A 112,893-nucleotide genomic window follows, 5' to 3' on the forward strand; every position below is an offset into this window, starting at 1 on the left:
GCCTAGCCCAAACATCTACCTTCACAAAATGATCCGGCTCCGCAAGCTACGCCGGATGCTATCGCCTGCCACTCACCTTCAGCATTTTCCGGTCAGGGATCGGTGCTGCACTCCAAGGACGCACCGTCGACCGGTGCGTGTCGGGAGATGGCCCGCCCGTGCGACACCGTCGCACGGGCGGGCCCGGCATTGCCCAATTCAGGAACGTCGACCTCGCAAACTGGGTAGGGTCCGATTCCATGGCTGACCAGGGGATGATCCGGACCGTGGTGTGGGGCACCGGGAATGTGGGGCGGGCCGCGATCCGCGCAGTCGATGCACACCCCGGACTCGAGCTGACGGCGGTGATCGTCGCCAACCCGGAGAAGGTCGGACGCGATGCCGGCGACCTCGCCCGCCTGGGCCGCTCGCTGGGGGTGGCAGCAACCGACGACACCGACGCCGTGCTCGCGACCGCCCCCGGCGCTGTCGTCTACGCCGCGTCGGGCGACATTCGCCCGGACGATGCGGCGGCGGACATCACCCGCGCACTCTCCGCCGGGGCCGTCGTCGTGACCCCGTCGATCTATGCGCTCTACGACCAGCGCAACGCGCCTGCCGAGTTGCGCGACCCGATCGAGGCGGCCGCGAAGTCCGGCGGCGGCGCCCTGTTCGTGTCGGGCGTCGATCCAGGATGGGGCAACGACATCCTGCCGATCCTGATGACGGGCCTGGCCGGCACGATCGATCAGATCCGTTGCCAGGAGATCTTCGACTACACCACGTACGACCAGCACGATTCCGTGCGCTACCTCGTCGGCATGGGCCAGCCGATGGACTACGAACCGCCGATGGTCGCGGCGACGGTGCCGACGATGGTGTGGGGCGGCCAAGTTCGGCTCATCGCCCGGGCCCTCGGTGTGGGGCTCGACGAGATCCGGGAGACGCTGCTGCGCCGGCCACTGGACGAGACGATCACCACCGACCTCATGGGCGAGTTCGAGGCCGGTACCCAGGGGGCGCTGCGTTTCGAAGTCCAGGGCATCGTGGGCGGCGAGCCTCTGATCGTCATCGAGCACGTCACCCGGATCCACCCGTCGTGCGCGCCGGACTGGCCCGCGCCGCCGGACGGCGGGGACGGCGCGCACAAGGTGATCATCGAGGGCCGGCCGCGCATCGAGGTGAACGTGGAGGCCACCGACGAGGGCGGCAACCGAGCGGCCGGCGGCAATGCCACTGCGGTGGGGCGCCTGGTCAACGCGATCCCGTGGCTGCGGACGGCCGCCCCCGGCCTCTACGACGCACTGGACGTTCCCCTCACCCCCGGTCACGGCAGGCTCGGCTCACCCACTCACATCAGTTAGCCCTTGCGCTAACCATTGCCGCGGTGAATACTTTGCCTTATGGCTCAGTATCCGGAGCAGCTGAACGGCATCTTCCAAGCGCTCGCCGACCCCACCCGGCGGGCCGTGCTGGACCGTCTGAGCCGGGGCCCGGCAACAGTCAGCGAACTGGCGAAACCGTTCGACATGGCCCTGCCCTCCTTCATGAAGCACATCCACTTCCTCGAGGACAGCGGATGGATCCGGACACACAAGGAGGGTCGCGTACGGACGTGCGCGATCGAGAAGGAGCCGTTCACGGCTGTCGAAACGTGGCTCGCGGAGCAACAGGAACTGTGGGAGAGCCGCACCGACAGACTCGAACAATTCGTCACCGAACACACGGTCACGACACACGCAAAGGACACACCGCAATGACCGACACTGCGAGACCCGATCTCGACCTCACGATTTCGCGCATCATCCGGGCGCCCCGGCAGGTCGTATGGCGCGCCTGGACCGACCCCGCCAGCTTCGAGCAATGGTGGGTCCCCGCGCCGTCCCGGTGCCGGGTCGTCGACATGGAACTACGCCCGGGCGGCGCGTTCACGACCCAGATCAGCGAGGGCGGCGGCGAATTCGTGCCACACATCAGTGGCTGCTTCCTCGCCGTCGACGAACTCGAACGAATTGTGTTCACCAACTCTCTGGTCGGTGGCTGGCGACCCGCCGAACAACCGTTCATGACCGCGATCATCACGTTGAACGACCATCCGACGGGCACGGAGTACTTCGCCCACGTGATGCACAAGAACCGCGCCGACCGCGACACCCACGAAGAAATGGGCTTCTACGACGGCTGGGGCACCGTCACCGAGCAGCTCGCCGAACTCGCCGAGCGACAGGCGTAATCGGAGGAGGCCGGCATGCGCAAGATCGTCCTGCAGATGATGACCACACTCAACGGTCGCCTCGACGACCCCGCAGCGTGGGTCCACGACGTCGTCGACGACCAGTACCGCGAGATCGATCGAATCTATTCGACCTACGACACGGTGCTGGTCGGCCGCACCACCTACGAGGAGATGGCCGCGTACTGGCCCCGCGCGTTATCCGAACACGCGGGGACCGAAACCAATCAGGTCATGGCCGAACGGATGAACACCTACCGGAAGCTGGTGTTCTCGCGCTCCGGCGACCACCCGCTGACCGAATGGGCCAACACCGAACAGGTGGTCGTGGCCACGGACGACGAGCTGGCGCGATACCTGGTGGATCTGAAGAGACAGCCGGGCAAAGACATTCACCTGTCCGGTGGATCCTCCTTCGCGCGATCGGTCGTCGCACTGGGGCTGGTGGACGAATTCTACTTCTTCGTCTATCCGGTCGTGTCCCCCGGCGCCACCTGGTTCTCGGAGATATCCGACCAGCGTGGCCTCGAACTAGTGGGCACCGAGTCGTACGGCAACGGGGTGGTCGAAGTGCATTACGTGCCCCGGGAACGCGCGGACGCACCCCGGCCGGAGAGTTTCACCGACCTGCTCGCGTAGCGCGGATCAGCCCACCGTCGCGAACTCCCCTGCCGCGGACCATCGTTGCCGCTCGGCCGCGAACGCGACGGCCTGCTCGGCTCGGAAGTCGCCGATCGATTCGGCGTCGGCCGTGAGGAACTGCTGGTGCTCGGCGAGCGAGAACGTGCCCTCGCTGATCTCGATACCGCCGCCGTGACCGGCTGCGACGTCGGATCGCAGGTCCATCAGCTCGTCCGGTTCGACGGGGTACCAGGAGATCCGGTCGAAGAAGCGCAACAGCCAGGGGGTGCCGTCCTCGAACGGTCCCGACTTCTCGGGATGCCGATGGTTCCACACCTGGGTGGTTCGGCCGACGAACTGGTAGCCCCCCGGACCCTCCATTCCGTAGATGCACAGGTACGCCCCGCCGATACCGACCGCGTTCTCCGGCGTCCACGTGCGGGCCGGGTTGTACTTCGTGGTGACCAGGCGATGCCGCGGGTCCAGTGGTGTCGCGACGGGCGCGCCGAGGTAGACGTCGCCGAGCCCGAGCACCATGTACTCCGCTCCGAATACGGTGTCGAAGACGTCGTCGACGCTGCCGAGCCCGTTCATGCGGCGGATGAACTCGATGTTCCACGGGCACCACGGTGCATCGGAACGGACACCGTGCATGTAGCGCTGGATCGCCTCACGCGTCGAGGGGTCGTCCCACGACAGCGGCATCCGCACCGACCGGCTCGGCACCACGAGTTCGTTCGCCGCGGGCAGCGCGTCCTCCGCCTCGCCGAGCAGCCCCATGAGCTTCGGGATCGGCAGCACGTCGGGGTCGACCCGGACCTGCAGCGAGCGGATGCCCGGTGTCAGGTCGAGGAGCCCGGCCGGTTTCTCGACCTCGAGACGCTGGTGCAACGCGTGGGCGCGGGCCCGCAGTGCGAGGTCGAGGGTCATGTCGCCGTACTCGACCAGGACGTTGTCGTCGCCGGACCGCCGGTACGTCACGGCGGTCTCGCCGTCGCGCCGGGCGATCACGCCGTCGTCTCGGTCACCGGTGGTGGAGAAGACCGTCGAGTGCGCCGCCCGCCGAGCGGGCCCCAGCGCCCGCACGGACGCGGCCCGGTCGGCCCTGATCGGCACGAAGCGCACCGCATCGCCGGGCGCCAGTTGTCCGAGCTTCCAGCGTTCCGCCGCGACGACCGTGACAGGGCACACGAACCCACCGAGGCTCGGACCGTCCGGGCCCAGGAGGATCGGGGTGTCCCCCGTGAAGTCCAGGGCGCCGACCGAATACGCGTTGTCGTGGATGTTGGACGGATGCAGTCCCGCCTCGCCGCCGTCAGTGCGCGCCCAGTCGGGCTTGGGTCCGATCAACCGCACCCCGGTGCGGTCCGAGTTGAAATGCACCTCGTAGTCGGTCCGGTACAGCGTGTCGATGTCGGCGCGGGTGAAGAACTCGGGTGCGCCGTGCGGGCCCTCGGTGACCGCGATCTCCCAGCGACTGCTCAAAGCCGGAACATATTCGGCGGGAACGGCGGCCACGCGGGCGCCGGTGTGCTCGCCGACCGCGAGAACATCTCCCTGCCGCAGCGTGCGGCCCTGATGTCCGCCGAACTTGCCGAGCGTGAACGTCGAGGCGCTGCCGAGGAAGTCGTCGACGTCGAGCCCGCCCTGGACGAGTACGTAGATGCGCAGACCCGGGCCGGCCACCGCGCCGACGTCCAGGACTGCGCCTGCCGGAACCCGCACCGGACGCCACTGCGCCTGCAGCACACCGTCGACGGTGACCGGGGCGGGCGCGCCCGTCACACACACCACCGTGTCCTCGTCGAACTGCAGTGCGGGACCGGACATGGCGCATTCGATTCCGGCGGCGCCCTCGTCGTTGCCGAGTCCGGCGTTGCCGAGCCGGAACGACAGGTCGTCCATCGGCCCCGACGGCGGCACACCGACGTGCCAGTAACCGGTTCGTCCCGGGAAGTCCTGCACCGTCGTGAGCATGCCGGGCCGGTGCACGGTGATCTTGGCGCTCATGCCTGCGCTCCCGTCGGCCGGGTCACGATCATCCGCACCGGGGTGGGCTCGAAACCGTTGCAGGGGTTGTTGATCTGCGGGCAATTGGACACCAGTACCAGAACGTCGCGCTCCGCGCGGAGTGCCAGGCGGCGGCCGGGCGCGGACAGGCCGTCGACGATTCCGAGCGTGCCGTCGGCGTCGACGGGAACGTTCATGAAGAAGTTGATGTTCGACACCAGATCCCGCTTGCCGATCCCCCACCGGGCCCCTTCCGCGAGGAAGTTCTCGACGCAGGCGTGCTGGTGCTTGGTGTGGTGGCCGTACCGCAGGGTGTTCGACTCCTGCGAGCAAGCCCCGCCCACCGTGTCGTGGGAGCCGACCTCGTCGGCGACGAGCGTCATCAGCGCGTCGTGATCGTCGGTGCGGAGGACACTTCCCTCGGTCAGGAACAGATTTCGCTGCGCCGACACCGTCGCGGCGGCCGAGTAGCGGTGCCGGTGATCGTCGGCCGCGTAGATCAGGGTGTCCACCGCCTGATTGCCGCACAGATCGACGATGGTCAGGACGTCACCGGCCACGACGACGGCAGACCAGGGTCCGCGGGCACCGACTTCCTCGTCCAGGATCACCGTTCCCGGTACCAGCGGTGCGGTCTCGATGGTGGTGGTCATGCCTGCTCCCGTCCCTGGCGCTGCGCTGCAGCCCAGACGTCTTCGGTGTTGAGAAAGGCGCGTCGGTACTCCGGGTCGGCGTCGACGGGCTCGGCCACGTCGGCGCCGGTCCAGGCGAGCACTTCGAGCGCGGTCGTGTCGTACGTCGGCGACGGATCGAGGGGGTGCGCCGTGTTGGCGATCAGGACGATCACCGGGAGGTGGATCACGAGGTCGACCGCGGTGTCTGTTCCGGCGGATCCGATGCTGCTCAGCGACCCGTCCTCCCCCACCCGCACCCCGTGGAAGAACGACAGCGACGGCGGGAGGTCGCGCCGCTCGAGTCCATGCTTCGCCGCCGCCACGGTGAAGAGTTCACGGCCGGCCGGGGATGCCGAATGCAGGCTGCCGTCACCGTATTTCGCGGTGTTCGAGGCGAGCGACGTGGTGCCGCAGAGGGCGTCGTGCCGCCCGGACCCGTCGGACACGACCGTCGCGAGCACGCGCCCCTGATCGGAGAGCAGCGGATGTCCCGCCCCAAGGTACGCCTGCCACGGCACCTTCACGGTGTCGGCGACGTTGAGCCGCTCCCACGGCGCGTCCGCCCGGTACAGCAGCAGGTGGGCGCACGCCCGGCCGTCGAGGTCACGCAGTCGCAGTCGTGTGCCACGGCCCAGCACCTTGGTGGTGTACCGGCCACCGGGCACCGTCTCCGCCCACGTGAGCTGTGCCGGATCGACGTCGGACGGTGGAGTGGGCCAGGACGACGCCGGGACCACCGGCATCGAGTCGGTGACCACTCCCGACTGGGCACGCGCGTGTTCCTTCGCGGCGCTGGTGGTCGAGGTGTCCACTGAGGTCATGTCAGGCTCCGATCGTGACGGGGTTGGGGGTCGTGCGGCCGCGTGGGAAGCACGCGATTCCGAGCGCGACCACGGCGGCGACGGTGACGGGGGCTGCCCACCGCAGGAGGGGGTAGTCGCCGCTGGGGTCGAAGATCTCGGCGCGCGGCCAGGACAGGTTGACGACCATCAGCGCGCCGTAGCCGACCGCCAGGATGTTGACGGGCAGTCCGAACCGGCCGAGCGAGAACAGCTTCCGTCCGTCCGCGTCGACCTGCGGTCCCCCGTGCGGCCAGCCCTTCAGCCTGCGCAGCAGGAGCGGCACCGTGACCATCAGGTAGGCGAGGTAGATCAGGATGATGCAGACGCTCGAGAGGGTCGCGAAGATCGCGGAGTTCCCGACGTTGACGGCGAGGATGCCGATGCAGACCAGGCCGATCAGGACGGACGGCGCGATGGGTGTTCCGGTGCGGGTGTTCACCGTCGACAGAATCTGCGAGGCCGGAAGCCGTCCGTCGCGGGCCATCGAGAACACCAGCCTGGACGCCGCCGTCTGAATGGCCAGCGTGCAGACGAACACCGCGATCGCGACGTCGACGAGGAGGAGCGTGCCCCAGGGCGAGCTGAGGATCGACGAGAGCACGTACGGCAGGCCCTCGGCGGCGAGACGCCCGTCGGTCAGGCTCGGCGCGGCCATCAGCGCACCGATGATCATCAGACCGCCACCGAGCGCCGACACGGACAGCGCGAGGCGGATCGTGCGCGGCGCCACCCGGCGCGGGTTCCGCGTCTCCTCGGCGAGTTCGCCCGCGGAACCGAATCCGACCATCACGTACGCCGCCATCAGACCCGACACGATCCACGCCCATCCGTACCCCGGAGACGCTCCGGCCGTGCCCGTGTCGAACACGACCTCCGGTCCACGCCGGGCGTGGGTGAGGAACATGCCGATCACCGCGATGACCCCGACGATCTCGCAGGTCACACCAATGTTGTTGATCCGGGACATCCAGTTGACGCCGATGCAGTTGATGAACGTGGTCAGCACGAGGAGGACGGAGCCCAGCAGCACGGCGTTGGCCGCGCCGCTCGCGGACGTCAGCGTGCTGTCCTCACCGATGATCTGAAATCCGCTCCACACGTTGGGGAGCACGACCTGCAGGGCGATGGCCGCGGCGGACGCCGTCACCATCTGCGCGAGGATCATGAACCATCCGGCGAACCAGCCGACCACCTCACCGCCCATCCGGCGTGACCATTGGTAGATCGCCCCCGAGATGGGGTATCGGGCGGCCAGTTCTGCGAAGTTGAGCGCCACCATGAACTGGCCGACGAACACCACCGGCCACGTCCAGAAGAAGGCGGGTCCGGCGAATCCGAATCCGAGCCCGAAGAGCTGGAAGATGGTGGTGAGGATGGAGACGAACGAGAAGCCGGCGGCGAACGACGCGAATTTGCCCAGGGAACGGTGAAGTTGCTGCTCGTAGCCGAATTCGCCGAGGTCGCCCGTGTCGTCGACGCCGGTTCCGCCGGACGGGCGGGGAGGTGCGGCCGGCGCGGTCAGCGCTTGCGCAGTCCTTGTGGGTGTACTCAAGGGCTTACTCCTTCGGCGAGGGCAATATCTGTCGCTCGATAGTTTTCTCGCGGAAGGGCCTCGATGGGTGACGCCTGCGTATCCAGATCGCGGCCGGCCGTAACAGCATCGTTGCCTACGTTTCGGGCGCATGACGAAACCCTCACGAGGGGTGGAGGCCGTCGATCCCGAGAGCGACCTGACATCATGGAGCGGTGACCACAGGGCCGGGACGACCCCGACTGACCAGTCAGCGCAGACCAGGGCGGACCACTCCCGAGGAGATACTCGACGCCGCCGGGGAGTTGTTCACCACCAAGGGTTTCGCAGCCACCTCGACCCGGCAGATCGCCGAGATGGTCGGTATCCGGCAGGCATCGCTCTACCACCACTTCCCCAACAAGGAGGAGATCCTGGTGGCACTCCTCGAGGAGACGGTGTCCCCCGCGCTCGCCGCCGCGGGGCGGCTCGCCGCCGCCGCCGCGCCCGCCACGGTGCGCCTGCACGCGCTGGCCACCTACGACGTCACCCAACTCACCGCCACCAAATGGAATCTCGGTGCGCTGTACCTCCTTCCGGAACTGCTGACCGATCGATTCGAGCCGTTCCGCGCCCAGCGCACCCGGCTGCGCCGGCACTACCGACAGCTCGCGGACCAGGCCCGCACGGAAATCACCGACGATGCCGGCGACACCTCCCCCGCCCTGACCGACCTGCCGTTCCGAATCGTCGAGAGCGCCATCGCAACCCGCGCCGACATCGAACGCGGACTGCTTCCCGGGCCTGAGAACGAGGGCGCCGCCGGACTCCTCGCCGACGCCTGCCTCCGCGCCCTCGGATGGACGAAGCCGATAGACGAAATCCGGGCGAAGTCGCGGGCACTCCTCGCCGGGACGGCGGGCGGAACACCCCTTCGCCTCTAGCCGTGCACGTCGTTCCCGTGAGTTAAAGTCTGGCGAACGCTTATCACTGGGGGGTTATCTTGAGCGATGTCTTTGCCGTCACGGACGGCATCAGGAATTACGGCGCCACCGCTGCGCAGGCCGCCGAACAGATCAGCAGCGCCGCCGCACTCGATCTCGGCGCGAATCTCGCGGCGCTCGCGCCCGTGTTCGGCCCGATCGGCGCGGACTTTCTCGCGTCCTTCGCCGCCGCACAGGCGAATCACGCCAGGTCGGTCGCCGAACTCGCATCTCACTATGCGCAGACCGCCATCGCGGCCCATGCCACCGCCGATTCCTACGACTCCGTCGACGGCGCCAACGGCGCCGCGCTCGGTGCCGTCGGCGACGGAATCGGAGGCCTCGCATGACGTCTCCCGAACCCACCGGGCATCCTGTGGAGCACGGATCGATCCTCGACCTGATCCAGGGGACGCCCGTCGGCGACGCCCTCGCCACACCACTGCCGAGCACTCCGCTCGAGGCGCTGCAGAACTCTCCGCTCGGTCCGTTCCTCGATACGCCGCTGGGTGACCTGCCGCCGTTGCCGGCCCTCCCGCCGCTGCCGCCGAACCCGGTCGAGGCGCTGCTGCAGGGGCACGGGCTGCCCGGACTGCCGGGTGTCGACGAGTTGCTCGAGCCGCTCACCGATCTCGCCGGGAGTTTCGGCACCGGCACGTTCGGCTCGTTCGATCCGACGTCGCTGCTCGACATGTCCTCGGGCATGATCGACCAGGCGATGTCGATGAGCATGTCGGGGCTGAAGGTGCTCGACCAGATCTGGCAGAGCCAGGCAGCACAGGCGGCGCAGTCGCAGGGCCTGCAGGCTCAGTCGAGCGGCACGGAACTGAGCGAACGCGGCACGGAGATCTCGACTACCACTCAGACCGCCGCCGCGTCCGTGGCGCGGGGCAACGCGAACCTGATGACGATCTCGGAGTCGTTCGCGGCCACCGCGGTCGCCGCCGCGCCGATGGTGATGACGCCGCCCGGGCAGGCGATGCTTCTCGCGTCCGCTGCCGAGCACCTCGAGGCGGCCATCGGGGTCGTCACGCAGACGCGCACCGAACTCAACGAGCAGACCCTCACGATGAACGGTCTGGCCGCGCCGGTTCCGGTACCGCCGCCCCCGGCGCCCGGAGCCGTGGCGGGGGCCGCACCGACGTCACCGTTCGCCATCGCGTCCACCGTGATCGAGGGCGTGGGCAAGCCGATGATCTCCACCGTCACAGACAGTGTCGGCGACCTGGTGTCGGCGAGCACTCAGGCGGCAAGTGTTTCCGCGTCCGGCCTGCCCGCCGACGCCGTGTCGGCGAAATCCGCCGTCACCCCCGTACACGGGGCAGCGGGCGGAGTTCCCGGCGCGGTGGGCATCACCGGCGGCGCAGGCATCGGCATGTACGGCGGCGGCGCGGGCGGAAGCACTTCCGCGGGTAGCGGTTCCGTACCCCGCGGAACGGTCACCGGGCCGGTTGTGCCCCCGGCTGCACCGGGGACCACTCCGACACCCGGCGCCGCTCCGGCCGCCGCCTCGTCCCCTCTCGCACCCGGCGGAGCCATGGGCGGGATGGGCGGGATGGGCGGCGCCGGGATGGCGGGCGCCGGGCGTGGGGGCGACGACCAGCTGAGCGGCCGGTCCACACCGAGCTACCTCGTCAACGCCGGAGAGAACAACGCGTTCGTCGGCGACCTGCCGATGGTCGCGCCCGCCGTGATCGGCGGCGAGGATCTCGACGACACTCCGTTCGGCGACCCGAGCTGATCGCTCAGTCGAGGAGCGCTGCCACCTCGTGATCGGTGAGAGTGGTGGTGGGCACGCGGCCTTCCGAACGCACCAGTTCCACAGCCCGGAACAGGGGGCGTTCGGGAAGGGCCGCGCCCCGCGCTTCCGCACGTAGCTGCTCGATGAGCACCGACGCGATCGCGGCAGCCGGCACCAGTTCGCTCGTCGTCAAGGCGTCGGCCAACCTGCGGAGCCCGAGGATCTCGAGTTCACGACCGCCGTCGGTCGTGTAGAGGGCGAGCGGAATCGCGAGGCTCCCGTCGGGGTCCGTGATTCGGACACTCACCTCGCTGACCCGAGCCGAACGGACCACCAGTTCCGCCGCGACCGCCCTCGTGACGTCGACGTGCCGGCTGCGCAGTCCCCCCGTCGACCGGATTCGCCCGGTCTGCAGTGTGACGCGACGCCGCAACGTGAGGAGAGCGGATGCGGCGGTCGGGACCGCGATCACGGCCCCGACCACCACACCGACCCACACGGACCCGAAGAACCCGACGATGACGCCGACCGCCACACCGATCAGCACGGCGAGCGCCGCGACCCGCTTGAGCCGCGGTGCGATCAACTCGATCGGAACGAGGTCGAGTGACACCGGTGCGGTGTCGTCACGCGCCAAGGATGGCTCCGACGCGTGCGACGACATCCGCCGACGAGACCGATTCCTGGTCTCCGGTGGCGAGATTCTTGATTCCCACCGTCCCGTCGGCGATGTCGCGGTCGCCGAGCACGAGCGCCAGCGCGGCGCCGGATCGGTCGGCGGCCTTCATCGCACCCTTCACCCCGCGGTTGCCGTACGCGAGATCGACTCGAATCCCCTGGGCGCGCAACTGCTGAGCGATCACCACCAGCTTCGCCTTCGCCTCCTCGCCCAGCGGAACGCCGAAGACCTCACAGCGCGCGGTCGAGCCTGCGGTCTTGCCCTCGGCAGCGAGCGCCAGGACGGTGCGATCGACGCCGAGCCCGAAACCGATGCCGGACAACGGCTGCCCGCCGAGCTGCTCCATCAGACCGTCGTACCGTCCGCCGCCACCGATACCCGACTGCGCACCGAGACCGTCGTGGACGAATTCGAACGTCGTCTTCGTGTAGTAGTCGAGGCCGCGGACCATCCGCGGGTTCACCACGTACGGCACACCCAGCGCGTCGAGGTGCGCGAGCACCCCGTCGAAGTGCGCCTTCGCCGTGTCCGAGAGGTGATCGAGCATGAGCGGTGCGTCCGCCGTCATCTCACGCACCTCTTTGCGCTTGTCGTCGAGCACGCGCAGCGGGTTGATCTCCGCCCGTCGACGCGTCTCCTCGTCGAGGGGAAGGGCGAACAGGAACTCCTGCAACCGTTCCCGGTACTGCGGCCGGCACGTGTCGTCACCGAGGGACGTGATCTCCAACCGGAACCCGTCGAGGCCGAGGCCGCGGAAACCGGCGTCGGCGACAGCGATGACCTCGGCGTCGAGAGCGGGGTCGTCGACTCCGATGGCCTCCACCCCGACCTGCTGCAGCTGGCGGTAACGACCGGCCTGCGGACGCTCGTAACGGAAGAACGGTCCGGCGTAGCTCAGCTTCACCGGCAACTGGCCGCGGTCCAGACCGTGTTCGATCACGGCCCGCATGACGCCCGCCGTGCCCTCGGGCCGCAGGGTCACCGAACGGTCACCCCGGTCGGTGAACGTGTACATCTCCTTGCTGACGACGTCGGTGGACTCGCCGACGCCGCGGGCGAACAGCCCGGTGTCCTCGAAGATGGGAAGTTCGATGTGGCCGTACCCGGCCAGTCGCGCAGCGCGCGTGAGTCCGTCACGGACCGCGACGAACTCGGACGACTGCGGCGGGACGTAATCGGGGACGCCCTTGGGGGCGGAGAAGGTGCTGACTTTGCTCACTGTCGTTACTTTCCTTATTTCGATCCCGAGAGTCCAACGAGAAACGGGTTCGACCCACGTTCGGCGCCGACGGTGCTCGACCCGCCGTGCCCGGGGAGAACCGCCGTATCGTCGGCGAGGATCAGAAGCTTGTCGGCGATGGATTGCAGCAACTGTTCGTGGTTGCCGCCGGGCAGGTCGCTGCGACCGATCGACCCCTGGAACAGGGTGTCACCGGTGAGCGCGATCTCGACGGGCCCGTTCTCGGTGGCGACCCGGGTCCGGAAGACCACGGACCCCTGTGTGTGCCCCGGGGTGTGGTCGACGGCGAACGACATCCCGGCCTGCTCGATCACGTCGCCGTCGGCCAGCGCAATCACCTCGCCGGGCTCGACGAACGTCATGCCCTCGATGAACGGCTTCATCGTCGGGCCGATGCCGCGGCCGGGGTCCGACAGCATGTACCGGTCCTCGGGATGGATGTACGCGGGGATCCCGAACTTCTCGCAGACGCCATAGGCGTTCCAGACGTGGTCGAGGTGACCGTGTGTCAGGAGCACCGCGGTCGGCGTGAGATTCGACTGGTCCAGGAACTCGAACAGCGGTTCGGCGGCGTCCTGTCCTGGGTCGACGACGATGCATTCCTGGGCATCGTCCTGCGCGAGGATGTAGCAGTTGGTCTGAAACATCCCGGCCGGGAATCCTGTGACGAGCACCTGTGCGGCTCCTGTTCGAGTGGACATTGCAGTCGCTACAGCCTAAGCCGCCGCCCCGCCAGGATGTTCTCAGGTTCGGATGGCAGACTCTGGAGGTCGTGTGCCGGGGGTAGTTCGCACCGACCAACTGCTATATCGACCGACTGCCAGACAGACCGATACGGGAGGACCACCGCAGTGCCGAGCAACGAGCAGCGCCGGGAAGCAGCCAAACGAAAGCTCGAGCGTCAGCTCGAACGCCGCGCCGACAGAGCACGCAAGCGTAAGCAGTTGACCATCGCCGGCTCGGTGCTCGGTGTCGTGCTCGTGGTGGCCGCGGGCGCCGTCGTCTTCGCCCTCACCAGCGGCGACGACGACTCGACGGAAGCGTCGGCGGCCGAGTCGGTGTCGGCGTCGCCGCAGTCGCCCGGCGTGATGCCGGCGGGGCGGTCCGAACCGCTGCCCGAGAAGGTGTCCTGCACGTACACACCCGACAATCAGCCGCCCGCGAAGCAGGTGAACCCGCCGCGCACCGACGACATCGACACCACACTCCAGGAAGTCAGCGTCAGCATGCAGACGACGCAGGGCAACATCGGCCTGGTCCTGGACAACGCCGACTCCCCGTGCACCGTCAACAACTTCCTGAGCCTGGCGAGCCAGAACTACTTCGACAACACCCCGTGCCACCGGCTCGTCACGTCCGAGGGACTGAAGGTCCTGCAGTGCGGTGACCCCACGGGCGCAGGCACCGGCGGCCCGGGCTACGGCTTCGCCAACGAATTCCCCACCGACCAGTACGAGGCGTCGGACCAGTCCCTCCAGGTGCCGGTGACGTACCCGCGCGGCACCATCGCGATGGCCAACAGCGGTCAGCCCGACAGCAACGGCAGCCAGTTCTTCCTCGTCTACGCCGATTCGCAGCTGCCCCCGCAGTACACCGCGTTCGGGAAGGTCGACGAGACGGGTCTGGCGACCATCGAGAAGGTGGCGGCGGCCGGTGACGACGGATCGATGCAAGCCGGCGGTGGCAAGCCCAACCTGCCGATCGACATCACGTCCGTCCGGATGGACTGAGGTCTCATGTGAGGATGGACCGATGAAACGCACCTCGATCCTCGTCGCAGGCGTGAGCCTCGCGGTCCTCCTCGCCGGTTGTTCGGATTCGTCCGACTCCGGCGGCTCGTCGACCGGCACCTCGTCGAAGGCGGCCCCCACGAGCGCGGCGGAACAGTCGCTCGATCTGTCCAGGTTCGGCACGCTGCCCGCGGTCCCGCCGCCCGCGGGGGCCACCGTGGACTGCACGTACCCGGCAGGGCAGCCGGCTGCCAAGGACGTCACCCCGCCGCCCACGTCCGGTGTGTCCACCGAGGGCACCGTCCCGGTCGACCTCCAGACGAGCGCGGGACCGATCGGCCTCGTCCTCGACCGCGCCGAGGCCCCGTGCACGGTCAACAGCTTCACGAGCCTGGCCCAGCAGGGCTACTTCGACGACACACCCTGCCACCGGCTGACGACGGAGCTGGGACTGCAGGTCCTGCAGTGCGGCGACCCCAGCGGGAAGGGCACCGGCGGACCGGGCTACGGCTTCACCACCGAGTACCCGGAGACGGCGTTCGCGCCGAACGATCCGGCACTCGCGAATCCGGTGGTCTACCCCCGCGGCACGGTCGCGATGGCGAACAGCGGGACACCCGGCAGCAACGGCAGCCAGTTCTTCCTCGTCTACGCCGACTCGGTGCTCCCGCCCAACTACACCGTGTTCGGGTCGATCTCCGACGAGGGTCTCGCGACCGTCGAGAAGATCGCGGCGGACGGCGACGACGGATCCATGTCCGCAGGCGGCGGCAAGCCCAACACCCCGGTCCAGATCGAGACCGCGAAGGTCGGCTGACCCACTCCCCCGGCTACACGAACGGGACGGTCGTTCGATCAGATCGAACGACCGTCCCGTTCGTCGTTGCTACGCGGCGGACGTCACCCGGTACACGTCGTACACGCCCTCGACGTTGCGGACCACGTTCAGCACGTGCCCGAGGTGCTTCGGGTCGCCCATCTCGAACGTGAACTTACTGATCGCCACCCGGTCGCCGGACGTCGTCACGGACGCCGACAGGATGTTGACCTTCTCGTCGGCGAGCGCCTTCGTCACGTCCGACAGCAGCCGGTGCCGATCGAGCGCCTCGATCTGGATGGCCACCAGGAACACCGACGACGGCGACGGCGCCCACTTGACCTCGATGATGCGCTCGGACTGCTCCTGCAGGGAGCCCGCGTTGGTGCAGTCGGTGCGGTGGACGCTGACCGCGCCGCCCCGGGTCACGAAGCCCATGATCTCGTCGCCGGGAACGGGCGTGCAGCACTTGGCCAGCTTGGCGACCGTGCCCTCCGCACCGGGAACCAGCACGCCCGCGTCGCCGGTGCTCCGCGGCCGCATCGGCATCGTGGACGGAGTCGACCGTTCGGCCAGCTCCTCCTCGACGTCGCCGACACCACCCAGATGGGCCACCAGACGCTGGACGACGTGCTGCGCCGACACATGGCTCTCACCGACAGCCGTGTACAGCATCGAGACGTCGGTGTAATGCAGTTCGTGCGCGATGGACGCCATCGATTCGGCGTTCATCAGGCGCTGCAGCGGCAGGCCGACCCGCCGCACCTCCTTCGCGATGGCGTCCTTGCCCGCCTCGAGCGCCTCCTCACGGCGTTCCTTGGCGAACCACTGCCTGATCTTCGTCTTGGCGCGCGGGGAAACGACGAATGTCTGCCAGTCGCGGCTCGGGCCTGCGTTGACGGCCTTGGAGGTGAAGACCTCCACCACCTCACCGTTGTCGAGCTTGCGCTCGAGCGCCACCAGCCTGCCGTTCACCCGGGCACCGATACACCGGTGCCCGACCTCCGTGTGCACCGCGTACGCGAAGTCGACGGGCGTCGACCCGGCGGGCAGCGTCACCACGTCGCCCTTGGGTGTGAAGACGAAGATCTCCTTGACCGCGAGGTCGTAGCGGAGCGACTCCAGGAACTCCCCCGGATCGGCGGCCTCACGCTGCCAGTCGAGGAGCTGACGCATCCACGCCATGTCGTCGACCTCGGCGACGTCGCCGGAGTGCCTGCCCTTGGTCTCCTTGTACCGCCAGTGCGCGGCGATACCGAACTCGGCGGTCCGGTGCATGTCGTGGGTGCGGATCTGCACCTCGAGGGGTTTGCCCTCGGGTCCGACCACGGTGGTGTGCAGCGACTGGTAGACGCCGTAGCGCGGCTGCGCGATGTAGTCCTTGAACCGGCCCGCCATCGGCTGCCACAGCGAGTGGACGACGCCGACGGCCGCGTAGCAGTCGCGGACCTCGTCGCACAGGATCCGCACGCCGACCAGGTCGTGGATGTCGTCGAAGTCGCGGCCCTTGACGATCATCTTCTGGTAGATCGACCAGTAGTGCTTGGGCCTGCCCTCGACGACGGCGTTGATGCGCGACGCCGTCAGGGTCGCGTTGATTTCGGCACGCACCTTCGCGAGGTAGGTGTCGCGGGACGGCGCCCGGTCGGCGACGAGCCGCACGATCTCGTCGTACTTCTTGGGATGCAGGATTGCGAACGACAGGTCCTCGAGTTCCCACTTCACGGTCGCCATTCCCAGCCGGTGGGCCAGTGGCGCGATCACCTCGAGGGTTTCGCGGGCCTTGCGGGCCTGCTTCTCGGGCGGCAGGAACCGCATGGTCCGCATGTTGTGGAGCCGGTCGGCCACCTTGATCACCAGCACGCGGGGATCGCGGGCCATCGCGATGATCATCTTGCGGATGGTCTCGCCCTCGGCGGCGTTGCCGAGCACCACCTTGTCGAGTTTGGTGACGCCGTCGACGAGGTGGGCGACCTCTTCGCCGAAATCGTCGGTCAACTGCTCGAGGGAGTACCCGGTGTCTTCGACGGTGTCGTGGAGCAGGGCCGCGACCAGCGTGGTCGTGTCCATTCCCAGTTCGGCGAGGATGCTGGCGACGGCGAGCGGATGCGTGATGTACGGATCGCCCGACTTGCGGCGCTGGCTCGCGTGCCGCTCCTCCGCGACGTCGTAGGCGCGCTGCAGCAGCGCCAGGTCCGCCTTGGGATAGAGCTCGCGATGCAGGCTGACGAGGGGTTCGAGAACCGGCCGGATGGTCGTGTTCCGCTGACCCGTGATGCGGCGGGCGAGTCGCGCTCGTACCCGGCGCGATGCGGACGCCGGAACGGCGAATCCCTGTGCTCCACGGTTGTTACCGGAAGCCGGGTTCGCTGCAGGTGACTCGGCATCGGATTGCGCAGACGAGGTTGATCCCGTGTTCTGCGACCGATCAAGATTCGAAGTCATGCCGTCACCTCCTACCACTGAAATGGCTCGGGCCGTGCGGCCCTGGTTGGTCTCGGGCATGCGCCCCGGTGGCCGTGACGACCACCAGGCACAACTTTAGTACTCAGACCGTGACGAGGGACGTGAGCGGGTACTTTCCGAGCCGCTCCCGGCCGCCCAGCGCGGCGATCTCCAGGACCACGGCGACACCGATCACCCGGGCACCTGCGGATTCCACCAATCGCGCCGTGGCGTCGAGGGTTCCGCCGGTGGCCAGGACGTCGTCGACGACAAGCACGGAGCGCCCGTCCAGACCGATCGATCCGGCCGGAATCTCCAGCGTGGCCGATCCGTATTCGAGGGTGTACGACTGCGACAGCACCGGCGGCGGCAGTTTGCCCGACTTTCGCACGGCCACCACACCGGAGCCCAGTTCCCGGGCGACACCGCCGCCGAGGAGGAATCCCCGCGCGTCGACGGCGGCGATCACGTCCGCCTCCGGGGCGGAGGCGGCGAGCGCGTCGACGACGACACGGAAACCGTCCGCGTCGGAGAAGACCGGCGTCAGGTCGGCGAACCGCACCCCGGGTTGCGGAAAGTCGTCGGCCCACCGGGTGAGCCGGGTGACGGCCTCACGGGCCGGAGAATGGTCGATCACCTGCGCAGAACCCACCTGTCCATGTTCCAGCCGGCGCCCGAGCGCGTCAGATTGACTGCTCCCGCTTGCAAACCTGCTGCGAATGCGACGGTCCGCGGCTGGTCGAACAGCGGCACCGTGGGCACGTCCGACCACAGGATGCTCTCCGCCTCCGTCGACAACGACAGCTGGGTGGCGGTCGAACTGTCGACCGCGAGTTGATCGACGATCTGGTCGACGCGGCCGTTGCTGTAGTCCCCGAAGTTCGATCGGATTCCGCTGCGGAGGGCGAACATCGCGGTGGTGGCCGCCGCGGTGCCCGCGGCGCCGGGAGCCGACGCCGTGCCCGCGAGGACCACGTCCACCTGCCCGTCGCGCAGCATGGACGGCGTGAACTCGGGCGAGGCGACATCCTGCACGGTGATACCGGCCGGGGCACACGCCGCCGCCACGGCGGCCACGATCTCGGCGCGGCGCGGATTCGGACCGAGATATCCGACACGAACGGTCGCCGACGTGTTGCCGGTGTCGGCCAGTGCGTCCGTCGCCGCCGCCGTGTCCGCCGTCTCGTACCGTCCACCGACGGCACCGGCCACCGACTGGTGAACGAGACTGTCGGGGGCCGTGACCCGCGTGTCGACCGGGCCCTCGGGCGCGGATCCGGCCGCGTCCGACTCCGTGGCGATCCCGAACTTCGACGCCAGTTCCTCCCGCGGCAGGCACGCCGCGAACGCCCGCCGTCCGGCTGCGTTCTCGAACAGGCCCGAGGTGGACAGGACGAACTGCTCGACGCTGCGCGACGGCACCTCCGTCACGTCGAACCCGCCGAGGTCCAGATCGGGCGCCGATCCGGCGGCGACGTCGACGACCTCGACCGAACCGTCACCGATCCGCGCGCTCACGTCGGAAGATTTGGGCCACACCACGATCCGGGACGTGGCCGGACGGTTCCCCCACCAGCGATCGTTGGCCACCAGCACGAGGCCCTCGTCCTCGGAGAACGATTCGACCTTGTAGGGGCCGGACGCGGGGAACTTGGCGAGGTCGAGGTCACCGGGTGCCATCGTCCATCCGTCGTTCCAGAAGCCCGCAACGCGCGTGAGCGCATCCGCGTCCGAATTCTGCACGGCGGCCACGACGTCGGGCACGCCGGCAGCGCTGGCGACCACGTGCGCCGGCATCATCGACGTCGCGCCGAACAGCGACTTCCAGTCGGTGAAATTCCGTCCCGCCTTGAACGTGACGACGGCATCCTTCGCGCCCGTCTGGCAGTCGATCCGGTCGATGTCCGAGTAGCCGGCCGTGCTCGCCGCATCGAACATCGGGAAACGGCCACTGTTCGCCGCCCACGTCAGCACCAGATCGTCGCACGACATCGGCACGCCGTCGGAGTAGACGGAGTTGGGATTGAGCTTGTACTGGATCGTCAGGGCGTCCCCTGGCATCGCGTTGGCGGTGCCGATGTCCGTGTCGGACACCGGTCCGCCTTCCGGCCCCGTGTAGTTGAACCCGGGCAGCACCCGCGCGAACGCCTGACGCGCCCCCGACACCGCACCCGCGACGCTGTTGGCGTTGTAGGTGGTGACGGTGTTGTCGATGGCGTAGCCGATCGACGGGATCTGCTCACCCTCCTCGGAACATCCGACGAGCGTGCCGGCGAGGACCACGGTCGTCAGGATGCCGGCACCCGACACGGCCGTGATCCGGCCGAATCGGGTGCGCGCACCGCGTCGGGTGCTGTGCGATGCGGGCATGTCAGTGCCTCTTCTTGTTGCGCTTCCCGGTGGGACGTGAGCCCGGAGTGGGTGCGGTCGCCGCCGACCGACGGCGCGGGACGGCGGCGTCCGTCGTGGACGCTGCGACCTCGGCAGCCGGGGTGCCGGCCTTCTGCGCACCGCCCTGTGCCAGGGTCGCTCGGCGAGCGAGGACCTTGCGCGTGTGCGCGGCCACCGGACCCCACCGCTCCTTCAGCGTCACGAGCAGGGGTGTCGCGAAGAAGATCGACGAGTAGGCGCCGACGATGATGCCGACGAGCTGCACAAGCGCCAGGTCCTTCAGCGTTCCGACACCGAGCATCCAGACGGCGACCACCATCAGCGCGAGCACCGGCAACACGCTGATCAGGGTGGTGTTGATGGACCGCATCAGGGTCTGGTTGATCGCCAGGTTCGCCTGCTCGGCGTAGGTGCGACGGGTCAGGTGCAGAATCCCGCGCGTGTTCTCCTCGACCTTGTCGAACACCACCACCGAGTCGTAGAGCGAGAAACCGAGAATCGTCAGCAGTCCGATGACGGTCGCCGGGGTTACCTCGAAGCCGACCAGCGAATACACACCGGCGGTGACGGCGATGTCGAAGAACAGCGCGACGATCGCGGCGATCGCCATGTCGCGCTCGAACCGGACGCCGATGTACACGCTCACGATCACCAGGAACACAAGCAGCGCGATCAGCGCCTTCTGGGTGATCTGCCCGCCCCACGTCTCGCTGACGTCGGCCACGCTGATCACGTTTTTGCTGACGTTGCCGTCACTGTCCTTCGGCTGGAACTCGTCGTACAACGCGTCCTGCAGCGTCACCACCTGGGCCGCGTCGAGTGCCTCGGAGCGGATCTGCACGGTCGCGCTCGAACCCGAGCCCACCGTCTGCACCGAGACGGGGTCCATGCCCAGCGCCTGGGAGTAGACGTCCTCCACCTGCGAGGTCTCCACCCCGCCGCCGGCGGGGAACTGGATCCGCGATCCACCCTCGAAGTCGATGCCGAGGGTGAACCCGCGGACGAGGATGCTCAGCAACGAGATCAGCACGATCGTGCCGGTCAGGATGTAATAGAAGCGGCGGCGCCCGATGATCTCGAAGGCGCCGGTTCCGGTGTACAGGCGGGACAGCAGGCTGTGCTGGGGCATCGACGCCTGGTTGACGCCCGAATCGGACAGCGAAGACTCGGGGTCCGCCTGCGACGCAGACTGGGACTTGGTCGATTCGCTCATACTCGTGACTCCTTCGCCGACGCTGCGGCAGCCTTGCGTTCCTTGGCGATCTGCTGCACGGCACCCAGCCCGTTGACACCGGGCTTCGACCAGAACGGCGACTTCGAGGCCAGGTGGACCAGCGGCCACGTCACCAGGAACACCACGACGACATCGAGGATGGTGGTCAGGCCGAGGGTGAATGCGAACCCACGCACCTGGCCGACCGCGAGGATGTACAGCACCGCCGCGGCGATGAAGCTGACCGCGTTACCGGACAGGATGGTCCGGCGCGCACGGGCCCAGCCGCGCGGAACCGCGGACCGGAAACTGCGTCCCTCTCTCATCTCGTCCTTGATTCTCTCGAAGAACACCACGAACGAGTCGGCGGTCATACCGATACCGATGATCAGACCGGCGATGCCCGCGAGGTCGAGGGTGAAATTGATGTACCGGCCGAGCAGCACCATGATCGCGTAGACCATCACCCCGGACAGCACCAGCGACAGCGCCGTGAGCACTCCGAGCATGCGGTAGTAGAGCAGGCAGTAGAGCAGCACCAGGACCAGACCCACCAGACCGGCGATGAGACCGGCCTGCAGCGAGGCGAGACCCAGCGTCGCCGACACGGTCTCCGCCTCCGACGCCGCGAACGAGAGCGGCAGCGAGCCGTATTTCAGGGTGTTCGCCAGTTCCTTCGCGCTGTCCGCGGTGAACGAGCCGGTGATCGATGTCGAGCTGCCTGCCGGCGTCGCACCCTGCACGACCGGTGCGCTCACCACCTTGGAGTCGAGCGTGAACGCGGCCTGCTTGCCGATGTTCTGCGACGTGAATGTGGCCCAGGTGTTGCTGCCCTCGGACTTGAACGTCAGGCTCACTTCGTGCCGCGACTGCTGGGAGTTGTAGCCGGACGTCGCGTCGGCGATCTCCTGTCCGTCGATGATCGCCGGTTCGAGGAGGTACACGGCCTGACCGTCGGTGGAGCACGCGACGAGCGGCAGGGCCGGGTCGTCGTTGCCGCGCAGCGGGTCGGGCACCCCGCAGTCGAGCGTCGCCATCGCCTGCTGCTGCACGGCCGGGTCGGTGCTCTGACGCGTGGCCCGCGCTGCCGCGATCTCGTCGGCCGCCTCACCGGTCTCGGTGCCGGATGCGTCGGCGGGCGCCGGCTCCGCCGTCGGGGCCGGCTCGGGAGAGGTGGACGGATCCTGAGCCGGGAACGGCCGGTTCTGGGGCGCGGGAGTCTGGGCCGGCGTCTCACCGGCGGCGGGTGCCTGCGTGCCGGCAGCGGCCGCCGCCTGGGACGTCTGGACGGGACGGACGTACAACCGCGCCGTCTGGCCGAGCGAACGCGCCTGTGCGCTGTCGTCGCCGGGGACGGTGATCACGAGGTTGTCGCCGTCGATGACCACCTCGGAGCCGGACACGCCGAGTCCGTTCACACGGGTCTCGATGATCTCCTGGGCCTGCCGCAGGCTGTCCGGCGTCGGCTTGCTGCCGTCCGGGGTGCGTGCGGTGAGGGTGACTCGGGTCCCACCTTGCAGGTCGATGCCCAGCTTGGGTGTCGCGGACTTGTCGCCGGTGAAGAACACCAGGGCATACAGAACCGCCACGAGCACCGCGAAAACGGTGAGGTAGCGGACGGGATGCACCGATCCTGTGGAAGGTGCCACGATCTCTATGTCTCCTCAGTACGTGCAGTTCGGGTGGGAACGTTCACAGCACACCGGACCGGCAGACGCAGGGCTGTGCCCCGGTTGCCGCGCCCGCGGCGCCTGCGACGCGACGGCTGCGCGGTTACGCCGCGGAAGCGTCGATCAATCCTTGTTCAGCCGCGGCGTGGTGTCGCCGCCGTTCTCACGATCCTCGCGCACGATGTCGGTGGCGGGGGCCTCGGCGTCGATCGACTCGTGGTCGATGGAACCGTCACCCTGCAGCGGGGCGTCGACGATCTGCTCGCGAATGACGAGACGCGACCACGTGGTGACCACGCCGGGAGCGATCTCGAGCTCGATCGTCTCGTCGCCGAGTGCGACGACGGTGCCGTGCAGACCGGCCGTCGTGAGGATGCGGTCGCCGACCGAGAGCGAGTCCTGCAGAGCGGTCACCTTGGCCGCCTCCTTCTTCTGTCGGCGGATCCCCAGGAACATGGGGACGAGCAGCGCCAGAATCAGGAGCGGGAAGAGAAAATCCATCTGTAAGTCAACCTCGAGGTATGTCGCACGGTCCGAAGCACTGGTCCCGGTTGGACCGATGCAATACACCAGTGTGCCATCACCGGCCCGGACACCGGTTCGGTCGGCATGAGGCGGGCGTTTCTCCGGGGGTAGATCAGGGGCCTTGCGGATCGAACAGGGAGGCCTGCGGCTCGTTGACGCGGACCTCGATTCCGCCGGTCACAGCGTCGGGCGGCGGGGTGAGGCCCAGTTGCGTCCACGCGGCGGCCGTGGCGACACGGCCGCGGGGTGTCCGGGCGATCATTCCGGCGCGGACGAGGAAGGGCTCACAGACCTCCTCGACGGTGGCGGGCTCCTCACCCACCGCGACGGCCAGGGTGGACACCCCGACGGGGCCGCCGCCGAAGCTGCGCACGAGGGCACTGAGAACGGACCGGTCGAGGCGGTCGAGACCCAGCTGGTCGACGTCGTAGACGGCGAGGGCCGCGTGGGCGATCTCGCGGGTGACGACGCCGTCCGCCCGGACCTCGGCGTAATCGCGGACACGGCGGAGGAGACGGTTCGCGATGCGGGGGGTGCCCCGGGACCGGCTCGCGATCTCGGCGCCCGCATCCTCGCCGATTTGCACCCCGAGAATGCCTGCCGATCGCATGAGGATCTGCTGCAGTTCCGCGGGTTCGTAGAAGTCCATGTGGGCGGTGAACCCGAACCGGTCGCGCAGCGGCCCGGTGAGCGCCCCCGAGCGGGTAGTGGCCCCGACCAGGGTGAACGGCGCGACCTCGAGGGGAATGGACGTGGCGCCGGGGCCCTTGCCGACCACGACGTCGACCCGGAAGTCCTCCATCGCGAGGTAGAGCATCTCTTCGGCCGGCCGGGCGATGCGGTGGATCTCGTCGATGAACAGCACGTCGCCTTCGACGAGATTGCTCAGCATGGCGGCTAGGTCGCCGGCCCGTTCCAGCGCCGGACCCGAGGTCAGCCTCAGCGAGGAGCCCAGTTCGGCGGCGATGATCATCGCCATGCTGGTCTTCCCCAGCCCGGGCGGACCCGAGAGAAGGATGTGGTCGGGGGTGCCGCCGCGCATCTTGGCGCCGGTCAGGACGAGCTGCAACTGCTCCCGGACCCGCGGTTGCCCTATGAAGTCGTGGAGGTTCTTCGGCCGCAGGCTGGCCTCGATGTCGCCGTCGCCGGCGACGAGATCGGCCGAGACCGGGGACTCCTCGTCGTACTCGCCGCCGGGTTCGGGATTCATCTGGTCTTCCCCAGCAGGGAGAGAGCGGAGCGCAGCGCAGACGAGGTAGTCGACTCGGGCGCCTCGGCGAGGACGGAGTCGGTGGCCTGTTCGGCCTGCTTGGCCGGGAATCCGAGCCCGACGAGGGCTTCGACGATCTGGTCGCGGACCGATCCGCCGCCGCCCGTACCGAGCGGCACCGCCCCGGACGTGGACGCGACGGCGTCGACCTTGTCGCGCAGTTCGACGACCATCCGCTCCGCGCCGCGCTTGCCGATGCCCGGCACCCGCGTGAGTGCCGTGACGTTGCCCTCGGCCAGTGCCGCCCGCAACGCGTCGGGTTCGAGGACGGCGAGGGTCGCCATCGCCAGGCGCGGACCGACGCCCGACACCGTCTGGAGCAGCCCGAACAACTCTTTGGACTCCGAATCGGGGAACCCGTACAGCGTCATCGAGTCCTCGCGGACGATCATCGCCGTGACCAGCCGGGCCTCGGTTCCCCGCTGCAGTCCGCCGAGGGTGGCCGGCGTCGCGTTCACGCGGTAGCCCACTCCCGCGGATTCGATCACCGCATGGTCGAGGGCGATCTCGAGCACCTCGCCGCGGACGGACGCGATCATCGTGTACCTGCCTTCTTCACTTCGGCCAGTCGGGCCTGGTAGCGACGTTTGTGTTCGGCGGCCGCGGCTTCGGCGCGGGCCATGCGTTCGATCATCGGCGCCCGCCAGCAATGGCAGATCGCCAGTGCCAGCGCGTCCGCCGCGTCGGCCGGTTTGGGTGCGGCCGCCAGTTTGAGGATGCGCGTCACCATCGCCGTCACCTGAGCCTTGTCTGCCGAGCCACTCCCGGTGACGGCGGCCTTGACCTCACTGGGGGTATGGAAACACACGGGGATGCCGCGGCGCGCGGCGGCGAGGGCGACGACCCCACCCGCCTGCGCGGTGCCCATCGCGGTGCGCACGTTGTGCTGGGAGAACACCCGCTCGATCGCCACGACGTCGGGCCTGTGCAGATCGATCCACGATTCGGCTGCCTCGGAGATCCGCAGCAGCCTCGACGACAACTCGAGGTCTGCCGGGGTTCGGACCACGTCGACGGCGACCGGGATGACGGTGCGGCCGCCGCCGCCGTCCACCACTCCGAATCCGCAGCGGGTCAGACCGGGATCCACACCCAGCACACGCACGCAAAGCCACCTCTCCCACGCCGAACAGCTGTTCGATAGCTTAGCCGTGGGGTCGGACGAGTCGGCGCATCAACACGCAGGACGAGGCGGGGCGGGCGAGCACCGCTCCCCCGCCCCGCGCCGTGCGTCGGGCGATCAGTCGTCGAGCTCCGCGAGCACCTCATCGGACAGGTCGACGTTGGTGTAGACGTTCTGGACGTCGTCGGACTCCTCGAGTGCGTCGACGAGCTTGAACACCTTGCGTGCTCCGTCGGCATCGACCGGGACCTCGACGGACGCGCGGAAGTCGGCCTCGGCGGAGTCGTAGTCGATTCCCGCCTCCTGCAGTGCGCTGCGGACGGCGACGAGGTCGGTGGGTTCGCTCACGATCTCGAACGTGTCGCCGAGGTCGGTGACCTCTTCGGCACCCGCATCGAGGACCGCCATCAGCACGTCGTCCTCGGACTGGTCACCCTTCTCCAGGGTGACGACGCCCTTGCGCGTGAACAGGTAGGACACGGAGCCCGGGTCGGCCATGTTGCCGCCGTTGCGGGTCATCGCGGTACGCACTTCACTGGCCGCGCGGTTGCGGTTGTCGGTCAGGCACTCGATGAGGACGGCGACCCCGTTGGGTCCATAGCCCTCGTACATGATGGTCTGCCAGTCGGCGCCGCCCGCTTCTTCACCGGCGCCGCGCTTGCGGGCCCGCTCGATGTTGTCGTTGGGGACCGACGTCTTCTTGGCCTTCTGGATCGCGTCGTACAGGGTGGGATTTCCCGCAGGATCGCCACCGCCGGTACGGGCCGCCACCTCGATGTTCTTGATCAGCTTCGCGAAGGCCTTGCCACGCTTGGCATCGATCACAGCCTTCTTGTGCTTGGTGGTGGCCCATTTGGAGTGGCCGCTCATGCGATTCAAGCCCCTTTCCTGCTGCCTTTGGCACGCCGAATGCGCGGTTTCAGCTCTGACGATGTTACCTGCAGCCCGGCCGCCCCTGCGCGTTCCCGGGGTAACAACTCGCATAAGTCGCCATTGTTTGCATAGAATGCAAACATGTTGATGCGGGTCGACCACAGCTCCACCACCTCGCTGGGTGAACAGATCGCCGCAAATGTGCGCGGCGCGTTCCTGCGCGGCGAGATCGGCGCGGGCGATCGGCTCCCCTCCGCCCGGGCGCTGGCCGAGTCCATCGACGTCAACCTCCACACCGTGCTGCGCGCGTACGCCGCGCTGCGCGACGAGGGCCTGATCGACCTCCGCCGGGGCCGGGGCGCGGTCATCCGCACCGACACGGACCCGGTACACACCGGATTAACCGAAGCCGCACGCGCTTTCGTGTCCGAGGCACGACGCCTCGGGCTCGACACCGAACAGATGCTCGACGTGATCAAGGAGACCACCAGACAATGACGACCTCCCGCACGCGCCTCCTCGCCGCAACCTCCGCTGTACCCGTCCTCGCGCTCGTCTTCGCGAGACTCGCCTGGAGCGGCGAACTGCCGCCGGTGGTGGCCAGCCACTGGTCCGGCACCGAACCCGACCGATTCAGCGACACGACCACCTACTTCTGGATCGCTTTCGCCGTCTGCGCTGCCGCCACCGCGATCGCCGGCGTCGTGGCGGCACAGGCCCGCACCGACGCCGCGCTCTGGCTTCCCGCCACCGTTCTCACCGGGTGGACGGTGGCCACGGCCTGGATCGTCAGCGTCGCCGCCACGATCGCGGCAGGCTCGCCCGAAGCGGCAACCCTGGGCTGGTGGATCGTCGTTCCCCTCCTGGGAATCCTGTGGGCCATCGCCACGTTCGCCCTGCTCCCCCGGACGTCGCACTCCACGGAGAACGGGGCAGCGCCGACGCTGCCCGTCCCCCTGAGGCCCGGCGAGCGCGCAGCCTGGACCGGACATACCCGCGGGCGGTGGGCGGGTGTGCTCGCTCTCGCCATGGCCGTGGTCGCCGTCGTCTCCGCGCTGATGGGAGCACTCTCGCTCGCCGTCCTGTTCCTCGTCCTGGCGATCGCCGGCGGCGGCTTCGCCTCGGTGACCGTGCAGATCGACCGCACGGGACTGACTCTCTCGTCGTGGAACGTCCGCTGGCGGAAGATCCCGCTCGACTCCATCGACGACGCCCGGGTCACCGAGATCCGCCCCGCAGAATGGGGCGGCTGGGGCTACCGCTTCACGCCGCGCGGGACCGCGGTCGTGATCCGCGCCGGCGAAGGGATCGTGCTGACCCGCACCGGCGGCCGCCCGTTCGCGGTCACCGTCGACGGCGCCGCGCAGGGTGCAGCGCTCCTCAACTCACTCGTCGCACCCCGTCCGGCGAGCTAGACCCCGCGGACGATGTCGACGAACAACTCGTGCACCCGCCGGTCCCCCGTCACCTCCGGGTGGAACGACGTGGCCACCACGGAGCCCTGCCGGACGGCCACGATCCGTCCGGCGGCCGCGCCACCCGACTCGGGCACGCGGGCAAGAACCTGGACGTCGTCGCCGACGCGCTCCACCCACGGAGCCCGGATGAACACGGCCCGCATCGGGTCGCCGACGATGCCCTCGAAATCGAGGTCGGACTCGAAGGAGTCGACCTGACGACCGAAGGCGTTGCGGCGCACGGTCATGTCGATCGCACCGAGGTGCTGTGCGTCGGGCCTGGTGTCGAGGATCTCGCTCGCGAGGAGGATCATCCCGGCGCAGGACCCGTAGGCGGGCAACCCGTCGTGCAGGCGCGCCTTCAGCGGCTCGAGCAGTTCGAAGATCTGCAGCAGCTTGCTCATCGTCGTCGACTCGCCGCCCGGGATGACGAGGCCGTCGATCTTCTCGAGCTCCTCGGGGCGGCGGATTCCGACTGCGTCGGCACCCGAATCATTGAGTGCAGCAAGATGTTCACGGACGTCGCCCTGCAGGGCGAGTACTCCGACGAGGGGACGGGTCATGCCATGTTTCCTGTCTCGATGTCGCGCTTGTCCTGATCGCGCTGGATGCGGGTCAACCCCTCCTGTACGACGGCGGCGACCATGGTGCCGTTCCGGTCGAACATGCGGCCCTGGGTGAGGGCGCGGCCGAAGCCGGCGGAGGGTGAGGTCTGGTCGTAGAGCAGCCACTCGTCGGCGCGGAACGGGCGCATGAACCACATGGCGTGATCGAGCGACGCCGTCTGCGTGACCACTCCCGGGTGCGGGACCTTCGACGCGCCGAGGAGCGTCATGTCACTGAGGTAGGCGAGAGTGCAGATGTGGAAGACCTGATCGTCCGGCAGCTTGCTGCGGTACCGCATCCACACCCGTTGCTGCGCGGCGATTCCGGGAGACTTCCCGGTGGAGCCGGCCGGAACGATACGGACGTCCCATTCCTTCCACTCCCGGTAGAGATCGGTGGCGGCGAACTCCTCGAGGGTCTGTGCGTCGACGAGCGCTTCGGGCGCGGGGACGGACGGCATCGTGTCCTGATGCTCGATGCCCTCGTCCTCGGTGTGGAACGACGCCGACATGGTGAAGATCGCCTTGCCGTCCTGGATTCCGGTGACGCGCCGCGTGCAGAAGGACCGGCCGTCCCGGATCCGGTCGACCAGGTACACGGTGGGTTTCAGCGGATTTCCGGGGCGCAGAAAGTACCCGTGCAGGGAATGGACCTTGAATGCCTCGTCGACGGTACGGACCGCGGAGACCAGCGACTGACCCGCGACCTGCCCACCGAAAGTCCTCGTCAGAACAGACGGATGAACCGCGCCACGGAAGATGTCCTTCTCCAGCGCTTCGAGTTCGAGAACGTCCTCGATGCTCGCCATGAGCCCTCCTTCTGTGCCTGGTCAAGGTTATCCGCCCGGTTCGGGCTCGAGGCACGATGGGTGCCATGACGATGTTCACACCGACGAGCCCGGACGGTCTCGTCGCCCTCGTCTCCGAACGCTGCCTCGCCGTTCACGGCACCGCCGTCGTCGCGATCGACGCTCCCGACGGCGCGGACCCCCTGCCCCTCGCGGACGCGGTGTGCGTGTCGCTGCGGGAGCAGGGCCGCCCGTGTGACGTCGTGTCGCTCCACGACTACGTCCGGCCCGCCTCCCTGCGGTTCGAGCACGGACGCGACGACGAACTCAGCTACCGCACCCTCTGGTTCGACTACGACGCCCTGAACCGGGAGGTGGTGCGGTCGGTCCGCACCGACCGCCGGTGGTTGCCGCGCCTGTGGGACGAGGACGAGGATCGCTCCGCCCGCTGCGCCCGCGTTCCCGCGGCCGACGGTCAGGTGCTTCTCGTCACCGGCCCGATGCTGCTCGGCCGGGACCTCGACTTCGACGTGACCGTGCAACTCCATCTGGGCGAAGGAGCCCTGCTACGCCGCACCCCGGCCGATCAACGATGGACCGTGCCCGCCCTGCTGCGCCGTGCCGCCGACGTCACGGCCGAACCCGACCTGCTGGTGCGGTACGACCATCCGCCGAGGCCTGCGGTCCGTTCGAGCCGCTGAGCCCGCTCACGTCGTGCGCAGGAACCGGGTCAGTCCTTCCTGCACGACGGCAGCGACCAGGTTGCCCTTCCGGTCGAAGATCCGGCCCTGCGCGAGCGCCCGACCGAAACCGGCGGACGGCGACGTCTGGTCGTACAGCAGCCATTCGTCGGCCCGGAACGGCCGCAGGAACCACAGCGCGTGATCGAGTGAGGCACCGTTGATCTCGACACCGGGGTGCGGGGTCATGGCGGAACCGATCAGCGTCATGTCGCTCATGTAGGCCAGGGCGCAGACGTGGAAGACGGGGTCGTCGGGCAGCGTCTTGCGGGACCGGAACCACGCCTGTTGCTGGGCGGCCGCGCCGCGTCGGCGGTCGACCTCGCCGTGACCGACCATCCGGATGTCCCAGTCGGACCATTCCTGGGCGAGCCAGGCGATCTCCGGGTCGTCGGAGTCACTGGCGAACGGCAGCGTATCGGGCGGCGGGACCACGGGCATCTCGTCCTGGTGCTCGATGCCCTCGTCCTCGACCTGGAACGACGCCGACATCGTGAAAATGGCCTGACCGTCCTGGACGGCGCTGACCCGTCTGGTGACGAACGACCGACCGTCCCGGATGCGGTCCACGAGGTACACGATCGGCATCGTGGGGTTTCCGGGGCGGAGGAAGTACCCGTGCAGGGAATGCACCATGAAGCGGGGGTCGACCGTGCGGACCGCCGCCACCAGCGCCTGACCGGCCACCTGCCCACCGAACGTGCGGGGAAGCATGGTCTCGGTCGCTATGCCTCGGAAGATGTTCTCCTCGAGGCGTTCCACTTCCAGGATCTCTTCGATCGTCGCCATCCACGGCCCCTTCCGATGCTCGTCCGCTGACACTCTCACACGCGTCCCGCGCACCGCACCGCGCGAGGCCCGGGTCGGGGCCTCGCGCGGTGCGAACGGAAGCGGTGCGGCGCCGGGGGTGCCGCGATCGATCACAGATCGTTTGCGGGGATCACCAGCCGCGTTCGGCGAGCCGGTGCGGGACGGGGATGTCGTCGACGTTGATCCCGACCATCGCCTCACCCAGACCGCGGGACACCTTCGCCAGCACGTCCGGGTCGTCGAAGAACGTGGTCGCCTTCACGATCGCCGCGGCCCGCTCCGCCGGGTTACCGGACTTGAAGATCCCCGACCCGACGAACACACCCTCCGCACCGAGCTGCATCATCATCGCCGCATCCGCCGGGGTCGCGATGCCACCGGCGGTGAACATCGTGACCGGCAACTTCCCGGCCTTGGCGACCTCGACGACCAGGTCGTACGGGGCCTGCAGCTCCTTCGCCGCCACATACAGCTCGTCCTCGCTCAGCGACGTCAACCGGCGGATCTCCCCACCGATCGTGCGCATGTGCGTGGTCGCATTGGACACGTCGCCGGTGCCGGCCTCACCCTTGGACCGGATCATCGCCGCACCCTCGGTGATCCGGCGCAGCGCCTCACCGAGGTTGGTCGCACCACAGACGAACGGGATGGTGAACTTCCACTTGTCGATGTGATTGGTGTAGTCGGCGGGGGTGAGGACCTCGGACTCGTCGATGTAGTCGACACCGAGGGACTGCAGGATCTGCGCCTCCACGAAGTGCCCGATCCGGGCCTTGGCCATCACCGGGATGGAGACGGCGGAGATGATGCCGTCGATCATGTCCGGATCGCTCATCCGGGACACCCCACCCTGCGCGCGGATGTCCGCGGGCACCCGCTCGAGCGCCATCACCGCGACCGCACCGGCGTCCTCGGCGATCTTCGCCTGGTCGGGGGTGACGACGTCCATGATGACCCCGCCCTTCAACATCTCGGCCATGCCACGCTTGACGCGTGCCGTACCGGTGGTGGGGGTGGTGTCGGGGGTGCTCACAGCGAACTCCTGGGTTGTGGCGTGGATTGACTTCGATAGCGGCATGCGTGAGCGACGACGTTCACGCTGCAGTACCCGATTCTAGGACGAGGGGCCGTCCACTTCCGTAGCCAGTCCGCGATTGCTGGCTTTCTTCGGACTCCCGGAGCGGCTCAGGTGATCGCGCGCACCTCGGGTTCGTCCGCGGCCGAGGCCACCGCGCCTGCTTCGCCCAGGAGATCCGCGAGCTCGTGCGGATACACGGCCTCACCTGCCGCCGCCAGCTCACGAACCGTGTCCGCGGTGCACCACCGGTGACCGGTGATGGTGCGGTTCTCGAGTTCGGTGAAGCCCCCGTGGTGCGGCTCGAACCCGTCGGTGCGCAGCGCGAAGAACAGCTCCTCGGAGCGGATGAGCTGGCCGTTCCAGGAGAAGATGGCGACCCGACGCCACATGGGACCGCGTAGCGATTCGGGCGACGCGGTGTGCCCGGTCTCCTCGGCGATCTCCCGGACCGCGGCGGCCCGCAGGTTTTCCCCCTTCTCGACGGCGCCACCGATCGTGAACCAGTAGTAGATGTCGGGGACGGTGGGGTCGTGACCCCGGAGCAGCAGGACCCGGCCCCGACCGTCGAGCAGCACCACCCGCGCGGATGTGCGGACGGAGTCGAGGGCCAGACCCTCGGTGACCGCAGCGGCGGACGAGCGTTCGGTGATCTCGAAGTACGTCGGCAGAGGGGCCGTGCCCCCGAGGTGCAGCCATCGGACGGGTCGCCGGGTGCGGAGCGCGAGGGTGTCGCGGACGGCGTCGTTGTGGAATCGGCGGGCGATCAGCACCCGCGCCTCGGCATCGGCGAGTTCTGCCACCAGTTGGGGGCGCAGGGTGTCCGGGTCGAGGGAGGAGAGGGCACTCGACAACGCGTTCTCGGCGATCTCCCGGTCGGCTCGGTCCGACCGTTCCGCCCGGGCCGCCAGCGCGGCCAGCGACCTGCCCTCGGGTGGGTCCATCGCCGCGGCCGCCGCTCGCACGGCCACCGCCCGCCGGGCGAGAGCCGCGTCGAGGGCCTGCCAGGACAGGTCGCAGCGGACGTGCAGGCGGTCGAGGCGGTTGGCCGTTCCGTACGCCCACAGGCCGATCGTCAGGACGACGGCGGCGACCAGGGCGAGAACCAGGATCGTGAGGGCGGAGAACGTCACGAGCCGACCTCCCGGACGCCGTCGCGGCCGACGGTGACCGTCTCGTAGACGCGCAGGATCTGTTCAGCCACCACCGGCCAGTCGTATTCGGTGACCACCGTCCGGCCGGCGTCGGTGAGTGCGGCGCTGCGCTCGGGGTCACCGAGCACCGAGTCGATGCCCTCGGCGAGCGCCGCCGCATCCCCGACCGGCACCAGCACGCCGGCCTGCCCGTCCCGCAGGACGCGGCGGAAGGCGTCGAGTTCGCTCGCCACGACGGCGGCTCCCGCGGCCATCGCCTCGACCAGCACGATGCCGAAGCTCTCACCGCCGAGGTTGGGTGCGCAGTACACGTCGGCGCTCCGCAGCGCCGACGCCTTCTCGGCGTCGTCGACCTGGCCGAGCAGACGCAGGTGCCTGAAGACCGGGCCGGCCTCGCGGCGCAACTTGTCCTCGTCGCCGCGGCCGACCACCAGCACCTCGAGATCGGGGTACTTCTCGACCAGGGCGGGCAGCGCCTTCAGGAGCACCGCCATCCCCTTGCGGGGCTCGTCGTAGCGGCCGAGGAAGAGGATGGTCTTTCCGGGACGCGGGTAGCCGGGCAGCGGCTCGGCGTTCGCGAACGCCGGCACGTCGACGCCGTTGGGGATTTCGACCGCATCGGAGCCGAGTGATTCCACCTGCCAGCGTCGCGCGAGTTCCGACACCGCGATGCGGCCGCTGATCTTCTCCAGGTAGGGCTGGAGCACACCCTGAAACGTGCTCAGCACCAACGACTTCGTGGTCGAGGTGTGGAACGTCGCCACGATGGGCCCCTCGGCCACGCGCATGGCGAGCATCGACAGGCTCGGCGCATTGGGCTCGTGGATGTGCAGGACGTCGAAGTTGTTGTCCGAGATCCAGCGCCGCACGCGGGCGCTCGCGGCGGGGCCGAAACTCAGCCGGGCCACCGAGCCGTTGTAGGGAATGGCGAGGGCGCGTCCCGCAGAGACGACGAAGTCGGGCAGGTCGACGTGGTCGGACGCCGGCGCCAGCACGCTCACCTTGTGCCCGCGCTCGATCAGGACCTCCGCGAGGTCGACGACGTGGGCCTGCACTCCGCCCGGGACGTCGAACGAGTACGGGCAGACCATTCCGATCTTCACGAGTTCTCCATGCGGGAGAGCCTCGCCTGGGACAGGTCGGAGAGCCACAGCGGCTGAAGCATGTGCCAGTCCTCGGGATGTGCCGCGATGTTGGCCTCGAACCGATCCGCAAGCGCCTGGGTCGCCGCGGCCACCCCGGCGGTGGTGTCGATCGGCGGGTCGATGCGGAAACCCCACCCGCCGTCAATGAACCAGCAGTGCACCGGCAGCAGCGGCGCGCCGGTGTCGATCGCCAGCTTGGCGGGACCGGCGGGCATGCGCGTCGGCTCCCCGAAGAACGTCACCGGGACACCCTTCTTCGCCAGGTCGCGTTCACCGAGAAGGCACACGATGCCGTTGTCCCGCAGTCGCGCCGACAGTTCCACGAACGGTGGGTGCTCTCCCCCGCTGAGCGGGAAGATCTCGAAACCGAGCCCTTCGCGGTAGCCGACGAAACGCTGGTACAGCGACTCGGGCTTCAACCGCTCGGCGACCGTGGACAGACCGCCCCAGTGCTGGGCGCACCACACACCGGCCATGTCCCAGTTGCCGCTGTGCGGCAGTGCCAGAATCGCGCCGCGGCCGGCCTCTTTCGCGGCGTCGAGGTGCTTCTGCCCTTCGATCAGCTCGTCGAGGGCGGCGCCGGTCTTCACGAGGTCCATCGACGGCAGACGGAAAGCCTCCCGCCAGTAGCGCGCGTAGGACCGCATCGAGGCCCGCATCAGGGTGTCCGGCACATCGGCCGCGGGCACACCCAGCACGCGGGCGAGATTGCGGCGCAACTGTTCCGGGCCGCCGTTCCGGACGGCGAAGTCGGCTCCCGTGTCGAACAAGGTGACGGCGGCCTTCTCGGGCAGCGCACGGACCAGCCGCCAGCCGGCCGCGTATCCCAGGTCGCTGATACGTTCCGCCAGTCCGCTCACTGGGCGCTCGCCTGTCCGTCTTCCGGCGTCGTGTCCGTCGTCGGCAGGGGCAGCACGTCGCGCGCGCCCGGCGACCGGCGGACCGCCAGTACCCGCTGGAACACGGTGATGACGCTGCCCGCCGACAGCAACCACATCGCGACATGGATGGCCCACGGGACTCCGAGCCCGGTCACGCCGGCACCGACCAGCACGATGATCAGCCGATCGGGTCGTTCGATGAGTCCGCCGTCGGCGGACAGTCCACTCGCCTCCGCGCGCGCCTTGGCGTACGAGATCACCTGCGAGGTGACGAGGCACAGCAGAGTCGCGATCAGCAGCGGCTTGCTGTTCTCGTGATAGACCGCCCACCACGCGAGACCGGCGAAGATCGCACCGTCGGCCACCCGGTCGCAGGTGGCGTCGAGAACGGCGCCGTACCGGGTTCCGCCGCCGCGGGCACGGGCCATCGCACCGTCGAGCATGTCGAACATGACGAACAGCCAGATGAACATCGCTCCCCAGAACAGATGTCCGCTGGGAAACAACGTGACCGCGCCGGCCACGGTCGCCACGGTGCCGATGACGGTGACGGAATCCGGGGTGAGCCCGGTCTTGACCAGGGCCTTCCCCAGTGGCGCCGTCACCTTGGACACGGATGCCCGTCCGAAGAAGCTCAGCACCTCTCCACCCCGTTCTTCACTTCCTGCCAGGAACCCCGAACGCGTGAGTCAGCGACTCGCGCGTCATTCATCTATCGAGTCATTCATTCCAGGCCTTCGCCAGCAGCCCCCGGGTCTCCCGCAGCAACTGCGGCATGACCTTGACCCCGGCGAGGACCGTGATGAAGTTCGCGTCCCCGCCCCAGCGCGGAACGATGTGCTGATGCAGGTGTTCGGCGAGGGAACCGCCGGCGGCCGCACCGAGATTGAGGCCGACGTTGAACCCGTCCGGCCGCGACACCCGCTTGATCACGCGCAGGGCCTGCTGCGTGAACGACATCAACTCGGCGCTTTCCTCTTCCGTCAGGTCTTCGAGCGCCGCGACCTTGCGGTAGGGAACGACCATCAGGTGCCCCGGGTTGTACGGGTACAGGTTCAGCACCGCGTACACATGTTCCCCGCGGGCCACGATCAGCCCGTCCTCGTCGTCCATCTTGGGGATGTCGATGAACGGCTCGTTCGGGGTGTCCCGCGACTTCGGCGCCTCGGCGATGTACGACATGCGGTGCGGCGACCAGATCCGCTGAAGGTGATCGGGCTCTCCGGGGCCGCGGTCCACGAGGCGGCCGGGGCCGGCGAGCATCTCGTCCTCGGTCACGTCGTCACCTCCGGTCATGGACGTCACCCTTCCTTACCGGGTTCCAGCAGTTCCGCCGTCGGCGAGGCGTTCTCGCGGCGACCGATCCAGTCGGTGACAATGCGCACGGCGTCGTCCACGGGCACCCCGTTGACCTGGGTGCCGTCGCGGAATCGGAAGCTGACGGCGCCCGCCTCGACGTCGCGCGCACCCGCCAGCAGCATGAACGGCACCTTCTGCGCGGTGTTGTTGAAGATCTTCTTCTGCATGCGATCGTCGCTCGCGTCGACCTCGGCACGGATACCGGCAGCCTTCAGCCGCTTCACCACGTCGAAGAGGTGGTCGGCGAACGTCTCGGCCACCGGGATGCCGACCACCTGGACGGGCGCCAGCCACGCCGGGAACGCACCGGCGTAGTGCTCGGTGAGCACGCCGAAGAACCGTTCGATGGAACCGAACAGGGCCCGGTGGATCATGACCGGACGCTGCTTGGTGCCGTCGTTGGCCGTGTACTCGAGGTCGAAACGCTCCGGCAGGTTGAAATCGAGCTGAATCGTCGACATCTGCCAGGTGCGGCCCAGGGCGTCCTGCACCTGCACCGAAATCTTCGGTCCGTAGAACGCGGCGCCGCCCGGATCGGGAACGAGGTTCAGCCCCGACGACTCCGCGACCTCCGCGAGCGTCGCCGTCGCTTCCTCCCACACGGCGTCGTCGCCGACGAACTTGTCCGGGTTCTTGGTCGACAGCTCGAGATAGAAGTCGTCGAGTCCGTAGTCCTTCAGCAGGCCGAGGACGAACTGCAGGGTGGTCGCCAGTTCGTCGCGCATCTGCTCACGGGTGCAGTAGATGTGCGCGTCGTCCTGCGTCATGCCGCGCACGCGGGTGAGTCCGTGGACGACACCCGACTTCTCGTACCGGTACACCGAACCGAACTCGAAGAGCCGCAACGGCAGTTCGCGGTACGACCGGCCCCGGGAGCGGAAGATCAGATTGTGCATCGGGCAGTTCATCGGCTTGAGGTAGTAGTCCTGGCCCGGCTTGCGCACGGTGCCGTCCTCGTTCAGCTCCTCGTCGATGTGCATCGCCGGGAACATGCCGTCGCGGTACCAGTCCAGGTGACCCGACACCTCGTAGAGGTGGCCCTTGGTGATGTGGGGGGTGTTGACGAACTCGTACCCCTCCTCGACGTGGCGCTTGCGGGAGTAGTCCTCCATCTCGGTGCGGATGATCCCGCCCCGCGGATGGAACACGGGCAGTCCGGAGCCGAGTTCGTCGGGGAAACTGAACAGGTCGAGTTCCGACCCCAGCTTGCGGTGGTCACGACGCTCGGCCTCGGCGAGCAGTTCGAGGTGCTGGTCCTGCGCCTCCGCCGACTCCCACGCGGTGCCGTAGACGCGCTGGAGATCGGCGTTGTCCTGGTTACCGCGCCAGTATGCCGCCGAACTGCGGGTGAGCTTGAACGCCGGGATGTGCTTGGTGGTGGGGATGTGCGGGCCGCGGCACAGGTCTCCCCACACCTTCTCGCCGGTCCGCGGGTCCAGGTTGTCGTAGATGGTGAGCTCGTTGCCGCCCACTTCCATGATCTCCGGATCGTCGATTCCCGACTTGTCGTCGATGAGTTCGAGCTTGAAAGGCTCCTTCGCCAGCTCGGCGCGCGCCTCCTCGAGCGATTCGACGACGCGGCGGGAGAACCGCTGCGACCCCTTGATGATCTTCTTCATCCGCTTCTCGAGGTTCGCGAGGTCTTCGGGGGTGAACGGGCGGTCGACGGCAAAGTCGTAGTAGAAGCCGTCCTTGATCGGCGGGCCGATGCCCAGCTTCGCCTCGGGGAATTCCTGCTGGACGGCCTGCGCGAGCACGTGGGCGGCGGAGTGGCGGATGACGCTGCGGCCGTCGTCGGTGTTCGCCCCGACCGGCTCGACCTCGACGTCGGCGTCGGGCACCCACGACAGGTCCTTGAGCTGGCCCTCGGCGTCACGGACCACGACGACGACGTCCGGACCCTTGCTCGGGTAGCCGGCCTCCCGAACCGCTGTACCGGCCGTAGTCCCCGCGGGCACCCGGACGAGGGCGGCTGGGGCGGCGGATGCGGGGGTGCTCACGGCGATGTTCTCCTAGGTGAGGTGTGCGTTGCAGACATGGTGAATGTGCCAGCCCATGTTATCGGCCCAGCAGTCACACCCAACCATGCGTCCGGTTAGAGCGGGCTCTCCAGCCACGGGTAGTCGAGGCCGATCCACGTTCCGACGAGACCGAATGTCCCCAGCAACCACAACGTGGCGAGGACGACGGCACTCGTCAGCAACACGCCCGCCCCCTTGACCACCAGCGACTGCCGCGAGAACCAGTCCATGAACTTGTCGTAGCGCTGCCGCGCGTAGTGCAGCAGCCGGTGGGCCCACGCGAACTCGGATGCGAGGATCCCGAGCCCCGCGAACACGATCAGCCAGCCGGGGCCCGGATAAGGAATCGCGACGATCCCGGCGGCCAGCACGAGAGCGCCGATCACCCCGACCGCGATGCGGTACGCCAGGTTGAGGCTCGGCCGCGCGGCGATGTGCGCGCGCCACCGGCGCCAGCGGCTCTCCGCTTCCTGGAACGGGGACAGATCCGAGTCGTCCACGTCCACGTTCTCGGGCGCGGGTCCCGGCCGACCTTCTCCGCTAGTCACCAGTCCACCCTACCGACCCCGACCTGCGGCGGCGCGTCGTCGCACTGCCGCAGGCGCTCGCGGGTCATCCCTTCACACAGACGACCTGCCGCAGGTGGGCCACGACCTCGACGAGATCGGCCTGCGCTTCGATCACCTGCTCGATGTCCTTGTAGGCACCGGGGATCTCGTCGATCACGCCCGCGTCCTTGCGTGATTCGACTCCGGACGTCTGCCGCACGAGGTCGTCGACGGTGAAACGCTTCTTCGCCTTGGTGCGGCTCATCGTCCGCCCCGCCCCGTGTGACGCCGAATTGAAGGACAGCTCGGAGCCCAGGCCCCGCACCACGTAGGAACCGGTGCCCATGGAGCCGGGGATGAGTCCGAGGTCACCCCGGCCGGCCCGGATCGCGCCCTTGCGGGTGACGAGCATCGGCTCGCCGTCGATGATCTCCTCCGACACATAGTTGTGGTGGCAGGAGATCGGCTCGTCGAACCGCACCGTCCTGCCGGGCAGAGACTGCCGGAACGCCCGCATCACCAACGTGAGCATGACGGCACGGTTGCGGGCCGCGTACTCCTGCGCCCACGTCAGGTCGTGGCGGTACGCGTCCATCTCCTTACTGTCGGCGAGGAACACCGCGAGATCGCGATCGACCAGCCGCTGGTTGTGCGGCAGCGCCCGCGCCACGGCGATGTGCCGCTCGGCCAGTTCCTTGCCGATGTTGCGCGACCCGGAGTGGAGCATCAGCCAGACCTCGTCGGTGTCGGACAGGCACACCTCGATGAAGTGGTTGCCGCCGCCGAGCGTGCCGATCTGCTTCATCGCCTTGGATTCGCGGGACTGGACGCCGGAATGGAGGTCGCCGAATTCCTCCCAGAAGCGGTGCCATCCCTTCCTCAATCCCCCGGCGTCCGTGACGTCCAGTGCCCCGACGTTCACCGCACGCTCGTGCATGGCGAACCCGACTGGCACCGCACGCTCGATGCGCGACCGCATCGACCGCAGGCTGTCGGGCAGATCGCTCGCGGTCACGTCCGTCCGGACCGCCGTCATTCCGCACCCGATGTCGACGCCGACCGCCGCCGGGGCGACCGCCTCCCGCATCGCGATGACGGAACCGACCGTTGCGCCCTTGCCCACATGGACGTCGGGCATGACCCGCACTCCGTGCACCCATGGCAGGTCGGCCATGTTCCGCAGCTGCTGCAACGCAGCCTGCTCGATGGTCCACTCTTCCGCCCACATCAAGGTGGGCGCGGTGGTGCCTTCCAGCCTCACGGGGAACATGGGACTCTGTCCTTCGATAGCGGATCACCCGGGAAATTTCGGCCGGCTGAGTTCATTGTCCGCTGCGTCGCAGAGCCGGAACAACCGATTATTCGGGTGCGCACACGAAAAAGAAGAGGGCGTTTCCGGTTTCGGAAACGCCCTCTTCTCGTCTGTGGTCCCGGCTGGGATCGAACCAGCGACCTCCCCGGTGTGAACGGGACGCTCTTCCACTGAGCCACGGGACCGAAGCGCGCCAAACACTCGCGCTCGAACGAGTTGGAACATTAACACGACCGAGCGGCCGAACGAAAATCACGTCGTTGGGATTCGTGTCGACCCCCGCCCGCGACCCGGTGTCGTTCATCCGTAGTTCACCGTCTGATGCCTTGACCTGCAGATTTGTAACTATCGCGGATGGTCGGCTAATGTTCTCAACCGCACCACGGAGAACATTCTCCGCGAGTTACACGGTGCATGCGGACGTGGCGCAGCTGGTAGCGCACAACCTTGCCAAGGTTGGGGTCGCGGGTTCGAATCCCGTCGTCCGCTCGAGAGGTTGGACTCAACCTTCGCGGTGGAGTGGCCGAGTGGTGAGGCAACGGCCTGCAAAGCCGTGCACACGGGTTCGATTCCCGTCTCCACCTCGCGCGATTAGCTCAGCGGGAGAGCGCTTCCCTGACACGGAAGAGGTCACTGGTTCAATCCCAGTATCGCGCACCGAGATAGATGATAGATGCACGACTGTTTTACTTGCTCGACCAGTGACGGCCCCCAGCCCGGGGGCTTCACGAATGCGGACGTGGCGCAGCTGGTAGCGCACAACCTTGCCAAGGTTGGGGTCGCGGGTTCGAATCCCGTCGTCCGCTCTCTTTTCTCCATCCCGCGCGATTAGCTCAGCGGGAGAGCGCTTCCCTGACACGGAAGAGGTCACTGGTTCAATCCCAGTATCGCGCACCAGTTCACTTTCAACCGAACAGTTCACGACAGTTCAGCCCCGATCGATGACCGGGGCTGAACTGTCGTTCCGGTGTCAGGCGGGCTGGAGGCGGTTGGCGCCGGAGATCATCGCGCGCAGAGTCGATTCCGTGGGGGATTCACCGATTCCCATCGCCCAGAGCCGGATGCCGTCGCGCTCGCAGAGCAGGAATGTCGCCGTGCGGTGCCCGATCTCGTGCTGATGAAATGACAGGATCTCCATCGCACACCCCGCGTCGTACAGCATCGAGGTCATGGCGGCCACCGGGCCGGGCGCGCGCGCACCGGTCTTGCAGATCGATTCGCCGATGCCGAGTGTCGCTTCGAAATCCCACATTCCGGGGCCGGTCTTCGTTTCCGACCAACTGCCCAGACGGAGCGGTCCGCTGGACGGCGCGTAGACGGCCTCGAACGCGGACCATGCCATTCCGGCGGATTCGGTGCGGAGTTCACGCGGCAGCGACTTGCCGTGGCGCGCGGCGAACGGGTCGGCGGCCGGCGTCGACGAGGGAAAGGTTGAGGCGAAAGAAGCGTTGGTACTCATTCTCGTGGTCTTCCTGAAAGGAGGGAGGACCAACGCGTAGCTCAACGACCCGCAGCGAGGGGTCGGTCCGTATCAGACCCCGCTACGGCGGAGAACTACGAGAATGCGCTGCATGGATGACACTGTAAGCGACAACCGTCCGTAGAGACAACCCCGGGTTCACGCTGTTTCGCCGACCACCGGCGACGGGCGGGTGACGAAATCGTTACCGCTGCATCTGGAACGTGAGGAATTCCTCATGTATCGTCGTACTTGCCATCCACCCCCCCGATGGCAATGAGCCCCAGCCATGACCCCCCATCCAAGGCTGGGGCTCAGTCTTGTTCCGGGCACCTCACACACCCCCGCGCTTTCGGGCATTTCGCCCGCCGATTCGGAGAACGCTGCACATCCCCGCAAAGTATTGGACACTCGTCCAATCATCGGATGTCCACTACCGAAGGAAGGCCGGCCCATGACGGATTTCCCAGGCGCAGTTGTGTCCGCCGACCACCGCTCGGCACGGATCGCCGCGGCGGGCGCATTCGGCCTGCAGGGTTTTCTCCTCGCGGCCGTCCTCACGCAACTGCCGCAGTACCAGGACCGATTCGGGTTCGACGACACGGTCATCGTGGTCGCGGTTGTGACGGTGTCTCTCATCGCCGGGGCGGGAAGCGCCCTCGCCGAGCACCTGGCCCGCCGATTCTCCAGCAGGTCGGCCCTGCAGCTCGGGCTCGCGACCATCGCGGTCGCCGGCGGCGCCCTCGGGTTCAGCTCGAACACCGCGGCGTTCTTCGTCTGCCTGTCCGTGTACGGGGCCGGACTGGGCATCGTCGACGCCGCCGCCAATATGCAGGCGGTGTCGATCCAGCACGCCTACGGCCGTTTCATCCTGTCGTCGTTCCACGCGGTGTGGAGCGTCGGCGCCATCGCGGGTGCACTCCTCGTCGCCGCCACCTCCGCCCTCGACGTGGGCGTCGCCACCGCGCAACTGGTGGCGGCGCTCGTCGTGGCCGTCGGTCTCGTCGTGTGCGGTCCCCGACTCCTCGTCCGTCCGGAGCCGGCGGGCACCGCCGCGCCGGCGACCGGCTCTGTGCCCATGCCGGTTCCGATCCGAGCGCTGCTCGCGCTCGGCACCGCGATGGCACTGTTCTACGCCATCGATTTCAGTGTCGGCAACTGGTCCGCGCTGTACGTCCGGAACGTTCTGCTCGCGGACGCCGGCACGGCCGCCCTGGCACTGGCCGCATACCAGTGCGCGGCGCTGGTGTCGCGACTGAGCGGCGACTTCTGGGTGGCGAAGTCCGGCGAGATCGCCGTCGTCCGTGCGGGTTCGGCGATCGGTGTCGCCGGATCGGCTGTCGTCGTGCTCGCCCCGTCGCCGGCCGTCGCGATCGCCGGATTCCTCGTCGTGGGCCTCGGCGTGCCGGTCGTCGCTCCCCTGTGTTTCAGTGCCGCCGGGCGGCTGGCACCCTCCGGCCAGGTGGACGACGTCGTCGCGCGGATCAACCTGTTCAACTACGTGGGCACCCTCGTGGGCGGGGCGATCGTCGGCGGCGTCGCCGCCGCGACCAGCCTGCGGATCGGGTTCGTGGTCCCGCTCCTGTTCGCGGCGGGACTCGTCCTGCTCGCCCCGGCGTTCGCCCCGGACCGGGACCGCGACAGGCAATCCGAGTGGGCCCCGGATCGCGACTGACGGCAAATGTTCTACTTAGGACATGCCGACTTGGGGATGGTTCGTGATCGCCGTGGCGATCGTCTACGTCGCGGTTCTGGTCTCGTCACGGTTCGCTCGCGGCGGCTCGCACACCCCACCCGATCTGCATCCCGCATCGACGTGGCGACACCTCGACGACGGCGTCCGGGACGAGGTGACATGTCTACTCGCCCGGGGCAGGACCATCGAGGCGATCAAGGTTCTCGTCGCGCTGGACGGGCTCGGCGTGCGGCACGCCAAGGCCACGGTCGAGTACGGCCGGCTCCAGGCACGGCCGGTCCCCGCCGGAATCCGCTCCTGCGGAGACACGTCGCCGATCGAGGGCACGCTCCGGACCTCGAGAGCGAGAGTAAGACCGTTGCGGCGATCACCCTGCTGCGGGACAGTACGGGAATGACACTCCGGGAAGCGAAGGACGCGGTGGATCAGCTGTGACTGTCGAAATAGACCCGGCAGGGATCTGGGATTCCGAGGCGATCGCCGACGTCGCCGCGGCAACGTTCCCTCTCGCGTGCCCGCCCGGGGCGACGCAGGACGACATCGCCGCCTTCATCGACGACGTGCTGTCGGCCGAACGGTTCTCGGAGTACCTCACCGACCCGAACCGCACCGTCCTGAAGGTCACCCACGGCGGGGCGATCGTCGGCTACGCGATGCTGATCGACGGTGAACCCGCCGACCCGGATGTCGGCAGGGTCGTGACGCTGCGGCCGACCACCGAGATCAGCAAGCTGTACGTGCTGCCCGGCAATCACGGGACCGGCGTCGCGTCCGCACTGATGGACGCCATCGTCGAACGCGCCGTCGCCGCGGGATGCGCCGGGCTGTGGCTCGGCGTCAACCAGGAGAATGTGCGCGCCCAGCGCTTCTACACGAAGCACGGATTCACGCAGGTCGGAACGAAGACCTTCCTCGTCGGCACCCAGCTGCACCACGATTTCGTAATGCAGCGGGCGCTGTGACGAGCTGCGTCAGCTCGCGGCGACCTCGAAGCGCGACAGCGCCAGCAGGCGCGACGTGGCACGCAGGTACTTCTTCCGGTATCCACCGGCCAGCATCTCGGGAGTGAAGATCGCGTCGAGCTTGGCCCCTGCCACGGTGACCGGGATGCTCGCGTCGTACAGGCGGTCGGCGAGTACCACCAGGCGCAGCGCGACCGACTGGTCCTCGGCGGGGTGGACGCCGTTCAGGAACACCGCCGGGATGCCCTCGACCAGCTTGTTGTAGCGCGACGGGTGCAGCGTGCTGAGGTGCTTGCACAGCGCGTCGAAGTCGTCGAGTGTGGCGCCGGGGATGCTGTCGGCGCGCTCGACGAGCTCCTCCGAGGAGATCGGGTCCGGGGCCGGCGGCAGGTCGCGGTGCCGGTAGTCGGGTCCGTCGACGCGGATCGTCTCGAAGATCGAGCCGAGCTTCTTGATCTCCCGCAGGAAGTCCTGCGCGGCGAATCGGCCTTCACCGAGCTGGCCGGGCAGCGTGTTCGACGTCGCCACGATGGACACGCCGCGCGCCGACAATTCCGACAGCAGGCGGGACACCAGCATGGTGTCGCCCGGGTCGTCGAGTTCGAATTCGTCGATGCAGAGGACGCTGTGGTCGGACAGCTGCTCGACGGCCTTGTTGAAACCGAGGGCACCGACGACGTGCGTCAGCTCCACGAACGTGCCGAACGCCTTGGGCGACGGGACGCTGTGGAAGATCGAGGCCAGGAGGTGGGTCTTACCGACGCCGAAGCCGCCGTCGAGATAGAGACCGGCGCCGGTGGCCGGCGTCTTCTTCCCGAACAGGCCGCGTCGTCCGCCGCTGCGGATCTTCACGACCTTCTTCGCGAACTCCTCGGCCGTCTGGACCGCGGCGGCCTGGCTGGGTTCTGCGGGATCGGGGATGTACGACGCGAAGCTCACCTCGTCGAACATGGCCGGGGGCACCATTTGAGCTACCAACTGATCAGCCGGTACCACGGGGCTGCGATCGACAAGACGTGCATGCATACAAGCAGGGTATCCACGTGTTGTGATCACCAACATGCACCGTGTACATATTGCGACATTTTTCACACCGGACAGTCCGCCCGCTCGGGAGGAGTCCAGTGAATCGACCGCGAACACTCTGCGCGACCTGTATGCCTACCCGACGGAGACCCCGCGGCCCTGGGTCCGCATCAACTTCGTGAGCAGCATCGACGGCGCCGTCTCCGTCGACGGCGTCAGCGGGTCGCTCGGCACACCCGCGGACAGGCTGGTCTTCGAGACCCTGCGGGAGCTGGCCGACGTCGTGCTGGTCGGGGCCGGAACCGTCCGGGCGGAGAACTACGGTGGGGCGCGCGTCGGCGCGGAGAGCAGGCGACGCCGCGTGGCGTCGGGGATGGCGGAGGTCCCGCCGATCGCCGTCGTGTCGGCACGCGCCCACCTCGACCCGCACTCACGCCTGTTCACCGACACCGAGGTAGCCCCGATCGTCGTCACGTGCACGGACGCCGACCCGGCGCGGATCCGGGCGCTCGCCGACGCGGGTGCGCGGATCGTGACGGCCGGCGAAGCGCAGGTCACCAGCGACGGGCTGATCGCCGCCCTCGCGGATCTCGGACTGCGCCGGGTGCTGTGCGAGGGCGGCCCGAGCCTGTTCGGGCAGCTGACCGCGGACGACGCCGTCGACGAGGTCTGCCTGACCACGGCGCCCGTGCTCGTCGGCGGAACCGCGGGTCGCGTCGCCACCTCACCGGGAGCCCGGGTCACCGCGATGACTCCCGCGCACATCCTCACCGACACCGACGGCACCGTCCTCACCAGATGGGTGCGGCTGCCCCGCCCGTAGGGGAACCTGGCAGGGTGGTCGCCATGCGCAGATCGGTGTTGCTCGCAATGGTTCTCGTGGTGTGCAGCGCGTGCGGAGCCGGACCGTCCAACCGGCCGCACGTGGCGGTCGAACGCGAGGGCGGCGGCAGCGAACCCACCGCGACGGAGACCGAGAACGCCGACGCTCCCCCGCCCGTGTTGCAGACCCCGAAGAACGATCTGGCATGGACGGACTGCACCCAGAGCACCCTCGGCGCCCTGGGCCCGGGAACGACACCACCCGCCGGGCTCATCTTCGAATGCGGCTCGTACGAGTCGGCCGTCGACGAGAGCGGCACCCTGCCCGGCTCCTTCACGATGGGTGCGATGCGGGCACGCCTCGCCGACACCCCCGAGAACGCGGCCCCGCTGGTGCTCACGTCGGGATCGGACCGGTCGTCGACCGCGACGCTCGCAGCGCTGAGCACCGGCGGTCTGACGTCCCTGCTGTCGACGCGACCGGTGGTCGCGGTGGACCGCCGCGGCATCGCCTCCTCGCAGGAGATCGAATGCCTCACCCCGGAGCTCCGCAGCAGCCTGGCGAATCTCGGGCAGTTCGACCCGGGGACGGGTGACCAGGTCGACAAGGTGACCGCGCTGGGCCGCGACGCCACCATCGCGTGCACCGACTACCTGCAACCGCAGGAACTCGCGTTCGACAGCACCCACGCCGCCGACGACATCGAGGAGCTGCGCCGCACCTGGGACGTCGATGCGCTCGGGATCCTCGCCACCGGCAACGGCAGTGCCGTCGCGCTCAGCTACGCCGCCAAGTACCCCGATCGGGTCGGCCGGCTCGTCCTCGACTCCCCCGCCGTCACCACGGTGGATGCCGCGACCGCCACCGAGCAGCAGGTCGCAGGTCAGGAGGCGGCGTTCGACGCGTTCGCGCGCCAGTGCACCGCCCTGAACTGCTCCCTCGGCGCCGATCCCCGCGCCGCGATGACCGACGCCGTCACCCGCGCCGCGAACGACCAGATCCCGCGAGTCTCCGCGAACGCCCTCCTCACGGCGGTGTCCGGGTCGCTCGCCGCGGCGGGCGGCGACCAGCAGGGCCGCGTGCGCGCCCTGTCGGATGCGGTGTCCGCCGCCCTCGCCGGAAACACGGCGCCGATCCTCGCGGCGGTCGCGCAGGCCGAGGCAGCCTACGAGAGCGACGGCCAGTTCATCACCCGCTGCACGGACGGCCAGCAGTGGCCCGCACCCGACCGGGTCCGCGACCTGCAGAAACTGTGGAGCGAACGGTTCCCGCTGTTCGGCCCCAACGCCGCCGTCGGACTGCTCACGTGCACCTCCTGGCCCGCGACCGCGCCGCCCGCCCTGCCCGGCGAGCTGCCGCTGCCGGTCCTGGTGCTGAGCGGCACCGCCGACCCCGTCGTCGGGAACGCCGGAATAGGGACGGTGACCGGGGCCGTGTCGAGCGCAGGCGCCGCGACGGCGACGTTGACGTGGCACGGCAGCGGCCACCCCGCCACCCATTCGGACTGCGCGCAGAAGTCGATCGTCACCTACGTCGCGGACGGCGTGCTGCCCCCGGACGGCAGCGCCTGCCCCGCCTAGCCGACGTGCTCCGCCCGACACCCCAGGGGGTGCGTGACCGCACGTCAGGGCTTCTCGGTGTACCGTGCCGTGGTGTTCCTTCGACAACTCGAACCGCGCACCGGGCGGACTGCCAACGAGGTCATCAACTTCGCGCTGTGGCCGATCGCCGTCATGACAGTGCTGCATCGAGTGGTCGTCAAGGCGGTCAACGGGTACATCACCGACGACTTCCGCCCGGTCTACAACGCTGCGCTGGCCTTCCTCAACGGGCGGCCCGTCTACACCGCCAACTTCAACTGGGTCGATCCGCATTACCTGTATCCGCCGTCCGGCACCCTGCTGATGGCGCCGATCGCGGTGATCGACCCCGAGAAGTCCCGGTGGTTGTTCATCATCGCCAACGCGATCGCCATCGTGATCGCGTTGTACCTGCTCCTGCGACTGTTCGGCCTGGGATTGAACTCCATCGCGGCCCCGATCCTGCTGCTCGCCACGTTCTCCTCCGAGACCGTCACCAACACCCTCGTCTTCACCAACATCAACGGCCTGGTCCTGCTCGGCGAGATCGCGTTCCTCGTGTTGCTGATGAAGCGCAAGGACATGTGGTCCGGCGTCGCCATCGGGCTGACGTTCGCGGTCAAACCGATCCTCGCCCCACTCCTGCTGCTTCCTCTGGTGCGCGGACAGTGGAAGGTGTTCGTCACCGCGATCGGCATCCCCCTGATCCTCACCGCCGTGGCGTGGCCGCTGTCCGCGGACCCGATGGACTTCGTGCGCCACACGGTGCCGTACCTGATGGAGTCGCGCGACTACTTCAACAGCGCGATCGTCGGCAACGGCAAGTACTACGGACTCCCCACGGCCATGATCTGGTCCCTGCGCGGCGTCTTCACCGCCATCGTGCTCACATCCCTGTGGCTGCTCTACCGCTACTACCGCCATGACGAGCTGTTCTTCGTCGTCACCACGTCCGGGGTTCTGCTGACGGCGTCGTGGCTGCTCGGCTCGCTGGGCCAGATGTACTACTCGATGATGCTGTTCCCGCTCCTGATGTCCGTGGTGCTGAAGAATTCGGTGATGCGGAACTGGCCGGCGTGGCTGGCCGTGTACGGGTTCATGAGTTACGACAGCTGGCTGTCGAGCCGGTTCATCGAGGCCGGCCGGACCGCCGAGTACATGAAGACCACGCTGGGGTGGAGCCTGATGCTCCTCGTGATCTTCGGTGTGCTGACCGTCCGCTACGTCACGGCGCGGCGCGAGCGGCGACTCGACCGGGGCATCGATCCGGCGTTCCTCCTCGAACCGGACGAGAAGACTCTCGACACCCCGCCGCGGGAACCGGAGCCGGACGAGCAACCGCAGGTCGAGTCGGCCACCGCAAAGACGTAGGCCGCATCACGCGCCGGGCGTCACGGCCGGAATCGGCGAAACGTATTAGCGTGGAGCCATGAGTTCGCAGCAGCAGGATCCCACGCAGTCCGCCCCGAAGGTTGCTCTCTCCGACAGCGAGTGGCGCGAGAAACTGACACCCGAGGAGTACGCGGTGCTGCGCCAGTCCGGTACCGAGCGCCCCTTCGTCGGCGAGTACACCGAGACGAAGACGGAAGGCGTCTACCACTGCCGGGCCTGTGGCGCCGAGCTGTTCCGCAGCTCGGAGAAGTTCGAATCGCACTGCGGGTGGCCGTCGTTCTTCGATCCGGCCGACTCGGACGCCGTCATCCTCCGCGAGGACACGTCACTGGGCATGCGCCGCATCGAGGTGGTGTGCGGAACGTGCCACAGCCACCTGGGCCACGTCTTCGAGGGCGAGGGCTACCCCACCCCCACCGATCAGCGGTACTGCATCAATTCGATCTCGCTGGTCCTGCAACCGACCGGCGAATGATCGTCGGTGGATCGAACGCCCGGATCGGCGGTAGCTCGCCCTCGTAGCGTTCGATCTCGACGAGCACGTGCTGGCCCGTGCAGCCGTGGGACAGTGACGACGTGCCCACGTCCGGGGTCAGCACGTTGGGGTTCCCGTGCACGCACAGGGAATCCGGGTCGGTGGCGTCGAGCGGGTCGTACCAGGCTCCCGTCGACAGCTGGACCACCCCGGGGCGGACGCCGTCGTCCACCACCACACCGGCGAGGCAGGCGCCGCGGTCGTTGAAGACGCGGACGACGTCGCCGGCGGTGAGTCCGCGGTCGTCGGCGTCGTCCGGATGGATTCGCAGCGGTTCGCGGCCCCGGATCTTCGATTTCTGGCTGGTACCGCCGTGGTCGAGTTGGCTGTGCAGGCGGGTACGCGGCTGGTTGGCGATCAGATGCAGCGGGAACTGCCGTGCCCGCCTGCCGCCCAGCCATTCCTCGGGCTCGTACCAGCGCGGGTGTCCGGCGCAGTCGTCGTAGCCGAATCCGTCGATGTCGGCGGAGAAGATCTCGATCCGCCCACTCGGGGTGGCGAGGGGGAATTTCACCGGATCAGCCCGGAAGTCGCCGAACAGGATCAGGTCGTCCTCGGTCCGCATCCGCACGTGGCCCTGCGTCCAGAAGTCGTCGAAACTCGGGGCGGGACCGCCGTCCGCGCGGACGAAGTCTCGCCACTGCCCGTACAGGTGCTCGAGCCACTGCTCGGACGAGCGGCCCTCGGTGAACTTCTCCCCGACACCCAGTTTCCGGGCGACGGCGGCGAACGTGTCGTAGTCGTCCTGCGCGTCGGCGTACGGCCCGACGGCGGCGTGCATGGCGACGAGCAGCGGGTCGTTGCGGGTGCAGCTGAGGTCGGCCCGCTCGAGCGACGTGGTGGACGGGACGACGATGTCCGCGTGCCGGGCCATCGGCGTCCAGTAGGGGTCGTGGACGACGATCGTGTCGGGACGGGCCAGCGCCCGGCGCAGACGGGGAATGTCCTGATGGTGGTGGAACGGGTTGCCGCCCGCCCAGTACAACATCTTGATGTCCGGGTACGTCAGCCGCTGACCGTCGTAGTCGAACGGTGCACCCGGGTTCAGGAGCATGTCCGAGATCGCGGCCACGGGGATGAAGTCGCGGACGGGGTTCAGGCCCTGGGGAAGCGTGGGCAGCGGGTACGGGACGGGGGCGAGCCCGGGCTCGTTCATGGAGCCGTAGCCGTGGCCGAAACCACCACCGGGGAGGCCGATCTGGCCCAGCATCGCGGCGAGGGTGACCCCCATCCACGGGGCCTGCTCACCGTGCCGGACCCTCTGCAGCGACCAGGTGACGGTCACCATCGTCCTGCCCGACGCCATCCGCCGGGCGAGGGCCACCAGGTCTCCGGCGGCGATGCCGGAGATCTGCTCGGCCCACGCGGGTGATTTCGGTACGCCGTCGGAGCGCCCGAGGAGGTAGTCCTCGAACCGGTCGTAGCCGACGCAGTGGCTGCCCAGGAATGCCGTGTCGTGCAGGTCTTCCGTCGCGAGGACGTACGCGAGGGCGAGCATGATCGCGACATCGGTGCCGGGCACCGGGGCGTGCCGTTCGGCGGCGCCGTGCACGTCGTCGCGCAGCGGACTGAACGCCACGACGGATCCGCCGCGGCGCCGCAGGGCGTCGAGTGCGTCGCGGGTGGGGTGGTCGCTGGTCCCGCCGTGATTGACGCCGGTGTTCTTGAGGGGGACGCCACCGAAGCACACCATGAGATCGGTGTGCTCGGCGATGATCTTCCAGGACGTGGAGCGGGCGAACATCTTCCAGTGCGTGCCCACCACCCGGGGCATGATGACGCCCGTCGCGCCCAGCGAGTAGCTGTGCACCGAGCGGGTGTAGCCACCGAGGGTGTTCAGGAACCGGTGGACCTGACTCTGGGCGTGGTGGAACCGTCCCGCGCTGGCCCAGCCGTACGAACCGCCGTAGATCGCACTGTTGCCGTGCGTGTCGACGACCCGGCGCAGTTCGTTCGCCAGCCGCTGGGTCAGCTCTTCCCAGTCGACCGACACGAACTCGTCGGAGCCGCGGGAACTGCTGGGTCCCGGGCCGTTCTCGAGCCACCCGCGGCGCACCACCGGGCCGGTGATCCGCGCCTTGCTGCGGACCGACCCGGCGATGTTGCCGAGCACCGGTGACGGGTTCGCGTCACCGGTGTACGGGTGGGCGGCGACGACGTCGCCGTCGGCGACCTCGGCCTCGAACATGCCCCAGTGCGACATGTGCTGGTAGCGGGGCGCGGTGCGAGCCCCGTCGGCGTCATTCATCTGTGCTGCGTCAGATCACGGCAGAGCGGTGATCAGCTTCTCCACATCCACCCGCGGGCCGGTGAAGAACGGCACCTCCTCGCGGACGTGCAGACGGGCCTCGGTGGCGCGGAGGTCGCGCATGAGGTCGACGATGCGGTACAGCTCGGGCGCCTCGAACGCGAGAATCCACTCGTAGTCGCCGAGTGCGAACGAGGGCACGGTGTTGGCGCGGACGTCCTTGTACGTGCGGGCCGCCATGCCGTGGTCGGCGAGCATCTTGCGCCGCTCGTCGTCGGGGAGCAGGTACCACTCGTAGGAGCGGACGAACGGGTACACGCAGATGTAGTTGCCCGGGTCCTCACCGGCCAGGAACGCCGGAATATGGCTCTTGTTGAATTCGGCGGGACGGTGGCACGCGACGTTGCTCCACACGGGCTTGCTCGCGCGGCCCAGTGCGGTGGTGCGGCGGAAGTCGGCGTAGGTGGCCTGGAGGGCTTCGATGCTCGCGGAGTGGGTCCAGATCATGAAGTCGGCGTCGGCGCGCAGGCCGGCCACGTCGTAGAGCCCGCGCACCACGACACCCTTGTCGGCCTGACCTTCGAAGAAGATCCGCGCCTCCTTTATCACAGCTTCCCGGTCGTCCCCGAGTACACCGGGTTCCACCTGGAACACCGAGAACATGAGGTAGCGGATTTCAGAGTTCAATGCGTCGAAGTCGAGGCGTGCCATGGGTCTATCGTGCCACTCGCCCGGCGAGCCGTGCAGCCGCCGTCGTCGCAGCGGCCACACACGCGGGAACACCCACCCCGTGCAGCAGTGCCCCGGACACCTCGAGACCGTCCAGACCTGCGACTTCCTGCTCGATCACCGCCACCCGCTCGAGATGGCCGGGACCGTACTGCGGCAGGCCGCCGTGCCAGCGCTGGACGTGGACCGCGACGGGCTCCGCGGACACCCCGGTGACGGTCGCGAGGTCCCGCCGGGCCGCGGCGATCAGCTCGTCGCCGGGTGCGTCGACGACGGCGGCGTCGCCGAACCGTCCGAACGACGCCCGGACGAGGGTCACCTCCCGCTCGGCGAGGTGCGGCCACTTGCGGCTCGACAGGGTGAACGCTTTCGCGCCGAGCGCGGCGTCGGTGGCGACGAGGATCCCGGAGTTCTGCGGGAGGTCGACCCGGATCGGCAGCGCCAGCGCGACGACCGCCGAGGAGGCCAGCGGGATGTCCGCGGCGGCCGCCGACGCGCGGGGGGCGATGCCGGCGAGCAGGTCGGCGAGCTGCGGGGCGGGCACGGCGAGCACGATCCCGTCGACGCGGCCCACCGGGTCCGCCGACCAGCCGTCGCCGTCCCGGCCGAGCGTCCGGATCCGCTGGTGCACGATCTCCGCCGACGCGGCCTCCGTCAGGGCGCGCAGCAGGACGCCGTAGCCGTCGCGCAGCGCCCCGAACACCGGTCCGGGGGACGGGGCGGGGAGGGCGTCCGCCACGGCCGCGGACAGGCTCGTGGCACCGCGGTCGAGCGCGGCCGCGAGTGCGGGGAGCGCGGCACGGACGCCGATCGTGTCCGCCAGACCCGAATAGACCCCTCCGAGAAGCGGATCCACCGACCGCTGGACCACCTGCGCGCCGAACCGGTCGCCGACCAGTGCACCGACGGCGATGTCCGCGCCCGGTGTCCAGTCGAGGGGCACCGTCCGCTCCCCCGCCACCCGCGCGAGTGTCCGGTCGTCGACGAGACCGCGCAGACTGTTCCCGTCGGCGGGGATCCCCATGAGGGTGTCGGCCGGCAGCGGGTGCAGCGCGTCCTCGGACCAGATGAGCGGCCGCAGTCCCGCCGGGTACACCAGCTGGTCGGAGAGGCCGAGTTCGCCGAGCAGGGCGGGCAGTTCCGGGCGCCGCGCGATGAAGGCTTCCGCCCCGACGTCGACGGGCTCCCCCGCCAAGTCGACTGTGCGCAGCTTGCCGCCGAGCCGCTCCGCGCCGTCGGCGAGGATGATCCGGGCATCGTCGCCGAACCGTTGCCGCAGCCGGTACGCGGCGACGAGCCCGGAGATGCCGCCGCCGACGACGAGAACGGTCGGCGACGACCCGGTCACAGTGAGTGCACCAGCTCGACCAGCGCGGTCAGCGCGCCCGGGTCGGTGTCGGGCAGGACGCCGTGCCCGAGGTTGAAGATGTGTCCTGTGGCGCCGGCGGCGAGGGCGGCGTCTGCTTCCGCGGTGATGCGGCGGACCTGCTTCTCGACGGCTGCCGGACCCGCGAACAGCACAGCGGGGTCGAGGTTGCCCTGGAGCGCCTTGCCCGGGCCGACCCGGCGCGCCGCCACGTCCAGGGGGATGCGCCAGTCGACGCCCACCACGTCGGCGCCCGCTTCACCCATCGCGCCGAGCAGTTCACCGGTGCCGACGCCGAAGTGGATGCGCGGCACCTTCGCGCTCTCCACCTCGGCGAACACCCGCTCGGAGTGGGGCAGCACGAATTCCCGGTACTCGGCGAGGGACAGCGCGCCGGCCCACGAGTCGAACAGCTGGATCGCGTCGACGCCGGCGCGCAGCTGGGTCTGCAGGAAGGTGATGGTGGTGTCGGCCAGGGAGCCGAGCAGCGCGTGCCACGTCTTGGGGTCGGAGTGCATGAGTGCCTTCGTGCGCTCGTGATTGCGGCTCGGACCGCCCTCGACCAGGTACGAGGCGAGGGTGAACGGGGCTCCGGCGAAGCCGATCAGCGGCGTCGACCCGAGTTCCGCGGTGAGCAGCTGCACGGCCTGGGCGACGGCGCCGACTTCCTCGGGCACGAGGCGGGGCAGGGCGGCGACGTCCGCGATCGACCGGACCGGGTTCGCAACGACGGGACCGGTGCCGGCGACGATGTCGAGATCGATGCCGGCGGCCTTGAGCGGCACCACGATGTCGGAGAACAGGATCGCGGCGTCGACGCCGTGCCTGCGCACGGGCTGCATGGTGATCTCGCAAACAAGCGCCGGGTCGAAGCACGACTCGAGCATGCCGACCCCCGACCGGATCTCGCGGTACTCGGGAAGCGAGCGGCCCGCCTGCCGCATGAACCACACCGGGCGACGGCCGGGGGTCCGGCCTTCCGCGGCCGCCAGGAGGGGTGCGTCGGGGAGCACCCGCCTCGCGGCGTACGTCGCCCGTTCACTCATGCCTGCATTGGTGCTTTCCAACCCGCTCATCGGTCCTCGCGCTCTCTGCCTGCTCGAATTTCGGCAGCTCTCATGCTGCCATGCCGGGACTCCGCCGCCGATCGGCCCTGCTCGGCGCGCCTCCGACGAGATGTGTGGGTCCGGGTCTAACGTCCCGAGCTGTGACGACTTCGGGATCGCCCGCCGAACCGGCCGAGTTCCGCGCCGCGGTCGAAGCGATGAATTCGGCGCAGGTTCGCGCGGACATCGAGCTGGGCCCCATCCGGCCCCCGCAACGGCTCGCGCCATACAGCTACGCCGTCGGCGCAGAGGTCGTGCACGAGGAGACCGGGGTCGTCGCCGAACAGAGCGAGGGTGACGCGTTCGGCAGATTGATCCTCCTGTTCGACCCCGAGGGCGACGAGGCCTGGAACGGCACGATGCGGCTGGTCGCCTACATTCAGGCCGATCTCGACGCCGCCGTGGCGTCCGACCCCCTGCTTCCCGAGGTGGCGTGGAGCTGGCTCGTCGACGCACTCGAGTCGCGCCACGAACCGCTCAACGCGCTCGGCGGGACGGTGACGGCGACGACGTCGGTGCGCTACGGCGACATCGCCGGTCCCCCGCATGCGCATCAGCTGGAACTGCGCGCGTCGTGGACGGCGACGTCGGTCGAACTGGCCACGCACGTCGAGGCGTTCTGCGAGGTACTGGCCTACGCGGCCGGTCTGCCGCCCGCCGGGGTGTCGCAGCTGCGGACGCTGGACGGCAAGTAGTCAGGCCGATTCGGTGCCCGCCGCGGGCACGTCGGTGGTGGCGCTGCGCGACCATTCCAGGAATCGTCCGACCGCCTGCGTGACGGAGATGCTGCGGATCGAGGGGAACACGTCGAACGCGTGCTGCGCGCCCTTCAGTTCCGCGTATACGACGGGATTGTCGGACACCTGCCGGAGTTCGTCGACGAAGATCCGCGCCTCGGCGACGGGAATGAGCGAATCGCTCGTGCCGTGGATCACGAAGAACGGCGGTGCGTCCGCCCGGAGGTGCGCGAGCGGCGACGCGGCCCGGTAGTCGTCGGGGAACTTGGCCTGCTTGCCGAGCACCATCGGCATCAGTCCGGAGTGCACACGCTGGAGGACGGCTTTGATTCCGGTGTCGCCGGCAATGTCGTAGACACCGTAGTACGGGACGCACGCCTGAACCGACGTGTCGACGTCCTCGAATCCCGGCTGCAGGTGACTGTCGTTCGCGGTGAGTCCCACCATGGCGGCGAGGTGGCCACCCGCGGAACCACCTGTGACGGCGATGAAGTCGGGGTTGCCGCCGTATTCGTCGACGTGCTCGCGAAGCCAGGCCAGGGCCTGCTTGATCGCGATCAGGTGCTGCGGCCACTTCGCCTTCGGCGACAGCGGGTAGTTGACGGCCGCGCACACCCACCCCCGCGAGGCCATCTCGAGCATGAGTGGCAGACCCTGCTGATCCTTGTTCCCGATCACCCATCCACCACCGTGAATCTGCAGGAGGACCGGGCTCTTCGACGGCAGATCCTGCCGGTGGTAGATGTCGAGGCGGGCCCGGCGCCCGCCCGGCCCGTACGCGAGGTTGCGGACCCGGGTGACCGCCTTGTTCCGCATCCAGAACGGGTTGAGAAGTTGCCGCCACACGGGTCGCCCCGGATGGTCGATGGCGCTGTCGCGGTCGGTGTAGTTCTCGCCGAGCGTCTCGACGAGAGCGGATTCGGCTTCCGCTCCGGCGCCCCGGCCGGTGGCGATCACGGCGGCGAGGCCGGCGGCGGATGCGGCGGCCAGCGCGAGGCCGACACGGTCGCTTCGGGTCCGCGTTCCGTGCCGCGCGGCGTGCTGGGCGGCGTCGGCGGCGGTCACGGCGAGGAGGTGCGGCGCGAGTTCGGTGGTGAGCCACCCCGAGAAGAACGCGACCACCGACGTGGGCGCGCCGGGCAGGGGACGCAGGGCGTTGGCGGCGAGTGCGGCGCCGACGGCCTGCCGGAGAACGAAGCCTCGGGTCATACCCCAACCGTAGAACATGTTCTAATCAATCGGTTGCCCACCCCGGCCCGCGGGCGCCGGATCGAGAACGAGACGGAACGCCATCCCGCGGGGCCGGATGCGACGCCGACCTCGCAGTTCCACGATTCGATGGACCAACTTCTAGAACGTGTTCTAGTATCGGACACATGCAGCGACTCAGCGGTCTCGACGCGTCCTTCCTCTACCTCGAAACGTCGACGCAACTCCTCCACGTCTGCGGAGTCATCGTCCTCGACGTCTCGACGGTTCCGGGCGGCTACACGTTCGCCCAGCTCAAGGCGGAGCTCGGCGCGCGCACCGAGGCGATTCCCTCGTTCCGGCGCAAGCTGCAGGACTCGAAGTTCAACCTCGACCACCCCGTGTGGGTCGAGGACACCGACTTCGACATCGACCGGCACTGCCATCGCGTCGCGCTCCCCGCCCCCGGCGGCCGCGACGAACTGGCCGAGCTGTGCGGGGACATCGCAGGCATCCCCCTCGACCGCGCCCGGCCACTGTGGGAGATGTGGGTGATCGAGGGTCTCGAGGACGGTTCCGTCGCCGTGATGTCGAAGATGCACCACGCCGGGGTCGACGGCATCACCGGCGCCAACATGATGGCCCAGCTGTGCGGCCTCGAACCGGACGCACCACGCCCCGGCCCCGGCGACTCCGCCGAGAGCGCGGGGCAGGCGAGCACACTCGACATCGCCGTGGGCGGGCTGCTCGCGGTCGCGTCCCGTCCCGCGAAACTGCTGAGAATCGTCCCGCAGAGCCTGACGCTGCTGCCCCGCTGGATCGGCCGGGCCCGCCGCGGCGCGGCGATGCCCGCGCCGTTCACCGCGCCGCGCACGTCCCTGAACGGCACGTTGACCAGTCACCGCAATCTCGCGTTCACCCAACTCGACCTCGAGAAGGTCAAGACGGTCAAGGACGCGTTCGACGTCAAGATCAACGACGTGGTGCTCGCACTGTGCTCGGGCGCACTGCGGAAGTACCTGCAGAATCGCCGGGAGCTGCCCGACAAGTCGCTGGTCGCCATCGTCCCGGTCTCGGTCCACGGAAAGTCGGACCGGCCGGGCACCAACCAGGTGTCCGGCATGTTCACCCAACTCGGCACCCAGATCGAGGATCCGGCCGAACGCCTGCTCGCGATCGGCGAGCACAACACGACATCCAAGGAACACAACGAGACCCTCGGCGCGAGCCTGCTGCAGGACTGGTCCCAGTTCGCCGGGCAGGCCGTGTTCGGCACCGCCATGCGGCTCTACTCGACCCTCGGCCTGGCGGAACGGCATCCGGTGGTCCACAACCTGGTGATCTCCAACGTGCCCGGGCCGTCGGTCCCGCTGTATTTCCTGGGCGCCCTGATCAAGGCGATGTATCCGCTGGGCCCGATCTTCCACGGCGCCGGGCTCAACGTGACGGTGATGTCACTGAACGGTCAGCTCGACGTCGGCCTGATGAGCTGCCCGGAACTCGCACCCCACCTCTGGGACCTCGTCGACGCGTTTCCCGCAGCGTTGGACGAGCTCGTCGAGGCAGCGGGGAACCGGTCGTGAACCCGCCGGTGCGCTGCGGGAATCCCGAAGCGACGTAGAGTCAGCTGTCATGTCCGAAGTCACCGACGACGCCTCGTCACCCGGCCCCGCCGAAGAGCCCGGCCGGCAGATCGTTCCCCTGCTCGCACCACGGGACGGCGTTCCCGACGTCGTGACCACGGCGGAGGGTGTCGCGAAGGCCGCGGCCGCGCTGAGCGAGGGCACCGGGCCGCTCGCCGTCGACGCCGAGCGGGCGTCCGGCTTCCGCTATTCGGCGCGGGCGTACCTCGTGCAGCTGCGCCGGGAGGGTGCGGGGACGGTGCTCCTCGACCCGATCCCCACCGCCGCCGATCTCGCCCCGCTGGCGGAGGTGATCAACCCGCTGGAGTGGATCCTGCACTCCGCCGACCAGGATCTGCCGGGGCTCGCGGAGATCGGCCTGGCACCGGCGACTCTGTTCGACACCGAACTGGCAGGGCGCCTCGCCGGGTTCGAACGGGTCGGTCTCGCCGCGATCGTCGAGCGGACGCTGGGCCTCGAACTCCGGAAGGGCCACGGCGCCGCCGACTGGTCGAAGCGGCCGCTGCCCGACTCCTGGCTCAACTATGCCGCCCTCGACGTCGAGGTTCTCGTCGAGTTGCGGAACGTGATGGCCGCGGAACTCGACGAGCAGGGCAAGAGCGATTGGGCTGCACAGGAATTCGAGCACATCCGGCTCGCGGGGCCACCGAAGCCCAAGGCCGACCGCTGGCGGCGGACGTCGCACATCACGTCGCTGAAGACGCAGCGGCAACTCGCCGCCGCACGCTCCTTGTGGCAGGCCCGTGAGGACCTCGCCCGTAAACGCGACGTCTCCCCCAGCCGGGTCCTACCGGATTCGGCGATCATCGACGCCGCGACGAAGGATCCCCGGAGTATCGAGGCACTGCGGGCGCTGCCCGTGTTCGGCGGTCCCCGCCAGCGGCGGCACTCCCGGATCTGGCTGCAGGCGCTCGAGGATGCCCGGGCGGTGCCGGACTCCGAACTCCCTCCGAAGACCCCGCCGTTCACGGGACCGCCACCGGCGAGCCGGTGGGCGCGACACGACCCCGACGCCGCCGAGCGGCTGACGGCGGCCCGCGCCGCGCTGGCCGCTCTCGGTGACGAGGTGTCGGTGCCGGTGGAGAACCTGGTGACCCCGGAACTCGTCCGCAGGTTGTGCTGGGACTGGACGGCCCCCGAGGGCGGCGAGGTCGAGGCGGCGATCGACCGGGTGCTCGACGCGGGCGGCGCCCGCCCCTGGCAGCGGATGCTGACCGTGCCCGTGCTGGCGACCGCACTGCTCTCCGCCGCCGAGAGCAAGGGTTCCGACAGCGACTGATCGACTGCACGGACACGCGAGTGAGCGCGTGAATTCCCGATGAGATACCCATTAAGTTACCCACGAGTAACGGTAGGGGTACGCTGGTCTGGAGGCCGGACGCCTGGCCGTGATCCGGAACCAAACTGCTCCATCAGGAGGAATTCGCGTGGCTCCATCCACCACAACTCAACGCAGCGTCGTGTTCGTCGACGGCATCCGCACTCCGTTCGGCAAGGCCGGCCCCAAGGGCATCTACGCAGAGACCCGCGCGGACGACCTCGTCGTCAAGACAATCCGCGAGCTGCTTCGCCGTAATCCGCAGCTCGACCCCGCGCGCGTCGACGAGGTCGCCATCGCCGCGACCACGCAGACGGGCGATCAGGGTCTCACCATCGGCCGCACCTCCGCGATCCTGGCCGGGCTCCCCGAGACGGTCCCCGGTTTCGCCATCGACCGCATGTGTGCCGGTGCCATGACGTCCGTCACCACCACCGCGTCGGGCATCGGCTTCGGACAGTACGACGTGGTGATCGCCGGCGGCGTCGAGCACATGGGCCACCACCCGATGGGCGAGGGTGCAGACCCGAACCCCCGATTCCTCGCCGATCGCCTCGTCGACCCCAGCGCGCTCGTCATGGGCAACACGGCCGAGAACCTGCACGACCGGTTCCCGACCATCACCAAGGACCGGACCGACGCGTACGCCGTCGCGAGCCAGAACAAGTACGAGGCCGCCCGCAAGGCCGGCTTCATCGCCGACACCCTCGTGCCCGTCGCCACCCGCTCCGCCGCGGGCTGGGGTCTGGCCACCGAGGACGAGCCGCCGCGTCCGGGCACCACGCTCGAAGACCTCGCCAAGCTGAAGACGCCGTTCCGTCCCGCGGGCCGCATCACCGCGGGTAACGCGGCCGGTCTGAACGACGGCGCGACCGCCGCCCTCCTCGCCGGTGAGGACACCGCGCTCGAACTCGGACTGCCGATCGGCATGCGCATGGTCGGATTCGCGTTCCAGGGCGTCGACCCCGCCGTCATGGGCATCGGCCCGGTGCCGGCCACCGAGAAGCTGCTGGCCCGTACCGGCCTGAAGATCGAGGACATCGGCCTGTTCGAGATCAACGAGGCCTTCGCCGTTCAGGTTCTCGCATTCCTCGAGCACTACGGCATCGCCGACGACGATCCGCGAGTCAACCAGTGGGGCGGCGCCATCGCGTGCGGCCACCCCCTCGCGTCCTCCGGTGTCCGCCTGATGACCCAGCTGTCCCGCCAATTCGCTCAGCGCCCCGACGTCCGCTACGGCCTGACCACGATGTGCATCGGTCTGGGCATGGGCGGAACCGTGATCTGGGAGAACCCGAACTTCGATGGAGCCAAGTAGATGACCGACATTGCAACGGCATTCGCCGACGAGGTCGTGACAAACGCGTACACCAAGACCGTCGCCGTACCCGGCATCGAGGGCCCGGTCGCGCTGATCACCCTCGACAACGGTTTCGACCACACCAAGCCGTCGTCGTTCGGCCCGGGCGGCCTGAAGGCCCTCGACGCCGCATTGGACGAGGCGTTCGCCGCCCATCCCGTCGCGATCGCGATCACCGGCAAGCCCTTCATCTTCGCCGCGGGCGCGGACCTCAAGGGTGTTCCGAGCATCACGAACCGTGACCAGGCGCTCGAACTCGGCCGGCTCGGGCACAAGGTGTTCCGCAGGCTGCGCGAGTCGTCCGTGCCGACATTCGCGTTCGTCAACGGCGTCGCGCTCGGCGGCGGGCTCGAGGTCGCGCTGCACAGCCACTACCGCACCGCATCCGAGAGCGCGGGCGCCCTGGGTCTGCCCGAGACGTTCCTCGGACTGGTCCCCGGCTGGGGTGGAACGCAGTTGCTGCCCAACCTCATCGGTCCCTCGAACGCCGTCACCGTCGTCCTCGAGAACGCGCTGAACCAGAACAAGACGCTCAACCCGAAGAAGGCCCTCGAACTCGGCGTCGTCGACGCGGTGTTCGGTTCGGCCGACTTCCTCGAGCAGTCGTTCGCCTGGGCCGCACAGGTCCTGGCCGGCGAGATCACCCCCGCACGCCCCGAGATCGACCGGGGCAAGGGCTGGGACGACGCGATCGCCCGCGCGAAGGCGATCGTCGAGGGCAAGACCAAGAACAACGCACCCGGACCGGTCAAGGCAGTCGAACTCCTCGAACTGGCCCGGACCACCGATCTCACCGATCCCGCATCGCTCGACAAGGGCTTCGCCGCCGAGGACGAGGCGCTCGCCGACCTGCTGCTCGCCGACGAGCTCCGCGCAGGCCTGTACGCGTTCGACCTGGTGAACAAGCGCGCCAAGCGTCCCGCAGGCGCACCGGACAAGTCCCTCGCCCGCAAGGTCACCGGCGTCGGCATCGTCGGTGCCGGTCTGATGGCCAGCCAGCTCGCGATGCTGTTCGTTCGCCAGCTCAAGGTGCCGGTCATCCTCACCGACATCGACCAGGAGCGCATCGACAAGGGCGTCGGCTACGTCCACGGCGAAATCGACAAGCTGCAGGGCAAGGGCCGGTTGTCCCCGGACGCGGCGAACCGCCTCAAGGGTCTCGTGTCCGGCTCGTTGGACAAGGCCGCGTTCGCGAAGACCGACTTCGTGATCGAGGCCGTGTTCGAAAACCTGGACCTGAAGAAGACGATCTTCGCGGAACTCGAGGAGCACATCACCCCGGAGACCATCCTCGCGACCAACACGTCCTCGCTGTCGATCACCAAGATGGCCGCGGACCTGAAGCACCCCGAGCGGGTGGTCGGCTTCCACTTCTTCAACCCGGTCGCCGTTCTTCCCCTGCTCGAGGTCATCAAGGGCGAGAAGACCGACGACGCCACGCTGGCAACGGCGTTCGCCACCGCCAGGGCGCTCAAGAAGTCGGCCGTCGGTTCCGCCGACCTGCCCGGGTTCGTCTTCAACCGGCTCCTGATCCGCACCCTCGGTGAGGTCATGAACGCGGTCGACGAGGGCACCCCGTTCGAGGTGGCCGACAACGCCATCGCCGAACTCGGCATGCCGATGACCCCGTTCACCCTGCTGTCCCTCGTCGGGCCGGCGGTCGCGCTGCACACCGGCGAGACGCTTGCCGAGGCGTACCCCGAGCGCTTCCACAACTCCCCCGGACTCGAGGCGCTGGTCGAGGCCAAGAAGTCGGCGGTGTGGAGCTACGGTGCCGACGGCAAGCAGGTCGTCGACCCCGAGGTCGCCGAACTGTGGAAGCAGGGCGACAAGGCGTCCACGTCCGAAGAGGTTCTGGAGCGCACGCGTCGCGCGTTCGCCGAGGAGATCCAGATCATGCTCGACGAGGGTGTCGTCGCCGCGGCCGAGGACATCGACCTCTGCCTGATCCTGGGCGGCGGCTTCGGCTTCTGGAACGGTGGCATCACGCCGTACCTGGACCGCACCGGCACGTCCGAAGCCGTCAACGGCAAGCGGTTCCTGGCACCGGGCGTCGCGAGCGTCTGACCCCAGGTGAGTGGCGACGTGCCCCGGCACACGTCGCCACTCACCTCCTCAGGAGACGGGGACGTGATCGGCGGCGGCGAGCGCCTGGCGGGCGTAGGCCCGCACGTCGGCGTCGGTGTCCTCGAGTGCAGTGGTGAGCGCGCCGACGGCGGCGCGGTCGCCGGACCACCGGCCGAGCGCGAGGACGGCGGCCTTGCGCACGTCGAGGTGCGCATCCGTCAGGGCGTCCGCCAGCGCGGGCACCGCGACTTCGGGGTCCGCTCCGGCGAGTGCCCGCGCGGCGCCCTGCCGGATCTGCCAGGCCGACTCCCGCAGCGCCGCCGTCGCGAGGGTCACGTCGTCGCCGTCGCAGCCCAGACTCGCGAACGCCGTGAGCGCGGCGGCGCGCACCAGCGGGTCGCGGTCGCCGGCCAGTGAGCGCACGGTGTCGACACCGCCGATCCCGATGGTGGCCAGACCGTGCGCGACGGTGATCCGCACTTCGCGGTTCTCGTCGTGTGCCCCCGCCGCCACCGATTCCCACCGGTCCAGCGACACCAGCGCCCGCACCGCTTCGATCCGGACGTGGTGATCGCCGTCGGACAGCGCGGTCAGGAACTGCTCCGCCGAACCGGCGTGCAGCGCGCGCAGAACGTCGACCACGGCGGCCCGGACCACGGCGTCACCCGACCCGAGGTGGTCGGCCATTCCGTCGGCGGACGGCAGCACCTCGACGAGTTCGCGCAAGCCGTCGGCGGCGGCGCGGCGCACCGTCACCGCACCGTCGCCGAGGGCGTCGACGAGGGCCGCCCCGAATCCGTCGGGGGTTCCTTCCGTCAGTACCGAGAGGGCCGTGACGCGGACCTGCGGGTCGGCGTCGCCCAGATACGGTGCGAGTTCGGCGACGCTCGGCGCGTCGAGTCCGAGGACCGCGACGATGGCCGGTGAGGACGGCTCCTGCCGGACCGGCGCCGCGATGCGCGAGCGCTCCTCCACCGGAGCCCGCCCCCCAACCAGTGGCGGCTGGGCGACGGGTATGACCGTCCGGTCCACCGGCGGAAGGGAATCGAGTCCGGGCACCGGCACGAAGTACGGTTCCACGGGGCGCTTGAGGAATTCCATGTCGCCGTTCTCGCCGCGCCGCAGATTCAGGTGGTATCCCCATTCGTCGTCCCGCTGCTCCGGGAGATCCGCACGCTCGTGGTAGAGCCCCCAGCGACTTTCGGTCCTGGTGAGGGAGCTGCGGGACGCCATTTCCGCGCAGTCCCGGATGAACGTGACCTCCGCGCAGCGCATCAACTCGTGCGGGGTGGTCGCGCCCATCCCGGCGATCTCCCCCGCCATCCGTTCGAACGTCTCGACGGCGATCGACAGCTTCGTCGCCGTCTTCGGCGGCGCGACATAGTCGTTGACGAAGCGGCGCAGCTTGTACTCGACCTGCGGCTGCGGCGGACCGTCCGGGTTGCGCAGCGGCCGGTAGATCAGCGCGTGCGCGGCGGCCAGCTGCTCCGCGGGCAGCGCGGTCGGCGCCTCGACGTCGGGCAGGGTACCGGTGGCGTGCGATCCGGCGAGGTCGCCGTACACGAATGCGCCGATCATGTAGTTGTGGGGGACGCAGGCGAGGTCGCCTGCCGCGTACAACCCGGGGACGGTGGTCGCGCCGTGCTCGTCCACCCACACCCCGGACGCGGAATGCCCGCTGCACAAGCCGATTTCGGAGATGTGCATCTCGATGTCGTGGCTGCGGTAGTCGTGGCCGCGGTTCGCGTGGAACGTGCCGCGGGTGGGGCGTTCGGTGGTGTGCAGGATCGACTCGAGCGTGTCGAGGGTTTCCTCCGGGAGGTGGCTGACCTTGAGATAGATGGGACCGCGGGCGGATTCGATCTCGCTCTTGACCTCGCTCATCATCTGACCCGACCAGTAGTCGGAGTCGACGAACCGCTCCCCCTCGGCGTTCACCTGGTAGCCACCGAACGGGTTTGCGACGTACGCGCACGCCGGGCCGTTGTAGTCCTTGATCAGCGGGTTGATCTGGAAGCATTCGATGCCGCTCAGTTCGGCTCCCGCGTGATAGGCCATCGAGTAACCGTCACCGGCGTTTGTCGGGTTCTCGTACGTGCCGTAGAGGTACCCCGACGCAGGGAGCCCGAGCCGGCCACACGGACCGGTCGCGAGGATCACCGCCTTCGCCCCGACCGCGACGAACTCACCGGTGCGGGTGTTCAGCGCCGCGGCCCCGACGGCCCGGCCGTTCTCCGTCAGTACACGGACGGGCATCAGGCGGTTCTCGATGCGGATCTTCTCCCGCATCTTCCGCTGCCGCAGCACCCGGTAGAGGGCCTTCTTCACGTCCTTGCCCTCGGGCATCGGCAGCACGTAGGAGCCGGAGCGGTGCACCCGGCGGACCGCGTATTCGCCGTACTCGTCCTTCTCGAACTTCACGCCGTACTTCTCGAGGCGCTGCACCATCGCGAAACCACGGGTCGCCGTCTGGTACACGGTGCGCTGGTTGACGATTCCGTCGTTGGCCCTGGTGATCTCGGCGACGTAGTCCTCGGGTTCGGCCTTGCCGGGGATGACGGCGTTGTTGACGCCGTCCATTCCCATTGCGAGCGCGCCCGAATGGCGCACGTGCGCCTTCTCGAGCAGGAGCACGTTCGCGCCGTTCTCGGCGGCGGTCAGTGCCGCCATCGTGCCGGCGGTGCCGCCACCGATCACGAGCACGTCGCAATCGAGACGGACGGTGTCGGCGAGGTCGGGGATGTCCATCAGGTCTCCGGAGTGTGGTTCAGCGCGGCGAGCACGTCGGCGCGCGCGGCGCGGGTGTCGGGGTGGTCGAGGTGGTCGCGGTCCCGGGGATGCGGGATGTCGACGAGCGCCCGCAGCGGCTGACCGGCCCGGCCGAGCACCGCGACGCGGTCACCGAGCAGCACCGCCTCGTCCACGTCGTGGGTCACGAACACCACGGTGGTCGGGTGAGTGCTCCACGTGTCGACGAGCAGTCGCTGCATGACGCCGCGGGTCTGCGTGTCGAGGGCGCCGAACGGCTCGTCCATCATCACGGCCCGCGGTGCCCCGGCGAGGCTGCGCGCCAACTGCACTCGTTGGCGCATGCCGCCGGACAGGTTCTTGGGCAGGAAGTCGCCGAACCCGGTCAGACCCACCTCCGCGATCCAGCGGTCGGCGGTCTCCCGGCGTCCCTTGCGGGGTTCGCCGCGGAGTGCGAGGGCCAGTTCGATGTTCGAGCGCACCGTGCGCCACGGGAGGAGCGCGTTGTCCTGGAAGACGACGGCCCGGTCCCGGGACGTCGACTCCACCTTCGCGCCGTCGGCGACGACGCGGCCCGAATCGGGCGGCAGCAGGCCGGCGAGTGCGCGCAGCACGGTGGACTTGCCGCACCCCGAAGGTCCGGTGAGCACGAGGATCTCGCCGGGGACCACGGTCAGCGACAGCGAACGGATGACGGGGTTCCCGGTGTAGGACAGGGTGACGTCGTCGAGGACCAGCGACATGCCGGCGGCCACGGACGCTCCGGCGGTGGCGGTCATGCGCGCTCCCCTCGTGGCAGCCAGCGGGTGACGCGCCTGCCGAGCAGCTCGACTGCGCCGGACGTCGCGAACCCGAGGATGCCGATGGTGATCATGCCGACGAAGACGCCGGGATAGTCGACGATCGTGTACGCCTGCCAGGTGCGGTACCCGACTCCGAGCCTGCCGGAGATCATCTCGGCGGAGATCACGCAGATCCACGCCACCCCGATCCCGACCGAGAGTCCACCGAACACGCCCGGCAGGATTCCGGGCAGCACCACCCGGGACAGCACGTCCCAGCGTCCGCCGCCGAGCGTGCGCACCGAGTCCTCCCACAATGTCGGGAGGGCCCGGACGGCGTGCCGGGTGCTCACCATGATCGGGAAAAACGCGGCGACGAACGTGATGAACACGATGCCGGCCTCGTCGCTGGGGAACAGCAGGATCGCGACGGGCACCACCGCGATGGCGGGGATCGGACGCGCGAGCTCCGTCAGCGGACCGAGGACGTCGGCGAACAGCTCCGATCTTCCGAGGGCGATTCCGGTGGCCACTCCGACCACGGTCGCGAGTCCGAATCCGCTGAGGATGCGGATCAGCGACTGCCCGAGGTCGAGGTAGAACAGCTCGCTCTGCAGCTGGGTACCGAACGCGGACACGACGTCGGTGACGGTGGGGAGCGTGTCGAACCGCAACCACACCCGCACATCGTTGGCGGTCAGCAACTGCCACGCGACGATTGCCGCGATCACGGACGTGATCCGCACGAGGCGTGACCGCCACGGCGAGGTTCGTCGGCGCGTCGATACCGGATCGTGTTCTTCGACAGCGACTTCGGGGTCGACCAGGACGGTCGACTGTTGCAGGGTGGTCACTGCCGCACCTCCTCGACCGCGCGGTCGTACGTGATCACACCGCCCGCGGGGTGTGCGCGCAGGTATCGGTCCGCCGCGGCGCCGGTGGTGAAGGGCAGGAAGTTGTCGCCGTCGCGCACCCACACCGATTTGTCCGCGAACCATCGCGTGCCCAGTTCGGTGTCGGGGACGAACGCGGCGCGGACGGTGCGGCCCTCGGCCCGGGCCTGTTTCACCGCGCGGAGCAGGCACGTCGGATTCGCGGCCGGCTGCGTCTCGGTGGCGCCGTCGAACCAGATCTCCCCGGCCAGCGCCGGATCGCTCGGGGCGGTGGCGCAGACGGGATCGGTGCCGGTGACCGAGGTCGGGTTGGAGGTGGACGCGAGTGTGGCGTCGTAGTCCTGCCCGTCGGCCTCGAACGCGGACCGGAGCGGAGCGTCGTTCACGAAGCCGTCGACGTCGAGGTCGGCGAAGTCGCCGATCGACTTCAGGTACGGCACATCGTTCTTCAGCGCACCGATCAGGCCCGGCTTGAGCGTGGTGTCGAACGACGTGCCGCCCGGGCCGTTGTACAGGTACACGACCTCCTGGGGCAGGCCGCTCGCGTCGGCCACGATCCGCGACGCCTCGAGCGGTTGCGTCTGGACGAACCGCGTGGCGTCGAGTTGCGCCCGGAGGAACGCGTCGAGAACCTCGGGGTGTTCGTCCGCGTACGCCTCACGGGCCACCACACCGTGCAGGGTCGGGGTTCGGAGTTCGGCGCCGTCGTACAGCAGCTTGGCCTTGCCCTGGAAGACGAGAAGTCCGGGCCAGGCGACGAACTGCGACAGCGCCGCCACCTGACCGGATTCCAGGGCCGAGGATCCGACCTGCGGCTGCTGGTTGAGCACTTCGACGCCGGTGCCCGGGTCGATTCCGGCGCGGTCGAGTGCCTGGACGAGGGTGCCGTGGCCTGCGGAGCCGACGCTCGCGGACACCTTCTTGCCGGCCAGGTCGCCGAGTGTGGTCGCCGGTGAATTCGGTGGCACCACCACCATGTTCAGTGCGCCCTGGGGGTTGTAGCCGGTCACCGAGACGATCTCCGTCTTCGAACGCGGGTTGGCCTGGGTGCGGGAGCCGTTGATCAGCATGGGGTAGTCGCCCATCGATCCGATGTCGATCTTCTCGGCCACCATCTGGGCGGTGATCGGCGCGCCGGTGTCGTAGTCCTGCCACTCGACGGAATACTTCGTCCCGGTCTGTTCCGTCACGTCCTGCAGGCGCTGTTCGAGGTATCCCTGTGCGCGCAGCAGCGTTCCGGCGGTGACGGTGTTGATCGTCTTGGACTGGTACCCGATGACGAGCGTGACCGCGTCACCGTTGCCGGCCGAGGGTTCGAGGGAGCAACTCGTCGCCACGAGTGTCAGTGCCGCGGCGGCGATCGCGAGGGTGGAAGAGCGTCGCTTCATCTGTGTGGTCTTTCGCTCAGCGGAGGAGGTACGGCATGTTCACGGTGACCGCGCCGGTCGGGCAGCGAGCCGCGCAGGGACCGCAGTACCAGCACTCGTCGACGTGCATGAAGGCCTTGCCGTTCTCCGGGTTGATGGCCAGCGAATCGAGCGGGCAGATCTCGACGCACAGGGTGCAGCCCTCGATGCACAGCGACTCGTCGATGGTGACGGGTACGTCGGCTCGTTGATTGACCAAGGTCATGAGGTGAGCTCCCAGTTCGTGATGTCGGGTCGGCGGACGAGGCTGCTGCGCATGGTGATTCGGTCACCGCGCATGCGGATGTATTCGAGGTCGACGGGACGTCCGTCGACGAGCCGGGTGAGGCGTTCGAGCAACAGGAGCGCCGCACCCTCGGGCGTCTGGAGGTTCGCGGCGGAATGGGCGTCGGCGTTCACGGATTCGATCGCCAGATCGGCGGAGCCGAGGGGCTGACCGCAGACCTCCTCGATCAGCGCGAACACGTCGTTGGTTTCGAGGTCGTGGCCGAGGATTTCGGCTCCGATGTCGGGAACGAGGTAGGTGAGGTCCAGGCTGAGCGGGAGGTCGCCGAGATAGCGCACTCGCTCGATGTAGACGGCGGGTTCGCCCGGCTCCAGCTGCAGGCGACGGGCGACGGCGGGCGGCGGGCTGATCTCCACGGCGGCGCGGACGTCGTTGCGGACCTCGCCGTGCCCCTTCAGCGTCTCCTTCAGCCCGAGCAGGGCGTCGAGACCGTGGTCGTACTTGCGCTGCGCCACGTGGGTTCCCACGCGCGGGGCCCGGTCGATGAGCCCCTCCTGCTTCAGCAGTGCCAGTCCGTCGCGGACCGCATTGCGGGACACGCCGAACTCGGCGGCCAACTCCGATTCGGACGGCAATCCGCGCTCGGCGAAGGAGTCCGCGTGGATTTGCTGACGGAGCAGGTCGGCGAATCTGCGCGCATGGTCCGCGCGGGAACTGCGCGACGCCGTCTGGAGGGGAGTCGGATTCACCACCATGGTTTCCTTCGTCGATAGTGCGTGTGAGCTGGACGAAGACAAACGCTAACGGCAGTCGGCGGGGCCCGGAGTCGCCGCGAACAGCCGCTCGGGGCGCCCCCGCGAATCGGCCGGGTCCGCGCCGGGACCGGAACGCCTCACCAGCGAGAACACGGCAACGACCCGGCAATGCGCCGGGCCGAGCCGGGCCGGGACGTTTCAATCAGGGTGATTCGAAGTCGCGACGTCCGCCCGTCGAGCGATCAAGTCTAGGTTAGGCTTACCTTCTGTTTTCGTCCTGAAGGAGTCGTTGCCGTGTTCGCACCCACCGCCAGACGTCAGATCGCCGTCGCACTCGCCGTGGCCAGTTCGTCCCTGTTCCTCGCCGCGTGCTCGTCCGGCGACAGCGGAGGCACCACGGAAGCGTCCGGTGAGGGGTTTCCGGTCACGATCGAGAACACGTTCGGATCGACCACCCTCGATGCGGCCCCCGAACGTATCGTCACGCTCGGATGGAACGCCCAGGACGTCGTGTACGCCCTCGGCGAGACACCGGTCGGCATGCCGAAGTACACGTACGGCGCCGAGGCGAACGGTGTGATGCCCTGGCTGCAGGACCGATTCGATCCGTCCCAGACCACGTTGCTCGACGCGGCCACGTCCACCCCCATCGAGGCGGTCGCCTCGCTGGCGCCCGATGTCGTCCTCGCCCCGTACGAGGGATTCGACCAGGCGACGTACGAGAAGCTGTCGGGAATCGCCCCCACGGTGGCGTACCCGGACAAGGCGTGGCAGACCACGTGGCAGGACCAGACCACGCTGGTCGGGCAGGCACTCGGCAAGAGCGCCGAGGCGGAGCAGCTGGTGGCCGGTCTCGACGACACCCTCGCGCAGACCGCCGCCGCGCATCCCGAGTTCGCCGGCAAGACGATCTCGGTGATCAACTTCGACACCGACGCCGCGACGGTCAACGTCTACATGCCCTCCGATCCCCGCGTCCAGGTGCTGACCCAGCTCGGGTTCACCGTGTCACCCGGCGTGCAGAAGCTGGCCTCTACCAATGATCCGGACAAGTTCTTCGCCGACATCTCCGTCGAGAACATCTCCGATGTCGACGCCGACGTCGTGGTCGCGTTCGTCCCGGAGAACACCACCGTCGCCGCGAACCCGGCCTACGCGAATCTCGGTGCCATCGGGCGTGGAACCGCGGTCGCGCTGTCGGACACGAAGATCATCTCGGGGCTCAGCCAGACCAGCGTTCTCGCGACACCGTGGGTTCTGGACAAGCTGACACCTCAGCTCAGCGAGGCCGCGAAGAAAGCGGGTGCCTGAACTCCCGCCTGACAGGCGGTGTCGGGCGTAGCGTAATCCGAGACACAAATTTCCGCTGTGCCCGCATCAGGAACGCTCGCCGAAAGCAGGTATGCGATGACGCAGATGTCCGAAAGACACACCGCGAAGGTCATCGGCGTCACTGTCGCCGCCGCGGTAGGTGGATTTCTCTTCGGTTTCGACAGCTCGGTCATCAACGGCGCCGTCGACTCCATCCAGGGCCACTTCGAGCTGGGGTCGTTCTTCACGGGCTTCGCCGTGGCGATCGCCCTGCTCGGATGTGCTGTGGGCGCGTGGTTTGCGGGTCGCCTCGCGGACCGCTGGGGCCGCAAGAAAGTGATGCTGCTCGGTTCGGTGCTGTTCGTCGTGTCTTCGCTCGGAGCGGGTCTCGCGTTCAGCGTCCCCGACCTGATGCTGTGGCGCGTCCTCGGCGGCCTCGGCATCGGTATCGCGTCGGTCATTGCGCCCACGTACATCTCGGAGATCGCGCCGGCCCGCTACCGCGGCGCGTTGGCGTCGCTGCAGCAGTTGGCCATCACTCTCGGCATCTTCGCCGCGCTGCTGTCGGACGCGGTCCTGCAGAACGCCGCGGGCGGCGCCTCCAACGAGTTGTGGCTGAACCTGGAGGCCTGGCGCTGGATGTTCATCGTCGGTGTGGTCCCCGCGGTCGTGTACGGCATTCTCGCCCTGCTCATTCCCGAGTCTCCGCGGTACCTCGTGGGCAAGCACCTCGATCAGGAAGCAGCCGACATCCTCGCGAACATCACCGGCGAGGTCAACCCGCACGAGCGCGTCTCCGAGATCCGACTCACCCTCCGCCACGAATCGACGGCGTCGTTCGACGATATTCGCGGCCCGAAGTTCGGGCTGCAGCCAATCGTCTGGGTCGGCATCTTCATGGCCATCTTCCAGCAGTTCGTGGGTATCAACGCGATCTTCTACTATTCCACCACGCTCTGGAAGTCGGTGGGCTTCACCGAGAACGAGTCGTTCACCACGTCGGTGATCACCTCGATCATCAACGTGGGTATGACGTTCGTCGCCATCCTGTTCGTCGACCGGATCGGCAGGCGCATCCTGCTCATGGTCGGCTCGCTCGGCATGTTCGTGAGCCTGCTCATGGCGGCAATCGCCTTCTCCCAGGCGACGGGCAGCGGCGACGACGTCGTGCTCCCCAGCCCGTGGGGGGCGGTCGCCCTGATCGGCGCCAACCTGTTCGTGATCTTCTTCGCCGCCACCTGGGGCCCGGTCATGTGGGTGATGCTGGGCGAGATGTTCCCCAACAACATGCGCGCCTACGCACTCGGCATCAGCACGGCGGCGAACTGGATCGCGAACTTCACGGTCACGCTGGCGTTCCCGCCGCTCACCCGCTCGGTGGGGCTGTGGTTCCTGTACGGACTGTTCGCGTTCTTCGCGCTGCTGTCCTTCTTCTTCGTCCGGTCGAAGGTCCGGGAGACGAAGGGGATGGAGCTCGAGGAGATGCACACCTGACCCAGGCACGAACGGATCCGGCCGAATCACAGTGTGATTCGGCCGGATTTCCGTGTGGGGCGCTCGGTCCTACTGGCCGCTGTTCTCCGCGCGCTGCGCATCGAGGTCGGCGACGACGCCGTTCTGCTGCTCGGGGCGCAGGTTCCCGAGGCCGGCGAACCATCCGGTGATCTGCCGGGCGACGTCCTGCGCGGTGAGGCCCAACTCGGCGTGGATCTGCGCGCGCGACGCGTGGTCGAGGAACCGTTGCGGAACGCCGAGATCACGACAGGGGACGTCGACCCCGGCCGACCGCAGCGCGGCCGACACGGTGGAACCGACACCGCCGTGCAGTCCACTGTCCTCGACGGTGACGACCATCGTGTAGTCCTCGGCGAGCTTCACCAGTGACTCCGGGACCGGCAGGACCCACCGCGGGTCGACGACGGTCGCCGAGATGCCCTGCTGTTCCAGGCGTTCCGCCGCGGCGAGCGCGAGACCGGCGAACGCGCCGACAGACACGATGAGCACGTCGTTCCGCCCGGAGGGGGCGCGAAGGATGTCGACGACGCCGTCGAGGCGGCTCACCGCGGGCACGTCGTCGCAGACCGTGCCCTTCGGGAACCGGAGCGCGGTCGGGCCGTCGTCGACGGCCAGTGCCTCGCCCAGTTCCTCCCGCAGGGTGACGGTGTCGCGGGGAGCCGCGACCTTCATACCGGGGACGATGCCCAGCAGCGACATGTCCCACATGCCGTTGTGGCTGGCGCCGTCGTTTCCGGTGATACCCGCGCGGTCGAGCACGAGGGTGACGGGAAGCTTCAGCAACGCCACGTCCATCAGCAGCTGATCGAACGCGCGGTTGAGGAACGTCGAGTAGACCGCGACCACCGGGTGCAGACCGCCCAGGGCGAGGCCGGCCGCCGACGTGACGGCGTGCTGCTCGGCGATCCCGACGTCGAACATCCGGTCTGGGTACTTTTCGCCGAACGCGGCGAGACCGGTTGGGCCCGCCATCGCCGCTGTGATCGCCACGATGTCCTGCCGGTGGCTCGCCAGATCGATCAGCTCTGCCGAGAACACCGACGTCCAGTCGGCGGACGCCGACCCCGTCGACCTACCCGTGATCGGGTCGATCACGCCGGTCGAGTGCATCTGATCGGCCACGTGGTTCTCGGCGGGCGCGTAACCCATGCCCTTGCGGGTGACGGCGTGGACGATGACCGGGCCACCGAACGCCTTCGCGCGGCGCAGCGCGGATTCGAGCGCGGCCTCGTCGTGTCCGTCGACGGGTCCGAGGTATTTGATGCCCAGGTCCGTGAACATCACCTGCGGGGCGACGGCGTCCTTGAGGCCCGCCTTCATGCCGTGCAGGACCGAGTAGGCGGTGCGGCCCACCCAGGGAAGTTTCTTCACCATCCGGCGCCCGCTGTCGAGGATGCGCTCGTATCCCGGCTGGAGGCGGAGGGCGGCGAGGTGGTCGGCGAGACCACCGATGGTCGGCGCGTACGAGCGGCCGTTGTCGTTGACGACGATGACCACCGAGCGGTCCTTGCCGGCCGCGATGTTGTTCAGGGCCTCCCAGCACATGCCGCCGGTCAGCGCACCGTCACCGACGACGGCGACGACGTGGCGGTCCTGACCGGTCAGTTCGAAGGCCTTGGCGAGGCCGTCCGCGTACGACAGCGACGCCGACGCGTGCGAGGACTCGACCCAGTCGTGATCGCTCTCCGCCCGGCACGGGTATCCGGACAGGCCACCCTGCTTGCGGAGCGAGTCGAAATCGTCCTTGCGGCCGGTGAGGATCTTGTGGACGTACGCCTGGTGGCCCGTGTCGAAGATGATCGGGTCGGCGGGCGACTCGAAGATGCGGTGCAACGCGAGGGTCAGCTCGACGACGCCCAGGTTGGGGCCGAGATGCCCACCGGTCGCCGCGACCTTCTGCACGAGGAACTCACGGATCTCCGCGGCGAGCTGCTTCATCTCCGCCGAATTCAGCTGACGAAGATCGTCAGGCGTCTGGATACGGGCAAGAACACCCAACGAGATCGCTCCCTCCGTGATGCACGCCGCCTTGCGTGCCTCTGCCGTGGCTTCGTGTCACGTCACAGTGGAACCAGTCTACGGAGCCGCCGGAGTGCGGGACACGCGGTATGGGCCGGTGCGGTCGCGTAGCGCGGGCTCGTCCTCGGGCATCCCGGCCACGACCGTGACCGGCTTCACACAATTGTGCCGCCGGACGGGCCCGTCGGAACACCCGACAGCTCCGTGAACAGCCTCTAGGGTCGACTCATGAGCACCGTCGTGGACGCGCTGATCGGGAAAGTCTTCGCCGCGACCCGGGAGAACCGCAGCGGCGAGCTCGCCGACTACATTCCCGAACTCGCCGCGGTCCCCCCCGACTCGTTCGGAATCTGCATCGCCACCGTGGACGGCTACGTGTACGAGGCCGGCGACACCCGCCTGCCGTTCACGATCCAGTCCATCTCGAAACCGTTCACGTACGCCCTGGCGCTCGCCGATCGCGGGTCCGGCGCCGTCGCCGAGAAGATCGACGTCGAACCGTCCGGGGAACCGTTCAACGAGATCAGCCTCGACCCGCGGACGGAGCGACCACGCAATCCCATGATCAACGCGGGGGCGATCACCGCGGCGTCGTTGGTGGCCGGGCCCGACCTGGACACGCGGTTCGAACGGATCCGGGCCACGTACTCCCGGTACGCGGGACGGGACCTGACGTTCAACCGGTCGGTGTACGAGTCCGAGTCACGGACCGGGCACCGCAACCGGGCCATCGGCCACATGCTGCGCTCGTTCGACATCATCACCGGCGACCCCGACGAGGCGGTCGACCTCTACTTCCGTCAGTGCTCCATCGACGTGACGTGCCGGGACCTGAGTGTGATGGCTGCGACGATGGCGAACAACGGCGTCAACCCCGTCACCCGGGAGACCGTTCTCGAACCAGCTCTCGTCGAGCGGGTCCTGAGCGTGATGTCGACGTGCGGCATGTACGACGCCGCAGGCAAATGGGTGTACGAGGTGGGGTTGCCGGCCAAGAGCGGCGTCGGGGGCGGGGTGGTCGCCGTCCTGCCCGGGCAGATCGGGATCGCGATCTACTCACCACGCCTCGACTCCCACGGCAACAGCGTCCGCGGAGTCGAGGCGTGCCGGGCCCTGTCGAACCAGCTGGAACTGCACTTCCTGCACGTCACCCGCGCCGCCCGCGCCGCGGTCCGCGCCCGATACTCCGTGTCGGACGCCCCGTCGCGGATGCGGCGGTCACCCGCCGAGCGCGCCGCACTCGACGACGTCGGCAAGCGCAGCCGCATCTACGAGCTGCACGGGGATCTGCTCTTCGCCGGCGCGGAGAGCGCCGTCCGCGAGATCGGCGGCGTCGAGGAGGACCTGGAGGTGGTGGTGGTCGACGTCCGGCGCGTCGACGACGTCAGCGGGGTCGCGCGCCGGATGTTCGAGACACTGCGGGCCGGCCTCGCCGATCACGGGTGTGCGATCGCGTTCGTCGACCCGGCCGGTCTGCTCGGCAACACCCGCTCGGACCTGGTGGGGAGGGCGGGCCGGGTGTTCGCCGACCTCGATGCCGCTGTGCAGTGGTGCGAGGACATCCTCCTCGAACACCACTGCAGCACGGCCCGTCAGGAGTCGTCCGTCACGATCGCCGAGCATCCCATGCTGTCCGCCCTCAGCGCGAAGCAGCTCCAGCGGTTCACCCGCGACCTCGTCACCCGCTCCTACGCTCGCGGTGAGCTCCTCATCCATCGGGGCGACCGCGCCTGCGGGCTGTTCCTCATCCTGTCCGGGCAGGTGAGCTCCACCGTCACCGACCAGTCGGGTGCGGTGCACAGGATGATGACGTTGTCGGCGGGGATGAGCTTCGGGGAGATGACGATGATGCTCGACTCCCGCTTCCTCAACGACGTGCGAGCCGACACGCCCGTGACGGTCGCGGTGCTGACGTCCGAGCGCTATGCCGAAATGGCCTCGGAGGAACCGAAACTCAAGCTGGCACTGCTCGAGCGTCTCGCGGCGGGCGCCTACGAGCAGCTCGACGTGATGCTGCGGTCGCTGCTGCGTCAGGGCGACGGACTCTGATCGGTCCGTGGGAAAACCCATTGCCCGAATCGGAAAAATCGGACAGGCTGGGGGCTCGGAATCGACGACGCGCGAATCGAAAGCAGGGTGCAATGCTCACAGCGACAAAGCTGGCCATCGAGACGACGGGACTCGTCAAGACCTTCGGATCCACCCACGCGGTCGACGGCCTGGATCTGGCGGTCCCCCTCGGGGGCGTGTACGGCGTCCTCGGACCGAACGGCGCGGGCAAGACCACCGCGATCCGGATGCTGGCCACGCTGCTGCCCCTCGACGGTGGAACGGCCACCGTGCTGGGGCACGACGTCGCGAGCGAACCGGACGCCGTGCGCAGCAAAGTCTCCCTCACCGGACAGTTCGCCTCGCTCGACGAGGATCTGACGGGCAGCGAGAATCTGCTGCTGCTCGGCCGGCTGTACGGGTACTCCCGCGCGGCGGCCCGCACCCGGTCCGAACAGTTGCTGTCCGCCTTCGGGCTCGACGAAGCGGGCAACCGGCAGGTGAAGAACTACTCCGGCGGTATGCGCCGGAGGCTCGACATCGCGGCCAGCATCATCGTCACTCCGGAGATGATCTTCCTCGACGAGCCCACCACCGGTCTCGACCCGCGCAGCCGCAATCAGGTGTGGGAGATCGTCCGCGCACTGGTCGCCGGCGGCACGACGGTGCTGCTGACCACGCAGTACCTCGACGAGGCCGACCAACTCGCCGACCGGGTGGCCGTCATCGACCACGGCAAGGTGATCGCCGAGGGCACCACCGGCGAACTGAAGGCTTCCGTCGGATCGGGTGCCCTGCACGTGCGGGTCACCGACATCGCCACCCGTCCCGCAGCGGCGGCGCTGCTGCGGGACGTGCTCGACGTGCCGATCATCGAAGAAGCCGATCCGGCCGCCCTCACCGCGCGAATCGACGACCCGGCCCGGGTCTCGCGGGCTCTGCCCGCACTCGACGACGCCGGAATCGGCGTCAGCACATTCGCATTGGGGCAGCCGAGCCTCGACGAAGTCTTCCTCACCCTCACCGGCCGACCCACCGAGGAGCATGCGTCATGACCTCCACCACCGACCGGACCGCCGACACCGCCAGCGCTGTCGCCGACGTCCTGAAGATGCCCGGCCCGAGGCCCGCGCGACCCACTGCATGGTCCACCTCCCTCTCGTTCGGCTGGCGGGCTCTGCTCAAGATCAAGCACGTCCCCGAGCAACTGTTCGACGTGACGATGTTCCCGATCATGTTCACGTTGATGTTCACGTACCTCTTCGGGGGCGCGCTGGCCGGTTCGACCAGCGCCTACGTCCAGTTCCTGCTGCCGGGCATCCTCGTGCAGACGGTCGTCATGATCACCATGTACACCGGCCTGACGCTCAACAAGGACATCGAGAAGGGTGTCTTCGACCGGTTCCGGTCGCTCCCGATCTGGCGTCCCTCCCCACTCGTGGGCGCGCTGCTCGGTGACGTCGTCCGCTACACGATCGCCTCGATCATCGTCCTGATCCTGGGGCTCGTCCTGGGGTTCCGCCCGGACGGCGGTCTCGTCGGTGTGGTGGCGTCGATCGGCCTGCTGCTGCTGTTCTCGTTTAGCCTGTCCTGGATCTGGACGATGTTCGCGATGCTCATGCGCACCGAGCAGGCGGTCATGGGCGTGTCGATGTTCATCCTGTTCCCGCTGACCTTCGCCAGCAACATCTTCGTCGACCCCGCGACCATGCCGGGCTGGCTGCAGGCGTTCGTCGGCGTCAACCCGATCAGCAAGCTGGTGACATCCATTCGCGGGCTCATGGCCGGGACGGTGGAGATCGCGGATCTCGCCGTCGTGTTCGGATGGTGCGCCGGCTTCGTGGTGATCTTCGGACCGCTGACGATGCGCCTGTACAACCGTAAGTCGTGACGGTGGCGACGACCGATGACGCCGAGAGATCGGTGACGGTACGGGGATCCGGAATCGTGTCGGCGGTTCCGGATCTCGTCCGCGCCACCGTCACCGTGACCGCGACGCGCCCCGCAGTGGCCGATGCGTTCGAGGCCGTCGCCCGGTCCACCACGGCCGTCACGGACACCCTGCGCGGGCACGGGGTCTCGGGGCCCGACCTCGCGACCACCGGGCTCTCCGTGCACTCCGAGTCCACCTGGACCGAGGGCCGGGGCAGCGAGGTCACCGGCTACACCGCCGCGACGACGCTACAGATCACCGTCCGCGAGGCGGGGGCGTCCGCATCGTCGCCGGCGCAGGTGGTGGCCGCCTGCGTCGGCGCGGGTGGCGACGACATCCGTCTCGGCGGACTCGAATTCGACTTCTCCGATCCTGCCGCGCTGACGGCGACCGCTCGGGACCGGGCCTGGGCCGATGCTGTTGCCAAGGCGGAGCAGTACGCCTCGCTGTCGCGTCGGGCGCTGGGCGAGGTCCTCGACATCTCGGAAGTCGACATCGGTGACGTGTCCCCGCGGCCGGTTGCGAAGGCGCTCGCGGCGGCCGACTCCCCGATCGCCGTCGAACGCGGCGAGAAGCCGACGCGGGTCGACGTCCGGGTGCGGTGGCGTCTCGTCTAGACCCGGGGGCCCCGCTGCTGGACCGACGCGGCGAACGTGTCGTTGAGCTGAGTCAGCGACGTCACCGCCGCCAGTGCCTGTTCCTGGGACCAGCCTTCGAGCATGCCGCGCAGCCGTTCGGCCCGGCGCTCGGTCGTCTCGCGCAGAATGTCCATCCCGTTCGGCGACACCCGAATGCGGGAGGCACGCTTGTCGTGGGGGTCGGCGGCGCGCGATACGTATCCCGCGTCGACCAGTTCGGAGATCTGTCTACTCAACGAGGACTGACTCACGCACAGGTCGGTGGCCAGTTCGTTCTGGCGGCACTCCCCCCGCGCGGCGAGCACGAAGAGCACGCTCGTCAACGCGGGCGGGATCGGGGTCTCGCCACTCGCCGAGACGACCGCCCGCAGCGATCGCCCGAGTGCGAACACCGCATCGACGAGCGCTTGCGCAGTATCTGCCTGTACCGACATCCAGTCCCCGTCCCACACACCCACTACTTGCGGGCCGACTATACGTTTTGTTGCGTTCGGTAAACAACAATGCGCCCGGTGTCAGCGCGTCAGCAACGCGATGCACTCCACGTGATGGGTGAGAGGGAATGCATCGAACGCGCGCAGCTCGTCGACATGATATCCCTGCGCGAGGTACAGACCGATGTCGCGGGCGAACGACGCCGGGTCGCACCCCACGTGCACGACCCGTTCGGCGCCCGCGGCGGCGACCGCCTCGATCACGTCACGCCCCGCACCCGCACGCGGCGGATCGAGCACCACGACCCGTGGCGGGGAGGCGAGTCCGGAGATCGCGCGCTCGACCCGGTCGGTGTGGAAGCGCACCTGCGGGAGGTCGGAGAGCGCGGCCTTCCCGTCCGAGACGGCCTGGCGCGAGGACTCGACGGAATCCACGTGCCCGGACGCCCCGGCACCGCCGGCGAGGGCGGCGGCGAACACACCCACTCCCCCGTACAGGTCCCATGCGGTCTCGCCCGCGGACATCCCGGCCCATTCGGAGACCACGGCCGAATACGTTTCCGCGGCCCCGCGATGCGCCTGCCAGAACCCGGTGGCGGCCAGTGCCCATTCCCGGTCGCGCACCCGCTCCACCGGGCGACCCGATCCGACGACCACCCGCTCGGCGCGCGGCGCACCGCTTGCGGCGCGGCGCGCCATGGCACCGCGGCGCCCGGGACTCGTACGGCCGGTCCGCGACACCTTCGGCGGCGCGATCTCGACCACGTGCCGCTCCCCCGCACTGTCGAGAACGATCTGCACCTCGCTGCCTGGCTTCCAATCGTGTTCGCTCACACCGTCGTAGGCGGCCGAGTCGATCTGCGGGCACGCGAGGTTCGTGACGATCCCGGAACTGCGGTGCCGGTGATAGCCGGGGCGGCCGTCCGGGTCGACGGCGAGCCGCACCCGCGTGCGCCAGCCGGTGCCGTCTCCGGTGCCTGGCAGTTCCTCGACGTCCACGTCCCGCTGCAATCGCGCGAGCCTGGCCAACTGCTCGGACACGACCTGCGCCTTCATGTCCCGCTGCACGTGCAGGCTCGCGTGCGAGAAGTCGCAACACCCCGCGCCGCCCGGACCCGACACCGGGCACACCGGGCTGACCCGCTCCGGGGACGCGTCGAGGATCTCGATCGCGTCGGCCCGGCAGTAGGACCCGCCGCGGTCCTCGGTGACGAGGGCGATCACCCGCTCGCCGGGCAGTCCGTGCCGGACGAAGACCACGCGGCCCTCGTGCCGGGCGACGACGAAACCGCCGTGCCCGGGATTGCCCAGCCGCAGTTCGAGGCGGCGGTCCGACCAGTTCTCACTCAACGCTTCTCGCCCGTCACTTGTCGTCGGGTTCGTAGCCGCGGCGGGAGGCCCCGGCCGTGTATTCGATGTTCAGTGCCTTCGCCTTCTCGGACGAGTTCAGTTGCCACGGAACGCTGGTGACCATCACACCCGGCTGGAACAGCAGGCGGCTCTTGAGCCGCAGCGCACTCTGGTTGTGCAGGATCTGCTCCCACCAGTGACCCACCACGTACTCGGGGATGAACACGGTGACGACGTCCCGCGGCGAGTCTTTCCGGACGCGCCGCACGTAGTCGAGCACGGGTTTGGTGATCTCGCGGTACGGCGACTCGATCACCTTGAGCGGCACCGCGATGTCACTCTTCTCCCACCGGCGCACGAGTGCCCGGGTGTCGGGTTCGTCGACATTGACCGTGATCGCCTCGAGGGTGTCCGGCCGTGTGGCCCGGGCGTAGGCGAGCGCGCGCATCGTCGGCATGTGCAGCTTGGAGACGAGGACGATGGAGTGAGTCCGGCTGGGCAGCACCCCGTCCCATTCCTGTTCCTCGAGCTCCCGGGCGACGCTGTCGTAGTGCTTCCGGATCATCTTCATCACCACGAAGATGGCGACCATGGCCACGATCGCGATCCAGGCGCCTGCCGCGAACTTCGTGATGAGCACGATGATGAGGACGGCGCCGGTCATGGCGAGGCCGATGGAGTTGATCACCCGGGAGCGGTGCATCCGCCGGCGCTGAGCCGGGTCGTTCTCGGTCTTCAGGTGCCGGGTCCAGTGCCGGATCATGCCCGTCTGGCTCAACACGAACGAGACGAACACCCCGACGATGTACAGCTGGATCAGCTTGGTCACCTCGGCGCCGAACAGGACGACGAACGCGATCGCGGCCCCGGACAGGAACAGGATGCCGTTGCTGAACGCCAGGCGGTCGCCGCGGGTGTGCAGCTGACGGGGCAGGTAGCGGTCCTGCGCGAGGATCGAGCCGAGCACGGGGAATCCGTTGAAGGCCGTGTTGGCGGCGAGCACGAGGATCAGGGCGGTCACGATGGCGATGAAATAGAAGCCGATGGGGAAACCGCCGAACACCGTCTCCGCGATCTGCGCGATCAGAGTCTTCTGGTGATACCCGGTGGGGGCGCCGATCAGCTGCTCGGCCGGGCTGTGCGCGTACACGATCCCGATCTTCTGGGCCAGGATGATGATGCCCATCAGCAGCACGATGGCAATCGATCCCAGCAGCAACAGCGTGGTGGCCGCGTTGCGGGACTTGGGCTTCTGGAACGCGGGGACACCATTACTGATCGCCTCGACACCGGTCAGTGCCGCACAGCCGGAGGAGAAGGCCCGCGCGACCAGGAACGCGAACGCGATCCCGTACAGGTGGGAGTCCTCGGCTTCGAGTTCGAATCCGGACGATTCGGCGCGCAGGTCGTCGCCCAGCACGAAGATCTGGAAGAACCCCCACAGCAGCATGAGGGCCATGCCGGCGATGAACGCGTAAGTCGGGATCGCGAAGGCGGCACCGGATTCACGGATGCCACGCAAGTTGATGGCGGTCAGCAGCACGATGGCCGCGACCGCGAACAGCACCTTGTGCTGGGCCACGAACGGCACCGCCGAACCGATGTTGGACGCGGCCGACGAGATGGAGACCGCGACCGTGAGGACGTAGTCCACCAGCAGGGCGCTGCCCACGGTCAGACCCGCGGTGGGTCCGAGATTGACGGTCGCGACCTCGTAGTCGCCGCCGCCCGACGGGTAGGCGTGCACGTTCTGCCGGTAGCTGGCGACCACCACCGCCATCACCGCGGCGACGGCGAGCCCGATCCAGGGGGTGTAGGCGTAGGCGGAGATGCCCGCCACCGACAGCACGAGGAAGATTTCTTCGGGGGCATACGCCACCGACGACATCGCATCGGAGGCGAAGACCGGGAGGGCGATCCTCTTGGGAAGCAGCGTGTGCCCGAGCTTGTCGCTCCGGAAGGGTCTGCCTAGCAGTAGCCGCTTTGTGGCGGTCGAGAGCTTTGACACTGCCAAAGCGTAAGCCGTCCGCAGAAAACCTGGACCCTCACCCACCAATGTGTCCGGATTGCGATCTCTGTCTCGGTTGCTCTTCTGCCTGGGCACTGTACGGTTCGATTCGGTACGCACGTACTCGAGACGTGACGCCAGAGCCCATGAACGGAGTACAAGGTGTATGTGGTCATCATGGGATGCGGCCGGGTCGGCTCATCCCTCGCTGGCTCGCTGACCCGGATCGGCCACGAGGTCGCGGTCATCGATCGCGACCCTGCCGCATTCCTACGTCTCGAACCTGACTTCCCCGGGCACACCGTCGTCGGGATGGGATTCGACCGCGACGTGCTGGTCAAGTCCGGTATCGAGCGCGCAGAGGCATTCGCCGCGGTGTCGTCCGGAGACAACTCCAACATCATTTCGGCGCGCGTGGCCCGGGAGACGTTCGGCGTGGAACGCGTCGTCGCCCGGATCTACGACGCCAAGCGTGCCGCCGTGTACGAGCGGCTCGGGATCCCCACCGTCGCGACCGTCCCGTGGTCGACGGACCGCTTCCTGCACACCCTCACCCGCGACAGCCAGACCGCCAAGTGGCGCGATCCGTCCGGAACCGTCGCGGTCACCGAGTTGTCCCTGCACGAGGATTGGATCGGCAGGCCGGTCGCCGAACTCGAGGCCGCCACGAATTCGCGTGTCGCGTTCATCATCCGCTTCGGCACCGGCGTCCTTCCCGACCGCAAGACCGTCTTCCAGGCCGACGACCAGGTGTACATCGCGGCCGTGTCGGGAACGGTGGCCGAGGCCGTCGCGCTTGCAGGCAATCCCCCGCCTTCGGAGAACTGAGACGGCAGTGAGAATGTTCACGATCGACCACCCGAACGGAAGCAATCGATGAGAGTCGCAATCGCAGGAGCCGGCGCAGTCGGACGCTCGATCGCGCGCGAACTGGTCCGCAGCGAACACGACGTCATGCTGATCGAACGCAAGCTCGAGCACATCGAGCAGGAGTCGGTGCCCGAGGCGACGTGGGTCCACGCCGACGCGTGCGAGCTGAGCAGCCTCGAAGCGGCGTCCCTCGAAACCTACGAGGTGGTGATCGCGGCCACCGGTGACGACAAGGCCAACCTGGTCCTCAGCCTCCTCGCGAAGACCGAGTTCGGGGTCAGCCGTGTGGTGGCCCGCGTCAACGATCCCCGCAACGAGTGGTTGTTCGACGAGTCCTGGGGAGTCGACGTCGCCGTCTCCACCCCCCGGATGCTCGCCTCGCTGGTGGAGGAGGCGGTGTCGGTCGGCGATCTCGTGCGGCTGATGACACTGCGCCAGGGGCAGGCCAACCTCGTCGAGATCACGCTGCCCGACAACACCCCGCTCGCCGGGAAACCCGTCCGCAAGCTGCACTTGCCCCGCGATGCCGCACTGGTCACCATCCTCCGCGGCGGACGAGTCATCGTGCCGCAGCAGGACGATCCGCTCGAGGGCGGCGACGAACTGCTGTTCGTCGCGTCCGTGGACGTCGAGGACGATCTGCGAGCGGCCGTCGGGCTCTCCTGACCCGGCAGGGACCGATCGGCACCCGGAGGAACCGTTGAGTACCACCGCAACACCCGAGAGCACCGTCGTCACCGACAGCCCGCAGCAGAGCCGGTACGAGATCCACGCCGACGGTGAACTCGCGGGAATCGAGCAGTACGAAGTCGACGGGGACGTACGCGTTTTCGTTCACACCGAGGTCTATCCGCAGTACGAGGGACTCGGACTCGCCCGGACGCTCGTGAGTGCGGCTCTGGACGATCTCCGCCGCCGTGGACTGCGGGTGCGCCCGGTGTGCCCGTACGTCGTGAAATTCGTGTCGAAGCATCCCGAGTACCAGGACCTCGTGGCCTGATCGGTTCGGCGGCTTCGTCTCCGCCACAACCGGTCAGCGCTCGACGGTTCCCGGCGAGGGGCCGTGCTCAGGTGCGGCCGGGCTCGTCGCGGGGGCCGCCCGCTTCCGTGTCGTCGGTCGGTTCGCCGGCGTCGTCCGAGGGTCCCGGTTCGACGATCCGATCGGCCCGGCGCACAGCCCAGATCGTCACCAGCAGAGCCAATCCCGCCAACGGCCAGCCCATCGTGATGCGCGCGAACGCGAGCCAGCCGGTCTGGTCGGAATCGTAGAGTTGCGACTGCACGAGGTACCGCGCCGCGAACACCAGCGCCCAAGCGGCGGTGGCCACGTCGTAGGCACGTACCGCGCCGCGATGGCGCCGCCAGAGGTTGCCGTGGCCGTTGAGGAATCCCCAGATCAGGCCGACGAGCGGCCAGCGCACGAGAATCGAGATCAGGAACACCGCCCCGTACGCGAGGCTCGTGTAGATCCCGAACAGGAAGTATCCCTTGGCATCGCCCGTGCGGTAGGCGATGAACGCGGAGATGCCGACGCCGACGAACCCGGACACCGCGGGCTGGATGGGGCTGTGCCGGACGAGGCGCCAGACGAGAATGGCGACGGCGACACCGAGGGCCGCCCAGATCGCCGGACCCAGGCCCCACACACCGTTGACCGGAACGAAGACCAGGATGGGCAGGGTCGAATAGATCAGCCCGCTGAGCCCACCGAGCTGTTCGAGTATGGATTGCTGCTTCGTTTCGGTCACTCAACGAGAGTGCCACACGAGACGGACCCTAGGATTCGCCGCGCAGCTCGTAATACGGGTTGAAGATCACCTTCTGGCCGTCGCGTTCGCCGACACGTCCACGAACCAGCAGGGTCTTCCCCGGTTCGATGCCCGGAATCCTCCGCCGGCCGATCCACACCAACTTGATCTGTTCCGTGCCGTCGAAGAATTCGGCTTCGATGCTGGCGTTCCCGGACTTCGGACAGGCTTCGACACTGCGGAGCCGTCCCAGCATGGTGACCTCTTCGCCGCGGCTGCAGTCGCAGGCACGTTGTGCGCCGGACGCCTGAGACGTCTCAGCCATTTCCTCGGCGTCCAGCTGCTCGAGGTCCTCGGTGAGCCTGCGAGTCAGCCGACGAAAATATCCTGCCGTGGCGGGTGCCATTGCGCGCTCCTGGAGCATGTGCGACGCGAGATCTTCGCGCCGCTCGTAGGGCTGTGTATTCGCCACTGTAGACCCATTGGTTCCCGGCAACCACACCAGCGGAAGAGCGCTGTGAAGGACCGGGCAGGATCATCACATGCCCTCTGATGATCGGCCGTCCGTGGCCGTTGTGCTCCCCGGTACGGGATCCGACGCGGACTTCGTGGCCCGCGCCTTCACCGAGCCCCTGACCTGCCGTGGAGTGCGCACGGCCGCAGTCGAACCCGATCCCCGGCGAGTCGTCGGAAGCTACGTCGACGCGCTCGACGCCGCGGCCGCGCAGCACGGCCGCATCCTCGTCGGAGGGGTCTCCATCGGGGCCGCCGTAGCGCTGCAGTGGGCAGGATCACACCCGGATCACGTCGCCGGGGTCCTCGCGGCACTGCCCGCGTGGACCGGGACCGCCACGGACGCTCCCGCCGCCGCCAGCGCCCGGTTCACCGCGGCCCGGCTGCGGGCGGACGGCCTCGAACAGGTCACCGCCGAGATGATCGCCTCCAGCCCGCCCTGGCTGGGCCGGGAACTGGCGAAATCGTGGCGATCGCAGTGGCCGCACCTTCCCGCCGCACTGGACGAAGCGTCCGAGTACCACGCCCCCGGTGTGGGCGACCTCGAGCGCATCACGGTGCCGGTGGGGATCGCCGCCGCCACCGACGACGCCGTGCATCCCCTCGAGGTCGCCCGCACGTGGTGCGCACGACTTCCGCACGCGGGCCTCGTCACGGTGTCGCTGGACGAGATCGGCGCCGACCCGGCAATTCTCGGCTACGCCACCCTCGATGCGCTCGACTCGGTCCTGCACACGACCTGAGCGTCCAATCTCCGGGACCGGGATCAGCGACCGAGTTGCTGCATCGCCGAACCCGATTCGCCGCGACGCTGCTGCGGCTGCGCCGGGGCCTCCGCGGGGGGCGCCTGCTGCTCGCCCTGCGGGCCCGCCGGAGCCGGTTGCTGCGGAGCGGGCTGCTGCGGAACGGCACCCTGCTGCTCCGCCAACTGCTGCTGGTGAGCGGCGGCCAGCTGCTGGGCGAGGGCCTCGGGCAGGACAACCGGCAGCGGGGTCCGCACCGGGTTCGGCTCGTTTCCCCGCTTCACGACGGTGTCGCGCAGGATCGCCCTTGCCGTCGCGACGAGCTCCGAGTCGGCCGTGTTGCCACCGCCCGGTCCCGCGACCACGCAGCGCACCATCCACCGGTAGCCGTCGACGCCGATGAAGCGCAGGTCGGCGTTCGGGGTGACGGCGAAGACCTCGCGTCCCCACGGTCCGCTCTCGACGCTCACCGTCGCGTTGTCGTTGCGCAACGATTCGGCGAGGTCGCCCGCGACTTCCCGCCACTGGCCCGGAGACTTCGGGGCGGCATACGCCGCCACGGTGATGCGCCCGTGCTGGGTGACGAGATGCACGGCCTGCGGCGAACCGTCGGGCGCCATCTCGACCTGCAACTGGGCGCCCTGCGGCATCGGGACGAGGACCGAACCGAGGTCGAGGCGGGTCCCCACCTCACCGACGGTGAGGTCGGCGCCCGACTCGAGGTCGTCGGCGTCGTACGGACCGCCGTCCACCTCGGTCACGGCGTCGTAGTCGTCCTCGTCGTCCGCGTCGGCGTCGCCGGCCTCGGCGTCCGTCTCGGCGTCCTCGAAGAAACCGGGCCGGTCGTCCTCGGCTTCCTTCTTCTTACGACGTCCGAACATGATCAGGCTCCTTCACTGGCATTGCCGACGAGGCTCGCGTGGCCTCCGCTCGACCCGTGTCCGTCACTGCCGCGGGTGGTGCCGTCGAGCGACGGGACCTCGACGAACGACACCAGTTCGACACGCTGCACGAGCAGTTGGGCGATCCGGTCGCCCCGGCGGATCTCGATCGGGGTCTCGAGGTCGTGATTGATCAGGCACACCTTGATCTCGCCGCGGTACCCGGCATCGATGGTGCCGGGGGTGTTGACCACCGACAGACCCGATTTTGCGGCCAGCCCGGATCGGGGGTGGATCAGCCCGACCGTGCCCAGGGGCAGCGCGATCGCGATGCCGGTTCCGACGAGGACACGGCGCCCCGGCTCGATGGTCACGTCGATGGTGCTGCACAGGTCGACACCGGCGTCGCCGTCGTGCGCACGCTGCGGTACCGGAATGTCGGGGTCCAGCCGCTGGAGGGCGACGGGCGGAAGGGCGGGGGTCGCGGCGGGAGAAAGGCCGGGAGATAGGTCGCTCACGTGCACCGAGCCTACTCTCAGACACCGACTATCCTGGTCGGGTGTCACAAACGTCCCGGCCCGAAGTCGCGCCCACCGATAACACCTCGCCCGTGCTGTACTCCGAGCGCCTGTGGGTGCCCGTCTGGTGGTGGGCAGTGGGCTTGTTCGTCGCCGGTCTGCTCGCCGCGGAGGTACACATGGGTGCGCCGGGACTGCGCGCGTGGCTGCCGTACGTTCTCCTGCTGCCCCTGCCCGTGTGGGGACTCGTCTGGCTCAGCCGTCTCCGCGTCGAGGTCGTCGAGGAACCGAACGGAGTCCATCTGCGGGTCGGACAGGCGCATCTGCCGCTGGATGTCATCGCAAGGGTCGCCGAGGTTCCCGGTTCGGCGAAGAGTGCGGCTCTCGGTCGCCAGCTCGACCCCGCCGCCTTCGTGCAACACCGGGTGTGGGTCAAGCCGATGGCACTGATCGTGCTCGACGACCCCGAGGACCCGACCCCTTACTGGTTGATCAGCACACGACGGCCGGCCGAGTTGCTGGCCGCCATCGACCGTGCCCGCCCGCAGGCGGACGGAGACTGATCGGACGGTGGGTCTCCACCGTCCGCCTCTCGTATTCGCCGCCGCTCAGGCCGCGCAGTCCCTGCACACCAGCACTCCGCCCGCGTCGCTGGCGAGCCGGCTGCGGTGGTGCACCAGGAAACAGCTCGAACACGTGAACTCGTCGGCCTGCTTCGGCACGACTCGCACCGAGAGCTCTTCACCGGACAGATCCGCGCCGGGCAGTTCGAACGACTCCGCGGTGTCGGACTCGTCCACGTCGACAACAGCCGACTGCGCCTCGTTGCGTCGCGCCTTCAGTTCCTCCAGCGAATCCTCCGAAACCTCATCGGACTCTGTTCGCCGCGGTGCGTCGTAGTCAGTTGCCATGTCGCCTTCCCCTCATCCTCTTCGGTGTATCCCGGCCCGTGCGGTACGTCGAACCGATTGTTGGTCGACCGTCCACACGAAAACCGCCTCGGCGCAGATCACACCCTGCGGCTGCACAACGCTGCAGCGGATGTGTTCGTGCCCGGAACCAGGCCCCGGAAACATGATCTACGCCTCTTTTGTCATCTTCTGCCGACCCTCGTTCTGCACGCTTTGAACGACTGGGGCCGCCAGACAGTAGCCGAAGGAAGTACAAAAGTCGTAACCGAATCGACCGATCGCGCAAATTGTCTGCTAATCGTCACCAACACCACAGCAAGCTGTGACATTCCACTACGGGGACGGGTTCGGGGTTATGACGTGCCAGGGATCTAAGGTAGGTCCCGAACCTGCGCCACGACGTGTGGCCGGGCCCTGTATCGGTGCGCTGTACGGATGCAACGTACGAAGCGCAGTTCGTAGGAGAGGTCGAGGCACACTGTGGTTTCACTGATCACCGAAGGCAGCCCGCTCGACGACAAGGGTCGTCCGTTCCGGCGGCGGCGGGCGATGCCGATCCTCGTGGTGTTCGCGATCCTCGCCCTGCTCGGCGCCGTCGTGTGGATCGGCGTCCTCGGCGACGACGAGGACCTCGCCACCACCGTCGACTGCAACCCTCCGCAGCCAGCCGCGCAGCCCGTCGACCCCGCGGCCCCACCGCAGCAGGCGCTGGGCGAGAAAGTCGACGGTTCGACCCTCCGGGACGTGGAGCCTGCCGCGCTGTCCGCCACGAAGGTGCGCGTGTTCAATGCCAACGGCGAGCACGGCCAGGCGGCGCAGGTCGCCGCCCAGCTCAGCGACTACGGGTTCGCGAGCGCACCCGACGTCCAGGCGGGCAACGACCCGATCTACGTCGACCAGAACATGCAGTGCCAGGGGCAGCTGCGGTTCGGTCCCAACGGCGCCGCCGCCGCGAGCGCGCTCTGGCTGGTGGCCCCGTGCACCGAACTCATTCAGGACGCCCGCACCGACGACACGGTCGACCTCGCCCTCGGCACCTACTTCCGCAAGATCTCGCCGAACACCGACGCCGAAGAGGTGCTGCGGTCCCTGAAGGATCCGCCGCCCGGAACCCAGCCCGCGCCCCTCGACATCGACCTCCTGAAGGCGGCGCGCACCGCCCGCTGTTGACCGGCGGTCACCCTTCCGGGATCGGGGCGTCCACCCCGATCTCGGCGAACAGCGCGTCCAGCGCGTCGGCGATGCCGGGGGCCGCGGCCACCACCACGTCGCCGTCCGCACTCGACGTCTGCGGCGAGGGGATTCGCACGCGGGCCCCCGCCTCAGTGGCGATCAGCGACCCCGCGGCCCAGTCCCACGGGCTCAGCCCGTGTTCGAAATGAGCGTCGACACGGCCGGCCGCGACCATGCACAGATCGAGGGCCGCCGAGCCGATCCGGCGGATGTCCCGCACCCTCGGCAGGATGTCCGCGATGAGGGCGCCCTGCGCCTTGCGCCGCGCCGCGCCGTACCCGAAACCGGTGGCGAGCAACGCCATCGACACGTCGGTGACCGGGTTGCACCGGAGGTCGCTGACCCGCCCGTCCGCGTCGGTGAGGGTTGCCCCGCCGCCACGCGCCGCCGCGTAGGTCGATCGGGCCGCCACGTCGACCACGGCCCCGGCGACGGACACCCCGTCGATCTGGGCGGCCACGGAGACCGCGTACGCGGGGACGCCGTACAGAAAGTTCACGGTGCCGTCGATCGGATCCACGATCCACCGCACCTCGGCGACGGAATCCTCCTCTCCCCCACCTTCTTCGCCGAGGATCGCGTCGTCGGGACGAAGCTGTGCGAGACGGTCGCGGATGACCTGCTCGCTCTCGGTGTCGACCACCGTGACCGGGTCGGTCGGAGTGCTTTTCGACGCGACGGAATCGCCGGATCCCGCTCGCTTCCCGACGATTCCGAAGACCTCGGGCCGTCGCGCCCGGACGTGGGCAGCCGCTTCCTCGGCCACCGCCACGGCGACCTCGAGCAGTCGCGTGGGATCGGTGCCGACGTGGCCTGGCGCGGACTCTGAACTCTGGGGTGCATGCACCCACCCATCGGAACACACTTTCGCTGCCTCACACCACCGCTGACGTTTCGCGCGGCTGGTGCCATCGCCCACCGAACGCGCGTCGACACACTAGTGTGACGGGCAGCAGAAGAGCGCCGGAGAACACGTCGTCGTCGACACGAAGGAGCACACGCCATGACCAAAACGGGGTTCGGTGTCGACGTCGGAGGCAGTGGCGTCAAGGGTGGCGTCGTGGATCTCGAGACGGGCCAGCTCGTCGGGGACCGCATCAAGCTCCTCACCCCCCAGCCGTCCACTCCGGAGGCGGTCGCGGAGACCGTCGCCGAGATCATCCGCCAGGCAGAATGGGACGGACCGGTCGGTATCACCCTGCCGAGCGTCGTCACCGGCGGCGTGGCGCGATCCGCCGCCAACATCGACAAGAAGTGGATCGGGACGGACGCCCGCGCGCTGTTCGCCGACGCACTCGGCGGCCGGCTCGTCACCGTCCTCAACGACGCGGATGCGGCCGGGATCGCGGAGGACGCGCTCGGCGCGGGCAAGGACGCGAAGGGGGTCGTCATCCTCCTCACCTTCGGCACCGGCATCGGCTCGGCGATCCTCCACGACGGCGTCCTGCTCCCCAATACCGAGTTCGGGCACATGGAGGTGGACGGCAAGGAAGCCGAGCACCGGGCGGCGTCCTCGGTCAAGGAGAAGAAGGATCTGTCGTACAAGGAATGGGCCGGCGAGGTGAGCCGTGTCCTCACCCGGTTCGAGAACCTCCTGTGGCCGGATCTGTTCATCGCCGGTGGCGGAATCAGCCGGAAGAACGAGAAGTGGATCCCGCATCTGACCAACAGGACACCCGTCGTACCTGCTGCGCTGCTGAATACGGCGGGCATCGTCGGTGCTGCGCTCGCAGTGGAAACGGGCATCGCCCCGTAACTAATTCGGATGGGTCGTTACAATGGAAGAGCCCGGCTGCGCGCCGGCGAAACCAGTAGACCTCTCCGCCGGATGACCACTCTGGCGTGACGCCGCACGACACCGTCACGAAAGGGCGTACGTGGCAGCCACCGATACACGTCAGACTGCTGATTCGACTTCGGAGTCAGGACCGGAAGCACCAGTCGGAGCGGCAGCCACCGGCACTGCTCCGGCAGCCGAGGAAGCTCCCGCGAAGAAGCCGGCGGCCAAGAAGGCTCCCGCCAAGAAGGCAGCAGCGAAGAAGGCTCCCGCCAAGAAGGCGGCAGCCAAGAAGGCGGGCGGCAAGAAGGCCACGGCCGGTAAGGGTGCGGACGGCGAGGACCTCGACGAAGACTCCGCCGACATGGAGGACATCGACATCACCGAGGGCGACCTCGCCGAGGCCGAGACCGATGTCGTCGAGGTCGTCGCAGTCGGCGAAGACGAGGAGACCGAGGAGCCGTCCGACAAGGACAAGGCCTCCGGCGACTTCGTGTGGGACGAGGAGGAGTCCGAAGCGCTCCGCCAGGCCCGCAAGGACGCCGAACTGACCGCGTCCGCCGACTCGGTCCGCGCCTACCTCAAGCAGATCGGCAAGGTCGCCCTCCTCAACGCCGAAGAGGAGGTCGAGCTCGCCAAGCGGATCGAGGCCGGGCTCTACGCGACCCAGATCATGCAGGAACTGTCCGATTCCGGCGAGAAGCTCCCCGCCGCCCAGCGCCGGGACATGAGCTGGATCTGCCGCGACGGAAACCGCGCCAAGAACCACCTCCTCGAGGCGAACCTCCGCCTCGTCGTGTCGCTGGCCAAGCGCTACACCGGCCGAGGCATGGCGTTCCTCGACCTCATCCAGGAAGGCAACCTGGGCCTCATCCGTGCCGTCGAGAAGTTCGACTACACCAAGGGCTACAAGTTCTCGACCTACGCCACGTGGTGGATCCGTCAGGCCATCACCCGCGCGATGGCCGACCAGGCCCGCACCATCCGCATCCCGGTGCACATGGTGGAGGTCATCAACAAGCTCGGCCGCATCCAGCGCGAACTCTTGCAGGATTTGGGCCGTGAGCCCACTCCCGAAGAGCTCGCCAAGGAAATGGACATCACGCCCGAGAAGGTGCTGGAGATCCAGCAGTACGCTCGTGAGCCCATCTCGCTCGACCAGACGATCGGCGACGAGGGCGACAGCCAGCTCGGCGACTTCATCGAGGACTCCGAGGCCGTCGTAGCCGTCGACGCCGTGTCGTTCACCCTGCTGCAGGATCAGCTGCAGTCGGTGCTCGAGACGCTCTCCGAACGTGAAGCGGGCGTCGTGCGCCTGCGCTTCGGCCTGACCGACGGACAGCCCCGCACCCTCGACGAGATCGGACAGGTCTACGGGGTCACGCGTGAGCGCATCCGTCAGATCGAGTCCAAGACCATGTCGAAGCTGCGCCACCCGTCCCGGTCCCAGGTGCTGCGCGACTACCTGGACTGACGAACACACGACAATGCCCCCGGACTCCGAGCGAGTCCGGGGGCATTGTCGTCTGTGACGCGCTACGCGCTGGTGCGAACCCGGATCCAGGCGCCTGCCACCGGTTCGACCACCCGTGCCGCCACCGGACCGATGACGGCCATCAGGAGGACGTACGCGGTGGCGAGTGCCACGAGTTCGCTCTCCACGGCTCCGGCCGACAACGCCAGGCCGGCGATGACGATCGAGAACTCGCCGCGCGCGATCAACGCGACCCCGGCCCGGGCCCGGCCCAGACGCGCGACGCCCTGTTGTTTCGCCGCCCACGCACCGGTGACCATCTTCGTCAGCGCGGTGACGACCGCGAGGAGGACGGCCCAGCCGAGGACCGGCGGAATCGCCCGGGGATCGGTGTTGAGCCCGAACACCACGAAGAACATCGCGGCGAACAGATCGCGGAGCGGTTCGAGGACGCGGCTCGCATTGTGGGCGGTCGTACCGGAGATCGCGATCCCCAGGAGGAACGCCCCGACGGCGGCCGAGACCTGCATCGCCGAGCTGATCCCCGCCACGAGGAGCGCGGCACCGAGCAGCTTCAGGAGCAGGGTCTCGCTGTCCGGGCTGTCCAGCAGGGCGGACACGTAGCGGCCGTACCGCAGTGCGATCACGAGGACGACCGAGATCACGACGAGGGAGATGCCCACCGCCTCGAGTCCGCCGGCGAAACTGACGCCGGCGAGCAGGGCCGTCAGAATCGGCAGGTACACGGCCATCGCGAGGTCCTCGAACACCAGGATCGAGAGCACGACCGGCGTTTCGCGGTTACCGAGCCGACCCAGGTCGCTCAGCACCTTCGCGATGATGCCCGACGACGAGATGTAGGTGACGCCGGCCATCACGACCGCGCCGGTGGTCCCCCACCCCAGCATCAGCGCGACGACCGCCCCGGGCGCCGCGTTGAGGACGGCGTCCACGACACCGGCCATCCACGACCGTCGCAGCCCGGTGACGAGTTCCGACGCGGTGTATTCCAGCCCCAGCAGAAGCAGGAGGAGGACCACCCCGATCTCGCTTGCCAAGTGGCTGAACTCGCTGATGTCGCCGAGGTTGACGAATCCGCCGCTGCCGAAGCAGAGTCCGCCGAGGAGATAGAACGGGATCGGCGACATGCCGAACTGAGCTGCCAGACGGCCCAGCAATCCGAGCGCGAAGAACACCGCGCCCAGTTCGATGAGCGCGAGCGTGGTGGTGTTCACGGGAAGGTCAGCCGTTGGCCAGGAGCTTGGCTGACGCGTCCAGTCCGTCTGTGGTTCCGACGGCGACCAGGAGGTCGCCCGAGGTGAGCAGGAAGTCGGGCTTCGGTGACGGGTACACCTGACCGGCCCGCATGACCGCGACGATCGAGACCCCGGTGCGCGTGCGCATCGCCGTGTCGCCGAGCGGCCGGCCGTCGAACCGGGAGTCCTCCTTGATGTACAGCTGCTTGGTGCGGATTCCGGGCAGGTCCCGGTGTTCCTCCTCCAGCTGCGCCACCAGTTGCGGTGCCCCCAGCAGATTACTGAGGACTGCCGCCTCCTCCGTGGTGAGCGGCACGGACGCAGCACACGCATCGGGATCGTCGGCCTTCGAGACGATCAGATCGGTGCGACCGTCACGGTGGGTGATGACACCGATGCGGCGACCGGCGGCGAGTTCGAAGTCCTTACGCACCCCGATACCCGGTAGTGGCGTCACTTCAACGTTCATGCCTCCACGGTAGTCCGATCGGTGTGATCAACCGCGGAAGGCTCGCGTCAGCGCCGGGCCGGGAACGTTCCGTCGGCGTCGGGGCGGTACTCCTCGACCGCGGTGACCGCCGTGACGGGCAGCGGCCCGTACAGGTGTGGGAACAGCATCGACTCGGGATCGGCCGGCACGCCCGGCTCCCACTTCACCGGCGCACCGAGCGCGGCGGCGTCGAGCTTCAGCAGGACAAGGTCCGTACGCCCGGCGAACAACCTATTGGCGGGCAGATGCACCTGGGCGGGCGTCGAGAGGTGCACGAAACCGTCCGCCGCGAACGTGGCGGGCACTCGGCTGCCTTCGCGTTCCGCGGTGCGCCATTCCTCGCGGCTGCACATGTGGACCAACTGGTCTTCGGATTTCACACAGCGAGACTAGCGTCAAGCCCGAAAACGAATCAGCTGTCAGCGAACTCGGACCGCGCGGTCTGTTCACATCGGCGCTCGTCACGCCCCTGACTGCGCGTTTCCGGCGTGTTTCGTGTGTGATGCAACACTGAGAAACGCCGTCGGGAACAACGCGTAAACCCCAAACGTCTGACAGAGTAGATCCACCGCGCCACCCCCGACGCGGCGGACCAAGGCCCCAGGCACTCGGCATTCAGTCGAAGCCAGTACGGAGGAGTCATGCCCGGAACACTGACCAGCCCCCCGTTGACCGCAGCCGACCGGTGCGACCGGTGCGGTGCGGGAGCCCGCGTTCGCGCGGTTCTTCCGACCGGAGGAGAGTTGCTCTTCTGCGGTCACCACGCCAACGAGCACGCAGACCGCCTTCGCGAGATGAACGCCACGATCGTGTCCGAAGCCGAAGCTGCAATCTGATACGTCAGCCCGGGTGACCCGTCCCAGGCTCACCTCTTCAGCAAAGAGACCGGCGAGTGCACTGCACTCGCCGGTCTCTTCTGTTCGAGTCACCAGGTGACGCCGATCACCACTGTCGCAGGGTGGAGATCCGCTCGGTGAGCTGCTCGACGGTGGCGATCGCCGTGGGCGGTCCCCCGCAGACACGACGCAGTTCGCCGTGGATGGTGCCGTGGGGCTTGCCCGTCCTGTGATGGTGCATCGCGACGAGACTGTTCAGTTCCCGGCGCAGCTGCGCGAGCTGTCCGGCGGCGGCCACCCGGTCCGCGACCTGAGGTACGGGTGTGTGCACGGGCGCGGGCGCAGGCTCCTGTTTGTCCAGCTGCTCCGACTGACGCTGACGCAGCAGCGCGCGCATCTGATCGGCGTCGAGCAGTCCGGGCAGACCCAGGTAGTCGGCCTCCTCGTCGGAGCCAGAGAACGTGGCCGTCCCGAAGGACGAACCGTCGTAGATCACCTGATCGAGCTCGGCATCCGCGCCGAGCGAAGTGAACGCCTTCTCCTCCTCGCCGAGCTCGTCCTTCTGCTTGTTCGCGTCGGCGAGGAGGTCGTCGTCGAAGCCGTCCTTCTCCCGATGCGGCTTGCCGAGCACGTGGTCGCGCTGCGCCTCGAGCTGGCTGGCCAGGTCGAGCAGCACCGGAACCGACGGGAGGAACACGCTCGCGGTCTCACCCTTGCGGCGGGACCGCACGAAACGCCCGATCGCCTGCGCGAAATACAGCGGGGTGGACGCACTGGTGGCGTACACACCGACTGCCAGACGGGGAACGTCGACGCCTTCCGACACCATGCGGACGGCGACCATCCATTTCTGGGTGCTCGCCCCGAACTCGCCGATCCGCTTGGACGCCGTCGGGTCGTCGGAGAGCACCACGACCGGGTCTTCCCCGGTGACCGCCTTCAGCGTCTGCGCGTACGCACGGGCCACGGTCTGGTCGGTGGCGATCACCAGGCCTCCGGCGTCGGGCATGCCGCCCGTGCGCAGTTGGCCGAGCCGGGTGTCGGCGGCGTGCAGGACCGCGGGGATCCAGTCGCCCGACGGGTCCAGGGCCGTTCGCCACGCCCGGGCCGTCTGTTCCGCGCTGAGCGGCTCGCCGAGTCGCGCGGAGAACTCCTCGCCCGCGTTGTTCCGCCAGCGCGCCTCGCCGGAGTACGCGAGGAACACGACGGGCCGGACGACGCCGTCCGCGAGGGCGTCCGAGTACCCGTAGGAGTGATCCGCCTTCGAGCGCATCAGACCCTCGCGGTCGGGTTCGTACGTCACGAACGGGATCGCACTGTCGTCGCTGCGGAACGGTGTACCGGTCAGGGCGAGGCGGCGGGTGGCGTCACCGAACGCCTCCCGGATGGCGTCACCCCAGCTCTTCGCGTCGCCACCGTGGTGGATCTCGTCGAGGATGACCAGCGTGCGCCGGCTCTCGGTGCGGACCCGGTGCTTGAACGGGTGGGAGGCGACCTGCGCGTACGTCACCACGACACCCTGGTAGTCGCTGGACGTCTGCCCGGTCGAGTTCGAGAAGTACGAGTCCAGCGCGATGCCGTTGCGCGCGGCGGACTCGGCCCACTGGTGCTTGAGGTGCTCGGTCGGCGCGACCACGGTCACCTGATCGACGGTGCGGTCGCGCAGCAACTCCGACGCGACCCGCAGCGCGAACGTGGTCTTACCGGCGCCCGGCGTCGCGACCGCGAGGAAGTCCTGTGGTCCGGTGGACAGATACTTCGTCAGCGCACGACGCTGCCAGGCGCGCAGTGATCCTGCGGGTCTGGCCGGTTCGGTCTGTGCGAGGTAGGCCTCGGTGCCCACGATCTGCGCGGCCTCGGTTTCCATTCTCGGCGCCGACTGGGAGCCCACTGTCTCAGCACTCACGGGCTGCCCTCCGCTGGCATGGCACTGTTTGCTCGCACTCCTCGGTATTCGATCGACATGTCCGGGTCCAGACCCGAAGGCGCTGTCCGTCAAGGAGCCTAGCGCCCGGATCCGACGCGAACCGCATTCGCGAGTTCCGATAGTGACAGATTTGTCGCGACACGAGGACAGCAGCGGTGGGCAACCGGGCGTGTCGTCAGGGATGCTGGAAACATCATGACCGAAACACCCCCGACAACGCCGCAGAGTGGCGGTGACGCACCCCGGTCCGGGTGGCATCCGCTACGTCGCACACTGAGCGTGATCGGTCGCACAGCGAGCAAGGCCTGGGATGATTCGATCTTCGGAAAGGCGGCCACGGCGGCGTTCTGGCAGACGCTGTCGCTGCCCCCTCTCCTGCTGGGGCTCCTCGGAATGCTCGGCTACGTCGGCGGATGGTTCGGGCCCGACACCGTCGACATCATCCAGTCGAAGATCATCAACTTCAGTGGGACGGTGTTCAGCGACAGCGTCGTCGAACAGATCATCCGCCCGACGGTCGGCGACGTACTCGAACGCGGTCGTCCCGAGATCGTGTCGCTGAGCTTTCTGCTGTCCCTGTGGGCCGGCTCGTCCGCCATTTCCACGTTCGTGGACTCGATCGTCGAGGCCCACGGGCAGCAGGAGGCGCGGCACCCGGTGTGGCAGCGCGTGTTCGCGTTGCTGCTCTACGTGATGTTCCTGATCCTCGCCGTGTTCACCCTGCCGCTGGTCGCGCTGGGGCCGACACTCGTCGGCAGGGTGCTCCCGGAGGCGTGGCGCACGATCGGGACGGAGATCGTCGACACGTTCTACTACCCCGGCGTCGGACTGCTGCTCATCGTCGGCCTGACGACGCTGTACAAGGTGGCGCTCCCCCGGTCGCTGCCCTGGCACCGGTTGCTCGGCGGCGCGCTCGTCGCGGGGGTCTTCTTCCTCGGCGCGAGCACCTGCCTGCGCCGCTACCTCTCCTGGGTGGCCGGAACCGGGTACACGTACGGGGCACTGGCAACGCCGATCGCGTTCCTGCTGTTCACGTTCTTCCTGGGTTTCGCGGTGGTGCTCGGTGCCGAGTTCAACGCCACCGTCCAGGAGTTCTGGCCCGCCCGTGCGACCCGAATCGACCAGATGCGGGATTGGATCGCCGCGCAGGCCGAGAGTTCGCCGTCGACGGGTCCGGTGACCAGCCTCACACGCCGCATCGCCACCGGTCCGATCAAGGTCGTCGGCGACCGTGCCCGCCCGGATGCGGCCGAGCCGGAGTCCGGGAACGTCGACGAGCCCGACGGCCCGGTACGAGAATCTCCCGAGCCACCGGGTGTGCGACGAGCGCCGGCGAAGCCTCAGTCGCCCTTGCGCAATCCTTCGTAGATCTTCTTGCAGTCGGGGCAGACCGGCGATCCCGGCTTCGCGGACTTCGTCACCGGAAACACTTCGCCGCACAACGCGACGACGTGAGTGCCCATGACGGCACTCTCCGCGATCTTGTTCTTCTTGACGTAGTGGAAGAACTTGGGAGTGTCGTCATCGGTCGACTCGTCGGTGGTGACGTCGGGCCGTTCCTTGGTTTGAGTGCTCACCCCTCAATAATGCCGCAACCGGCCGACGATCCCACCCCCTGTGTGCATTTGCCGCCCGACAGTGGAACAGTGGAGACATGGCACGAAGTGCAGGGTTCGGTGGGTCCCACGATGCCGGCTCACCGAGCAATCCGATTCTCATCACCGAGGCAGCGCGATCCATCGAGGATCAACATCGCGCCCGTGTCCGCAAGTACCTGCTCATCATGTCCTTCCGGTTCCCCGCGCTGATCTTCGCGGCGGTGGCGTACGGCATCTGGGAGAACCCGTGGATCTCGATGGCGATCATCGGCGTGTCGATCCCGCTGCCGTGGATCGCGGTCCTCATCGCCAACGACCGGCCGCCACGCACCAAGGACGAACCCAGTCGGTACGACCACCGCGAGTCGCCGTCCACCGCCCTGCCTGCGCCGCCGCACCACACGATCGAGGGCTGACGCGGTCGGGCGTGCTGCAACAATGCACGGGTGAACCGTGACGAACTGCTGTCGATCTGCCCCTCTCTGCGTGAAGCCCTCCGCCGCAACCGGTACGACACGGACACCCTGCTCGAGGCGCTGGGCCCCGAGGTACATGCGGCGTTGAGCCGCAACGAGCCGGTGCCGGTGCGCCGGGCCAGCGCCGGCTGCGGCGAACTCGGCACCCTGATCCGCCTGTTCCTTCTCACCGACGACTGTCCCGTCGGCGAGGTGGCCGTGGCGCTGTCCCCGCTCCCGGTCGAGAACGCCGTCGCGGCCGGCCTTCTCGAATCCGACGGTGACGTCGTCCGGGCAGCCCTCGACCTCCGTCCGATGGACATCGGCGGGGGCAACCGCTGGGTGCTCTCCGACCTCGACGGCTCCCTCCGCCCCCGCGAGACCCCCGTCGACCACGTCATCGGCGTCGGGCACGCGTCGCTGTCGCTGCTGCAGGCCACCCCGACAGCGCCGGTCGGGACGCTGCTCGACGTCGGGACCGGTTGCGGCATCCAGGCCCTGCACGGCGCGTCCTACGCCGACACGGTCACGGCCACGGACCTGAACGTCCGGGCCGTCGATCTGGCGGCCGTCACGGCGGCGCTCAACGAGGAAGAGGTGGAACTGCTCGCCGGGTCGTGGTTCGAGCCGGTCGAGGGCCGCACGTTCGATCAGGTCGTGGCCAATCCGCCGTTCGTCGTCAGCCGCGCCCGGGTGGGTCACACCTACCGCGACTCCGGACTCGATCTCGACGGCGCAAGTGAACTGATGATCTCCCGCGTGGCCGACTACCTCGCGCCCGGCGGCACGGCGGCGCTGCTGGCGTCCTGGATCCACGTCGAGGGCGAGGACTGGCGCGCCCGGGTCGCCTCCTGGCTTCCGGCCCACGGGATCGACGCGTGGGTGGTGCAGCGGGACGTCGCCGACCCGGCCCTGTACGTCGGCACCTGGATGCGGGACGGCGGCCTCGACACCCGGGACCCGGCCACCGCGACGATCGCCGAGGACTGGCTCGATCACCTCGCGAGCGCGAACGTCGAGGGGGTCGGCTTCGGGTTCGTCTACCTGCGCCGGACCGACGCACCCACCGACCTGATGGCGGAAGATCTCACCCACGGCTTCAGCGACCCCTTGGGCGCGGAGGCGCTCGCGTACTTCGAGCGGGTGGCGTGGCTGCGCGACCACGACGTGCTGGCCGCGCGTTTCCGCGTGGAGGAGAGCACCGCCCTGGAGCGCGTGTTCCTGCCCGGCGACGAGGGATGGACCCAGGTGGTCGCCCGGTTGCACCGTGGGAACGGCCCGGCCTGGCAGCACGAGGTCGACGATCTCGTCGCCTCGCTCGTCGCAGGCATGCGCGGCGACGGCCTCGTGCTGGGCGAACTGATCGAGCTTCTCGCCGCCGCCCACGGCGTCGACGCCGAGGAACTCGCACAGTCGGCCGTGCCGCTCGTGCACGCCCTCGTCCGGCACGGACTCGTGCTTCCCGCGTAGCCGCCGGGTTCCCGATCCGTCCCCCTTATACGTGTTCTCAGCAACTTCTCAGGACCGAATCGAGGAACCCGCAGGTCACAGCCTCTTCGCAAATTACCGGCCGGGAACTTTCCCAGGCCTTCGGTGCGTTGATCCATATGAGACACCACCGATGAGGAGGCAAGTCATGACAAGCCCCAGCACCACTACTCGCATTCGTCCCAGCGCTGCCGATCTGGACGCCCAGAGCCCCGCTGCCGACCTGGTCCGCGTCTACCTGAACGGAATCGGCCGCACAGCTCTGCTGACGGCCGCAGACGAGGTAGAACTGTCCAAGCGAATCGAGGCTGGGCTGTACGCCGCGCACATCCTGGAGACCGGGAAGCGACTCTCCCCCGCCAAGAAGCGCGACCTCGCGACGGTCGTCCGTGAAGGACAGTCCGCCCGCGCACACCTCCTCGAGGCCAACCTGCGGCTCGTCGTCTCGCTCGCGAAGCGGTACACCGGACGCGGCATGCCCCTCCTGGACCTCATCCAGGAGGGCAACCTGGGTCTGATCCGCGCGATGGAGAAGTTCGACTACGCGAAGGGGTTCAAGTTCTCGACGTATGCCACCTGGTGGATTCGTCAGGCGATCACCCGCGGCATGGCCGACCAGAGCCGGACGATCCGGCTCCCAGTGCACCTCGTCGAGCAGGTCAACAAGCTGGCCCGCATCAAGCGTGAGCTGCATCAGCAGCTCGGGCGTGAGGCGACCGACGACGAGCTGGCCGAGGAGTCGGGAATCCCGGCGCACAAGATCGCGGATCTCCTCGACCACAGCCGCGACCCGGTGAGCCTCGACATGCCGGTCGGCAACGACGAGGAAGCTCCGCTGGGCGACTTCATCGAGGATTCCGAGGCCACGTCGGCGGAGAACGCCGTGATCGCCGGTCTCTTGCACAGCGACGTGCGCACCGTGCTGGCCACCCTCGACGAACGTGAGCAGCAGGTCATCCGCCTGCGCTACGGTCTCGACGACGGTCAGCCGCGCACTCTCGACCAGATCGGCAAGCTCTTCGGGCTCTCCCGCGAGCGTGTCCGTCAGATCGAGCGCGAAGTGATGGGCAAGCTGCGGCAGGGCGACCGCGCCGAGCGGCTGCGCTCCTACGCCAGCTGACCAGAGCCTCCCACCGGAATCAGCGCCGGTGCCGGTCGTACGCGACTGGCACCGGCGCTGTGCTGTCGGCGGGGCCTGCGACCGGTCAGCGCAGGCGGCGGGGGCCGAGGTCGGCGACGCTGGGCTCCGGGCCGATCCGCACGCGTGAATCGGTGATCTGCGCGCCCTCGGCCGAGGCGAGCACGGGTTCGCAGGCCAGTTCCCGGACCTCCGGGAGGTCGTCGGCGAGAGCGGAGATCCGCTGCACGAGATCGACGAGAGCCGATTTGTTCACCGGTACCGCGCTTCGGTAGCCGGACAGCAGCGGCGCGGCTTTCGGTGCGTCGATCAGTTCCGCTGCAGCGTCCTCGGTGAGGGGCAGCACCCGGTAGGCGCGGTCGCCGAGGAGGTCGGAGATCACGCCGGCGAGCCCGAACGAGATGAGCGAACCGAACGACGGGTCGTCCTGCACGCCCACCACACAGCCGATTCCCTTGGTGGCCATCCGCTGCACGTGGAGTAGCGGTTCGCCGGACGCGGCGGCGAGGTCGCGGTAGGCCCAGCGGACCGAATCTGGCCCGACCAGATCGAGGCGGACGCCACCGAGGTCCGGCCGGTGTCGCCACTGCTCCCCCGTCGCCTTCACCGCGACCGGATACCCCAGTTCCTCGGCGGCCTGCACGGCCTCGTCTTCGGTGGTGGCGGAACGGAACTCCACGACATTCACGCCGTAGCACGCGAGGAGCTGCGATGCCTCGAAGTCCGACAGCCAGCGCCCGGACGACGCCCCGAGCCAGCCGTCGACCATCGCTTTCGCCCGCTCCGGGTCGATCCCGTTGGGGCGCACCACTTTCGAGGACGGTTTACTCTTCCACGCCGAGTACCGCCAGGCGCGGGCCAGTGCCAGCGCCGCGCGTTCCGGTCCGGGATACGACGGAACCGAACCGCGCGTCGGGTGCCCGTCCTCACCCCGGACCGCCAGGACGTCGGGCACACCCTCCGCGGCGAGGAACGTCGTGAGGACGGGTTTGTCGGCTTCACGCACCGCCTCCCGCAGCGCCTGGGCATAGGGTTCGACGGGGACGGCGACCGGTGGAACGAAGACGGCGATCACCGAATCGACGTCGAAGGACGTGAGCGCTGTCCGCACGGCCGCCGCGAACTCCTCGGGACCGGCCTGCGGACCGAGGTCGACGGGGTCGCCGACCTGTAGACCCTCACTGCGTGCCGCGTCCGCGGCGAGCACACCGAGCGCGGTGGAGTTTCCGACCACGGCGAGCCGGGGGCCCGCGGGCAGCGGCTGATACCCGAACAGCAGCGCACAGTCGAACAGCTGGGAGATCGACCCGACCTGCACCACTCCGGCCTGCTCGAAGAGGGCGCGGACGATCGAATCGTCCATCTCGCCACCGCTGGCCGCCAGCGCGGGCGGAACGGCGTGCCGGCCGCTCTTGACCGCGACGATCGGCTTGTTCCGCGCCACCCGGCGCGCGATGCGCGAGAACTTGCGGGGATTGCCGAAGCTCTCCAGATACAGCAGCACCACCTCGGTGGCCGGGTCCGAATCCCAGTACTGCAGGAGGTCGTTGCCGGAGACGTCGGCACGGTTGCCCGCGGAGACGAAGGCGGACAACCCGATTCGGCTCCGTGCGGCCTCGTCGAGGATCGCGATGCCGAGTGCGCCGGACTGGCAGAAGAATCCGACGTTGCCGGGGCTCGGCAACACCGGGGCGAGAGTGGCGTTCAACGAGACCTCGCTGTCGTTGTTGGCCACGCCGAGCGCGTTGGGACCGATCAGCCGCATCCCGTGCGCGCGGGCGGCGTGGACGAGGCGACGTTCGGACTGCCGTCCGTCCATCCCGGTTTCACTGAATCCCGAAGACACGACGACGAGTGCCTTGACCCCCTTGTCCAGGCAGTCGTCGAGGACGGCGTTGATCGATTCAGCGGGTACCGCGACGACGGCGAGATCCACCTCGTCGGGGATGTCGCGGACCGTCGGGTACGCCCGCACACCGTGGACCGAACGGTGCTCGGCGTTGACCGGATACACCGGGCCGGTGAATCCCGCCCGCAGCAGGTTGGTCAGCACGGCGTTGCCGACCTTCGCCCGGTCGGTGGACGCACCGATCACCGCGACCGACCGCGGACTGAGCACGTTGCGCATGCTGCGCGCCTCGGCGGCCCGCTCGCGGGAATTGCGCACGGACACCATCGCTTCGGTGGGGTCGATCGCGAACTCGAGCTTGAGCACGCCGCCCTCGAAGCTGCGGCTCACCTGATAGCCCGCCTCACGGAACACCGTCACCATGTTCCGGTTCTCCGCGAGGACCTCGGCGACGAACATCGTCAGGCTGTTCTCCGCGGCCGCCGCGGCCAGGTGCTCGAGCAGGATCGGCCCGAGTCCGCGACCCTGATGCGCGTCGGCGACGACGAACGCCACCTCGGCGGACTTGCCGTCCCCCTCGCCGATCAGTCGCTCGTACCGGCCGACGGCGATGATCTCGTCCCCGAGCAGGACCACGAACGCCACCCGGTCGTGGTGATCGACCGTGGTGAAGTGAACGATGTCCCGTTGCGACATGGTCGGGTAGGGGCCGAAATACCGCAGATAGCGGGTGCGTTCGGAGAGCTTCGAGTGGAACGCGACGAGTTTGTCCGCGTCCTCGGGCACGATCGGCCGCAACGCCACCGCTCCGCCGTCCGCCGCCAGCACGTCGGCGACCCAGTGCCGCGGGTAGTTGTGCGCGGCGTCGGGTTTCTTCTTCGGCTGGGTCGTGACCGCCGCCTCGGTGCCGTCCGACGTCTCGATGCCGTCCGACGTCTCGATGCTGTCCGACGTCTCGATGCCGTCCGACGGCTCAGTCACGGGGATCCTCCGGGTCGAGTCCGAGTAGTGGGAAGCAGGCGCGGCGAGTGGCGATGACGGCCGAGTCGATCCGTGTCAGGGCGCGGTCGACCGACGGGATCCCGGTTTCCGGTGTGCCACCGGGACCGTCCCAGGGCCGGTAGTCGACCTCGCCGCCGTCGCCCATCGTGTCCGGCAGGTCCACGCTGGGTGCGAGCGTGTGAGCCCGCTCCTGCCAGGCCTCGGGTACGGCACGGCCCGTGTCGATCTCGCGGTCGAGCGCTGCGGCAATGAGATGGGTCCACGCGCGCGGGACCACACGGACGAGGCCGTAACCGCCGCCGCCGACGGCGAGCCAGCGTCCTTCGGCGTAGCGGTCGGCGAGATCGCGCATCGCGAGGAATGCGGCCCGCTGGCCGTCGACCGTCAGCGCGAGGTCGGCCAGCGGATCCTCGCGGTGGCTGTCCACACCGCACTGGCTGATCACGATCTGGGGCCTGAACGCCGCGAGGGCGCCCGGGACGACGGCGTGGAAACCGCGCAGCCACAACGCATCGACGGTGCCGGGCAGCACGGGAAGGTTGACGGCGGTGCCCTCCCCTGATCCCTCACCGACTTCGCTCGACCACCCGGTGTTGGGCCAGAGCGTTGCCGGATGCTGGTGGAGCGAGATCGTCAGGACCCGGGGGTCGTGCGCGAACGCGTGCTGCACCCCGTCCCCGTGGTGCGCGTCGACGTCGATGTAGGCGATCCGGTCGAAACCGTGGTCCAGCAGCCAGGAGATCGCAATGGCGACATCGTTGTACACACAGAAGCCGGAGGCCCAGTCGGGCATCGCGTGATGCATGCCGCCGCCGATGCTCACGGCGCGGCGTGTGCGCCCCGCTGCGATCTCCTGCGCCGCGGCGAGGGAACCGCCCGCGAGGATCGCGCTCGCCTCGTGCATCTGGGGGAAGACGGGATTGTCCTCGGTGCCGAGCCCGTGCGGGGCGTCCGCACCGAGCACACCCGACGTCGCCGAGTGTCCGGCCTGTTTGACAGCTTCGACGTACGCGGGGGTGTGGATCCGCAACAGATCTGCGTCCGAGGCGGCATCGGGCCGTAACAGTTCGACCCCCTCCAGAATCCCGAGGCTGCGGGCGAGCGACATGGTCAGCTCGAGCCGTGTGGGGTTCATCGGGTGGTCCGCACTCCACCGATAACTGAGATAGTCCGGACTCCACACGACTGCACGGTGCGATACCAGTGCAGCCGAATCCTCCCCGGAACTGAACGACGCGGTCATGAACTCACGCTACTGGTCCCCCGCGGAGGGTGCGAGCAGACCCCGGCACGACCGGCACCGACGCGCTGCGAGGACGGACGGCGCCGGTGGCGGGCAATCACCGGTAGAATCGACCGAGACGAAGGGGTGTGAGTGTGAAGGATCTGGTCGACACCACGGAGATGTATCTCCGGACGATCTATGACTTGGAAGAAGAGGGCGTCGTCCCACTTCGAGCACGTATTGCCGAACGACTCGAGCAGAGCGGTCCGACGGTCAGCCAGACCGTCGCCCGGATGGAGCGTGACGGTCTCCTCCTGGTCGCCGGCGACCGCCACCTGGAACTGACGGAGAAGGGCCGCGAACTCGCTGTGTCCGTGATGCGGAAGCACCGCCTCGCCGAGCGACTGCTGGTCGATGTCATCGGCCTCAAGTGGGAAGAGGTTCATGCGGAGGCGTGCCGCTGGGAGCACGTCATGAGCGAGGAAGTCGAGCGGCGCCTGGTGGAGGTGCTCAACAACCCCACGACTTCGCCGTACGGCAACCCTATTCCGGGGCTCGCGCTGCTCGGGCTGGACCGCCCGGTCGACCCCCCCGAGACGCTCATCCGCCTCACGGACGTGCCGCCCGGCAAGCCGACCGCTGTCGTCGTCCGGCGTCTCGCGGAGCACGTGCAGTCGGATCCGGACGTCATCGGGCAGCTGCGCGAGGCGGGCGTCGTCCCGGACGCGCGTGTCACAGTCGAGACCAAGCCCGGTTCGGTCACCATCACGGTGCCCGGCCACAGCGGATTCGATCTGTCCGAGGAGATGGCACACGCCGTCCAGGTGAAGCAGGTTCAGGGATAATCGATGAAACTTCTGGTCACCGGCGGCGCCGGCTATGTCGGCAGCGTCTGCAGCACGGTCCTGCTCGAACGCGGACACGAGGTCGTCATCATCGACGACCTGTCCACGGGTAACGCCGACGCGGTGCCGCTCGGTGCCGAGTTCGTCGAGGGCGACGTCGCGGAGGTGGTGTCGGACGTGCTCGGCACGAGCGGCACACCCCGCTTCGACGGCGTCCTGCACTTCGCGGCGCAGTCGCTCGTCGGCGAGTCCGTCCAGTACCCGGAGAAGTACTGGCGCGGCAACGTCGTCACCACGCTCGAACTTCTGGAGGCCATGCGGCATTCGGGGACGCAGAAGCTTGTGTTCTCGTCGACCGCCGCCACGTACGGCGAGCCCGAGCACTCGCCGATCACGGAGGCCGATCCGACCCGTCCCACCAATCCGTACGGGGCGACGAAACTCGCGATCGACCATGCCATAACGTCGTATTCGGTGGCTCATTCGCTCGCGGCGACCAGCCTGCGGTACTTCAACGTCGCGGGAGCGTACAAGTCGGCCGGCGAGAACCGGGTCGTCGAAACGCATTTGATTCCTCTCGTGCTCCAGGTGGCGCTCGGTCAGCGGGAGAAGATCTCGATCTTCGGAACCGACTGGCCGACTCCGGACGGAACGGCGATCCGCGACTACATCCATGTGCTCGACCTCGCCGAGGCGCACGTCCTGGCACTGGAGTCGTCGATCGAGGGCAGGCACCGCATCTACAATCTGGGCAGCGGTGCGGGTTTCAGTGTGCGCGAAGTCATCTCGGCGTGCGCGCGGGTCACCGGGCTCCCCATCGCGGCCGAGGACGCACCGCGCCGGGCAGGCGATCCCGCCGTGCTCGTGGCGTCGAGCGATCGGGCGATCGCGGAACTCGGGTGGCGGCCGGAGCACACCGACCTCGACGAGATCGTCGCCGACGCCTGGGCCTACCTGCAGGAGCTGGGCGACCGGTCGCACGCGGCACGGCGGTGACGCCGGCTCGGTCCGCGATCTAGCGGGGCAGTACGACACCGATCGCTTCGGCTCGCTCGTAACCGACGTCGGCCAGGCCCCGCACCTCGGTCGGCCGGAGTCCGGAGTGCAGTGCACCGTCGAGCAGGGTGGCCAGTACGTGCCCCGGCTCCGAGTCCAGTGCGGCGGCCAACGCGATGCCGGCGAACGGCCCGTCGCCACGAAGGTAGGCGCTGTATCCGAGCAGCGCGGCCGGGTTCGCGCGTTCCGGGTCCGGGAGGTTGCGGGCGAGGAGAATCCACAGTTGCTCCGCGTCGTCGGCGTACGGGCCGACGGCCAGAGCGAGCGCACCGTCCCGGACGGTGACATTATCGAGTGCGAGCGCGAGTTCCGCGTACTCCGGCGCGAGGAGCCTCTCCCCGGACGACACCCGCGCGACGTGCGTCAGCACCAGTTCGAGTTCGAGACGGTGACCGCGTTCCGGCGTGGCCGAACGTTCGGCCAATTCCCTTCGCAGAAGGGATGATTGACGGCCGCGTTCGATGAGGGCGGCGATCTGCATCCGTTCGAGCACCGGGCCGGTCTCGATCGTGGCTTCCAGCTCCTCGCGCGAAGAGCGGATGGCCCTGCCCTCGACGACCCGCGCGAGCGCGACCCGGGACGACGTCGGATCGGACTGGGCTCCGTACCCACCACCGCCGAGGAGGCTGAACCATTCGCGGCCGGCCGCGATCTCCGCCGTGACGAACACGTCGAGAAGTTCGGTCGGCGTGAAGTCGAGGAGCTCTTCGAATTCTTCGACGATCGCGGACAGCTCGTCCAGGGAGATCGCGGCCCGATCGGTGAAGCGGTCGTCGACGAGCACCAGGAGCACCCCGGTGGCCTGCTCCCTCTCACAGACGGTGGCGAACTGACCCAACGCCGCGTACATCGGCGGGGTCGGCACGTCGCCGCCGCTGAGGACCAGGTCGTGTCTCATGACGGCTCCGACCGACGGGTTGTGCTCCCCGGACAGGCACACCGCCACGATCGACCGGGCAGGCCGGAATCCGAGCAGTGCGGGCACCGAGGCGAGAAGGTCGCCCGGGGCGGACAACGTGACGGTGTGCTGAAGCGGGGGCGGTCCCCCGCCGGGATCGTCGGAGAAACCGGAACCGTTCGGGAATGCGGGTGTCGTCATGCATCAGACTCTGACGGGTCGACGCGTCGGCGCGGGGCGGGCGAACTGGGGAAACACAGAGGGCTGTGGATGGGCCATCGGTTGTGGACAACCGGGCCGCCGCGCCGCGCGGACGCGCCGTTCGACCGAGGAGTCGTCGGAGCCCTGTGCTAAAGGGCCCCGCTCAGCTGTTCTGCACCTTCTGCACCGCGGCGGTGAACAACTCGTCGAGCGCGACGGTATCGGCCTTCGCGTCGCCGAACGACATGAAGGTCGCGGACACCCGCACGTCGCCCACCTGCGCCATCAACGTGACCATCGACTGGGTGACCTTGTCGCTCTGGTTGCCGGACTTGACAGTCCGCCGGAGCGCGAGGGTGTCGTCGGCCCGGACCGGAGGAGCCGGTGTGACCTCGGTGGTGACGGTGGACTCGGCCCCACTGTCCGTCACGGTGACCTCGCCGCACTTCTTCGTCTGTGCCGCCAGTTCGTCGAGGGGTGTATCGGTTCTGGTGAGCTCGACCGAGATCGTCGAACGGCTCGCGTTGTCAGTGCCCACCGCCATGACGGTGCCGGTCGGTCCGTAGTCCTGCGCAGGCGGCGCACAGTCCGCAGGGTCGACCACCGCGCCCTGCGGTACGCCCGTCAGGTCGGGGGCCGCCATCGACACGGCCTGGGCGGGCAGCACGATCGCCTCGTACCGGGCCGGGAAGTCGGCCGGATCGACCAGAAGCTTCGACAGTCCCTTTCCGGAAGGCGAGCCCGCCGCGATGGTCGTGCTCGGCTGCGGGACACCGGAGACCGTCGAGGAACACCCGGCGAGAATCGTCGCCGCGGCCACCGCGACCACCGGGACGACGACGGCCGTCCGTACCGCTGTGCGCCGAGACCTCACCGTCGACCTCCCGTGTCGGATGCGTGGTGCTCCCACCCCGGGAGCCTGTCCGCCACTCTGCCACGCCGATGCATCGACGGTGGGGAGGGTGCGGCTCAGCTGCCGCGGGCGATCCACTCCTCCAGATGCGGGGATTCGGTCCCGATGGTGGTTCCGTCGCCGTGCCCGGTGCGGACCGTCGTCGACGGCGGCAGCGCGAACAGACGGTCGCGAATGGACCCGATGATCGTCGGGAAGTCCGAGTAGGAGCGCCCGGTGGCTCCCGGTCCGCCCGAGAACAGGGTGTCACCACTGAACAGTTCCCCCGCCTCCGGCAGATACAGACAGCAGGAGCCGGGAGAGTGACCGGGCGTGTGGAGCACGCGGACGTCGGTCCCGGCTACCGCGATCTCCTGCCCGTCCTCGATCGGCGTGTAGGCGACGGAGGGGTGAGTCTGTCGCCACAACACGTCGTCGGCCGCATGGAGGTAGAGGGGGGCGTCCAGTGCCGTGGACAGTTCGGGCGCCACGGTGACGTGGTCGTTGTGGCCGTGTGTGCAGACGATGGCCCTCACGTGCCTACCGCCGACAGCCTCGACGATCGGGGCGGCGGTGTGGGCGGCGTCGATCACCACCACCTCGGAGTCGTCGCCGACGATCCACACGTTGTTGTCGACGTCCCAGGTGCCCCCGTCGAGACTGAAGGTGCCGGAGGTGACCACTCGGTCGATGCGCACGCTCACGACACGACCGCCGATCTTCGAACGCGGTCCGCAATTCTTTGTACCTGTGCCGACATCGCGCACCTCCAGGATCGTCGTCCGTGTCGGACCGTGCCGTTCCTCACATTGCCACAGTCCGTGCGCGGGATCTCGCTGTGGGCGAACACCGGAAGGCCCCTGGCGGGAATTATCGGTCGCCCGCGCCGTGTTCCCCCAGGGCAGGACCTCCGAGAGCAAAGTCCGACGTATCGATGCCGGAGACGATAGGGGACACTGGAGGCCAGGCACGAAGGAGAAGAGGTCTGTAATGGACGAACAGTCGAAGATGTACGAGCTGGAGTTCCCGGCACCGCAGCTGTCCTCCGCGGACGGCCAGGGACCTGTGCTGATCCACGGACTCGAGGGCTTCTCCGACGCAGGCCACGCCGTCAAACTCGCCACGACGCATCTCCGTGAGAGCCTCGAGAGCGAACTGGTCGCCTCCTTCGCGGTCGACGAACTCGTCGATTACCGCTCGCGTCGGCCCACCATGACGTTCAAAGCCGATCACTTCTCGGACTACGATCAGCCCGAACTGAACCTGTATGCGCTGAAAGACA

108 protein-coding genes and 6 tRNA genes (1 of these 114 only partly in view) are annotated in these 112,893 nt (G+C 68.5%); 51 read left to right on the forward strand and 63 right to left on the reverse strand.

The window, feature by feature from the left end; translation table 11 throughout:
* Nucleotides 1–239 precede the first annotated feature (239 nt).
* Genes ACFVJ3_RS27590 through ACFVJ3_RS27605 form a run of 4 tightly spaced genes read left to right on the forward strand, consistent with a single transcriptional unit; the run spans nt 240 to nt 2,851 of the window.
* Entirely contained in the window at nt 240–1,343 is a 1,104-nt protein-coding gene (locus tag ACFVJ3_RS27590) for a dihydrodipicolinate reductase (protein WP_378455089.1), read from the forward strand.
* A 39-nt stretch (nt 1,344–1,382) separates the two neighbouring features.
* Nucleotides 1,383–1,739 (forward strand): ArsR/SmtB family transcription factor, encoded by a 357-nt coding sequence (locus ACFVJ3_RS27595; RefSeq protein WP_378455090.1) that lies wholly within the window; start codon nt 1,383–1,385, stop codon nt 1,737–1,739.
* Nucleotides 1,736–2,212, forward strand: a complete 477-nt coding sequence (locus ACFVJ3_RS27600) for an SRPBCC family protein (RefSeq protein WP_378455091.1) — start codon at nt 1,736–1,738, stop codon at nt 2,210–2,212. The genes ACFVJ3_RS27595 and ACFVJ3_RS27600 overlap by 4 nt, the downstream gene beginning before the upstream one ends.
* A 15-nt stretch (nt 2,213–2,227) precedes the next feature.
* On the forward strand, nt 2,228–2,851 hold the full coding sequence (locus tag ACFVJ3_RS27605; RefSeq protein ID WP_378455092.1) for a dihydrofolate reductase family protein: 624 nt from the start codon (nt 2,228–2,230) through the stop codon (nt 2,849–2,851).
* 6 nt (nt 2,852–2,857) lie between these two features.
* On the opposite strand, the gene ACFVJ3_RS27610 is transcribed toward ACFVJ3_RS27605, so the two are convergent.
* The 4 genes from ACFVJ3_RS27610 to ACFVJ3_RS27625 are packed head-to-tail and all read right to left on the reverse strand — an operon-like array spanning nt 2,858 to nt 8,043.
* A complete protein-coding gene (locus ACFVJ3_RS27610) occupies nt 2,858–4,843 on the reverse strand; it encodes a 5-oxoprolinase/urea amidolyase family protein (RefSeq protein WP_378455093.1) in 1,986 nt (661 codons plus the stop codon).
* Nucleotides 4,840–5,496: an urea amidolyase associated protein UAAP2 gene (locus ACFVJ3_RS27615; RefSeq protein WP_378455094.1), complete on the reverse strand. Its 657-nt coding sequence runs from the start codon at nt 5,494–5,496 to the stop codon at nt 4,840–4,842. The genes ACFVJ3_RS27610 and ACFVJ3_RS27615 overlap by 4 nt, the downstream gene beginning before the upstream one ends.
* Nucleotides 5,493–6,338: an urea amidolyase associated protein UAAP1 gene (locus ACFVJ3_RS27620; protein WP_378455095.1), complete on the reverse strand. Its 846-nt coding sequence runs from the start codon at nt 6,336–6,338 to the stop codon at nt 5,493–5,495. Before ACFVJ3_RS27620 ends, ACFVJ3_RS27615 begins: the two co-directional genes overlap by 4 nt.
* 1 nt (nt 6,339) lies before the next feature.
* On the reverse strand, nt 6,340–8,043 hold the full coding sequence (locus tag ACFVJ3_RS27625) for an amino acid permease (protein ID WP_378455096.1): 1,704 nt from the start codon (nt 8,041–8,043) through the stop codon (nt 6,340–6,342).
* 62 nt (nt 8,044–8,105) lie between these two features.
* Between ACFVJ3_RS27625 and ACFVJ3_RS27630 the strand changes: the two genes are divergently transcribed.
* The 3 genes from ACFVJ3_RS27630 to ACFVJ3_RS27640 are packed head-to-tail and all read left to right on the forward strand — an operon-like array spanning nt 8,106 to nt 10,593.
* Nucleotides 8,106–8,813 carry a TetR/AcrR family transcriptional regulator gene (locus tag ACFVJ3_RS27630; protein WP_378455097.1) on the forward strand — a complete coding sequence of 236 codons (708 nt, stop codon included), beginning with the start codon at nt 8,106–8,108 and terminating at the stop codon, nt 8,811–8,813.
* A 59-nt stretch (nt 8,814–8,872) separates the two neighbouring features.
* Entirely contained in the window at nt 8,873–9,202 is a 330-nt protein-coding gene (locus ACFVJ3_RS27635) for a type VII secretion target (protein WP_378455098.1), read from the forward strand.
* Entirely contained in the window at nt 9,199–10,593 is a 1,395-nt protein-coding gene (locus ACFVJ3_RS27640; protein ID WP_378455099.1) for a hypothetical protein, read from the forward strand. The genes ACFVJ3_RS27635 and ACFVJ3_RS27640 overlap by 4 nt, the downstream gene beginning before the upstream one ends.
* 4 nt (nt 10,594–10,597) lie before the next feature.
* Here ACFVJ3_RS27640 and ACFVJ3_RS27645 read toward each other — a convergent pair whose 3' ends face one another.
* The 3 genes from ACFVJ3_RS27645 to ACFVJ3_RS27655 are packed head-to-tail and all read right to left on the reverse strand — an operon-like array spanning nt 10,598 to nt 13,186.
* Entirely contained in the window at nt 10,598–11,257 is a 660-nt protein-coding gene (locus tag ACFVJ3_RS27645; RefSeq protein WP_378455100.1) for a hypothetical protein, read from the reverse strand.
* Nucleotides 11,220–12,491: a histidine--tRNA ligase gene (gene hisS, locus ACFVJ3_RS27650; RefSeq protein ID WP_378455101.1), complete on the reverse strand. Its 1,272-nt coding sequence runs from the start codon at nt 12,489–12,491 to the stop codon at nt 11,220–11,222. The genes ACFVJ3_RS27645 and hisS overlap by 38 nt, the downstream gene beginning before the upstream one ends.
* Before the next feature lie 14 nt (nt 12,492–12,505).
* Entirely contained in the window at nt 12,506–13,186 is a 681-nt protein-coding gene (locus ACFVJ3_RS27655) for an MBL fold metallo-hydrolase (RefSeq protein WP_378455102.1), read from the reverse strand.
* 177 nt (nt 13,187–13,363) lie between these two features.
* Here ACFVJ3_RS27655 and ACFVJ3_RS27660 point away from each other — a divergent pair, with 177 nt between their 5' ends.
* Together ACFVJ3_RS27660 and ACFVJ3_RS27665 are read left to right on the forward strand one after the other, a co-directional pair.
* Entirely contained in the window at nt 13,364–14,242 is an 879-nt protein-coding gene (locus ACFVJ3_RS27660; RefSeq protein WP_378455103.1) for a peptidylprolyl isomerase, read from the forward strand.
* A 22-nt stretch (nt 14,243–14,264) separates the two neighbouring features.
* On the forward strand, nt 14,265–15,059 hold the full coding sequence (locus tag ACFVJ3_RS27665) for a peptidylprolyl isomerase (protein WP_378455104.1): 795 nt from the start codon (nt 14,265–14,267) through the stop codon (nt 15,057–15,059).
* A 69-nt stretch (nt 15,060–15,128) separates the two neighbouring features.
* Here ACFVJ3_RS27665 and ACFVJ3_RS27670 read toward each other — a convergent pair whose 3' ends face one another.
* The 10 genes from ACFVJ3_RS27670 to ACFVJ3_RS27715 form a co-directional block, all read right to left on the reverse strand.
* A complete protein-coding gene (locus ACFVJ3_RS27670) occupies nt 15,129–17,504 on the reverse strand; it encodes a RelA/SpoT family protein (protein ID WP_378455105.1) in 2,376 nt (791 codons plus the stop codon).
* 103 nt (nt 17,505–17,607) lie between these two features.
* Entirely contained in the window at nt 17,608–18,141 is a 534-nt protein-coding gene (locus tag ACFVJ3_RS27675; RefSeq protein WP_378455184.1) for an adenine phosphoribosyltransferase, read from the reverse strand.
* On the reverse strand, nt 18,138–19,874 hold the full coding sequence (locus ACFVJ3_RS27680) for an ABC transporter substrate-binding protein (RefSeq protein WP_378455106.1): 1,737 nt from the start codon (nt 19,872–19,874) through the stop codon (nt 18,138–18,140). The genes ACFVJ3_RS27675 and ACFVJ3_RS27680 overlap by 4 nt, the downstream gene beginning before the upstream one ends.
* Before the next feature lies 1 nt (nt 19,875).
* Nucleotides 19,876–21,108 (reverse strand): protein translocase subunit SecF, encoded by a 1,233-nt coding sequence (gene secF, locus ACFVJ3_RS27685; RefSeq protein ID WP_378455107.1) that lies wholly within the window; start codon nt 21,106–21,108, stop codon nt 19,876–19,878.
* Nucleotides 21,105–22,757: a protein translocase subunit SecD gene (secD, locus tag ACFVJ3_RS27690; protein WP_378455108.1), complete on the reverse strand. Its 1,653-nt coding sequence runs from the start codon at nt 22,755–22,757 to the stop codon at nt 21,105–21,107. The genes secF and secD overlap by 4 nt, the downstream gene beginning before the upstream one ends.
* A gap of 144 nt (nt 22,758–22,901) precedes the next feature.
* Nucleotides 22,902–23,279 (reverse strand): preprotein translocase subunit YajC, encoded by a 378-nt coding sequence (yajC, locus tag ACFVJ3_RS27695; protein ID WP_378455109.1) that lies wholly within the window; start codon nt 23,277–23,279, stop codon nt 22,902–22,904.
* Nucleotides 23,280–23,415: 136 nt separating this feature from the next.
* Nucleotides 23,416–24,513, reverse strand: coding sequence for a Holliday junction branch migration DNA helicase RuvB (ruvB, locus tag ACFVJ3_RS27700; RefSeq protein ID WP_378455110.1), 1,098 nt, complete (start codon nt 24,511–24,513; stop codon nt 23,416–23,418).
* On the reverse strand, nt 24,510–25,112 hold the full coding sequence (gene ruvA / locus ACFVJ3_RS27705; protein ID WP_378455111.1) for a Holliday junction branch migration protein RuvA: 603 nt from the start codon (nt 25,110–25,112) through the stop codon (nt 24,510–24,512). The genes ruvB and ruvA overlap by 4 nt, the downstream gene beginning before the upstream one ends.
* Nucleotides 25,109–25,678: a crossover junction endodeoxyribonuclease RuvC gene (gene ruvC, locus ACFVJ3_RS27710; RefSeq protein WP_378455112.1), complete on the reverse strand. Its 570-nt coding sequence runs from the start codon at nt 25,676–25,678 to the stop codon at nt 25,109–25,111. The genes ruvA and ruvC overlap by 4 nt, the downstream gene beginning before the upstream one ends.
* Nucleotides 25,679–25,813: 135 nt before the next feature.
* Nucleotides 25,814–26,566, reverse strand: coding sequence for a YebC/PmpR family DNA-binding transcriptional regulator (locus tag ACFVJ3_RS27715; RefSeq protein WP_378455113.1), 753 nt, complete (start codon nt 26,564–26,566; stop codon nt 25,814–25,816).
* 144 nt (nt 26,567–26,710) lie between these two features.
* Between ACFVJ3_RS27715 and ACFVJ3_RS27720 the strand changes: the two genes are divergently transcribed.
* Nucleotides 26,711–27,067 (forward strand): GntR family transcriptional regulator, encoded by a 357-nt coding sequence (locus tag ACFVJ3_RS27720; protein WP_378455114.1) that lies wholly within the window; start codon nt 26,711–26,713, stop codon nt 27,065–27,067.
* Nucleotides 27,064–27,984: a hypothetical protein gene (locus ACFVJ3_RS27725; protein WP_378455115.1), complete on the forward strand. Its 921-nt coding sequence runs from the start codon at nt 27,064–27,066 to the stop codon at nt 27,982–27,984. Before ACFVJ3_RS27720 ends, ACFVJ3_RS27725 begins: the two co-directional genes overlap by 4 nt.
* Here the strand turns inward: ACFVJ3_RS27725 and pdxT are convergent.
* Nucleotides 27,981–28,589: a pyridoxal 5'-phosphate synthase glutaminase subunit PdxT gene (pdxT, locus tag ACFVJ3_RS27730; protein ID WP_317760938.1), complete on the reverse strand. Its 609-nt coding sequence runs from the start codon at nt 28,587–28,589 to the stop codon at nt 27,981–27,983. The two genes, ACFVJ3_RS27725 and pdxT, sit on opposite strands and share 4 nt — an antisense overlap.
* A complete protein-coding gene (locus ACFVJ3_RS27735; RefSeq protein ID WP_378455116.1) occupies nt 28,586–29,440 on the reverse strand; it encodes an acyl-CoA thioesterase in 855 nt (284 codons plus the stop codon). The genes pdxT and ACFVJ3_RS27735 overlap by 4 nt, the downstream gene beginning before the upstream one ends.
* 56 nt (nt 29,441–29,496) lie before the next feature.
* Between ACFVJ3_RS27735 and ACFVJ3_RS27740 the strand changes: the two genes are divergently transcribed.
* Nucleotides 29,497–30,120, forward strand: coding sequence for a hypothetical protein (locus tag ACFVJ3_RS27740; RefSeq protein WP_378455117.1), 624 nt, complete (start codon nt 29,497–29,499; stop codon nt 30,118–30,120).
* A gap of 6 nt (nt 30,121–30,126) precedes the next feature.
* On the opposite strand, the gene ACFVJ3_RS27745 is transcribed toward ACFVJ3_RS27740, so the two are convergent.
* The 11 genes from ACFVJ3_RS27745 to ACFVJ3_RS27795 all read right to left on the reverse strand — a co-directional run bounded on the left by ACFVJ3_RS27745 (nt 30,127) and on the right by ACFVJ3_RS27795 (nt 40,649).
* Nucleotides 30,127–30,948: an acyl-CoA thioesterase II gene (locus ACFVJ3_RS27745; protein ID WP_009480128.1), complete on the reverse strand. Its 822-nt coding sequence runs from the start codon at nt 30,946–30,948 to the stop codon at nt 30,127–30,129.
* A 151-nt stretch (nt 30,949–31,099) separates the two neighbouring features.
* A complete protein-coding gene (gene pdxS, locus ACFVJ3_RS27750) occupies nt 31,100–32,047 on the reverse strand; it encodes a pyridoxal 5'-phosphate synthase lyase subunit PdxS (protein WP_378455118.1) in 948 nt (315 codons plus the stop codon).
* A 107-nt stretch (nt 32,048–32,154) separates the two neighbouring features.
* On the reverse strand, nt 32,155–33,177 hold the full coding sequence (locus tag ACFVJ3_RS27755) for an NUDIX domain-containing protein (RefSeq protein WP_378455119.1): 1,023 nt from the start codon (nt 33,175–33,177) through the stop codon (nt 32,155–32,157).
* A complete protein-coding gene (locus tag ACFVJ3_RS27760; RefSeq protein WP_378455120.1) occupies nt 33,174–34,301 on the reverse strand; it encodes a glycosyltransferase family 4 protein in 1,128 nt (375 codons plus the stop codon). Before ACFVJ3_RS27760 ends, ACFVJ3_RS27755 begins: the two co-directional genes overlap by 4 nt.
* Nucleotides 34,298–35,203 (reverse strand): phosphatidylinositol mannoside acyltransferase, encoded by a 906-nt coding sequence (locus ACFVJ3_RS27765; protein WP_378455121.1) that lies wholly within the window; start codon nt 35,201–35,203, stop codon nt 34,298–34,300. The genes ACFVJ3_RS27760 and ACFVJ3_RS27765 overlap by 4 nt, the downstream gene beginning before the upstream one ends.
* Entirely contained in the window at nt 35,200–35,865 is a 666-nt protein-coding gene (gene pgsA, locus ACFVJ3_RS27770; RefSeq protein WP_378455122.1) for a phosphatidylinositol phosphate synthase, read from the reverse strand. Before pgsA ends, ACFVJ3_RS27765 begins: the two co-directional genes overlap by 4 nt.
* A gap of 79 nt (nt 35,866–35,944) precedes the next feature.
* Entirely contained in the window at nt 35,945–36,520 is a 576-nt protein-coding gene (locus tag ACFVJ3_RS27775) for an HIT family protein (protein ID WP_378455123.1), read from the reverse strand.
* Between the two features lie 5 nt (nt 36,521–36,525).
* Nucleotides 36,526–38,583 (reverse strand): threonine--tRNA ligase, encoded by a 2,058-nt coding sequence (gene thrS, locus ACFVJ3_RS27780; protein WP_378455124.1) that lies wholly within the window; start codon nt 38,581–38,583, stop codon nt 36,526–36,528.
* Nucleotides 38,584–38,678: 95 nt separating this feature from the next.
* Nucleotides 38,679–39,104 carry a TIGR02611 family protein gene (locus ACFVJ3_RS27785; RefSeq protein WP_378455185.1) on the reverse strand — a complete coding sequence of 142 codons (426 nt, stop codon included), beginning with the start codon at nt 39,102–39,104 and terminating at the stop codon, nt 38,679–38,681.
* 112 nt (nt 39,105–39,216) lie between these two features.
* Nucleotides 39,217–40,422 (reverse strand): RtcB family protein, encoded by a 1,206-nt coding sequence (locus tag ACFVJ3_RS27790; protein ID WP_378455125.1) that lies wholly within the window; start codon nt 40,420–40,422, stop codon nt 39,217–39,219.
* A gap of 155 nt (nt 40,423–40,577) precedes the next feature.
* Nucleotides 40,578–40,649 (reverse strand) — tRNA-Val (locus tag ACFVJ3_RS27795).
* A gap of 231 nt (nt 40,650–40,880) precedes the next feature.
* Here ACFVJ3_RS27795 and ACFVJ3_RS27800 point away from each other — a divergent pair.
* The 5 genes from ACFVJ3_RS27800 to ACFVJ3_RS27820 all read left to right on the forward strand — a co-directional run bounded on the left by ACFVJ3_RS27800 (nt 40,881) and on the right by ACFVJ3_RS27820 (nt 41,361).
* A tRNA-Gly gene (locus ACFVJ3_RS27800) sits at nt 40,881–40,953 on the forward strand.
* Nucleotides 40,954–40,977: 24 nt separating this feature from the next.
* A tRNA-Cys gene (locus ACFVJ3_RS27805) sits at nt 40,978–41,048 on the forward strand.
* Nucleotide 41,049: 1 nt separating this feature from the next.
* Nucleotides 41,050–41,121, forward strand: a tRNA-Val gene (locus ACFVJ3_RS27810).
* A 76-nt stretch (nt 41,122–41,197) separates the two neighbouring features.
* Nucleotides 41,198–41,270, forward strand: a tRNA-Gly gene (locus ACFVJ3_RS27815).
* 16 nt (nt 41,271–41,286) lie between these two features.
* Nucleotides 41,287–41,361, forward strand: a tRNA-Val gene (locus tag ACFVJ3_RS27820).
* A gap of 73 nt (nt 41,362–41,434) precedes the next feature.
* Here ACFVJ3_RS27820 and ACFVJ3_RS27825 read toward each other — a convergent pair.
* Nucleotides 41,435–41,923 (reverse strand): 2-isopropylmalate synthase, encoded by a 489-nt coding sequence (locus tag ACFVJ3_RS27825; protein WP_378455126.1) that lies wholly within the window; start codon nt 41,921–41,923, stop codon nt 41,435–41,437.
* Between the two features lie 454 nt (nt 41,924–42,377).
* Here ACFVJ3_RS27825 and ACFVJ3_RS27830 point away from each other — a divergent pair, with 454 nt between their 5' ends.
* From ACFVJ3_RS27830 to ACFVJ3_RS27840, 3 genes are read left to right on the forward strand one after another with little or no spacing between them, the layout of a single operon-like run.
* Nucleotides 42,378–43,598 (forward strand): MFS transporter, encoded by a 1,221-nt coding sequence (locus ACFVJ3_RS27830; protein WP_378455127.1) that lies wholly within the window; start codon nt 42,378–42,380, stop codon nt 43,596–43,598.
* Nucleotides 43,599–43,620: 22 nt separating this feature from the next.
* Nucleotides 43,621–44,016, forward strand: coding sequence for a hypothetical protein (locus ACFVJ3_RS27835; RefSeq protein ID WP_378455128.1), 396 nt, complete (start codon nt 43,621–43,623; stop codon nt 44,014–44,016).
* A gap of 34 nt (nt 44,017–44,050) precedes the next feature.
* On the forward strand, nt 44,051–44,581 hold the full coding sequence (locus ACFVJ3_RS27840; RefSeq protein WP_378455129.1) for a GNAT family N-acetyltransferase: 531 nt from the start codon (nt 44,051–44,053) through the stop codon (nt 44,579–44,581).
* 9 nt (nt 44,582–44,590) lie between these two features.
* Here ACFVJ3_RS27840 and zapE read toward each other — a convergent pair whose 3' ends face one another.
* The gene (gene zapE / locus ACFVJ3_RS27845) at nt 44,591–45,607 is read right to left on the reverse strand and encodes a cell division protein ZapE (protein WP_378455130.1); all 1,017 of its coding nucleotides are present in this window, start codon (nt 45,605–45,607) and stop codon (nt 44,591–44,593) included.
* 34 nt (nt 45,608–45,641) lie between these two features.
* Between zapE and ACFVJ3_RS27850 the strand changes: the two genes are divergently transcribed.
* From ACFVJ3_RS27850 to msrB, 4 genes are read left to right on the forward strand one after another with little or no spacing between them, the layout of a single operon-like run.
* Complete coding sequence (locus ACFVJ3_RS27850) at nt 45,642–46,430, forward strand: pyrimidine reductase family protein (RefSeq protein WP_378455131.1); 789 nt, start codon at nt 45,642–45,644, stop codon at nt 46,428–46,430.
* Nucleotides 46,431–46,444: 14 nt separating this feature from the next.
* A complete protein-coding gene (locus tag ACFVJ3_RS27855) occupies nt 46,445–48,010 on the forward strand; it encodes an alpha/beta fold hydrolase (protein WP_378455132.1) in 1,566 nt (521 codons plus the stop codon).
* Nucleotides 48,011–48,043: 33 nt separating this feature from the next.
* Nucleotides 48,044–49,381: a glycosyltransferase family 87 protein gene (locus ACFVJ3_RS27860; RefSeq protein ID WP_378455133.1), complete on the forward strand. Its 1,338-nt coding sequence runs from the start codon at nt 48,044–48,046 to the stop codon at nt 49,379–49,381.
* Between the two features lie 58 nt (nt 49,382–49,439).
* Nucleotides 49,440–49,877, forward strand: coding sequence for a peptide-methionine (R)-S-oxide reductase MsrB (gene msrB / locus ACFVJ3_RS27865; RefSeq protein WP_378455134.1), 438 nt, complete (start codon nt 49,440–49,442; stop codon nt 49,875–49,877).
* On the opposite strand, the gene ACFVJ3_RS27870 is transcribed toward msrB, so the two are convergent.
* The 4 genes from ACFVJ3_RS27870 to hemE are packed head-to-tail and all read right to left on the reverse strand — an operon-like array spanning nt 49,837 to nt 55,326.
* The gene (locus tag ACFVJ3_RS27870; protein ID WP_378455135.1) at nt 49,837–52,185 is read right to left on the reverse strand and encodes a molybdopterin guanine dinucleotide-containing S/N-oxide reductase; all 2,349 of its coding nucleotides are present in this window, start codon (nt 52,183–52,185) and stop codon (nt 49,837–49,839) included. The two genes, msrB and ACFVJ3_RS27870, sit on opposite strands and share 41 nt — an antisense overlap.
* A 15-nt stretch (nt 52,186–52,200) precedes the next feature.
* Nucleotides 52,201–52,896 carry a hydrogen peroxide-dependent heme synthase gene (gene hemQ, locus ACFVJ3_RS27875; RefSeq protein WP_037240550.1) on the reverse strand — a complete coding sequence of 232 codons (696 nt, stop codon included), beginning with the start codon at nt 52,894–52,896 and terminating at the stop codon, nt 52,201–52,203.
* A 4-nt stretch (nt 52,897–52,900) separates the two neighbouring features.
* Nucleotides 52,901–54,262: a protoporphyrinogen oxidase gene (locus tag ACFVJ3_RS27880; RefSeq protein ID WP_378455136.1), complete on the reverse strand. Its 1,362-nt coding sequence runs from the start codon at nt 54,260–54,262 to the stop codon at nt 52,901–52,903.
* Complete coding sequence (hemE, locus tag ACFVJ3_RS27885) at nt 54,259–55,326, reverse strand: uroporphyrinogen decarboxylase (protein ID WP_378455137.1); 1,068 nt, start codon at nt 55,324–55,326, stop codon at nt 54,259–54,261. Before hemE ends, ACFVJ3_RS27880 begins: the two co-directional genes overlap by 4 nt.
* A gap of 161 nt (nt 55,327–55,487) precedes the next feature.
* On the opposite strand from hemE, the gene ACFVJ3_RS27890 reads away from it, so the two are divergent.
* The gene (locus ACFVJ3_RS27890; RefSeq protein ID WP_378455138.1) at nt 55,488–56,081 is read left to right on the forward strand and encodes a DUF3000 domain-containing protein; all 594 of its coding nucleotides are present in this window, start codon (nt 55,488–55,490) and stop codon (nt 56,079–56,081) included.
* On the opposite strand, the gene ACFVJ3_RS27895 is transcribed toward ACFVJ3_RS27890, so the two are convergent.
* Nucleotides 56,082–57,332 (reverse strand): alpha/beta hydrolase fold domain-containing protein, encoded by a 1,251-nt coding sequence (locus ACFVJ3_RS27895; RefSeq protein ID WP_378455139.1) that lies wholly within the window; start codon nt 57,330–57,332, stop codon nt 56,082–56,084. It lies immediately after the preceding gene.
* Between the two features lie 167 nt (nt 57,333–57,499).
* Here ACFVJ3_RS27895 and ACFVJ3_RS27900 point away from each other — a divergent pair, with 167 nt between their 5' ends.
* The 4 genes from ACFVJ3_RS27900 (at nt 57,500) to ACFVJ3_RS27915 (ending at nt 63,699) form a co-directional block, all read left to right on the forward strand.
* Entirely contained in the window at nt 57,500–58,894 is a 1,395-nt protein-coding gene (locus tag ACFVJ3_RS27900; RefSeq protein ID WP_378455140.1) for a wax ester/triacylglycerol synthase family O-acyltransferase, read from the forward strand.
* 49 nt (nt 58,895–58,943) lie between these two features.
* A complete protein-coding gene (locus ACFVJ3_RS27905; protein ID WP_378455141.1) occupies nt 58,944–60,233 on the forward strand; it encodes an HRDC domain-containing protein in 1,290 nt (429 codons plus the stop codon).
* Nucleotides 60,234–60,381: 148 nt separating this feature from the next.
* Entirely contained in the window at nt 60,382–61,590 is a 1,209-nt protein-coding gene (locus tag ACFVJ3_RS27910) for a thiolase family protein (RefSeq protein WP_378455142.1), read from the forward strand.
* Nucleotides 61,591–63,699 carry a 3-hydroxyacyl-CoA dehydrogenase NAD-binding domain-containing protein gene (locus ACFVJ3_RS27915; RefSeq protein WP_378455143.1) on the forward strand — a complete coding sequence of 703 codons (2,109 nt, stop codon included), beginning with the start codon at nt 61,591–61,593 and terminating at the stop codon, nt 63,697–63,699.
* 48 nt (nt 63,700–63,747) lie between these two features.
* Here ACFVJ3_RS27915 and ACFVJ3_RS27920 read toward each other — a convergent pair whose 3' ends face one another.
* From ACFVJ3_RS27920 to ACFVJ3_RS27945, 6 genes are read right to left on the reverse strand one after another with little or no spacing between them, the layout of a single operon-like run.
* Nucleotides 63,748–66,447, reverse strand: a complete 2,700-nt coding sequence (locus ACFVJ3_RS27920) for a fumarate reductase/succinate dehydrogenase flavoprotein subunit (protein WP_378455144.1) — start codon at nt 66,445–66,447, stop codon at nt 63,748–63,750.
* On the reverse strand, nt 66,447–67,226 hold the full coding sequence (locus ACFVJ3_RS27925) for an ABC transporter ATP-binding protein (RefSeq protein WP_378455145.1): 780 nt from the start codon (nt 67,224–67,226) through the stop codon (nt 66,447–66,449). The genes ACFVJ3_RS27920 and ACFVJ3_RS27925 overlap by 1 nt, the downstream gene beginning before the upstream one ends.
* A complete protein-coding gene (locus ACFVJ3_RS27930; RefSeq protein ID WP_378455146.1) occupies nt 67,223–68,083 on the reverse strand; it encodes an ABC transporter permease in 861 nt (286 codons plus the stop codon). The genes ACFVJ3_RS27925 and ACFVJ3_RS27930 overlap by 4 nt, the downstream gene beginning before the upstream one ends.
* Entirely contained in the window at nt 68,080–69,510 is a 1,431-nt protein-coding gene (locus ACFVJ3_RS27935) for an ABC transporter substrate-binding protein (protein WP_378455147.1), read from the reverse strand. Before ACFVJ3_RS27935 ends, ACFVJ3_RS27930 begins: the two co-directional genes overlap by 4 nt.
* Before the next feature lie 16 nt (nt 69,511–69,526).
* Nucleotides 69,527–69,754 (reverse strand): ferredoxin family protein, encoded by a 228-nt coding sequence (locus ACFVJ3_RS27940; protein ID WP_005240903.1) that lies wholly within the window; start codon nt 69,752–69,754, stop codon nt 69,527–69,529.
* Nucleotides 69,751–70,530 carry a GntR family transcriptional regulator gene (locus tag ACFVJ3_RS27945; protein ID WP_378455148.1) on the reverse strand — a complete coding sequence of 260 codons (780 nt, stop codon included), beginning with the start codon at nt 70,528–70,530 and terminating at the stop codon, nt 69,751–69,753. Before ACFVJ3_RS27945 ends, ACFVJ3_RS27940 begins: the two co-directional genes overlap by 4 nt.
* A gap of 294 nt (nt 70,531–70,824) precedes the next feature.
* Here ACFVJ3_RS27945 and ACFVJ3_RS27950 point away from each other — a divergent pair, with 294 nt between their 5' ends.
* Together ACFVJ3_RS27950 and ACFVJ3_RS27955 are read left to right on the forward strand one after the other, a co-directional pair.
* Nucleotides 70,825–71,841 carry an iron-siderophore ABC transporter substrate-binding protein gene (locus tag ACFVJ3_RS27950; RefSeq protein WP_378455149.1) on the forward strand — a complete coding sequence of 339 codons (1,017 nt, stop codon included), beginning with the start codon at nt 70,825–70,827 and terminating at the stop codon, nt 71,839–71,841.
* 96 nt (nt 71,842–71,937) lie between these two features.
* Nucleotides 71,938–73,335, forward strand: coding sequence for a sugar porter family MFS transporter (locus tag ACFVJ3_RS27955; protein ID WP_378455186.1), 1,398 nt, complete (start codon nt 71,938–71,940; stop codon nt 73,333–73,335).
* Nucleotides 73,336–73,404: 69 nt separating this feature from the next.
* Here ACFVJ3_RS27955 and dxs read toward each other — a convergent pair whose 3' ends face one another.
* Nucleotides 73,405–75,354, reverse strand: a complete 1,950-nt coding sequence (dxs, locus tag ACFVJ3_RS27960; RefSeq protein ID WP_378455150.1) for a 1-deoxy-D-xylulose-5-phosphate synthase — start codon at nt 75,352–75,354, stop codon at nt 73,405–73,407.
* Nucleotides 75,355–75,603: 249 nt separating this feature from the next.
* On the opposite strand from dxs, the gene glsA reads away from it, so the two are divergent.
* From glsA to ACFVJ3_RS27980, 4 genes are all read left to right on the forward strand, one after another.
* Nucleotides 75,604–77,424, forward strand: a complete 1,821-nt coding sequence (glsA, locus tag ACFVJ3_RS27965; protein WP_378455151.1) for a glutaminase A — start codon at nt 75,604–75,606, stop codon at nt 77,422–77,424.
* 92 nt (nt 77,425–77,516) lie between these two features.
* On the forward strand, nt 77,517–78,479 hold the full coding sequence (locus ACFVJ3_RS27970; protein WP_378455152.1) for an ATP-binding cassette domain-containing protein: 963 nt from the start codon (nt 77,517–77,519) through the stop codon (nt 78,477–78,479).
* Nucleotides 78,476–79,315, forward strand: a complete 840-nt coding sequence (locus tag ACFVJ3_RS27975) for an ABC transporter permease (RefSeq protein ID WP_378455153.1) — start codon at nt 78,476–78,478, stop codon at nt 79,313–79,315. Before ACFVJ3_RS27970 ends, ACFVJ3_RS27975 begins: the two co-directional genes overlap by 4 nt.
* Complete coding sequence (locus tag ACFVJ3_RS27980; protein WP_378455154.1) at nt 79,312–79,974, forward strand: SIMPL domain-containing protein; 663 nt, start codon at nt 79,312–79,314, stop codon at nt 79,972–79,974. Before ACFVJ3_RS27975 ends, ACFVJ3_RS27980 begins: the two co-directional genes overlap by 4 nt.
* Here ACFVJ3_RS27980 and ACFVJ3_RS27985 read toward each other — a convergent pair.
* From ACFVJ3_RS27985 to ACFVJ3_RS27995, 3 genes are all read right to left on the reverse strand, one after another.
* Nucleotides 79,971–80,429 (reverse strand): MarR family winged helix-turn-helix transcriptional regulator, encoded by a 459-nt coding sequence (locus tag ACFVJ3_RS27985; protein WP_378455155.1) that lies wholly within the window; start codon nt 80,427–80,429, stop codon nt 79,971–79,973. The two genes, ACFVJ3_RS27980 and ACFVJ3_RS27985, sit on opposite strands and share 4 nt — an antisense overlap.
* 81 nt (nt 80,430–80,510) lie before the next feature.
* The gene (locus ACFVJ3_RS27990; RefSeq protein ID WP_378455156.1) at nt 80,511–81,779 is read right to left on the reverse strand and encodes a class I SAM-dependent RNA methyltransferase; all 1,269 of its coding nucleotides are present in this window, start codon (nt 81,777–81,779) and stop codon (nt 80,511–80,513) included.
* A gap of 13 nt (nt 81,780–81,792) precedes the next feature.
* On the reverse strand, nt 81,793–83,787 hold the full coding sequence (locus ACFVJ3_RS27995; RefSeq protein WP_378455157.1) for an APC family permease: 1,995 nt from the start codon (nt 83,785–83,787) through the stop codon (nt 81,793–81,795).
* A 162-nt stretch (nt 83,788–83,949) separates the two neighbouring features.
* On the opposite strand from ACFVJ3_RS27995, the gene ACFVJ3_RS28000 reads away from it, so the two are divergent.
* Genes ACFVJ3_RS28000 through ACFVJ3_RS28010 form a run of 3 tightly spaced genes read left to right on the forward strand, consistent with a single transcriptional unit; the run spans nt 83,950 to nt 85,657 of the window.
* Nucleotides 83,950–84,615 (forward strand): potassium channel family protein, encoded by a 666-nt coding sequence (locus ACFVJ3_RS28000; RefSeq protein ID WP_378455158.1) that lies wholly within the window; start codon nt 83,950–83,952, stop codon nt 84,613–84,615.
* 48 nt (nt 84,616–84,663) lie between these two features.
* Entirely contained in the window at nt 84,664–85,323 is a 660-nt protein-coding gene (locus tag ACFVJ3_RS28005; protein WP_378455159.1) for a potassium channel family protein, read from the forward strand.
* Nucleotides 85,324–85,357: 34 nt separating this feature from the next.
* Entirely contained in the window at nt 85,358–85,657 is a 300-nt protein-coding gene (locus tag ACFVJ3_RS28010) for a GNAT family N-acetyltransferase (RefSeq protein ID WP_378455160.1), read from the forward strand.
* A 67-nt stretch (nt 85,658–85,724) separates the two neighbouring features.
* Here the strand turns inward: ACFVJ3_RS28010 and ACFVJ3_RS28015 are convergent, their stop codons facing one another.
* Both ACFVJ3_RS28015 and ACFVJ3_RS28020 read right to left on the reverse strand, forming a co-directional pair.
* A complete protein-coding gene (locus tag ACFVJ3_RS28015) occupies nt 85,725–86,405 on the reverse strand; it encodes a DUF3159 domain-containing protein (protein ID WP_378455161.1) in 681 nt (226 codons plus the stop codon).
* A gap of 28 nt (nt 86,406–86,433) precedes the next feature.
* Nucleotides 86,434–86,811 carry an OB-fold nucleic acid binding domain-containing protein gene (locus ACFVJ3_RS28020; protein ID WP_005240856.1) on the reverse strand — a complete coding sequence of 126 codons (378 nt, stop codon included), beginning with the start codon at nt 86,809–86,811 and terminating at the stop codon, nt 86,434–86,436.
* 136 nt (nt 86,812–86,947) lie between these two features.
* On the opposite strand from ACFVJ3_RS28020, the gene ACFVJ3_RS28025 reads away from it, so the two are divergent.
* Nucleotides 86,948–87,661, forward strand: a complete 714-nt coding sequence (locus ACFVJ3_RS28025) for an alpha/beta fold hydrolase (protein WP_378455162.1) — start codon at nt 86,948–86,950, stop codon at nt 87,659–87,661.
* A 23-nt stretch (nt 87,662–87,684) separates the two neighbouring features.
* Here ACFVJ3_RS28025 and ACFVJ3_RS28030 read toward each other — a convergent pair whose 3' ends face one another.
* The gene (locus ACFVJ3_RS28030) at nt 87,685–88,542 is read right to left on the reverse strand and encodes a DUF3710 domain-containing protein (protein WP_378455163.1); all 858 of its coding nucleotides are present in this window, start codon (nt 88,540–88,542) and stop codon (nt 87,685–87,687) included.
* Nucleotides 88,543–88,544: 2 nt separating this feature from the next.
* A complete protein-coding gene (gene dut, locus ACFVJ3_RS28035; RefSeq protein WP_025432405.1) occupies nt 88,545–89,066 on the reverse strand; it encodes a dUTP diphosphatase in 522 nt (173 codons plus the stop codon).
* 86 nt (nt 89,067–89,152) lie between these two features.
* On the opposite strand from dut, the gene ACFVJ3_RS28040 reads away from it, so the two are divergent.
* On the forward strand, nt 89,153–89,623 hold the full coding sequence (locus ACFVJ3_RS28040; RefSeq protein ID WP_378455187.1) for a DUF3093 domain-containing protein: 471 nt from the start codon (nt 89,153–89,155) through the stop codon (nt 89,621–89,623).
* 45 nt (nt 89,624–89,668) lie between these two features.
* On the opposite strand, the gene ACFVJ3_RS28045 is transcribed toward ACFVJ3_RS28040, so the two are convergent.
* Complete coding sequence (locus tag ACFVJ3_RS28045) at nt 89,669–89,971, reverse strand: DUF4193 domain-containing protein (RefSeq protein WP_005240850.1); 303 nt, start codon at nt 89,969–89,971, stop codon at nt 89,669–89,671.
* Between the two features lie 480 nt (nt 89,972–90,451).
* On the opposite strand from ACFVJ3_RS28045, the gene cei reads away from it, so the two are divergent.
* A complete protein-coding gene (gene cei, locus ACFVJ3_RS28050; RefSeq protein WP_378455164.1) occupies nt 90,452–91,141 on the forward strand; it encodes an envelope integrity protein Cei in 690 nt (229 codons plus the stop codon).
* Nucleotides 91,142–91,148: 7 nt separating this feature from the next.
* On the opposite strand, the gene ACFVJ3_RS28055 is transcribed toward cei, so the two are convergent.
* Complete coding sequence (locus ACFVJ3_RS28055; RefSeq protein WP_378455165.1) at nt 91,149–92,051, reverse strand: inositol monophosphatase family protein; 903 nt, start codon at nt 92,049–92,051, stop codon at nt 91,149–91,151.
* A gap of 156 nt (nt 92,052–92,207) precedes the next feature.
* Between ACFVJ3_RS28055 and ppgK the strand changes: the two genes are divergently transcribed.
* A complete protein-coding gene (ppgK, locus tag ACFVJ3_RS28060) occupies nt 92,208–92,960 on the forward strand; it encodes a polyphosphate--glucose phosphotransferase (RefSeq protein ID WP_378455166.1) in 753 nt (250 codons plus the stop codon).
* A 121-nt stretch (nt 92,961–93,081) separates the two neighbouring features.
* Nucleotides 93,082–94,455 carry an RNA polymerase sigma factor gene (locus tag ACFVJ3_RS28065; protein WP_378455167.1) on the forward strand — a complete coding sequence of 458 codons (1,374 nt, stop codon included), beginning with the start codon at nt 93,082–93,084 and terminating at the stop codon, nt 94,453–94,455.
* 62 nt (nt 94,456–94,517) lie between these two features.
* Here the strand turns inward: ACFVJ3_RS28065 and ACFVJ3_RS28070 are convergent, their stop codons facing one another.
* Genes ACFVJ3_RS28070 through ACFVJ3_RS28080 form a run of 3 tightly spaced genes read right to left on the reverse strand, consistent with a single transcriptional unit; the run spans nt 94,518 to nt 96,581 of the window.
* Nucleotides 94,518–95,690, reverse strand: coding sequence for a cation:proton antiporter (locus ACFVJ3_RS28070; RefSeq protein WP_378455168.1), 1,173 nt, complete (start codon nt 95,688–95,690; stop codon nt 94,518–94,520).
* A 7-nt stretch (nt 95,691–95,697) separates the two neighbouring features.
* A complete protein-coding gene (locus ACFVJ3_RS28075; protein WP_005240833.1) occupies nt 95,698–96,180 on the reverse strand; it encodes a cation:proton antiporter regulatory subunit in 483 nt (160 codons plus the stop codon).
* A 47-nt stretch (nt 96,181–96,227) separates the two neighbouring features.
* Nucleotides 96,228–96,581, reverse strand: a complete 354-nt coding sequence (locus ACFVJ3_RS28080) for a DUF952 domain-containing protein (protein WP_378455169.1) — start codon at nt 96,579–96,581, stop codon at nt 96,228–96,230.
* Nucleotides 96,582–96,842: 261 nt separating this feature from the next.
* On the opposite strand from ACFVJ3_RS28080, the gene ACFVJ3_RS28085 reads away from it, so the two are divergent.
* Nucleotides 96,843–97,037 (forward strand): hypothetical protein, encoded by a 195-nt coding sequence (locus ACFVJ3_RS28085; RefSeq protein WP_005240831.1) that lies wholly within the window; start codon nt 96,843–96,845, stop codon nt 97,035–97,037.
* 106 nt (nt 97,038–97,143) lie between these two features.
* On the opposite strand, the gene ACFVJ3_RS28090 is transcribed toward ACFVJ3_RS28085, so the two are convergent.
* Complete coding sequence (locus ACFVJ3_RS28090; RefSeq protein ID WP_378455188.1) at nt 97,144–98,904, reverse strand: DEAD/DEAH box helicase; 1,761 nt, start codon at nt 98,902–98,904, stop codon at nt 97,144–97,146.
* A gap of 255 nt (nt 98,905–99,159) precedes the next feature.
* Here ACFVJ3_RS28090 and ACFVJ3_RS28095 point away from each other — a divergent pair, with 255 nt between their 5' ends.
* A complete protein-coding gene (locus ACFVJ3_RS28095) occupies nt 99,160–100,332 on the forward strand; it encodes a YihY/virulence factor BrkB family protein (RefSeq protein ID WP_378455170.1) in 1,173 nt (390 codons plus the stop codon).
* On the opposite strand, the gene ACFVJ3_RS28100 is transcribed toward ACFVJ3_RS28095, so the two are convergent.
* Complete coding sequence (locus tag ACFVJ3_RS28100; RefSeq protein WP_005240826.1) at nt 100,305–100,541, reverse strand: DUF3039 domain-containing protein; 237 nt, start codon at nt 100,539–100,541, stop codon at nt 100,305–100,307. The two genes, ACFVJ3_RS28095 and ACFVJ3_RS28100, sit on opposite strands and share 28 nt — an antisense overlap.
* Nucleotides 100,542–100,618: 77 nt before the next feature.
* On the opposite strand from ACFVJ3_RS28100, the gene ACFVJ3_RS28105 reads away from it, so the two are divergent.
* From ACFVJ3_RS28105 to ACFVJ3_RS28115, 3 genes are all read left to right on the forward strand, one after another.
* Entirely contained in the window at nt 100,619–100,978 is a 360-nt protein-coding gene (locus tag ACFVJ3_RS28105) for a DUF3099 domain-containing protein (protein WP_378455171.1), read from the forward strand.
* A 30-nt stretch (nt 100,979–101,008) separates the two neighbouring features.
* Nucleotides 101,009–102,487: a methyltransferase gene (locus ACFVJ3_RS28110; RefSeq protein ID WP_378455172.1), complete on the forward strand. Its 1,479-nt coding sequence runs from the start codon at nt 101,009–101,011 to the stop codon at nt 102,485–102,487.
* Nucleotides 102,488–102,653: 166 nt separating this feature from the next.
* Entirely contained in the window at nt 102,654–103,625 is a 972-nt protein-coding gene (locus ACFVJ3_RS28115) for a sigma-70 family RNA polymerase sigma factor (protein WP_005240812.1), read from the forward strand.
* 85 nt (nt 103,626–103,710) lie between these two features.
* On the opposite strand, the gene ACFVJ3_RS28120 is transcribed toward ACFVJ3_RS28115, so the two are convergent.
* Nucleotides 103,711–106,473, reverse strand: a complete 2,763-nt coding sequence (locus ACFVJ3_RS28120; RefSeq protein WP_378455173.1) for a GNAT family N-acetyltransferase — start codon at nt 106,471–106,473, stop codon at nt 103,711–103,713.
* Nucleotides 106,466–107,737, reverse strand: a complete 1,272-nt coding sequence (locus ACFVJ3_RS28125; protein ID WP_378455174.1) for an acetoin utilization protein AcuC — start codon at nt 107,735–107,737, stop codon at nt 106,466–106,468. The genes ACFVJ3_RS28120 and ACFVJ3_RS28125 overlap by 8 nt, the downstream gene beginning before the upstream one ends.
* A 134-nt stretch (nt 107,738–107,871) precedes the next feature.
* Here ACFVJ3_RS28125 and ACFVJ3_RS28130 point away from each other — a divergent pair, with 134 nt between their 5' ends.
* Nucleotides 107,872–108,564, forward strand: coding sequence for an iron dependent repressor, metal binding and dimerization domain protein (locus tag ACFVJ3_RS28130; protein WP_378455189.1), 693 nt, complete (start codon nt 107,872–107,874; stop codon nt 108,562–108,564).
* Nucleotides 108,565–108,567: 3 nt separating this feature from the next.
* Complete coding sequence (gene galE / locus ACFVJ3_RS28135; RefSeq protein ID WP_378455175.1) at nt 108,568–109,560, forward strand: UDP-glucose 4-epimerase GalE; 993 nt, start codon at nt 108,568–108,570, stop codon at nt 109,558–109,560.
* A gap of 19 nt (nt 109,561–109,579) precedes the next feature.
* Here galE and ACFVJ3_RS28140 read toward each other — a convergent pair whose 3' ends face one another.
* The 3 genes from ACFVJ3_RS28140 to ACFVJ3_RS28150 all read right to left on the reverse strand — a co-directional run bounded on the left by ACFVJ3_RS28140 (nt 109,580) and on the right by ACFVJ3_RS28150 (nt 112,315).
* The gene (locus ACFVJ3_RS28140) at nt 109,580–110,719 is read right to left on the reverse strand and encodes a DUF4192 domain-containing protein (RefSeq protein WP_378455176.1); all 1,140 of its coding nucleotides are present in this window, start codon (nt 110,717–110,719) and stop codon (nt 109,580–109,582) included.
* A 163-nt stretch (nt 110,720–110,882) separates the two neighbouring features.
* Nucleotides 110,883–111,548 carry a DUF5642 family protein gene (locus ACFVJ3_RS28145; RefSeq protein WP_378455190.1) on the reverse strand — a complete coding sequence of 222 codons (666 nt, stop codon included), beginning with the start codon at nt 111,546–111,548 and terminating at the stop codon, nt 110,883–110,885.
* Nucleotides 111,549–111,688: 140 nt separating this feature from the next.
* Nucleotides 111,689–112,315: an MBL fold metallo-hydrolase gene (locus ACFVJ3_RS28150; protein WP_378455177.1), complete on the reverse strand. Its 627-nt coding sequence runs from the start codon at nt 112,313–112,315 to the stop codon at nt 111,689–111,691.
* 286 nt (nt 112,316–112,601) lie between these two features.
* Between ACFVJ3_RS28150 and ACFVJ3_RS28155 the strand changes: the two genes are divergently transcribed.
* A protein-coding gene (locus ACFVJ3_RS28155) for a proteasome assembly chaperone family protein (RefSeq protein ID WP_378455178.1) crosses the window boundary here: on the forward strand, nt 112,602–112,893 show its beginning. The gene runs 677 nt beyond the window's last position; 292 of the gene's 969 nt are visible here — the first part of the coding sequence; it begins with the start codon at nt 112,602–112,604; its stop codon lies off the right edge, out of view.

This window comes from Rhodococcus sp. NPDC127593, from assembly GCF_042671975.1.
Classification (GTDB): domain Bacteria; phylum Actinomycetota; class Actinomycetes; order Mycobacteriales; family Mycobacteriaceae; genus Rhodococcus_F.

What these genes read in the sequence shown, in the direction of transcription:
- ACFVJ3_RS28090 (WP_378455188.1), bottom strand. Translation starts at nt 98,904, where the DNA reads ATGGAAACCGAGGCCGCGCAGATCGTGGGCACCGAGGCCTACCTCGCA.
- ACFVJ3_RS27850 (WP_378455131.1), top strand. Translation starts at nt 45,642, where the DNA reads ATGCACCGTGTACATATTGCGACATTTTTCACACCGGACAGTCCGCCC.
- ACFVJ3_RS27670 (WP_378455105.1), bottom strand. Translation starts at nt 17,504, where the DNA reads ATGACTTCGAATCTTGATCGGTCGCAGAACACGGGATCAACCTCGTCT.
- ACFVJ3_RS28140 (WP_378455176.1), bottom strand. Translation starts at nt 110,719, where the DNA reads ATGACGACACCCGCATTCCCGAACGGTTCCGGTTTCTCCGACGATCCC.
- ACFVJ3_RS27625 (WP_378455096.1), bottom strand. Translation starts at nt 8,043, where the DNA reads ATGCGCCCGAAACGTAGGCAACGATGCTGTTACGGCCGGCCGCGATCT.
- ACFVJ3_RS28095 (WP_378455170.1), top strand. Translation starts at nt 99,160, where the DNA reads ATGACCGAAACACCCCCGACAACGCCGCAGAGTGGCGGTGACGCACCC.
- ACFVJ3_RS27680 (WP_378455106.1), bottom strand. Translation starts at nt 19,874, where the DNA reads ATGCCCGCATCGCACAGCACCCGACGCGGTGCGCGCACCCGATTCGGC.
- glsA (WP_378455151.1), top strand. Translation starts at nt 75,604, where the DNA reads ATGAGCACCGTCGTGGACGCGCTGATCGGGAAAGTCTTCGCCGCGACC.
- ACFVJ3_RS27830 (WP_378455127.1), top strand. Translation starts at nt 42,378, where the DNA reads ATGACGGATTTCCCAGGCGCAGTTGTGTCCGCCGACCACCGCTCGGCA.
- secF (WP_378455107.1), bottom strand. Translation starts at nt 21,108, where the DNA reads ATGAGCGAATCGACCAAGTCCCAGTCTGCGTCGCAGGCGGACCCCGAG.
- hemQ (WP_037240550.1), bottom strand. Translation starts at nt 52,896, where the DNA reads ATGGCACGCCTCGACTTCGACGCATTGAACTCTGAAATCCGCTACCTC.
- ACFVJ3_RS27940 (WP_005240903.1), bottom strand. Translation starts at nt 69,754, where the DNA reads ATGACCTTGGTCAATCAACGAGCCGACGTACCCGTCACCATCGACGAG.
- ppgK (WP_378455166.1), top strand. Translation starts at nt 92,208, where the DNA reads ATGACCAAAACGGGGTTCGGTGTCGACGTCGGAGGCAGTGGCGTCAAG.
- ACFVJ3_RS27935 (WP_378455147.1), bottom strand. Translation starts at nt 69,510, where the DNA reads ATGAAGCGACGCTCTTCCACCCTCGCGATCGCCGCCGCGGCACTGACA.
- hemE (WP_378455137.1), bottom strand. Translation starts at nt 55,326, where the DNA reads ATGAGTGAACGGGCGACGTACGCCGCGAGGCGGGTGCTCCCCGACGCA.
- ACFVJ3_RS27900 (WP_378455140.1), top strand. Translation starts at nt 57,500, where the DNA reads ATGCAGCGACTCAGCGGTCTCGACGCGTCCTTCCTCTACCTCGAAACG.
- ACFVJ3_RS28030 (WP_378455163.1), bottom strand. Translation starts at nt 88,542, where the DNA reads ATGTTCGGACGTCGTAAGAAGAAGGAAGCCGAGGACGACCGGCCCGGT.
- ACFVJ3_RS27595 (WP_378455090.1), top strand. Translation starts at nt 1,383, where the DNA reads ATGGCTCAGTATCCGGAGCAGCTGAACGGCATCTTCCAAGCGCTCGCC.
- ACFVJ3_RS28075 (WP_005240833.1), bottom strand. Translation starts at nt 96,180, where the DNA reads ATGAACGTTGAAGTGACGCCACTACCGGGTATCGGGGTGCGTAAGGAC.
- msrB (WP_378455134.1), top strand. Translation starts at nt 49,440, where the DNA reads ATGAGTTCGCAGCAGCAGGATCCCACGCAGTCCGCCCCGAAGGTTGCT.
- ACFVJ3_RS27735 (WP_378455116.1), bottom strand. Translation starts at nt 29,440, where the DNA reads ATGGCGAGCATCGAGGACGTTCTCGAACTCGAAGCGCTGGAGAAGGAC.
- ACFVJ3_RS27955 (WP_378455186.1), top strand. Translation starts at nt 71,938, where the DNA reads ATGACGCAGATGTCCGAAAGACACACCGCGAAGGTCATCGGCGTCACT.
- ACFVJ3_RS27915 (WP_378455143.1), top strand. Translation starts at nt 61,591, where the DNA reads ATGACCGACATTGCAACGGCATTCGCCGACGAGGTCGTGACAAACGCG.
- ACFVJ3_RS27970 (WP_378455152.1), top strand. Translation starts at nt 77,517, where the DNA reads ATGCTCACAGCGACAAAGCTGGCCATCGAGACGACGGGACTCGTCAAG.
- ACFVJ3_RS27790 (WP_378455125.1), bottom strand. Translation starts at nt 40,422, where the DNA reads ATGTTCCCCGTGAGGCTGGAAGGCACCACCGCGCCCACCTTGATGTGG.
- ACFVJ3_RS27745 (WP_009480128.1), bottom strand. Translation starts at nt 30,948, where the DNA reads ATGGCGACGATCGAAGAGATCCTGGAAGTGGAACGCCTCGAGGAGAAC.
- ACFVJ3_RS28105 (WP_378455171.1), top strand. Translation starts at nt 100,619, where the DNA reads ATGGCACGAAGTGCAGGGTTCGGTGGGTCCCACGATGCCGGCTCACCG.
- ruvB (WP_378455110.1), bottom strand. Translation starts at nt 24,513, where the DNA reads ATGAATCCCGAACCCGGCGGCGAGTACGACGAGGAGTCCCCGGTCTCG.
- pdxS (WP_378455118.1), bottom strand. Translation starts at nt 32,047, where the DNA reads ATGCCGCTATCGAAGTCAATCCACGCCACAACCCAGGAGTTCGCTGTG.
- ACFVJ3_RS27835 (WP_378455128.1), top strand. Translation starts at nt 43,621, where the DNA reads ATGCCGACTTGGGGATGGTTCGTGATCGCCGTGGCGATCGTCTACGTC.
- ACFVJ3_RS27610 (WP_378455093.1), bottom strand. Translation starts at nt 4,843, where the DNA reads ATGAGCGCCAAGATCACCGTGCACCGGCCCGGCATGCTCACGACGGTG.
- ACFVJ3_RS27825 (WP_378455126.1), bottom strand. Translation starts at nt 41,923, where the DNA reads ATGAGTACCAACGCTTCTTTCGCCTCAACCTTTCCCTCGTCGACGCCG.
- ACFVJ3_RS28045 (WP_005240850.1), bottom strand. Translation starts at nt 89,971, where the DNA reads ATGGCAACTGACTACGACGCACCGCGGCGAACAGAGTCCGATGAGGTT.
- ACFVJ3_RS27720 (WP_378455114.1), top strand. Translation starts at nt 26,711, where the DNA reads ATGTTGATGCGGGTCGACCACAGCTCCACCACCTCGCTGGGTGAACAG.
- ACFVJ3_RS27600 (WP_378455091.1), top strand. Translation starts at nt 1,736, where the DNA reads ATGACCGACACTGCGAGACCCGATCTCGACCTCACGATTTCGCGCATC.
- ACFVJ3_RS27590 (WP_378455089.1), top strand. Translation starts at nt 240, where the DNA reads ATGGCTGACCAGGGGATGATCCGGACCGTGGTGTGGGGCACCGGGAAT.
- ACFVJ3_RS28125 (WP_378455174.1), bottom strand. Translation starts at nt 107,737, where the DNA reads ATGACCGCGTCGTTCAGTTCCGGGGAGGATTCGGCTGCACTGGTATCG.
- ACFVJ3_RS27725 (WP_378455115.1), top strand. Translation starts at nt 27,064, where the DNA reads ATGACGACCTCCCGCACGCGCCTCCTCGCCGCAACCTCCGCTGTACCC.
- ACFVJ3_RS28025 (WP_378455162.1), top strand. Translation starts at nt 86,948, where the DNA reads ATGCCCTCTGATGATCGGCCGTCCGTGGCCGTTGTGCTCCCCGGTACG.
- pdxT (WP_317760938.1), bottom strand. Translation starts at nt 28,589, where the DNA reads ATGACCCGTCCCCTCGTCGGAGTACTCGCCCTGCAGGGCGACGTCCGT.
- ACFVJ3_RS28115 (WP_005240812.1), top strand. Translation starts at nt 102,654, where the DNA reads ATGACAAGCCCCAGCACCACTACTCGCATTCGTCCCAGCGCTGCCGAT.
- galE (WP_378455175.1), top strand. Translation starts at nt 108,568, where the DNA reads ATGAAACTTCTGGTCACCGGCGGCGCCGGCTATGTCGGCAGCGTCTGC.
- ACFVJ3_RS27905 (WP_378455141.1), top strand. Translation starts at nt 58,944, where the DNA reads ATGTCCGAAGTCACCGACGACGCCTCGTCACCCGGCCCCGCCGAAGAG.
- ACFVJ3_RS27920 (WP_378455144.1), bottom strand. Translation starts at nt 66,447, where the DNA reads ATGGACATCCCCGACCTCGCCGACACCGTCCGTCTCGATTGCGACGTG.
- ACFVJ3_RS27975 (WP_378455153.1), top strand. Translation starts at nt 78,476, where the DNA reads ATGACCTCCACCACCGACCGGACCGCCGACACCGCCAGCGCTGTCGCC.
- ACFVJ3_RS27615 (WP_378455094.1), bottom strand. Translation starts at nt 5,496, where the DNA reads ATGACCACCACCATCGAGACCGCACCGCTGGTACCGGGAACGGTGATC.
- ACFVJ3_RS27640 (WP_378455099.1), top strand. Translation starts at nt 9,199, where the DNA reads ATGACGTCTCCCGAACCCACCGGGCATCCTGTGGAGCACGGATCGATC.
- ACFVJ3_RS27985 (WP_378455155.1), bottom strand. Translation starts at nt 80,429, where the DNA reads ATGTCGGTACAGGCAGATACTGCGCAAGCGCTCGTCGATGCGGTGTTC.
- ACFVJ3_RS27715 (WP_378455113.1), bottom strand. Translation starts at nt 26,566, where the DNA reads ATGAGCGGCCACTCCAAATGGGCCACCACCAAGCACAAGAAGGCTGTG.
- ACFVJ3_RS27925 (WP_378455145.1), bottom strand. Translation starts at nt 67,226, where the DNA reads ATGACCGCCACCGCCGGAGCGTCCGTGGCCGCCGGCATGTCGCTGGTC.
- ACFVJ3_RS27870 (WP_378455135.1), bottom strand. Translation starts at nt 52,185, where the DNA reads ATGAATGACGCCGACGGGGCTCGCACCGCGCCCCGCTACCAGCACATG.
- ACFVJ3_RS28005 (WP_378455159.1), top strand. Translation starts at nt 84,664, where the DNA reads ATGAGAGTCGCAATCGCAGGAGCCGGCGCAGTCGGACGCTCGATCGCG.
- yajC (WP_378455109.1), bottom strand. Translation starts at nt 23,279, where the DNA reads ATGGATTTTCTCTTCCCGCTCCTGATTCTGGCGCTGCTCGTCCCCATG.
- ACFVJ3_RS27945 (WP_378455148.1), bottom strand. Translation starts at nt 70,530, where the DNA reads ATGGTGGTGAATCCGACTCCCCTCCAGACGGCGTCGCGCAGTTCCCGC.
- ACFVJ3_RS28020 (WP_005240856.1), bottom strand. Translation starts at nt 86,811, where the DNA reads ATGGCACCCGCCACGGCAGGATATTTTCGTCGGCTGACTCGCAGGCTC.
- ACFVJ3_RS27775 (WP_378455123.1), bottom strand. Translation starts at nt 36,520, where the DNA reads ATGACCGGAGGTGACGACGTGACCGAGGACGAGATGCTCGCCGGCCCC.
- zapE (WP_378455130.1), bottom strand. Translation starts at nt 45,607, where the DNA reads ATGCATGCACGTCTTGTCGATCGCAGCCCCGTGGTACCGGCTGATCAG.
- ACFVJ3_RS27605 (WP_378455092.1), top strand. Translation starts at nt 2,228, where the DNA reads ATGCGCAAGATCGTCCTGCAGATGATGACCACACTCAACGGTCGCCTC.
- ACFVJ3_RS27645 (WP_378455100.1), bottom strand. Translation starts at nt 11,257, where the DNA reads ATGTCGTCGCACGCGTCGGAGCCATCCTTGGCGCGTGACGACACCGCA.
- ACFVJ3_RS27895 (WP_378455139.1), bottom strand. Translation starts at nt 57,332, where the DNA reads ATGACCCGAGGCTTCGTTCTCCGGCAGGCCGTCGGCGCCGCACTCGCC.
- ACFVJ3_RS27620 (WP_378455095.1), bottom strand. Translation starts at nt 6,338, where the DNA reads ATGACCTCAGTGGACACCTCGACCACCAGCGCCGCGAAGGAACACGCG.
- ACFVJ3_RS27740 (WP_378455117.1), top strand. Translation starts at nt 29,497, where the DNA reads ATGGGTGCCATGACGATGTTCACACCGACGAGCCCGGACGGTCTCGTC.
- ACFVJ3_RS27665 (WP_378455104.1), top strand. Translation starts at nt 14,265, where the DNA reads ATGAAACGCACCTCGATCCTCGTCGCAGGCGTGAGCCTCGCGGTCCTC.
- ruvA (WP_378455111.1), bottom strand. Translation starts at nt 25,112, where the DNA reads ATGATCGCGTCCGTCCGCGGCGAGGTGCTCGAGATCGCCCTCGACCAT.
- ACFVJ3_RS28085 (WP_005240831.1), top strand. Translation starts at nt 96,843, where the DNA reads ATGCCCGGAACACTGACCAGCCCCCCGTTGACCGCAGCCGACCGGTGC.